This window comes from Kitasatospora sp. NPDC088779 (assembly GCF_040685395.1).
GTDB lineage: Bacteria > Actinomycetota > Actinomycetes > Streptomycetales > Streptomycetaceae > Kitasatospora.
This window is the reverse complement of record NZ_JBFBHW010000040.1, coordinates 1-82,827: the sequence shown is the minus strand read 5'-3', so window position 1 is coordinate 82,827 and position 82,827 is coordinate 1. Positions and strand designations below refer to the sequence as shown.

The 82,827-nt window shown below is 72.7% G+C and carries 73 protein-coding genes, 2 tRNA genes and 2 pseudogenes; 54 read left to right on the top strand and 23 right to left on the bottom strand.

The window, feature by feature from the left end; translation table 11 throughout:
* Nucleotides 1-130: 130 nt before the first annotated feature.
* On the bottom strand, nucleotides 131-451 hold the full coding sequence (locus tag AB0P03_RS30035; RefSeq protein WP_363582406.1) for a hypothetical protein: 321 nt from the start codon (nucleotides 449-451) through the stop codon (nucleotides 131-133).
* 344 nt (nucleotides 452-795) lie between these two features.
* Between AB0P03_RS30035 and AB0P03_RS30030 the strand changes: the two genes are divergently transcribed.
* The 10 genes from AB0P03_RS30030 to AB0P03_RS29985 all read left to right on the top strand — a co-directional run bounded on the left by AB0P03_RS30030 (nucleotide 796) and on the right by AB0P03_RS29985 (nucleotide 17,667).
* Entirely contained in the window at nucleotides 796-2,733 is a 1,938-nt protein-coding gene (locus AB0P03_RS30030) for an ATP-binding protein (RefSeq protein ID WP_363631810.1), read from the top strand.
* 61 nt (nucleotides 2,734-2,794) lie between these two features.
* A complete protein-coding gene (locus AB0P03_RS30025; RefSeq protein WP_363631808.1) occupies nucleotides 2,795-5,152 on the top strand; it encodes a hypothetical protein in 2,358 nt (785 codons plus the stop codon).
* Nucleotides 5,153-5,329: 177 nt separating this feature from the next.
* Entirely contained in the window at nucleotides 5,330-5,983 is a 654-nt protein-coding gene (locus tag AB0P03_RS30020) for a VTT domain-containing protein (protein ID WP_350878332.1), read from the top strand.
* 209 nt (nucleotides 5,984-6,192) lie between these two features.
* Nucleotides 6,193-7,968 (top strand): threonine/serine exporter family protein, encoded by a 1,776-nt coding sequence (locus AB0P03_RS30015; RefSeq protein WP_363582400.1) that lies wholly within the window; start codon nucleotides 6,193-6,195, stop codon nucleotides 7,966-7,968.
* Nucleotides 7,969-8,046: 78 nt separating this feature from the next.
* Nucleotides 8,047-9,129 carry a hypothetical protein gene (locus tag AB0P03_RS30010; protein ID WP_363631807.1) on the top strand — a complete coding sequence of 361 codons (1,083 nt, stop codon included), beginning with the start codon at nucleotides 8,047-8,049 and terminating at the stop codon, nucleotides 9,127-9,129.
* A 238-nt stretch (nucleotides 9,130-9,367) separates the two neighbouring features.
* Nucleotides 9,368-10,639, top strand: coding sequence for a C40 family peptidase (locus AB0P03_RS30005; RefSeq protein ID WP_363631805.1), 1,272 nt, complete (start codon nucleotides 9,368-9,370; stop codon nucleotides 10,637-10,639).
* Between the two features lie 206 nt (nucleotides 10,640-10,845).
* Nucleotides 10,846-11,619: a TnsA-like heteromeric transposase endonuclease subunit gene (locus AB0P03_RS30000; protein ID WP_363631803.1), complete on the top strand. Its 774-nt coding sequence runs from the start codon at nucleotides 10,846-10,848 to the stop codon at nucleotides 11,617-11,619.
* Nucleotides 11,616-13,643 (top strand): integrase, encoded by a 2,028-nt coding sequence (locus AB0P03_RS29995; protein ID WP_363631800.1) that lies wholly within the window; start codon nucleotides 11,616-11,618, stop codon nucleotides 13,641-13,643. Before AB0P03_RS30000 ends, AB0P03_RS29995 begins: the two co-directional genes overlap by 4 nt.
* The gene (locus tag AB0P03_RS29990) at nucleotides 13,640-14,704 is read left to right on the top strand and encodes a TniB family NTP-binding protein (protein WP_363631798.1); all 1,065 of its coding nucleotides are present in this window, start codon (nucleotides 13,640-13,642) and stop codon (nucleotides 14,702-14,704) included. Before AB0P03_RS29995 ends, AB0P03_RS29990 begins: the two co-directional genes overlap by 4 nt.
* On the top strand, nucleotides 14,701-17,667 hold the full coding sequence (locus tag AB0P03_RS29985; protein ID WP_363631796.1) for a TniQ family protein: 2,967 nt from the start codon (nucleotides 14,701-14,703) through the stop codon (nucleotides 17,665-17,667). The genes AB0P03_RS29990 and AB0P03_RS29985 overlap by 4 nt, the downstream gene beginning before the upstream one ends.
* A 58-nt stretch (nucleotides 17,668-17,725) precedes the next feature.
* Here the strand turns inward: AB0P03_RS29985 and AB0P03_RS29980 are convergent, their stop codons facing one another.
* From AB0P03_RS29980 to AB0P03_RS29970, 3 genes are all read right to left on the bottom strand, one after another.
* Entirely contained in the window at nucleotides 17,726-18,121 is a 396-nt protein-coding gene (locus tag AB0P03_RS29980) for a contact-dependent growth inhibition system immunity protein (protein WP_363631794.1), read from the bottom strand.
* Nucleotides 18,122-18,182: 61 nt separating this feature from the next.
* Entirely contained in the window at nucleotides 18,183-18,710 is a 528-nt protein-coding gene (locus AB0P03_RS29975) for an SMI1/KNR4 family protein (RefSeq protein ID WP_363631792.1), read from the bottom strand.
* 82 nt (nucleotides 18,711-18,792) lie between these two features.
* Entirely contained in the window at nucleotides 18,793-19,050 is a 258-nt protein-coding gene (locus AB0P03_RS29970) for a DUF6221 family protein (protein WP_363631790.1), read from the bottom strand.
* 124 nt (nucleotides 19,051-19,174) lie between these two features.
* Between AB0P03_RS29970 and AB0P03_RS29965 the strand changes: the two genes are divergently transcribed.
* The 3 genes from AB0P03_RS29965 to AB0P03_RS29955 all read left to right on the top strand — a co-directional run bounded on the left by AB0P03_RS29965 (nucleotide 19,175) and on the right by AB0P03_RS29955 (nucleotide 21,922).
* The gene (locus tag AB0P03_RS29965; protein ID WP_363631789.1) at nucleotides 19,175-19,777 is read left to right on the top strand and encodes a DUF6000 family protein; all 603 of its coding nucleotides are present in this window, start codon (nucleotides 19,175-19,177) and stop codon (nucleotides 19,775-19,777) included.
* 302 nt (nucleotides 19,778-20,079) lie between these two features.
* Nucleotides 20,080-20,601, top strand: coding sequence for a GNAT family N-acetyltransferase (locus AB0P03_RS29960; RefSeq protein WP_363631788.1), 522 nt, complete (start codon nucleotides 20,080-20,082; stop codon nucleotides 20,599-20,601).
* Nucleotides 20,602-20,641: 40 nt separating this feature from the next.
* On the top strand, nucleotides 20,642-21,922 hold the full coding sequence (locus AB0P03_RS29955; RefSeq protein WP_363631787.1) for a GNAT family N-acetyltransferase: 1,281 nt from the start codon (nucleotides 20,642-20,644) through the stop codon (nucleotides 21,920-21,922).
* Between the two features lie 75 nt (nucleotides 21,923-21,997).
* Here AB0P03_RS29955 and AB0P03_RS29950 read toward each other — a convergent pair whose 3' ends face one another.
* Nucleotides 21,998-22,774, bottom strand: a complete 777-nt coding sequence (locus AB0P03_RS29950; protein ID WP_363582390.1) for a TetR family transcriptional regulator — start codon at nucleotides 22,772-22,774, stop codon at nucleotides 21,998-22,000.
* Between the two features lie 194 nt (nucleotides 22,775-22,968).
* Between AB0P03_RS29950 and AB0P03_RS29945 the strand changes: the two genes are divergently transcribed.
* The gene (locus AB0P03_RS29945; protein WP_363631785.1) at nucleotides 22,969-23,541 is read left to right on the top strand and encodes a GNAT family N-acetyltransferase; all 573 of its coding nucleotides are present in this window, start codon (nucleotides 22,969-22,971) and stop codon (nucleotides 23,539-23,541) included.
* On the opposite strand, the gene AB0P03_RS29940 is transcribed toward AB0P03_RS29945, so the two are convergent.
* Nucleotides 23,526-24,005, bottom strand: a complete 480-nt coding sequence (locus AB0P03_RS29940; RefSeq protein WP_363631783.1) for a macro domain-containing protein — start codon at nucleotides 24,003-24,005, stop codon at nucleotides 23,526-23,528. The genes AB0P03_RS29945 and AB0P03_RS29940 overlap by 16 nt on opposite strands.
* 10 nt (nucleotides 24,006-24,015) lie before the next feature.
* Complete coding sequence (locus AB0P03_RS29935; RefSeq protein ID WP_363631781.1) at nucleotides 24,016-25,296, bottom strand: MFS transporter; 1,281 nt, start codon at nucleotides 25,294-25,296, stop codon at nucleotides 24,016-24,018.
* Nucleotides 25,297-25,408: 112 nt separating this feature from the next.
* Here AB0P03_RS29935 and AB0P03_RS29930 point away from each other — a divergent pair, with 112 nt between their 5' ends.
* Nucleotides 25,409-26,371 (top strand): LysR family transcriptional regulator, encoded by a 963-nt coding sequence (locus AB0P03_RS29930; protein ID WP_363582382.1) that lies wholly within the window; start codon nucleotides 25,409-25,411, stop codon nucleotides 26,369-26,371.
* Between the two features lie 141 nt (nucleotides 26,372-26,512).
* Here AB0P03_RS29930 and AB0P03_RS29925 read toward each other — a convergent pair whose 3' ends face one another.
* A complete protein-coding gene (locus tag AB0P03_RS29925) occupies nucleotides 26,513-27,121 on the bottom strand; it encodes a YceI family protein (protein ID WP_363582380.1) in 609 nt (202 codons plus the stop codon).
* Nucleotides 27,122-27,303: 182 nt separating this feature from the next.
* Between AB0P03_RS29925 and AB0P03_RS29920 the strand changes: the two genes are divergently transcribed.
* The 7 genes from AB0P03_RS29920 to AB0P03_RS29890 all read left to right on the top strand — a co-directional run bounded on the left by AB0P03_RS29920 (nucleotide 27,304) and on the right by AB0P03_RS29890 (nucleotide 34,460).
* Nucleotides 27,304-30,546: an SNF2-related protein gene (locus AB0P03_RS29920; RefSeq protein WP_363631779.1), complete on the top strand. Its 3,243-nt coding sequence runs from the start codon at nucleotides 27,304-27,306 to the stop codon at nucleotides 30,544-30,546.
* Nucleotides 30,543-30,809 (top strand): hypothetical protein, encoded by a 267-nt coding sequence (locus AB0P03_RS29915; RefSeq protein WP_363631777.1) that lies wholly within the window; start codon nucleotides 30,543-30,545, stop codon nucleotides 30,807-30,809. The genes AB0P03_RS29920 and AB0P03_RS29915 overlap by 4 nt, the downstream gene beginning before the upstream one ends.
* A 43-nt stretch (nucleotides 30,810-30,852) precedes the next feature.
* Nucleotides 30,853-31,746: an RNA polymerase sigma-70 factor gene (locus AB0P03_RS29910; protein ID WP_363631776.1), complete on the top strand. Its 894-nt coding sequence runs from the start codon at nucleotides 30,853-30,855 to the stop codon at nucleotides 31,744-31,746.
* 34 nt (nucleotides 31,747-31,780) lie between these two features.
* Entirely contained in the window at nucleotides 31,781-32,896 is a 1,116-nt protein-coding gene (locus tag AB0P03_RS29905) for a MerR family transcriptional regulator (protein ID WP_363631775.1), read from the top strand.
* Nucleotides 32,897-32,965: 69 nt separating this feature from the next.
* Nucleotides 32,966-33,430, top strand: a complete 465-nt coding sequence (locus tag AB0P03_RS29900; RefSeq protein ID WP_363582370.1) for a helix-turn-helix transcriptional regulator — start codon at nucleotides 32,966-32,968, stop codon at nucleotides 33,428-33,430.
* 2 nt (nucleotides 33,431-33,432) lie between these two features.
* Nucleotides 33,433-33,987 carry a hypothetical protein gene (locus tag AB0P03_RS29895; RefSeq protein ID WP_363582368.1) on the top strand — a complete coding sequence of 185 codons (555 nt, stop codon included), beginning with the start codon at nucleotides 33,433-33,435 and terminating at the stop codon, nucleotides 33,985-33,987.
* A gap of 122 nt (nucleotides 33,988-34,109) precedes the next feature.
* The gene (locus AB0P03_RS29890) at nucleotides 34,110-34,460 is read left to right on the top strand and encodes a DUF2516 family protein (RefSeq protein WP_063348783.1); all 351 of its coding nucleotides are present in this window, start codon (nucleotides 34,110-34,112) and stop codon (nucleotides 34,458-34,460) included.
* An 83-nt stretch (nucleotides 34,461-34,543) separates the two neighbouring features.
* Here the strand turns inward: AB0P03_RS29890 and AB0P03_RS29885 are convergent, their stop codons facing one another.
* Nucleotides 34,544-36,040, bottom strand: a complete 1,497-nt coding sequence (locus tag AB0P03_RS29885) for a SpoIIE family protein phosphatase (protein WP_363582366.1) — start codon at nucleotides 36,038-36,040, stop codon at nucleotides 34,544-34,546.
* A gap of 455 nt (nucleotides 36,041-36,495) precedes the next feature.
* Complete coding sequence (locus AB0P03_RS29880) at nucleotides 36,496-37,326, bottom strand: class I SAM-dependent methyltransferase (protein WP_363631774.1); 831 nt, start codon at nucleotides 37,324-37,326, stop codon at nucleotides 36,496-36,498.
* A 227-nt stretch (nucleotides 37,327-37,553) separates the two neighbouring features.
* On the opposite strand from AB0P03_RS29880, the gene mshA reads away from it, so the two are divergent.
* Together mshA and AB0P03_RS29870 are read left to right on the top strand one after the other, a co-directional pair.
* The gene (mshA, locus tag AB0P03_RS29875) at nucleotides 37,554-38,927 is read left to right on the top strand and encodes a D-inositol-3-phosphate glycosyltransferase (protein WP_363582362.1); all 1,374 of its coding nucleotides are present in this window, start codon (nucleotides 37,554-37,556) and stop codon (nucleotides 38,925-38,927) included.
* A gap of 120 nt (nucleotides 38,928-39,047) precedes the next feature.
* A complete protein-coding gene (locus tag AB0P03_RS29870; protein ID WP_363582360.1) occupies nucleotides 39,048-39,560 on the top strand; it encodes a YbjN domain-containing protein in 513 nt (170 codons plus the stop codon).
* A 22-nt stretch (nucleotides 39,561-39,582) separates the two neighbouring features.
* Here the strand turns inward: AB0P03_RS29870 and AB0P03_RS29865 are convergent, their stop codons facing one another.
* Complete coding sequence (locus AB0P03_RS29865) at nucleotides 39,583-40,962, bottom strand: MFS transporter (protein ID WP_363631772.1); 1,380 nt, start codon at nucleotides 40,960-40,962, stop codon at nucleotides 39,583-39,585.
* Between the two features lie 149 nt (nucleotides 40,963-41,111).
* Here AB0P03_RS29865 and AB0P03_RS29860 point away from each other — a divergent pair, with 149 nt between their 5' ends.
* Together AB0P03_RS29860 and AB0P03_RS29855 are read left to right on the top strand one after the other, a co-directional pair.
* The gene (locus tag AB0P03_RS29860) at nucleotides 41,112-41,870 is read left to right on the top strand and encodes a phosphoglyceromutase (protein WP_363582356.1); all 759 of its coding nucleotides are present in this window, start codon (nucleotides 41,112-41,114) and stop codon (nucleotides 41,868-41,870) included.
* A 282-nt stretch (nucleotides 41,871-42,152) separates the two neighbouring features.
* Complete coding sequence (locus AB0P03_RS29855; RefSeq protein WP_363631771.1) at nucleotides 42,153-42,743, top strand: lytic polysaccharide monooxygenase; 591 nt, start codon at nucleotides 42,153-42,155, stop codon at nucleotides 42,741-42,743.
* 114 nt (nucleotides 42,744-42,857) lie between these two features.
* On the opposite strand, the gene AB0P03_RS29850 is transcribed toward AB0P03_RS29855, so the two are convergent.
* Entirely contained in the window at nucleotides 42,858-43,037 is a 180-nt protein-coding gene (locus tag AB0P03_RS29850) for a hypothetical protein (RefSeq protein ID WP_063348791.1), read from the bottom strand.
* 262 nt (nucleotides 43,038-43,299) lie between these two features.
* On the bottom strand, nucleotides 43,300-43,980 hold the full coding sequence (phoU, locus tag AB0P03_RS29845) for a phosphate signaling complex protein PhoU (protein ID WP_350878362.1): 681 nt from the start codon (nucleotides 43,978-43,980) through the stop codon (nucleotides 43,300-43,302).
* Between the two features lie 307 nt (nucleotides 43,981-44,287).
* Between phoU and AB0P03_RS29840 the strand changes: the two genes are divergently transcribed.
* Together AB0P03_RS29840 and AB0P03_RS29835 are read left to right on the top strand one after the other, a co-directional pair.
* Nucleotides 44,288-45,709 carry an ATP-binding protein gene (locus AB0P03_RS29840; protein WP_363631769.1) on the top strand — a complete coding sequence of 474 codons (1,422 nt, stop codon included), beginning with the start codon at nucleotides 44,288-44,290 and terminating at the stop codon, nucleotides 45,707-45,709.
* Nucleotides 45,710-45,711: 2 nt separating this feature from the next.
* Nucleotides 45,712-46,407, top strand: a complete 696-nt coding sequence (locus tag AB0P03_RS29835; RefSeq protein ID WP_030061050.1) for a response regulator transcription factor — start codon at nucleotides 45,712-45,714, stop codon at nucleotides 46,405-46,407.
* A gap of 109 nt (nucleotides 46,408-46,516) precedes the next feature.
* Here the strand turns inward: AB0P03_RS29835 and AB0P03_RS29830 are convergent, their stop codons facing one another.
* Nucleotides 46,517-47,185 (bottom strand): DUF461 domain-containing protein, encoded by a 669-nt coding sequence (locus AB0P03_RS29830; RefSeq protein ID WP_363631767.1) that lies wholly within the window; start codon nucleotides 47,183-47,185, stop codon nucleotides 46,517-46,519.
* 428 nt (nucleotides 47,186-47,613) lie between these two features.
* Here AB0P03_RS29830 and AB0P03_RS29825 point away from each other — a divergent pair, with 428 nt between their 5' ends.
* From AB0P03_RS29825 to AB0P03_RS29795, 7 genes are all read left to right on the top strand, one after another.
* On the top strand, nucleotides 47,614-48,096 hold the full coding sequence (locus AB0P03_RS29825) for a CarD family transcriptional regulator (protein ID WP_030244332.1): 483 nt from the start codon (nucleotides 47,614-47,616) through the stop codon (nucleotides 48,094-48,096).
* A 281-nt stretch (nucleotides 48,097-48,377) separates the two neighbouring features.
* On the top strand, nucleotides 48,378-49,133 hold the full coding sequence (gene ispD / locus AB0P03_RS29820; RefSeq protein WP_363631814.1) for a 2-C-methyl-D-erythritol 4-phosphate cytidylyltransferase: 756 nt from the start codon (nucleotides 48,378-48,380) through the stop codon (nucleotides 49,131-49,133).
* Nucleotides 49,123-49,644 (top strand): 2-C-methyl-D-erythritol 2,4-cyclodiphosphate synthase, encoded by a 522-nt coding sequence (gene ispF, locus AB0P03_RS29815; RefSeq protein ID WP_363582349.1) that lies wholly within the window; start codon nucleotides 49,123-49,125, stop codon nucleotides 49,642-49,644. Before ispD ends, ispF begins: the two co-directional genes overlap by 11 nt.
* Before the next feature lie 146 nt (nucleotides 49,645-49,790).
* The gene (locus tag AB0P03_RS29810; RefSeq protein ID WP_063348796.1) at nucleotides 49,791-50,183 is read left to right on the top strand and encodes a PPOX class F420-dependent oxidoreductase; all 393 of its coding nucleotides are present in this window, start codon (nucleotides 49,791-49,793) and stop codon (nucleotides 50,181-50,183) included.
* A gap of 94 nt (nucleotides 50,184-50,277) precedes the next feature.
* Nucleotides 50,278-51,687 carry a cysteine--tRNA ligase gene (cysS, locus tag AB0P03_RS29805; RefSeq protein ID WP_363582347.1) on the top strand — a complete coding sequence of 470 codons (1,410 nt, stop codon included), beginning with the start codon at nucleotides 50,278-50,280 and terminating at the stop codon, nucleotides 51,685-51,687.
* A gap of 135 nt (nucleotides 51,688-51,822) precedes the next feature.
* Nucleotides 51,823-52,815, top strand: coding sequence for a 23S rRNA (guanosine(2251)-2'-O)-methyltransferase RlmB (rlmB, locus tag AB0P03_RS29800; RefSeq protein ID WP_363582345.1), 993 nt, complete (start codon nucleotides 51,823-51,825; stop codon nucleotides 52,813-52,815).
* A gap of 168 nt (nucleotides 52,816-52,983) precedes the next feature.
* The gene (locus AB0P03_RS29795; RefSeq protein WP_363631766.1) at nucleotides 52,984-54,666 is read left to right on the top strand and encodes a DoxX family membrane protein; all 1,683 of its coding nucleotides are present in this window, start codon (nucleotides 52,984-52,986) and stop codon (nucleotides 54,664-54,666) included.
* A gap of 118 nt (nucleotides 54,667-54,784) precedes the next feature.
* On the opposite strand, the gene AB0P03_RS29790 is transcribed toward AB0P03_RS29795, so the two are convergent.
* The 3 genes from AB0P03_RS29790 to ugpC form a co-directional block, all read right to left on the bottom strand.
* Complete coding sequence (locus AB0P03_RS29790) at nucleotides 54,785-55,576, bottom strand: nucleotidyltransferase family protein (protein WP_363631764.1); 792 nt, start codon at nucleotides 55,574-55,576, stop codon at nucleotides 54,785-54,787.
* Nucleotides 55,577-55,684: 108 nt separating this feature from the next.
* Entirely contained in the window at nucleotides 55,685-56,134 is a 450-nt protein-coding gene (locus AB0P03_RS29785) for a hypothetical protein (RefSeq protein WP_363582339.1), read from the bottom strand.
* A 195-nt stretch (nucleotides 56,135-56,329) separates the two neighbouring features.
* Entirely contained in the window at nucleotides 56,330-57,421 is a 1,092-nt protein-coding gene (gene ugpC, locus AB0P03_RS29780; protein ID WP_363582337.1) for a sn-glycerol-3-phosphate ABC transporter ATP-binding protein UgpC, read from the bottom strand.
* A gap of 283 nt (nucleotides 57,422-57,704) precedes the next feature.
* On the opposite strand from ugpC, the gene AB0P03_RS29775 reads away from it, so the two are divergent.
* From AB0P03_RS29775 to AB0P03_RS29730, 10 genes and pseudogenes are all read left to right on the top strand, one after another.
* Nucleotides 57,705-57,778 (top strand) — tRNA-Thr (locus AB0P03_RS29775).
* 138 nt (nucleotides 57,779-57,916) lie between these two features.
* Nucleotides 57,917-58,144 (top strand): annotated as a pseudogene (locus AB0P03_RS29770) (transposase); the annotation flags it as partial.
* 79 nt (nucleotides 58,145-58,223) lie between these two features.
* Nucleotides 58,224-58,814, top strand: a complete 591-nt coding sequence (locus AB0P03_RS29765; RefSeq protein ID WP_363631812.1) for an IS3 family transposase — start codon at nucleotides 58,224-58,226, stop codon at nucleotides 58,812-58,814.
* Nucleotides 58,733-59,395, top strand: a pseudogene (locus tag AB0P03_RS29760) (IS30 family transposase); the annotation flags it as partial. The gene AB0P03_RS29765 and the pseudogene AB0P03_RS29760, both read left to right, overlap by 82 nt.
* Nucleotides 59,376-59,732: an IS3 family transposase gene (locus AB0P03_RS29755; RefSeq protein WP_363631762.1), complete on the top strand. Its 357-nt coding sequence runs from the start codon at nucleotides 59,376-59,378 to the stop codon at nucleotides 59,730-59,732. The pseudogene AB0P03_RS29760 and the gene AB0P03_RS29755, both read left to right, overlap by 20 nt.
* A gap of 138 nt (nucleotides 59,733-59,870) precedes the next feature.
* Nucleotides 59,871-60,050: a hypothetical protein gene (locus AB0P03_RS29750; RefSeq protein ID WP_363631760.1), complete on the top strand. Its 180-nt coding sequence runs from the start codon at nucleotides 59,871-59,873 to the stop codon at nucleotides 60,048-60,050.
* A gap of 1 nt (nucleotide 60,051) precedes the next feature.
* Nucleotides 60,052-60,891, top strand: coding sequence for a protein phosphatase 2C domain-containing protein (locus AB0P03_RS29745; RefSeq protein WP_363631758.1), 840 nt, complete (start codon nucleotides 60,052-60,054; stop codon nucleotides 60,889-60,891).
* A 530-nt stretch (nucleotides 60,892-61,421) separates the two neighbouring features.
* On the top strand, nucleotides 61,422-61,820 hold the full coding sequence (locus AB0P03_RS29740; protein WP_363631756.1) for a hypothetical protein: 399 nt from the start codon (nucleotides 61,422-61,424) through the stop codon (nucleotides 61,818-61,820).
* A 388-nt stretch (nucleotides 61,821-62,208) separates the two neighbouring features.
* Nucleotides 62,209-63,555, top strand: a complete 1,347-nt coding sequence (locus AB0P03_RS29735) for a hypothetical protein (protein ID WP_363631755.1) — start codon at nucleotides 62,209-62,211, stop codon at nucleotides 63,553-63,555.
* A 125-nt stretch (nucleotides 63,556-63,680) separates the two neighbouring features.
* Nucleotides 63,681-63,760 (top strand) — tRNA-Thr (locus tag AB0P03_RS29730).
* Nucleotides 63,761-63,866: 106 nt separating this feature from the next.
* Here AB0P03_RS29730 and AB0P03_RS29725 read toward each other — a convergent pair.
* The gene (locus tag AB0P03_RS29725) at nucleotides 63,867-64,241 is read right to left on the bottom strand and encodes a CU044_2847 family protein (protein WP_363631753.1); all 375 of its coding nucleotides are present in this window, start codon (nucleotides 64,239-64,241) and stop codon (nucleotides 63,867-63,869) included.
* 145 nt (nucleotides 64,242-64,386) lie between these two features.
* Here AB0P03_RS29725 and AB0P03_RS29720 point away from each other — a divergent pair, with 145 nt between their 5' ends.
* Nucleotides 64,387-65,610 (top strand): hypothetical protein, encoded by a 1,224-nt coding sequence (locus AB0P03_RS29720; RefSeq protein ID WP_363631751.1) that lies wholly within the window; start codon nucleotides 64,387-64,389, stop codon nucleotides 65,608-65,610.
* Here AB0P03_RS29720 and AB0P03_RS29715 read toward each other — a convergent pair.
* From AB0P03_RS29715 to AB0P03_RS29705, 3 genes are read right to left on the bottom strand one after another with little or no spacing between them, the layout of a single operon-like run.
* Nucleotides 65,600-66,193, bottom strand: a complete 594-nt coding sequence (locus AB0P03_RS29715; protein WP_363631749.1) for an NUDIX hydrolase — start codon at nucleotides 66,191-66,193, stop codon at nucleotides 65,600-65,602. The genes AB0P03_RS29720 and AB0P03_RS29715 overlap by 11 nt on opposite strands.
* A 43-nt stretch (nucleotides 66,194-66,236) precedes the next feature.
* On the bottom strand, nucleotides 66,237-69,422 hold the full coding sequence (locus AB0P03_RS29710; RefSeq protein WP_363631747.1) for a trypsin-like peptidase domain-containing protein: 3,186 nt from the start codon (nucleotides 69,420-69,422) through the stop codon (nucleotides 66,237-66,239).
* Nucleotides 69,419-70,291 carry a hypothetical protein gene (locus AB0P03_RS29705; protein WP_363631745.1) on the bottom strand — a complete coding sequence of 291 codons (873 nt, stop codon included), beginning with the start codon at nucleotides 70,289-70,291 and terminating at the stop codon, nucleotides 69,419-69,421. Before AB0P03_RS29705 ends, AB0P03_RS29710 begins: the two co-directional genes overlap by 4 nt.
* Before the next feature lie 202 nt (nucleotides 70,292-70,493).
* Between AB0P03_RS29705 and AB0P03_RS29700 the strand changes: the two genes are divergently transcribed.
* From AB0P03_RS29700 to AB0P03_RS29690, 3 genes are all read left to right on the top strand, one after another.
* Nucleotides 70,494-71,804 (top strand): MFS transporter, encoded by a 1,311-nt coding sequence (locus AB0P03_RS29700; RefSeq protein WP_363582184.1) that lies wholly within the window; start codon nucleotides 70,494-70,496, stop codon nucleotides 71,802-71,804.
* Nucleotides 71,805-72,011: 207 nt separating this feature from the next.
* On the top strand, nucleotides 72,012-72,245 hold the full coding sequence (locus tag AB0P03_RS29695) for a hypothetical protein (RefSeq protein ID WP_363582182.1): 234 nt from the start codon (nucleotides 72,012-72,014) through the stop codon (nucleotides 72,243-72,245).
* Nucleotides 72,246-72,407: 162 nt separating this feature from the next.
* Nucleotides 72,408-72,953 carry a methylated-DNA--[protein]-cysteine S-methyltransferase gene (locus tag AB0P03_RS29690; protein WP_363631744.1) on the top strand — a complete coding sequence of 182 codons (546 nt, stop codon included), beginning with the start codon at nucleotides 72,408-72,410 and terminating at the stop codon, nucleotides 72,951-72,953.
* An 83-nt stretch (nucleotides 72,954-73,036) separates the two neighbouring features.
* On the opposite strand, the gene AB0P03_RS29685 is transcribed toward AB0P03_RS29690, so the two are convergent.
* A complete protein-coding gene (locus AB0P03_RS29685; protein WP_363631743.1) occupies nucleotides 73,037-74,125 on the bottom strand; it encodes an ATP-grasp domain-containing protein in 1,089 nt (362 codons plus the stop codon).
* 378 nt (nucleotides 74,126-74,503) lie between these two features.
* Between AB0P03_RS29685 and AB0P03_RS29680 the strand changes: the two genes are divergently transcribed.
* From AB0P03_RS29680 to AB0P03_RS29665, 4 genes are all read left to right on the top strand, one after another.
* Nucleotides 74,504-75,925 (top strand): family 2B encapsulin nanocompartment shell protein, encoded by a 1,422-nt coding sequence (locus tag AB0P03_RS29680; RefSeq protein ID WP_363631741.1) that lies wholly within the window; start codon nucleotides 74,504-74,506, stop codon nucleotides 75,923-75,925.
* 272 nt (nucleotides 75,926-76,197) lie between these two features.
* A complete protein-coding gene (locus AB0P03_RS29675; protein ID WP_363631739.1) occupies nucleotides 76,198-77,247 on the top strand; it encodes a family 2 encapsulin nanocompartment cargo protein polyprenyl transferase in 1,050 nt (349 codons plus the stop codon).
* 264 nt (nucleotides 77,248-77,511) lie between these two features.
* On the top strand, nucleotides 77,512-78,861 hold the full coding sequence (locus AB0P03_RS29670) for a DUF1254 domain-containing protein (protein WP_363631738.1): 1,350 nt from the start codon (nucleotides 77,512-77,514) through the stop codon (nucleotides 78,859-78,861).
* Nucleotides 78,862-78,944: 83 nt separating this feature from the next.
* On the top strand, nucleotides 78,945-80,279 hold the full coding sequence (locus AB0P03_RS29665; protein ID WP_363582171.1) for a DUF1254 domain-containing protein: 1,335 nt from the start codon (nucleotides 78,945-78,947) through the stop codon (nucleotides 80,277-80,279).
* Nucleotides 80,280-80,324: 45 nt separating this feature from the next.
* On the opposite strand, the gene AB0P03_RS29660 is transcribed toward AB0P03_RS29665, so the two are convergent.
* On the bottom strand, nucleotides 80,325-82,211 hold the full coding sequence (locus tag AB0P03_RS29660; protein ID WP_363631736.1) for a hypothetical protein: 1,887 nt from the start codon (nucleotides 82,209-82,211) through the stop codon (nucleotides 80,325-80,327).
* A 150-nt stretch (nucleotides 82,212-82,361) separates the two neighbouring features.
* On the opposite strand from AB0P03_RS29660, the gene AB0P03_RS29655 reads away from it, so the two are divergent.
* Nucleotides 82,362-82,827: ATPase domain-containing protein (locus AB0P03_RS29655; protein WP_363631734.1), on the top strand; the 466-nt coding region annotated here is incomplete at its 3' end.

Here is an 82,827-nt window from a genome sequence, read left to right as displayed (position 1 = left end):
GAGCAACGGCGCCAAGCCGAAGAGCAGGGCGAGGACCGGGGCGGAGCCGGACAAGGCCCGGCACGAGGGCGCGTTGACGGGGCGGGCACCCGGCCCGGAGGGTGTGGCTGCGCCCGGGGCCGGACAGGACCTAGCCGACGGCGCCCGGGAAGAAGGCCCGGGCGTCGAGGTTGCCGTTGCCCTGCAGAGCGCCGATGTTGCCGCCGTTGCCGGTCGCGGCGAGGCCGTTGTTCTGGTTGCTCGCGCCCGAGCCGGTGGCCGTCTGCTGGGTGACGACCACGTTGCCGTGGACGTTGCCGATGACGTTGGCGGAGCCGGTGTTGCTCACGACGCTGCTGTTGGAGTGGTCGATGGCACCGGCGCCGTTGTCGGCGTGGGCGCTGGCGGCGCCGAAGCCGACGAGGAGGAACGCCCCGAGGGCGGTGGCGGCGGCTGCGCGGATACGGGACACGGTGGTCTCCCTGAGCTGGGGGTGCGAAATGTGGCGCGATCCGGAGTGGCCGCTCCGTGGCGCCGTTGCCTGACGTCGCACGTTCAGCATTCACCAGCAGCGTGGACGAACTCCACCAAACAGGTGGCAATTCCCCCGATGGTGTCATGGTGACGCCGTATCCGGAGATAGCCCGACGGTTGCGACGGCGGCATCTCCACTCCTCAAAACTGCTGGTGGAGATGGAAGTTGACGTGCAAGGCGGCAAGGCCGGACAACCCTGAGCTGTCAACGCGGAGTTGACCGAGTTTTCTCAGGGAGAAAGAAATGGTGGCCGGATAGTCGCACTGGCACACTGGGGACCCATGTCTGAAGGTGCCCCGCCCGAGCCCGCCCCCGCCGAGGATCTGCGTACGACCGAGGTCGATCTCGGCGGACTGGTGAACGTCCTCGCCACCCACCTCTACTCCACCCCGCTGGTCGCTCTGCGCGAACTCGTCCAGAACGCCCACGACTCGCACACCCGCCGACTCCTGGAGGACCCGGACGGCGACCACCGCCCGCTGATCCGGGTGCGCGGCGACGCCGCCCGGCGGACCGTCTCCATCGAGGACACCGGCGCCGGCCTCACCGAGCCGGAGATCCATGCCTACCTCGCCACCGTCGGCACCGGCTACACCCGGATGCTGCGCGACCTCACCGGCAACCAGGAGCTGATCGGCGCCTTCGGCCTCGGCTTCCTCTCCGCCTTCTCGGTGGCCGACGAGGTCGCCGTCACCACCACCTCGCACCGCGAACCGCACCTCGGCCACCGCTACCGCAGCCGGGGCGGCGAGCAGTACCAGGTCGACCCGGTGCCCGCCCGGCCCCGCCCCGGCACGGTCGTCGAGCTGACCCTCAAGGCCGAACACGCCCACCTCGCCGACGAGGACGCGCTGCGCGACGTGCTCGGCCGGTACTGCGTGCTGCTGCCGATCCCGGTCCACGTCGGCGACGACGAGCAGCCCGTCAACAACGTCGAGGTGCCCTGGCGCCACAGCGTGCCGGGTGACCAGCACGCCGCCCGGATGCGCTTCGCCACCGCCTTCGGCCGCCGCTTCGAGCCGCTCACCGCCTTCCCCGTCCACCCGGCCGAGGGCGGCACCGGGGGAGGGGCCGCGGGCGGCACCGACGCGATCGGCCTGCTCTGGGTCCAGGACGGCGGCACCTACGGCAGCAGCGACAACCGCGACCTCGCCGTCTACCTGCGCGGCATGCTGCTCGCCGAGGACGCCCGCGACCTGCTGCCCAGCTGGGCCGGGTTCATCGGCGGCGTGGTCGAGTCCAGCCGGCTCACCCCCACCGCCAGCCGCGAGGACCTCCAGCGCGACGACCACTACCGCGCACTCCAGCGCGCCCTCACCGACGCCATCGTCGACGGCCTGTACGAGACCGCCCGGCTGCGGCCCGCCGCCTGGCGCCGCATCCTCACCCGGCACGGCCAGGACCTGCTCGGCGCCGCGCTCTGCGACGAGCGGCTGTTCACCCTGCTCGCCGACGACGTCCCCGTCCCCACCTCCCAGGGCGACCTCACCGCCGGCGCGCTGCGGGCCGCGGGCGGGGGCGCGGTGCACGTCGCGCTCGGCAGCGGCGGCGGCTTCGAGGAGATGCTGTACCGGGCGATGCGGGTGCCGATCGCCCGCGGCGACCGCTACGCCGTCCTGCCCTTCCTGCGCCGCTACGCCCAGCTGCGCGGCTGCCGCCTGGTCGAGCTGGGCAGCGAGCACGGCGACCGCGAGCTGTTCCGCGACCCGGAGCGCCCGCTGCCGGCCGGCGAGGCGGCCTGGCTGGCCGGCGCCCTCGCGGACGAGGGCGAGCAGCTCGTCCCGGCCCGGTTCGACCCGCCCGGCCTGCCGCTGGTCCTGGTGCCGGACCGCGAGGCCGAGCTGAAGGCCCGGATCGAGGACGACCAGGCCGACGCCCGGATCCCGTCCGCGGCGCTGCGGCTGGCCCGGGCGTTCACCGCCCGCACCGACGGCGAGGTCAGGGCCCGCCTCTACCTCAACCTGTCCTGCCCGGCCGTGCTGGACCTGCTCGCCGCCTACCGCGCCGGGCACACCGGCAGCGCCACGGCGGCGGGGCTGCTCCGCTCGCTCAAGGTGATCATGGCAGCCGCCTCGGCGGGCCCGGCCGGCTCGTCCGGAGGCGACCTCACCGCCGCGCTGTCCGGCGTCGGCACCGCGGTCTCGGCGCTGACCGCCGCCGTCCCGGCCGGCCTGCCGGGCGTCCCGGACACCCTCGGCGCCCTCCCGGACGAGGCGTGACGGACGGATTGTCAGTGGTCCGCGGTAGACATCACATCAGCACCACGCAGGGGGACACCACATGAGTACCGACATCTGGGCCTGGGTCCACGACGCCCACCGCCAGCTGGCCGAGGCCGGCCACCGGCGGCTGGCCGACGCCATCTACGAGCTGCCCGGCCACGCCAACGAGGGCCGCAACGACCAGGTGGACGCCGTCTACCCGGAGGCGCTGGCCGCCTCCCGGGCGCTCGGCCTGCCCTGGGTCGAGGTCTACCTGCGGCACTGGCGGATGCAGAACCTGCTGAACAAGCGACACCAGGGCGAGCAGGCCCTGCCCGAGGCGGTCGACCTGCTGGAGTTCGCCCACCGCGAGGAGACGGCGGGCTGCCCGCAGTCCGTCTGCGTGGTGCAGGACTTCGCGATCTGCCACGCCCGGGTCGACGGCCCCGGCTACGTGCCGGAGCGGCTGGCGGTGCTCGGCGAGACGCTGGAGCGGATCGAGCCCGGCCGCGCCTGCTTCGACTGCCTCTCCCGCGAGTACTCCGACGCGCTGGAGGACGACGGCCGCCACACCGAGGCGCTCGCCCACCTGGACACCGCCGCCACCCGGATCCAGGCGGCCGGCGAGCGGCTCTCGCTGCACTTCCACCACGCCCGGGCCGGCACCCTGCACCGGCTCGGCCGGCACCAGGAGGTGCTCGCGCTGCTCGACACCGCCGAGCAGGCCGAGCGCTCCCGCGGCCACGAGATCGACGAGAGCGACCGGCTCTGGGGCGGCCTGCTGCGGGCCCGCGCGCTGGCCTCGCTCGGTCGGACGGAGGAGGCGCTGGCGCTGCTGCCCGACCGGGAGGCCGCCGAGCGCCACGCCGACCTGCGGGACGGCTGGACGCACACGGTCGAGCTGCTGGTCGCGGCCGGCGCCTGGGAGAACGACGCCGAGCTGGGCGCCGCCGTGGCCGGCTGGGTCGGCTACCTGGACGGCACCGGCTCGCACCGCCCGTGCGTGGACCTGCTGCTGGCGGCGGGTCGGCTCGCCCTCGCCCGCGGCGCCCGGACGGTGGCGCTGACCCTCGCCGCGACCGGGGAGCGCAAGCTCGCCCAGCTGCGCCGCACCGACGGCGTGGCCGCGGAGGTCGCCGCGCTGCGGGCGGCCGCCGAGGCGCTGCCGGAGCCCGAGCTGCCCGTCCCGCCCGGCGAGCTGGCGGCGCACCTGGCCGAGGTCGGTGTGTCCTACGAGACCGGCGCCGACCTGCTCTCCGTCGCCCTGGACCAGTACCGGAGTGAGCCGGCCGGTGCCACCGAACTGGCCGTCAACCTGGCCGCGGTGCTCGGCGGCCTCGGCCACGCCCGGGCCGCCGCCGACCTGCTCTGGCACTGGCTCGACACCGCCCCGACCGACGAGGTGCTGATCGGCATGCTCGGCTCCGCCCTGATCGACGCGGGGGACGGCGAGGGCGTCCGCCGCCTCGCCGACCGGCTGGCCGACGACAGCCCGGAGGACGGGCACTGGATACGCGCCCGCTGGGCCGCCGCCGAGGGCCGCTGGGCCGAGGTGCTGGAGCAGTGCGAGGCGATCCTGGCCCTGGACGCCGGCCGGATCAACACCCGCCGGCTGGCCGCCGGCGCCGCCACCGAGCTGGGCGACCACGCCACCGCGCAGCGGCTGTACCAGGAGCTCCTGGAGCACGCGCTGCCCGCCGAGGCCGCCCCGGAGGAGGAGCGCCACCGCACCGTCCAGGAGTCCGACCTCTGGCACCTGATCACGGCGGCCACCGCCAACCGGGACTGGGCCGCGGTCCGTTCCGCCGGCGCGCTGCTCGGCATCGAGTTCGACGAGCCCGAGGGGCCGGTGGACGAGGAGTGGCAGCTGGTCACCGTCCGGGCCACCCGCACCAACGGCGCCACCGCCGACCTGCCCGCCGTCCGCACCGGTCCGGCCACCGCCCGGATCCTGCCGGTGCTCGGCGAAGACCTGACGCTCAACCACGGCGACGTGGTGGTCTTCGCCCCGGCGCTGCTGGAGCCGCCGCCGGCCGAGGACGCCCCCGAGGAGGAGCGGCGCGGCTGGCGCCCGGTGTTCGAGCTGCTCACCCTGCTCGACCCGGCGGGGTACACCACGTACTGGATCGACGGCGGCTGGCCCGGCGACGAGCCGTGGGCGGCGCTGCGCGAGAGCCTCCAGCAGGCCGGCTACGCGGTCTGGGCGTACAGCGGGGAGCAGTACCGCATCACCGACCCGGCCGACGAGGACGGCACGCTGCCCGGCGTGTACGCCGCCCTCGGGGTGCCGCCGACGGCCTCCGCCGCCGAGGCCGACGCGCTGCTGCACCGGCTCACCGGGGACTGGGCGCACCCGCTCGCCTGGCTCGACCTGGCCAAGGCGGCGGGCGCGGACGCCGCCCGGCACGAGGAGGTCGTCGAGCGCTACGGCCTCTGACCCGGTCCGGCCCCGGCCGCCGGCCCCGGTCTGGTCCGGCCCCGGCCCGGTCCGGGCACGCGCGCCACGGGGGCGGGGCGCGCGTGCCCGGACCGGGAACCATCCCGGGATCTGTCGAGTCTTGGTAAATGCTTTACCATTTCATTGCCAAGACTCGACCCCCAGGAGTGTCCGCCCGTGACCAGCCTCGCCCTCGGCCCGTCCTGGCTCGATCCGACCAACCTGATCTCCGCCTTCGGTCTGATCGGCATCCTGGCCATCGTCTTCGCCGAGTCCGGCCTGCTGATCGGCTTCTTCCTGCCGGGGGACTCGCTGCTGTTCACCACCGGCCTGCTGGTGGCCGGCGGCACCTACCTGCACCAGCCGCTCTGGCTGGTCTGCGCGCTGATCGTGGCCGCCGCGGTGGCGGGGGACCAGGTCGGCTACCTGTTCGGCCGCAAGGTCGGGCCGAGCCTGTTCCGCCGCGCCGACTCCCGGCTCTTCAAGCAGGAGAACGTGGAGAAGGCCGCCGCCTTCTTCGACCGGCACGGTCCCAAGGCGATCGTGCTGGCCCGCTTCGTGCCGATCGTGCGCACCTTCACCCCGATCGTCGCCGGGGTGAGCAGGATGAACTACCGCACCTTCGTGGTCTTCAACCTCGTCGGCGGCGTGCTGTGGGGCGCCGGTGTCACCGTGCTCGGCTACTTCCTGGGCCAGATCCCGTTCGTCCGGGAGAACATCGAGGCGATCCTGGTCGGCATCGTGCTGGTCTCGGTGGTCCCGGTGGCGGTCGAACTGCTGCGGGCCCGCCGTTCCGGCGCGGCGTCCGCCGACCGCCACCGCGCCGGGTAGGCGTCCGCGGCCCCCGCCGGGGTACGCCACGTACATGTGCGTCCGGCAGTTCGATCAGGCAAGGTGTAACCCGAGATCGAACGGTGGCCGACGGCCACCAGGGGCGGCAAGGAGCGGAAGTGCCTAAGCGGGGCCGACCGGGCGCAGGCAAGCGGGCGAGGGGAGGCCGGGCGGTCCGTCAGACCCGGCGGACGCCGCCGGTACGGCCGGTGAACCCCGCCGAGGCGCCGCCCACCGAGGGCCTGCTGGGCCATCCGGCCCCGACCGTCGAGCCCGCCACCGTCGTCCCCTTCGTCCCGCCGATCACGGAGACCAGGGGCCTGCTGTCCCCGGAGCCGGAGCCGGAGCCGGCCCCCGAGTCCGGGGCGCCCGCCGGGTCCGGGCCGCACCCCGCGCTCGGGCCGCACCCCGTGCCCGGGCAGGCGCCCGGCCCGGAGGACGCGCGCCCGGCCCGCCGCCGATCGGTCGCCGAGGACACCCTCACCCCCGAGGAGTGGCGGGCCGCCGGCTACACCCCGCCGATGGGCATCCCGGTCCCGGAGCTGACCGCCGGTGCCCCCGGCGAGGCGCCCTGGCCGGACCGGATGCGCACCCTGCTGCGCATGCCGATGTCCGAGCGCCCCGCCTTCGAACGGACCGCCCGCGAGCTGCACCCCTCCGCGGGTGCGACCCGCAACGTCCCCCGCATCCTCGACCTGACGCTGCGCATCGGCGAGCTGCTGCTCGCCAGCGGCGAGGCCGCCGAGGACGTCGAGGCGGCGATGCTCGGCATCGCGCACGCCTACCGGCTGGACCGCTGCGAGCCGCAGGTGACCTTCACCCTGATCGGCATCTCGCACCAGCCCTCGCTGGTCGAGCCGCCGATCACCGCCGACCGGGTGGTGCGCCGCCGCACCTCCGACTACACCCGGCTGAACGCGGTCTACGAGCTGGTCGCGGACATCACCGCGGAGAAGGTCACGGTCAACGACGCCTACCGCCGGCTCGCCCTGATCCGCCGCAACCGGCACCCGTACCCGGGCTGGATGCTCGCGCTGACCACGGGTCTGCTGGCCGGCGCGGCCACCTTCCTGGTCGGCGGGCGGATCGACGACAAGGCCTGGCTGGTGTTCGCCAGCGCCTTCGTCGCGGCCGTCCTCGGCGACCGGCTGGCCTCCACGCTGGCCCGGCGCCGGCTGCCGGAGTTCTACCAGTTCGTGGCAGCCGCGATGCCGGCCGCCGCCTCCGGGATCATCCTGTCCTTCAACGACTGGGGCCTGCGCGGCTCGGTGGTGATCACCGGTGGCCTGTTCGCGCTGCTGCCCGGCCGGGCGCTGGTCGCCGCCGTCCAGGACGGCCTGACCGGCTTCTACATCACCGCCGCGGCCCGCCTGCTGGAGGTGATCTACCTGGTCGCGGGCATCGTGATCGGCGTGATGCTGATCCTCTACCTGGGGGTCGGCTTCGAGGCGAAGCTGCGGCCGGACGAGAGCCTGGCGGGCGTCACCTACCCGCCGGTCCAGATGATCGCCGCGATGCTGCTGACCCTGGCCTTCGCCACGCTGCTGCAGACCGACCGCCGCTCGCTCGCGCTGGTCACCCTGAACAGCGGCATCGGCTGGGCCAGCTACGGCGTGCTGGCGTACAACGCGGGCATCTCCCCGATCGTGGCGACGGGGGTGGCGGCCGGCCTGGTCGGCCTGTTCGGCCAGCTGATGGCGCGCTACCGCAACGGCTCCGCGCTGCCGTACGTGACCGCCGCGATCGGCCCGCTGATGCCCGGTTCGGCGCTCTACCTGGGGATGCTGTCCTTCGCCCAGGGCCACGCCAGCGCGGGCCTGGTGTCCGTCTCCCGGGCGGCGGCGATCGCGATGGCGCTGGCGATCGGGGTGAACCTCGGCGGTGAGATCGCCCGGATGTTCATGAAGCTGCCGGTCGGCGGCGAGCGCCCGTCGCTGTACCCGGTCGTGCCGCGCCGGGCGGCCAAACGCACTCGCGGGTTCTGACCGCGCGTTGGACCGGTGTTGGGCTCCGGGCCATGTCACGGCAGGCCGCACGCAGGACCAGGAACGAAGGTAAGACGCATGACCACACTGCTGGACGGCTACCGCGAGCACATCGTCGCCGCGCACAAACAGCCGTTGTTCCTGCTGCTGGTCGGCTTCATCACCTCCTTCGTGTGCATCCGGTTCAGCGTCCGGATGATCCGCGCCGAGGTGCGGTGGTGGTTCGGCAACGTCACCCCCGGCGGCCTGCACATCCATCACATGGTGTTCGGCCTGGGCTTCCTGCTGGTCGGCGGCGTCGGGGTGTTCGCCACGTACGGCGGACACCCGTGGATCGACTGGTTCGGGCTGGTCTTCGGCATCGGCTGCGGCCTGGTGCTGGACGAGTTCGCGCTGATCCTGCACCTGGACGACGTGTACTGGAGCGAGCAGGGCCGCAAGTCGGTGGACGCGGTGATCTTCGGGATCCTGTTCACCGCCCTCCTGCTGGTCGGGTACGTGCCGCTCGGCGTGGTGCCCAGCCAGGAGACCAGGTGGGGCCTGATCACGGTGATCTCGGTGAACGCCCTGGCCTCGGTGATCACCCTGATCAAGGGCAAGATGTGGACCGGCCTGCTCGGCATCATGGTCCCCGGCCTGTCCTGGATCGGGGCGATCCGGCTGGCCCGCCCGAGCAGCCCGTGGGCCCGCTGGCGGTACGCCACGCGCCCGCGCCGCCGGGCGCGTGCGCTCCGGCGCGAGCGCCTGCTGCACCGGCGTGCGGACCGGGCCCGTACCTGGCTTTTCGACCTGATCGCCGGCGCCCCCGACAAGGTGCCCGCGAACCACCCCGCCGCCCACCGGGTGGCCGAGCGGATGTCCGCCCGGGCCACCGCCCACCTCGACGCGCACGCCGCCCGGGCGCTGGCCCGGCGTCAGGCGCGGCTGGCGGACCGCCGCTCGGCGGCCGCCGCCGGGGCCGGGGCGGCGAACTCCCCGGCGGCGGGTGGGCCGTACAGCGGGGGCGGCCCCGGCGCGGGCCCGTCCCTCGGGGCGCAGCGGCGCCGTCGCGCGATCCGGGCGGGGCGCAATCGGACGTACGCGGTTCGTCCGACCGGGGTGGAGCACCGGTCCGGGCGACACCCCCACCTGCGGCCGCACACCCGCCGGATCCACCGGTAGTTCGCATACCCTGTGCGCCCGGCTGAAGGTGACTTGTGGTCAGATCATCTGATGGTCACCCGCCCGGCGGAGTGCGTCCGAGGTGTGAAAAGCGCCGGAGTTGAGAACATGATCGGCGAGTGACCGTTCTGTCATGTGATGGGATGATTCGTCGGACCTGCTCCGCCCGGCCGCCCCGCCCGAGCGCCGCGGACCGTCCGCCGCCGTCCCCTCCGGACCCGTGAGAAGGGGATGTCTCGTGGCGCGCAGGCTCCTGCCGACCCTCCTGTTGTCCCTCACCGCCCTGCTCGGGCTGCTCCCCGCAGCCCAGGCCGCCCCGGCGGACCCCGAACCGGCCGCCGGCCCCGCCCGGACGGAGGACCCGTACCCGACCACCGGGGAGATCGACCGGGCCCGCGCCGAGGCCGACCGCACCGCCGCCTCCGTCACCGCCATCGAAGCCGGCCTTGCCGCCGCCCGGACCGAACTCGACCAGGCCGGCCGCAGCGCCGAACAGGCCGTCGAGGCCTACAACGGCGCCCAGCTCGCCCTCGTCCGGGCCCGTGCCGACGAGACCGCCGCCGCCCGGAGCGCCACCGCCGCCGAGGCCGACCGCACCGCAGCCGCCGAGGACGCCGCCCAGCTCGCCGCCGAAACGTACCGCCAGGGCGCGGGCGCCGCACTCTCCGCCCTCAACGCCCTGCTCGGCGCCCACGGCCCGCGCGAAGCCGGCGACCGCGCCGCCGTGATCGGCGTCGCCAGCGAGCGCACCCGGCAGATCCTCGACGCCGCCACCTCCACCGCCGCCGCCGCGACCCGAGCCTCCGCCGCCGCCCGCGCCGCCACCGAGAACGCCGAGAAGGCCGCCGCCGAGGTCGGCGCCGCCAGGGCCAGGGCCGAGGCCCGGCTCGCGGCCCAGCAGGAGGCGGTCACCGCCGCCGACCGCCGCCGCGAACAACTGCTCACCGACCTGGCCGCCGCCCGGCACACCACCGTCGACCTGGAGCGCCGGCGCAGCGAGGCCCTGGAGGCGATCGCCGCCCGCGAGGCCGAGGCCGCCGCCCGCGCCGCCGCCGAGAAGGCCGCCGCCGAAGCGGCCGCCGCGGCCGAGGCCGCCGCCAAGGCCACCCCGGCCGCACCTCCCGCCGCCGGCGGCGCGTGGTCCGCCGAGGGCGCCGCCGCCGCCATCGCCTTCGCCCGCTCCAAGATCGGCCTGCCCTACATCTGGGGCGGCGAGGGCCCGGCCGGCTACGACTGCTCCGGGCTCACCATGATGGCCTGGCGCGAGGGCGGCAAACAGCTCAACCACTTCGCCGCCGACCAGTACGCCCAGAGCACCCCGGTCAGCTACCGCCAGCTGCGCCCCGGCGACCTCGTGTTCTGGACGGACACCGGCCGCGCCGTCGACATCCACCACGTCGGCCTCTACATCGGCGACGACCAGATGATCGAGGCCCCCCGCGTCGGCATGCCGGTCAAACAGGCCAGCCTCTGGATCATGGGCACCCCCGACTTCTACGCCCGCCCGTAGCGCCCGGCCCGCTTCCGTGTAGGTTCCCATTTCATTTTGCGCTTTCCCACTGACTTTGCGCCCGAGTTGCGCATGCGCAAGATCAGTGGGGCCGTGAGTAGGCAGTTCGACGGCGGCGCCTACCGATTCCCTGATTCTTCACCATCACGGGTGATCTGAAGCTGATTCACCCTGTCCAGGCTCGGCGGGAGGGAGATGGTCGCGCCATGACTGACTGGTCTGATGTTCTAATCGCCGAAGATGCCTCTGTGCCTTCGGCCCCTGATGTGACGGTGCGCTACCGCAGCGGGACTGGCGCCTTCGTGGACACCTCGTTGGATCGGGTGTCGGTCGATGACGTGCTGGCGGGTCTACCAGTACGGGAGATGCGCTGGTTCGCAGGGCGGCAGTGCTACTCAGGGTGGTACTGGTCCGCAACTACGGGCGGGCACGTGGTCTACGAGAGCCGGCTGGAGCTGGCTCGGATCCTGCTCGCCGACCATGATCCGAAGGTCGTATCGATCGCGGCCCAGCCGTTCTGGCTGCAGTGGTTCGACGGCAGCCGCATGCGTCGGCATGTTCCGGACCTGCTGCTTGGCCGTGCGGACGGCTCAGTGGCCGTGGTGGATGTGAAGGCCGCGCATCGCCTTGACGATCCGAAGGTGGCCAGGCAGTTCGCGTGGACCGAGCGCTTGGTCCACGCTCGGGGCTGGGACTTCGAGGTGTGGTCTTCGGCAGACCGGGTGCTGCTGGAGAACGTGCGATTCCTGGCTGGCTATCGCCGCGACGCGATGATCGACCCGGATCTGGCAGAGGCGGTTCTGGATGCCGTGGGCGAGTCGGTTTTGATCGCGCACCTTGAGCGGTCGTTGCCCGAGATGGGGGAGGCGGCCGTCATCCGGCCGGCGATTCTGCATTTGCTGTGGTCCGGTCGGCTGCTGGCGGACCTGTCCCGTCCGCTCGGTGGCGCGACCCATGTTCGGCTGGGGGTGGCGGCGTGAACGGACACACGGTGACGGTCGTGATTGGGGCGACGCTGCTGGTAGACGGCGACCCGGTCGAGGTAGTCGAGTTCGACGGCCGATCGGTGATGGTGCGGACGCTCGGCGACGGCGCCTACCGCAGCCTGAACCTGGCCGAGCTCGCGTCGCGGGCCCGTGGCTTGGGAGCGGGGCCAGCAGAGGGCGATGACCCGGGGCTGGTGCTGGCCGGCTTGTCGGCAGCCGAACAGGAGAAGGTGGCGGCTCGCGCGGGGCACGTCCGCGAGGTGCTGACCGGCTTCACCTCCGGCCATGCGGAGTCGGCACGGACGGGTGAGCCGCGTCCGCAGTTCGCCCCCGGGGTTGCTCTGAAGGAGAAGTACGCCGCGAAGGCCGCTGAGCTGAAGGTCTCGGTCCGGACCGTGGAGAACTGGACGTCCGCCTATCGGGCCTGCGGCGAGGCCGCGTTGGTGGACGACCGCAAGCGGGTCGGGCACCGCCGATCGGTCGACCCGCGCTGGGATGCCGCGGTGCTGGCGGAGCTGGCGGCCGGAGTGGACGCATCGACGCCGACCCGAAGCGCGGTCCTGATGCGGGCTGCGGAGCGCTTGGAGCGCGAACACGGAGAAGGAGTCGTTGGGATTCCGCCGAAGACCACGGCCTACCGACGCCTGGAGGAACTGACCAAGGGCCGCAACGCCGTGTCCGGTTCGGCGAAGGGACGCAGGTCGATCGCGTCCCGGCCCCAGGGGACATACGGCCGGCTGCGAGCGACCCGACCGGGCGAGTACCTGATCCTGGACACCCAGGACCTGGACATGTTCGCGATGGAGCCGGTGACCTGCCGCTGGCTTCGCGCTCAGTTGACGGTCGCTCAGGATCTCTTCGACCGGCAAATTCTGGGGCTGAGGGTCACGCCGGTGTCCACCAAGGCGGTCGATGTCGCCGGGGTGCTGTTCGAGGCGATCACCGGCCGCAGCGGCGGCCGAGCCGCCCTGGGCTCTCCACACGGAGTCCCACAGCGGCTGGTGTTCACCGAGCACGAGGCCGAGGAATCGTGGTGCCTGCCGGAGACGCTGGTCGTCGACCACGGGAAGGCGTTCCTGTCGGCGCACGTCATCGGAGTCTGCGCGCGCTTGGGCATCTCCATCCAGCCCGCCCAGCCGAAGAAGCCGACCGACAAACCCACCGTCGAGCGGTTCTTCAAGACCCTGCGTGAGGGGCTGATCCAGCACCTGCCCGCCTACAAGGGGCCCGACCTGCACAGCCGGGGGATCGGACTGGAAGGGAAGGCGTTCCTGTTCCTGCACGAGTTGGAGGACGTGATCCGCGACTGGATCATCACTGTCCACCACACCGACAAGCATGACGGGCTCACCATCCCGGAATGGCCGGGCCTGCCGCTGTCGCCGAACGAGATGTTCACCCTCGGCGTCGGAAAAGCGGGGCGGCTTCGGTTGCCCGCCCGGCCCGAACTGGCCCTGGAGTTCCACCGGGTGGCCTGGCGAACGGTCCAGCACTACGGCGTCGAAGTGAACGGGCTGCTCTACAACGGAACCGCCCTGGACGGGCACCGCAACCAGACCAGCCCCTACGGCGGGATCCAGGCCGGCAAGTGGCCGATCCGCGTGAACGACGAGGACGTGCGCTCGGTCTACTTCCAGGAGCCGGCCGACGGATCCTGGCACCAACTGGATTGGGAGCACGCACCCATGTTGGGCACCGCGTTCTCGGCCGAGGCTGCCCAGTACGCCCGCGCGTTGGCCGCGCAGAAGGACCGCTTCGCCGACCCGGTGGCTGCGCTCAAGCAGGTGCTGCAGCGCTGGGAAAGCGGCCAAGTGATGGACCGCCGTGAGCGGCGGATGGCCGCCCGCTTGTCCGCAGAGCGCTCTGGCATCCCGTTGCCCTCCAGTCCCCAGGACGGCGACCCGGCAGTACTGCCCGCACAGGCCGGTCCGCAGCTTGTCGGTGACGACGACAGCGAGGACGAGCTGTTCGACGACACCGAGGGTTACTACGACGATGCGCTGGAGGTGCTGGAGTGACCACCGCCTACAGCTTGTCGCGCAAGCAGGGCTGGCGCCGTTTCACCGACACGCCCGCCCGGATCCGACCGGATCGGCTGGCGGCGGCCGCGCTGGCGCGCATGGCGCCGGTGGACCGCGCCCGCTTCGACGAGACCCGGCACGACTGGCACGCGAACTTCGGCACGATCGCCACACCGCAACTCGTGCAGGTCCGCGAGGAACTGGACCTGATCGTCGCCTCCAACCGGCAGGACAGCGACCGAGTCCGCGGGGCGGCCGTGATCGACGGCTTCCCCGGTCTGGGCAAGACCACGATGGTCAACCTGTTCGCCCGCGACTTCGACCGCACGGCCCGGCAGTTGGGCGGGGACACCACCGAGGACGGCGGCGAGCGGATCCCGGTCTTCCGGGTCGGCCTGACGTCGAACACCACGCTCAGGACCCTGAACAAGATGATCTGCGAGTTCTACGGCCACCCCGGAGCCACTAACGGCACCGCCGCCCAACTCGCCACCTTCGCACTGGACTGCGTCCTCAAGTGCGAGACCAGCGTCGGGATCATCGACGACGTCCACTTCATCAACCAGAACAGCCGCGACGGCCTGGCGGTCAGCAACCACCTGAAATGGCTGGCCAACGAGTTGCCCGTCACGTTCATCTACGCGGGCGTCGGCCTGAGCGAGCGCAGGTTCTTCGACGAGGGCTTGGCCGGCGAGTCCACTGCCCTTGCCCAGACCGCCGCCCGCTGGACCCGTCTGGAAGTCGTCCCGTTCGAGCGGGACGACAGCTGGACCGTGCTGATCAAGGCGATCGAGAAGCAGCTCGTCCTGGCCAAGGCCCGGCCGGGCCGGCTGGTCGCTCTGGACGAGTACCTGTTCGAGCGGACCGGCGGGCACATCGGCTCGTTGATCACCCTCGTCACTCGCGGCTGCTTCAAGGCCATCAAGAACGGGACCGAAGCGCTGACCTGGGATCTGCTGCAGACCATTCGGATCGACGAGGCGGCGGAGCGTTCCCGGCCGCGCCGCGCTGCCGAGACCAAGCGCCGGGGACGGAAGAAGGAAGGGGCCAGCCGGTGACCGGCGACTGGCCCACGCTGCCGCTGCGGACAGCACCGGTCGAGGGCGAGAGTATCGACTCGTGGATCGAAGCACTGGCTCGCCGGCACCGGCTCTCCGCAAGCCAACTGCTGCCGGCGTTCGGACTGTCCGAGCGGGCCCGCTCGGTCCACCGCTTGATCAAGGTCACCCCAGAGGAGACTTGGCGGCGGATGGAACACGTGGCGGGCCTGCCGAGCGGAACACTGCTACCGGCTCAACTCGCGGGTCAGTCAATGGGGATGACCCTCGTCGGCGGAGGTACGCGGTTCTGCCCGCGCTGTCTGGGCGAGAACGGCGGGCGCTGGCTGCTGGTCTGGCGATCGAACTGGGCTGTTGCCTGCCGCCGGCACCGACTGCTGCTGCTCGACAACTGCCCGGTCTGCACGAAGACCCCGAGGGCCTTTCTCCCTGGCGGCGTCACGGTGCCTCCGCCGGGCGCCTGCTCCTACCAGCGCCTCCGCTATGCCCCCCATTGCGGCACTGACCTCACGTCCCTGCCGACAACGCCTGCGCACCCTGCTGTCCTTGCCGCCCAGACTTGGCTCGACGGGCTGCGCGAAGCCGCCGACCGTGACGATCAGGATGCCGCCGCCACCCTGGGGAACCTTCCCATCGTGGCTTACTGGCTGATGACACACGAAGGGGTCGACTGGCAGGGGCGGGCTGCCGACTTGGCCTCCGGCCGTGCGCCGACGGAGGTGACTGTGGTCAACGGGCGCTTGCCGCGGATGGACGCCGCCCTGATCGCGAGTGTCCTCGACCTGAGCCGGACTGTCCTTGGCCCCGACGACGATGCCGCTGTCACAGCCATTCGCAACCTCCCGACCAGCCGATCCACGCGCACGGGAACCATGCCGACCGGGCTGAGTTGGTACCGCTGGCAGGCCATGACGGGGCCCTTCCCCAGCCGCTTCCTCCGGGCGATCGACCCCGATCTGGCCGCGATGGACCGACTGCGGTTCAAGTCCCCCACCCCACAGGCAGCACTTCCCGCCGGCCAGGCTGCGGCAGATCGCGGACGGTTCATTCCCCACCTGATCTGGCCGGACTGGGCCGGGCGCCTTCTGCCTGTTGCCGGCTTCCATACCGATCTGTTCCGCGCCACCGCAGCCACCTGTCTCCTCGGCCCCGGGACATCGGAACGCACCTACCGCGCACTCACCAACCGGTTCAACGACCGCGTCACCCCAGCCCACCTCTCCGTCCTCTTGCAGGGATTCGGTGACCTGCCTGCCCCGACGCTCCTGCATGTCCTGACGCTGTTCTGCCGCATCGCCACCTACCTCGACACCACTGACTCGCCCATCGACTACCAGCGACGACGCGTCCAGGTCCCCACCCACCCGCTCATCACCTGGCCGAGATGGCGCGACCTGGCACTTGAGATCGGCTCCCACCCGGGAGACACCCCCGGCAAAGGCCGGACAAGTCGCGGTCGCCTCCGCCACGTCCAGCGTCACCTGCTGCAACTGCTGACCGGCGCGGACCTCGGTGACGGCGGACACCACCTGTCCTTCACCAGCCCTGGCGACCGGGGGAATTACATGACCTTCACCACCAGGATGGCCTCGCCCCTGCGGGCCGCACTCGCCGGACATGCCGAGACGATCCTCGCTGACCTGGGCATCGACGAGCCGGTCACCTGGTCGCCGCCCGCTGAACTCGCCGACGGCCTTGTCCTGCCCGGCACGGACCCCGCCTCCCTGGACACCGACACAATCCGCCGGATCGTGGTCGATGAGCGACGAAGCGTCCGCGAAGCAGCCCAGGCGCTGGGCGTCAACTTCGAACATGTCCGGTTCGCCCTCGATCACCTCGACCGGCCTGAACGAGACTGGCGCCCCACCGCACTGCCCAGGACGTGGCAGCGCCAGCAGGAGATGGCACAGGTCGCCACCCGGGACTTCTTCGAACGCGAATACGTCCAGGGCCGTCGGAACCTCAATGACCTGGCTGCCGAGACCGGCTACAGCCGTCACCTTCTCGCCAAGGCCGCTCGCACCAACGGAATTACGCTCAACAAGGGCAAACCCCATCTCGTGAACGATGCCGTCTGGCTGCGTGACCAGTACGAGAGGCAGCGCAAGTCGACTGGCGTGATCGCCGAGGAGCTCGGCATCAGCCAGATGACCGTCAACCTCGCGCTGCACCGGTTCGCGATCGCCCCCAGGCCCTCAGGGGTCCATAGCTCACCACAGATGATCAACCGGCTCGATGGCCGACTCGCCGCGGACATCCGAGCCGCCGTCGAAGGAAGCCTGCAGGGCTGGCAACGGCTGCACCGGTTCCAGATCGCCATGGCCTTCCCCACTCTCAAGGCCGCCGCCGCACACCTCGGCATCAAGCCAGAAACCCTGGTTGTCCAGTTCCAGCGCCTCGAACAAGACATTGGCGCGACACTCTTCCACCGAGCCACCCCGGCCACAGCACAGAAGCCGACCGAACGCGGGCGCCGTCTCCTGAATTACCTGGCGAAGAATCACATCCGCAGTCTGATGGCCAAGTCCATCCCCAACGACGATCTCTCCAAGCTCCCCGAGCACCAAGCGGCAGCAGCTCGCCAGCAATTCCCCCGCCCCCGCCGCCCGATCAGCCCCTTCACGGAGATCCCCGTTGCCCGACTCCGGATCACCACCGCCTTGCTCGACCTGCTCAACGACCTCATGACCCACGGTGACGAACAGTGCTACGGCGCCCTCCTAATCACCCGCCTCCAACGCGACGCCAGTAGCACCTACGAGCAACTGCACCGACTCCGAACCGCCGGCTGGATCACCAGCCGAATCGAGGACGACGACTCCTGGCGCTCCAGAGCCTCACCCATCCGGGGACCCGGACGCCGCCGCACCTACTACCAACTCACCCCGGCTGGACGAGACGCCGCCATCTACGAGACCGCTCGCCTGGCAGCACACCCACCCCGACGACAAGGAAAGCGATGAGGTGCAGCGTGACGACCGCGGTCGACACACCCGACACCTGCAGCGGGCTGCCGCCGACCTACAGAGCCAGGAAACGCTCTACATCTCGCCTCAACGACGGCGTGAGACCACGCAGCTCCGAGACGATCAGGTGGAGAGCACGCCCGAGTTCGGGCGACTCGCTCCAGACCTCCGGGTTCATGGAGAGTACGGCGGCCAGCAGATCGCCCTCATACATGTCGCCCTCCGCCATCGGGTCGTCCCGGAGCACCTCCAACGCTACCGGCAGGACATGGGTAACGCCCACGTCCTGCCTGATCAGCAGTCGCAGGTCCTCGACGGTCAGCTCGCCGATTGCCTTTCGCCGGAGCGCGTGCATCGTCGCCACAAGGCGGGTGACATCGCCTGACGGGGCTGGCCAACGACCATGCTCAAGCTCCTCAAGGGAGCGATCACGGTTCACGAGTCGAGTCACCGAAGGATCGTCCCACGGCAGATCTCAAACGCGCTCCGAGATTGCAGAGTGCCTGTCGGAGTCAGCGGCACAGCTCCATGATGGTGTCGTCGAAATTGGGGAACTCCCGGGTCGCCTGCTCGATGACAACGGTGGCCGGCTGCTGCCGACCGGGGGCGAATCGCTCCGCGACGGCCGCCAGTTGCCGGTTGGGATGTGGGCTCCAGTCGGGCTCGTACGTGGTGGCCGCCTCCCAGGGGCCGAAGCCGCCAGCGAGCAGCCACAGAAAGTCGCCCAGGTCGCGTGCCAGTACGGCGGTCTCGCCTTCGGAGCCGAGGAAGACGATGGGCTGGTCGATGAGTGGGCGGCCTGGGCGGATCAGCCAGAACGTCGCGTATCCACCCGTGCCGTCTTGGCCGAACACGCGGAAGTCGTCACCACTCAACTCCGTGTTGCCGGTCCAGGCCCGGAGCCAGTCGGTGGTGTCCTCAGCGGACAGGAATGTCGGGAAGGGCTCGAAGTCGATCGCTTTGCCGTCGTCGTAGTCGAACGGGACCGACAGTGCGGCGGCGAGTGCGGCAGGGAGCTGTCGATCACTGGTCTGAGTCACGCGGAGAGGCTAGCGACTACCAGTGTCATCAACGTCGGCTCACCCCGGACGGACGAGACGCCGCCATCCATCGGACCAGGTTCTAGGGTCGCCACTCCTCCCGGTAGCTGGGGTGCTCGGCGTACGACTGCGCGAGCACACGCACGGCATGACCGAGGCCGGCGTAGCGCGCATCGGACGGATCCATTGCCTCGTAGTCCCGGGCCAGCATGTCGACGAGGTCGAGCATCGGCAGGTGGCTGTCAAGCAAGGCGTTAGCCCCGAAGCGGTAGGCCACCTCGGCATAGGCATGGTTGTCCGCCTCGTAGCGGGCGTGAAGGAATTTCAGGAGGTCATCCATGAAGAGATCATCGCCCAGCTACGGCGATGCGGGGGGAAGAGCTCTGTCCGTGAGCTCACGGCTCCCACCCCGAGCTCTCAGAATCAGTTGGCCGCAGACCAATGGAGAACGGGAAGATGCCGACATGCGCTTTCCTCGTTCCTCGGACCCCGAACTGCTCGATGTCATCGAGCGCTACGTCAAGCCCACGACCAACGACACCGGGCGCTACCTCCACCTCCTTCACGGCAACTTCACCCGTGACGACGAGGGTGAGCGCACACCCTTCCTCCAGTCACTGCGCTCAGCTGCCCAGGCGATCACCGATGAGGAACTCGAAATCCTCCTGGAGAGCGAGTGGCGCTCACGCCTCACCGCTGCCTGGCTGATCGGCGTGGACCGCCGTCAGCACTTCCGAGACGTGCTGGGTGACCTGCTTCTCGCCAGCCAGCTGTGCTTCTCCGGCCAGGGCTACTGCTTCGCTCTCGCACGCTTCTGCACGGAGGAAGATTCCCTGCACCTGGTGGCCTACCTGGATCGCTATCTCCAGCAGCCTGACTGCCAGTACGACCAGCACTGGGCCATCAGCGCGCTCCTCCACATCGACAGTCAGGCGGGAACCGAACACGCTAGCCGCTTCCTCGCCCCCGGAGGCCTGTGGCACCAGTGGAACGACGCCCAGTTCAAGCCCTCGCCGCCGAGTCGGTTCATCGATGAGCTGTGCGCACTGGCGGACCCGCCCACGTAGACGTCGCAAGATCCACGGCAGCTCCCGGCAATCCCGTACCTGCCTGGGCACTTCAACGAGTACGCAGAGACGGACCGCCCACCCCGCCAGCGAGGAAAGCGCAAAGAAGATGGGTCAAAACCCGCGCAAGATCACTGGGAAGAGCGACGACAGCCCAGCTCATGCCGAAGCCGAATGAAGATCACGAGTGGAACCTACATTCCGCGCCCGCCCGCAGGGCCCGATGTGCGCGTCCGGCTCGCGTCGGGGCTGTCGGCGGCGGGCGCTAGCGTGGCCGCGTCGATCACTCGGGAGGAGACGCGATGAGGCTGCGGGACGTCGAGGCGGGGGACGTCGGGGCGTACGTCCGGATGCGGTGCGACGCGGTGATGATGGCCCAGCTGGGCGGGCCGCTGTCGGAGGAGCGGGTGCGGGAGCGGCTGCGCAAGGACGTCGTGGAGGTCGCCGAGGACCGTTCGTGGATCAAGGTGATCGTCCCGGACGGCGCCGGGCCGGAGGTGGTGGCCGGCTCCGTCACGCTCTGGTCGCACGAGGAGGACGGCGCCGCCGTGGCCGAGATCGGCTGGATGGTGCTGCCCGAGTTCCAGGGGCGCGGCCTCGCCAAGGCGGCCGTCCGGGAGCTGCTGGACGCGGCCGCCCGGGACGGCCGGTGGGGCCCGGTGCACGCCTTCCCGGCGACGGCCAACGGCCCGTCCAACGGGATCTGCCGGGCGCTCGGCTTCCGGCTGCTCGGCGAGCTGGACGTCGACTTCGCCGACCGAGTCCTGCACTGCAACCACTGGGTGGTGGTGCCGGGGGAGCACCACGCATCGGGCACGGAATAAATGGGATGCCGCCCGAAAGCGGCGCCCGTACGGTGGCCCGATGGGCAACACAACCGATGACGGGGCCGTCGACATCGTGAACGGCCTCCAGATCCGCGCGATCGCCGAGAGCGAGGTGGCCGCGTGGGACCGGGCGCTCGCTCTGGGCTTCCTGCGTTCGCACGCGGAGAGCACGGCCGACTTCCGCCGCCTGCAGTGGGAGCCGGGCCGGATGCTGGCCGGCTTCGACGGCGACCGCTGCATCGCCACCTTCCGCAGCTTCGACGTCGAGCTGACCGTCCCGGGCGGGGCCACCGTCCGGGCCGACGCCGTCACCGCCGTGACGGTCAGCACCACCCACCGCCGCCGCGGCCTGCTCGGCACGTTGATGCGCCGCGACCTCGCGGCCGCCGCCGAGCGGGGTTCGGCGGTCGCCATCCTGATCGCCGCCGAGTACAACATCTACGGCCGCTACGGCTTCGGCCCGGCCACCCGCGGCCACGGCTGGAACATCGACCTGCACCGCACCCGCGGTCTGCGCGACGGCCTGCCCACCGTGCCCGGCGGGCGGATCGACTTCGTGACCATGGCGCAGGCCCGCGAGCTGGGCCCCGACCTGCACGAGCGCTGGCGGCGCACCCAGCCGGGCGCGATCGCCCGCGACGAGCTGTGGTGGAAGCGGAACACCGGCGAACTCAAGGTGCCGGGGAACGAGTTCAAGGAGCCGTTCGCGGCCGTCCACCGGGACGCCGACGGTACGGTCACCGGCCTGGTGGCCTACCGGGTCGACGACACCTGGGACGGCAGCTACCCGAACTGCACCCTGACCGTGGCCGACTTCCTCGCCCTCGACCGGGCGACCGCCGCCGAACTGTGGCGCTTCGTCCTCTCCGTCGACTGGGTGCACAAGGTCGTCGCGGAGAACATCGGCCCGGACGACCCGCTGCCGCTGCTGCTCCAGGACCCGCGCGCCGCCACCCCGTACGTGGACAACGCCGACTTCACCTGGCTGCGGGTGCTGGACGTGGCGGCCGCGTTCGACGCCCGGACGTACGGCGCGCCCGGCCGGGTGGTCCTGGAGGTCGAGGACCGGCTCGGCTACGCCTCCGGCCGCTGGGCGATCGAGGTCGCCGCGGACGGCACCGGCCGCTGCACCCGGACCACGGACGACGCCGACCTCGCCCTGGACGCCTCCGAGCTGGCGTCGCTCTACCTGGGCGGCGAGACGGCGCCCCGGCTGCTCGCGGCCGGCCTGCTCACCGAACTGCGCCCCGGCGCGGCGGCCGCCGCCGACCTGCTGCTGCGCACGCCGCTGCAGCCCTGGAACCCGGACGGCTTCTGAGCGACCGCCACGCCGAGGGCCGGATCGCACCGCTGCGGTCCGGCCCTCGACGCGTCCGAGCTGCCCTCGGGCGGGTTACTTGACGGCGGTTTTCCCGATGGTGGGCAGGATGAAGTCCTGAATGAGGCCCTTGGCATCGCGGACGATCGGGCGGAACACCCGATAACGCGAGAGGTTGATCACCCGGGCCGCCATGGGAGTGGACCGGCGGACGAATTCCCGCGTCCGCTCGGTGTCCTCGGTCCGGTCGAAGACCCAGTAGAGCACCACGACCATCAGGTGCAGCCAGAGCACGTCGGGCAGCAGCTCGCCCAGCTCGGCGTCCAGCTTGGGGGCCAGCTCCGATCCCTGCAACACGTCGCGGAACAGTTCCACGGCGGTCGCTCGCGCCGGGTGGGACTCGTTGGAGAACGGGCTCAGCGAGCTGGTGGGGTCGGCGGCCGTGCGGAAGAACTGCGCGGCGAACTCGTGGTACGGCGCGGCCGTGTCGAGCCAGGAGGTCAGCGCGATTTCCAGGCGCTCGGCAAAGTTCCGCGTATGGGCCATGCGGTTCCTGGCATCCGCCGCATGGTCGTACGTCATTCGGTCATAGAACCCTTGAATCAGGAATTCCTTCGCCGAGAAATAGTAGTAAGCATTGCCGACCGAGACGCCCGCCTCGGTGGCGATCGCGCGCATGGTGGTCTTCTCGTAGCCGCGCTCCTGGAAGAGCCGCATCGCGGTCTCCAGGATCAGTGCCCGGGTCTGCTCGCTCTTGTCGGTCTTCGGCTGCGCCCGGCCGCCGGGCATGGGCCCGCTGTCGGCCGCACCGCTCGTGCCGTCCGTTCGGTTCGTCGCTGCCAGGTCGTCCACGGGCACGAGCCTAACCGGAGACGAAGCTCCGACCCGTGTCGGTGGACGCGGCACCGGGCGTCCCCTCCGTGCTCGGTGCCACATCCACCACCCCCGCCATTTCGAACGCGTTCAAAATGATGTGAGCACTGTAGAGGTTTCGCTTGAACATGTTCAACTCTAATCTGTGGGAGGCTCGTCACATGATCAGTCCCGTGCAGACCACCATCCGGCGCGGCGGAGCGCAGGACGCCGCGGCCGTCGCCGACCTGCACGCCCACAGCTGGAGCACCGCCTACCGCGGGATCGTCCCCGCGGACGCACTCGGCGACGGGCTGCCCGTCCAGCGGCGCGAGCTGTGGGAGCTGCGGCTGACCGTCGACTACGGCGATCCGGCCGCCGAGCCCGAACTGCTGATCGCCGAACAGGCCGGGGAGGCGGTCGGGTTCATCTACCTCGTCCCGCAGCCGGACGGCCGGGTACTGGTCGACAACCTGCACGTCCGTCCCGGGCGGACCGGCGGCGGCGTCGGCCGCGCGCTGTTCGCCGCGGCCCGCGCCCACGTCGCCGAACGGCACCCCGGGGCCGGGCTGTACCTGGAGGTGCTGCGCGACAACGTCCGCGCGATCGCCTTCTACGAGCGCGAGGGCGGCGTGCGGACGCGGGTGCAGGAGGGTGTGTTCCCGGGCGGGTACGTGCTGCCCGAGTGCGTGTACAGCTGGTCCGCCGAGAGCCTCGCGGCGCAGGCGGTGTCAGCGCAGGCGGCGCCGGCTCAGCCGACGTCGTAGACCGTCACCGGCACCCCTCGCTCCACCAGCCGCGCGGACACCAGCGGTTCGACCCGCTCCCAGCGCCCGCCGGCCAGCCCGCAGCCGATCCGCGGCATGTGGACGGAGGCGCCGAGTTCCCGCGCGTGGTCGCCCAGCGCGGCCAGCGCGGTGTCGATCGCCTCGTACCGGACCGGCACCCCGGTGGAGCGCCCCGTCCGGATGCCGCGCTGGCCGACCAGGTTGGCCACCCAGACGTACGGCTCGACCTGCACCAACTGCAGGGCGCCGAGCCCGAAGTCGTTCCCCGCCCGCTCCCGGTGCCAGCGCCGGAACGCGGCCTCGGGCTCGGGCCAGCGTCCGGACAGCGCGAGCACGAAGCCCTTGCCCCAGCCGCCGAGGTCGTTGCAGACGTGCGCGATCACCTTCACGCCCTTGCCCTGCGGCGCGGTGGCATCGCCCCGGACATAGGTGATTTCCGCCATGCCTCGAACGCTAGACCGAGGCTCTGACAGTCCGCTCGGCATTTTCCGCAGGGGCCCCGGCGGCGGGTGCCGCCCCGACCCCGCCGGCGCGCAGGTGCCGCCGCCCGGCCAGGGCGATCAGCAGGGCGAGCGCGGCGGCGCAGGCCGGCAGCGCGTAGCCGGTGCCGGGGGCGGCGTGCTCGGCGACCGCGCCGGCGAGCGCCGCGCCGCCCGAGATGCCGACCACGATGCCGGACACCGCGACCGCCATCCCCTCGTTGAACTGCCGCCCCGGCAGCAGCTCCTGGACCAGCGTCATGCCGGTCACCATGGTCGGCGCGGTGGCCGTGCCGGCCGCGAACAGCGCGATCCCGAGCAGGCCGAGCCCGGCCCCGCCCAGTCCGGCGGCGAGCGGCAGCAGCAGCACCCCGGCCATCGCCGCGGCCCCGGACAGGAAGCGCACCCCGGTCGCCCGACGCGGCGTCAGCAGTCCGAACAGCAGCCCGGCCAGGCAGGATCCGCCCGCGACCAGGGCCAGCAGCGCGCCCGCCGCCGCCTTGTGCCCGAGCGCGTCGGCGTACGCGACGGTGGTGATCTCGGTCGAGCCGAAGACGACGCCGGTGGCGAGGAAGGCGAGCAGCAGCACCCGCAGCCCGGGCACCCGCAGCGGCGAGCCGTGGCGGTCGCCCTCCGAGCGGGCGGGCAACGGTGGTTCGGTGCGCCGCTGGGCCGCGAACAGGAGGGCGCCGGTGGTGCCGAGCGCCCCGGCGGCGAGCAGTCCGGCCTCCGGGGCGACCGCCGTGCAGAGCGTCATGGCGAGGACGGGCCCGGCCATGAAGCAGAGTTCGTCCAGGGCCTGTTCGAGGGAGTTGGCCAGGTGCCGGGCGGCCGGGTCGGCCCGGTACAGGTGTGCCCAGCGGGCCCGGGCCATGCCGCCGAGGTTGGGCGCGGCCGCGCCGGCCGCCCAGCAGGCGTAGAGCGTCCAGTCGGGTGCGCCGAGCCGGAGGCAGAGCAACAGGGCGGCGAGCGGGGCGGCGTTGTAGAGCGCGGCCGGTACGGTCACCCGCGCCTGCCCGTACCGGTCCACCAGCCGACCGAGCAGCGGCATCCCGATCGCGCCGGTGATCAGCCCGGCCGCCGAGACGGTGCCGGCCAGCGCGTAGGAGCCGCGCCGTTCGGCGAGCAGCACGACCAGCGAGACGCCGTTCATCGACAACGCGAGCCGGCCGAGCAGCCCGGCGAGGGTGAAGGCGGCTGCGCCGGGGGCCGCGAACAGCCGCCGGTAGGAGGTGAGGAGGGCGCGCGAGGGCATCGGGCTCCTGGGGAGAGTGAGGGGGGTGCCCATCAGCCTCCCGTCGGTGCCCGGCGGCGGTCCAACACCTGTTCCGTCGCATTCACAGCAGGTTGTTGTTAATCTGCCGCCCATGCCCCGTGACCTGCACCCCCGACTGCTCCGCGGCTTCGTCGCGACCGCCGAGAGCCTGCACTTCGGCCGGGCCGCCGGGCGGCTGCACGTCGCCCAGCAGGCGCTCAGCCGGGACATCCGGACCTTGGAAGGGCTGCTCGGCGACGCGCTGTTCACCCGCACCACCCGCAGCGTCGAACTCACCCCGGCCGGGCAGCGGTTGTTGCCCCGGGCGCGTCGGCTCCTCGCCCTGCACGACGAGATCCTGGCGGGCGCCGCGGCCCGGCCGCTGCTGCTGGACCTCAACAGCGACGTCACCGGCCCGGACCTCACCGCCGACCGGGTGCTCGAACGCGCCCGCGCCGCCTGGCCGGAGGGCGAACTGCTGGCCCGCTTCCACGGCGGCCTCGCCGCGGCCGCCGCCGAACTGCTGGCCCACCGGCTGGACGTGTCCTTCGGCCGGTTCGCCGGACTGCCCGCCCCGCTGCGCGACCAACTCGCCCAGCGGCCGGTCCGGTTGGAGCGGATCTCGGTGATGATGGCGGACACCCACCCGCTGGCCGGCCGTCCGGTGCTGCGGGTCGCCGAGCTGACCGGGCATCCCGTCGACGTCTGCGCCGGCAACCCGGCCACCACCGAGTGGGCCGATCTCGGCGTCCGCCTGCTGCGCGAGCACGGCCTGACGCCGGCCGCGCCGTACGTGCCGCCGGTGGGCGTGGACGAGACGGCCCGCTACCTGGCCCGGCACGGCGATCCGATGCTGACCACCGTCGGCGGGCCGAGGATTCCGGGGGTGGTGAACGTGCCGCTGGTGGAGCCGGTGCCGCTGAGCCTGGTCAGCCTGGTGCACCGGCCCGGCGAGCGCCACCCGGGGCTGGCCGCACTGGGCGCCGCGGCCGCCGGGCTCGGTGCGGCCGAGGGCTGGCTGCGCCGGCCGGCGGGCAGCTGGCTGCCGGTGGCGGACGCGGCGCTGCTCGGGTGAGACCGGGCCGTCGGGACGGGCCGCCGGAAACTCTGGGACGCGACACCGCCCCTGCCATCGGGGGTCGGCAGGGGCGGCGGGTGGGCGGACCGGACCGCGCGGCGGGTCCGGCGGCCCGGGTGGCAGTCGTGGACGGCCGGGTCAGGCCGCCTTGACGGCGGAGATGTCGAAGCTGAGCTTGACCTTCTCGCTGATCAGCACGCCGCCGGTCTCCAGGGCCGCGTTGTAGGTCAGGCCGAACTCGGTGCGGTCGAGGACGGCGCTGCCCTCGAAGCCGACCCGCTCGGCGCCGTAGGCGTCGGTGGCGCTGCCGGTGTACTCCAGGTCCAGGACCACCGGGCGGGTGGTGTCCTTGATGGTCAGCTCGCCGCTCATCCGGTACGTGTCGCCGCGCAGCCGTTCGGCCGAGGTGCTGCGGAAGCGGATCTCCGGGTAGGTGTCGGCGGCGAAGAAGTCGCCGGTGCGCAGGTGCTCGTCGCGCTGGGCCTGGTTGGTGTCGATGCTGGCGACCTTGATCACCAGGTCGGCGGAGGAGTTGCCCGGGGTGCTGCCGTCCAGGTGCAGCTTGCCGTCGTACTCGGTGAAGCGGCCCTTGACGTTCGTCACCATGGCGTGGCGCACCGAGAAGGCGACCTCGCTGTGCGTGGTGTCGATGGTCCAGTCGCCGGTCAGGTGGGCGAGGTCCGGGCCGGTCGGGGTCTCGGCGACGGCGGTGGGGGTGGCGGTCTTGGTGCGGTTGAACAGGCCCATGGCTCCTCCTCGGGTCCGAAGCCATTTGTTTAGGCTTCAACTTGTTGGTTTCAGCGTAGGCCGCTTTCGTTCAAATTTCAACCACAGCCCTCGGCGTTTCGCGAAAGACTTGGCGGAGCGGCACTGTCGGACCGCCCGGTTAGGCTGCGAAGGACGGTTCCGCCGACCGGAAGGCCTCCCGCATGTTCGTCCTGCACGCGCTCTGGCGGGCGGGCGGACGGCTGGCCCTGTGGGCCGAGGACGCCCGCGCCCATCCGGGCGCCGCCGAGCCCCGCCCCGGCCGGGCGGCCCCGCGCGCCCACCCCTACGCCTGCCCGGCCGGCGAACTCGCCGCCGTCCTCGGCGGCATCGGGCCCGGCCTCGGCTGGCTCGCCGGCCAGGCCCCCGAGCGCTGGGCCACCCTGCTGCTGCCCACCACCGGCGCCCTGCCCGCGCCCTCGCCGGACCTGCCGGTCACCCCGGTCCGGGGCGCGGCGGTCCTGGCGCCCTGGCGCGTCCCCGCGCTGCTCTTCGACACCGGGGCGGCCGCCCAACTGCTCGGCGAGGTCTTCGACCCGCACTGGGCCGTCACCAGCACCGATCTGCCCGGTACCGGGCGCGTAGAGGTCGTCCAGGGCCCCTCGCTGCGCTGGCTGACCGGCGTGCACGACCTCGCCTGGCGAACGGTCGGCCGGGGCCGGGTGCTGCCGCTGCCCGTCCTGGCGGACGGCCGTCCGCAGGCCCGTTGGCGGCCCGACCCCACCCCGGCGGGCCGCCGGGAGGCCGCCGCACTGGCGGACGGCTGCCCGCCCGTCCTGCTGGGGGAGTGGCCGGCCGGCGCCGCCGGCACCGGCGAGGTCCTGCTGGACGCCGCGCTGGGCGCGCTGGTGGACGCCGAGGCCCGGGCCGCCCTGGCCGGCACGCCCCCGTTGGGCCCGGGCGGTGCCCGGACCGGCGACGCCCGAACCGGTGGCGCTCCGGCGCCCGCCCCGACGGCCGCCGCGCTGGGAGCCGACGCCCCGACGGCCGCTGCGATGGGGACCGCCGCGGTGGGGGCCGCCGCCGAACGCTGGCTGCACGCCCTGACCACCCCGGACGGCGGCCTCGCGAACGTCCAGTCCGAGGGCTTCGCCGAACTGCGCCGCCGGCTCGCCGCCTGGTACGCCGCCGCCGAGCCCACCGCGCCCGCGCTCCGGCTCTGCTTCCGCCTGCTGGAGCCGCTCGGTCCCGACCCGGACGACCCCGAGGGCCGGCCCTCCGACGACGCCTGGCAACTGGAGTTCCTGCTCCAGGCCGTCGACGAGCCCTCCCTGCTGGTCCGCGCCGCCGACCTGCACGAAGGCGGCGCCGCCCACGCCGCGCTGGCCCGCAAGGCGCCGGACCCGGCCGACGTCCTGGTCACCGAGCTCGCCCGCGCCGCCCACCGCTGGCCGGCCCTGGACGGCCTGCGGCACCGCTCCCGCCCGGCCGCCCTGCCGCTCGACCGGGCCGGCGCGCTGGACTTCCTGCGCACCGCCGCGCCCGCCCTCGCCGAGGGCGGCTTCGGCGTGCTGCTGCCCGCCTGGTGGCGCCGCCGGCCCAGGCTCGGGCTCGCCCTGCGGGCCACCACCCCGCCAGCGCCGGGCTCGCTCGCCGTCGCCTCCCAGGTGGACCGGGACGCCGTGGTCGCCTTCCGCTGGCAGGCCGCGCTCGGCCCGGAGGGGGCGCCGCTGACCGAGCAGGAACTGGCCGAACTCGCCGCCGCCAAGCAGGGGTTGGTCCGGGTCCGCGGCACCTGGCTGGAGGCCGACCCGGAGCAGATCGCCGCCGCGCTCGCCTTCCTCGCCGACCGGCGCGACGGCGTGCTGGCCACCGCCGACCTGCTGCGGCTGGCCCTCGATCCGGAGGCGACCGTCGCCGGGCTGTCCGTCACCGCCGTCCGCGCGGACGGCCCGCTCGGCGACCTGCTGGCCGGGCGCGCCGCCCCGGCCCCCGCCCCCGTGCTGCCGCCCGACTTCCGGGCCACCCTGCGCCCCTACCAGGAGCGCGGCCTGGCCTGGCTGCGGGCGATGGCCGGGCTCGGCCTCGGGGCCGTGCTGGCCGACGACATGGGCCTCGGCAAGACCGTCCAGACCCTCGCCCTGCTGGCCACCGAGCAGGCCGAGGGGGCGGTCGGCCCCACCCTGCTGGTCTGCCCGATGTCCCTGGTCGGCAACTGGCAGCGCGAGGCCGAGCGCTTCGCCCCCGCGCTGCGGCGCCACGTCCACCACGGCTCCGGCCGCCTCGGCGCCGACCGACTCGCCGAAGCCGTACGGGGTGTGGACCTCGTCATCACCACCTACGGGCTGGTCCAGCGCGACCTCGCCGCGCTGCGGGCGATCCGCTGGCGCCGGGTGGTCGCCGACGAGGCGCAGTACGTCAAGAACGCCGGCACCGCACAGTCCCGGGCCGTCCGCGCGCTGCCCGTCACCCGCCACCGGATCGCCCTGACCGGCACCCCGGTGGAGAACCGGCTCGCCGAACTGCACGCCGTCCTGGACTTCGCCAATCCCGGGCTGCTCGGCCCGGCCGAGCGCTTCAAGGAGCGCTACGCGATCCCGGTCGAACTGCACCGCAGCCCCGAGCGCACCGCCGAACTCCAGCGCCGTACCGCCCCGTTCGTGCTGCGCCGGCTCAAGTCCGACCCGGCGGTGGCCGCCGAGCTGCCGGCCAAGCAGGAGATGACCGTCTGGTGCAGCCTCACCGCCGAGCAGGCGGGCCTCTACCAGGCCGTGGTGGCCGACCTGCTGCAGCGGGTCGAGGGGATCCGGGGCGTGGAGCGGCGCGGCACCGTGCTGGCCGCGATCGGCAAGCTCAAGCAGGTGTGCAACCACCCGGCCCAACTGCTGCACGACGGCTCGGCGTTGGGCGATCGCTCGGGCAAGGTGGCCCGGCTGGCGGAGCTGCTGGAGGAGGCGCTGGCCGAGGGCGACCGGACGCTGGTCTTCACCCAGTACGCCGAGTTCGGCACGATGCTCCGCCCGTACCTGGCCCGCCGGCTCGGGGAGGAAGTGCTCTACCTGCACGGCGGCGTCCCCCGGGCCCGCCGCGAGGAGATGGTCGAGCGCTTCCAGTCCCCGGACGGGCCAAGGGTGTTCCTGCTCTCGCTGCGGGCCGGCGGCACCGGCCTCAACCTGACCGCCGCCAACCAGGTGATCCACCTGGACCGCTGGTGGAACCCGGCGGTCGAGGAGCAGGCCACAGACCGCGCGTTCCGGATCGGCCAGCGCCGGGACGTCCAGGTCCGGCGACTGGTCTGCGTCGGCACCGTCGAGGAGCGGATCGACGAACTCCTCGCCGCCAAGCGCTCGTTGGCCGCAGCGGTGGTGGGGGAGGGGGAGCGCTGGCTCACCGACCTGCCGGTCGAGGCGCTGCGTGAACTGGTCGCGCTCACCCGTGAGGACGCCGTCGCCGAGGAGGACGCATGACACCCGACCACCCCGCCCCCGTCCCACCCGGAAACACCCCCGCCGGGAACGCCCAACCCGGGGACGCCCCCGCCGTGAACGCCCCCGCCGTGAACGTCGCCGCCTACTGGGGCGGCGGCTTCACCCTGCGCCCGGCCCCGCCCGGGCCCGAGGAGGAGCCCGACGAGCCCTCGCTGCGCCGTCTCGGCCGCTCCGGCGTCACCGTGCGCGGCCGCGACCTCGCCACCCTGCTCGCCCCCGCGTACGAGACGTTCCGCGGCTGACGAGGCCTCGGCTCGCCACGGCCCGTGCGGTAGCGTCGGAGCGGTGACCGACACTCTCACCGACCCCGCCCTCGACGACTTCGAGCGGCACCGCCGGATGATCTTCGGTATCGCCTACCGGATGCTCGGCAGCGTCGCCGACGCCGAGGACCTGGTCCAGGACACCTGGCTGCGCTGGAGCGGGGTCACCGGCCCGGTCGCCAACCCGGGTGGCTACCTGGCCCGGACGGTCACCAACCTCGCGCTCAACCGGCTCGACTCGGCCGCCGTCCGCCGCGAGGCCTACGTCGGCCCCTGGCTGCCCGAGCCGCTGGTCGCCGAGCCGGACGCGACCGCCGACGTCGAGCGTGCCGAGACGGTCTCGTTCGCCCTGCTGGTGGTGCTGGAGAGCCTGTCCCCGCTGGAGCGGGCCGTCTTCGTCCTCAACGAGGCCTTCGGCTTCTCCTACCGGGAGATCGCCGAGGCGCTGGAGCGCACCGAGGCCGCCTGCCGGCAGGTCGGCAGCCGGGCCAAGGCGCACGTCCGGGCCCGCCGGCCGCGCTACGACGCCCCGCCGGAGCTGCGCCGCCGCGCCACCGACGAGTTCCTCGCGGCCTGCGTCGGCGGCGACCTCAACCGGATGCTGGACCTGCTCGCCCCCGACGTCACCTCCTGGACCGACGGCGGCGGCGTGGTCCGCGCCGCGCTGCGCCCGGTCACCGGCGCCGGCAACGTCGCCCGCTTCCTGCTCGGGGTGCTCGGCCAGCTGGGCGAGGGCGTCGAGCTCCGGCCGGTCCTGGTCAACGGCCAGCCCGGGCTGCTGGTCACCCAGGACGGCGCGATCGACGCCGTCTCGGTGTTCGACTTCGTCGAGGGGCCCGACGGTCGGCCCCGGATCGCCGAGCTGCGCATCGTCCGCAACCCGTCGAAGCTCGCCCACCTCACCGGCCGGGCTTGACCCTCGACCTGGTCGAGCCCGCAGAGTCACCGGCATGGAGAGCGAGCTGCACAGCATCGGCGAGCTGGCCCGCGCCAGCGGTCTGGGCGTCGGCACCCTGCGCTACTACGACGGCGCCGAGGTGCTCACCCCCGCCTGGGTCGACCCGCAGACGGGCTACCGCTGGTACCGGCCCGGGCAACTCGCCGACGCCCGCCTGCTGGCCCGGCTGCGCCGGGTCGGCCTGCCGCTGGCCGGCATCCGCGCCGTGCTCGGCGCGGCGCCCGGCTCCGGCGAGGCCGCGCGGGTGCTCGACGCGCACCTGCGCCGGCTGGAGGACGGCCTCGCCGACGCCCGCCGCGAGCTCTCCCTGATCCGCGTGATGATCGACCAGAGGGAGCAACCGATGAGCACCACCCCCGCCGAAGTCCGCTTCACCGTCCCCGCCGAGGAACTGGCCGCCGCACTGGACGCGGTCCGCTTCGCCGTCGGCGGCGACCCCGGAACCCCGGCGCTCGCCGGGGTGCTGTTCGAACCGGACGGCCCGGTGCTGCGCCTGGTCGCCACCGACCGCTACCGGATGGCGCTCGCCGAGGTGCCCGCCACCACGGCGCCCGCCCGGCCGGACGGCGGCACGATCGTCCCCACCGCCCTGGTCGACGCCCTGCGCGCGCTGCTCGGCGCGGGCGCGGGCGCGGCCGAGGTCGCGGTGACCCTCGGCGGCGGCCTGGTCCGGGCCGAGACCGGCGGCCACCGGATCGAGGGCGCCGCCCTGGACTTCGACTACCCCGACCACCGGGTGCTGACCCGGCTCGAACCGGAGCACCGGATCGACCTGTCCGCCGCCGAACTGCGCGGCGCCGTCGAGACCGGCGCCACCCGCACCCTGCCCTCCGGCCCGAACGGCGCGGACTGCGCGGTCACCGTCCTCACCCTCACGGCGGACGGCCGCCTGGCGGTGGCCGGTGCCGAGCCCGGCCCCGAATCCGCGTCCGGAGACCTGAGGGTGGCGGTCAACCGCGACTTCCTGCTGGACGCCCTGCGGGTCGGCCGGCCCGAGCAACTGGTGCTCGAACTCGGCGGCCCGATCGCCCCCTTGGCGATCCGCACGCCGGGCCGGGAGGGCACCTTCTCGCTCCTGATGCCGGTCCGCGTCCCCGACCTCGGCTGAGCCCGCCCGCCGTTTGCTGTTGTTAACATCCTGCTTGCATCTGCAAGCAGGATGTTGCAGTCTGCTGGCATGGCCTCACTGAACGTCGGCTCGCTGGGCGAGTACATCCGCGAGCAGCGCCGGAACGCGCAGTACTCACTGCGCCAGCTGGCGGAGGCCGCAGGCGTGTCGAACCCGTACCTCAGCCAGATCGAGCGCGGGTTGCGCAAGCCGAGCGCGGAGATCCTGCAGCAGATCGCGAAGGCGCTGCGGATCTCGGCGGAGACGCTGTACGTCCAGGCCGGGATCCTGGAGGAGCGGCGTGGTGAGGGCCTGGAGCTGCGGGCCTCGATCCTGGCCGATCCGCTGGTCAACGAGCAGCAGAAGCAGGCGTTGCTCGCGGTCTACGACGCCTTCCTGAAGGAGAACGCCGTCCAGCGGGGCGCGGTGGCCGAGCGGTCGCCCGCGGCCGGCACCGGCACCGGCGTTCCACCAGCCTCCGGCCCGACGACCGACGGCTCAGCCACCCAGAACATCCACCGGGAGGACCGGTAAGCATGCCGATCACCGACGAGATCAAGAAGACCCTGAGCGACCCGACCCCGCTGTACGCCATCGCCGGCGCCGGGGATCTCGCGTACGAGAAGCTGCGCGAGGTGCCGGGCCGGGTGGAGGCGCTCACCGCGGACCGCAAGGGCGCGCAGGAGAAGGCCACCGCCCGGTTCCAGGAGGCGCAGACGAAGCTGGCCGAGGCGCAGGCCAAGGTCACCGAGACCGTCACGACGCTCCCCGTCGACCTGCGGACCCTCCAGGAGCGGGCGCAGGGCTTCGCCCTCCAGCAGGTCGGCCGCGCGGTCGAGCTGGCGGTGAAAGCCAAGGAGACGTACGACGAGCTGGCCGAGCGCGGCAAGGTCGTGGTGGATCGGGCCCGCCCGGGCGCGCCCGCCGAGCCGGGGCAGCCGGCCGGGGAATCGGAGCTCGCCCGGGCGTCCGAGCCGGTCGAGGCCGAGCTGGTCGAGGACGACACCGACACTGACACCCCGGCCGCCGACGCCCGGCCCGCCCCGAAGAAGGCCGCCCGCGCCCGGAAGGCCACCGACCGCGCGGAGTGAGGGTAGGGCCGCCGGACGGGCACATCCGGTGACCGCAGAACGTTGACAGGAGAGCGGACGGTCGACCGTGCCAGGATGGGCGGTGGCCGGAGCGCCGGAGGCGAGAGACAGAGGAGAGCGTGATGGGCGGAGTGGCCCAGATTCTGGACTTGGCCTATCTGAACCCGATCTGGTGGCTGTCCGTCGCCATCCTGGGCTTCAAGCTGTTCGCCCTGGGCGACGCGGTCACCCGCCGTGAGGACGCCTACCGGGCGGCGGACAAGAAGACCAAGCCGTTCTGGCTGGCGATCCTGGCGATCGCCTTCGGCTGGGACCTGCTGTTCGGGGTGAACTTCTTCACCGGCATCGGGACGCTCGCCGGGCTGGTCGCGTCGATCGTCTACATGGTGGACGTGCGTCCGGCGATCCGGGAGCTGACCGGTGGTGGCGGCCGTGGCGGCCGCAGCAACACCGGTCCGTACGGCCCCTGGTAGGCCGCGCGATCGGGCGACGACCAGGCAACGGCGAGGCCCGGGCGGGGAGTTCACCCGCCCGGGCCTCGCCGTATCCAGCCGGCTCAGCCGAGGATCAGCTGCACCGGGTTGCGTTCCAGCAGCAGCACCGCGACGTCGTCCGTCAGCGCGCCGCCGTTCAACTCCTCGACCTCGGCGATGGCGCTGTCGACGAGCCGGCCCCGGGTGAGCCCGGCGGACTGGTGGTCGCCGATGAGGTCGGCCAGGCCGTCCTGGCCGAGACGGCGGGAGCCGGCCCCGACCCGGCCCTCGATCAGCCCGTCGGTGTAGAGCAACAACCGCCAGCCGGGCTGGAGTTCGAGCTGGTGGGCGGGCCACGCGGCCTGCCCGTCGTGGCACGGCAGCAGGCCGAGCGCCGGACCGGCGAGGTCGGCGGGCAGGGTGACCGGCTGGTGGTCGCGGCCGAGCAGCAGCGGCGCCGGGTGCCCGGCGAGGTAGAGCCGGGCAGGCTCGCCGGCGCCGAGCGAGTCGAGGCCGCCGCTGGCGCCGCCCGGCTCGATGACGAGCATGCAGAGCGTCGCGAAGATCTCGTCGCTGCGCCGCTCGTGTTCCAGCACGTGCTGGAGGGTGGTCAGCAGGGCCTCGCCGGTGAGGCCCGCGAAGACGAGGGTGCGCCACGCTATCCGGAGGGCGACGCCGAGCGCGGCCTCGTCCGGGCCGTGGCCGCAGACGTCGCCGATCACGACGTGGACGGTGCCGTCGTCGGTGCGGACGGCGTCGTAGAAGTCGCCGCCGAGCAGGGCGCGGCGGCGGCCCGGGCGGTAGCGCCGGGTGAAGGAGAGGCCCGCGCCGTCGAGCAGCGGGGTGGGCAGCAGGTGGCGTTGGAGCCGGGCGTTCTCCTGGCCGCGCAGTTCGGCCTCGACGAGGCGGCGCTGCGACTCGTCGGCGCGCTTGCGCTCGACGGCGTAGCGCAGGGCGCGGCCCAGCAGCGGGCCGTCCGTCGCGTGCTTGATCAGGAAGTCCTGGGCGCCCGCGGCGACGGCGGCCGCGCCCAGTTCGGCGCCGGCCGCGTCGGTGAGCACCACGACCGCGGTGTGCGGGGCGCGGCGGAGCAGTTCGTGCAGGCCTTCGAGGCCGTCGGAGTCGTCGGACGGGTGCGGCAGGTCGGCGGGGGCGGCGAGGTCGAGCAGCACGCAGCTGAACTCGCTGCCGCGGGAGCGCCCGCGCCGGGTGCCGGACGGGGACACGGCGAGCAGTTCGGTGGCCTGTTCCAGCCCGCGGGCCCAGTGGATCTCGATCGAGGTGCCGCTGTCGGCGACCGCCGCCTTGATCAGCTGGGCGTCGGAGGCGTCGTCCTCGATCACCAGCAGTTTGAGCGGAGCGGTGCTGCTGGCGGCCACCGCGGCGGGGGCGTCGGCGGGGGCCGAGGTGTGTCCGGTCTGGTGCCGGGGGTGCGGTATCGGGGGAGCGGCCGTCACCGGGCCGGCCGGCGTCGGGCCGGTCAGGGCCGGGCGGTTGCGGGCATGGTCAACGGGGGCGCCGGCCTGGGCGCCCGACAGGCTCGTGGCACCAGGTGCCCGCCCGTCTCCCGTTGCGGGCATCGGTGGTTCCTCCCTTTCCCCGAGTGCGTAACGGTCAGCGCCCGTCCGCAGTGCCCGCCTGGCACCGTGCGCCGGGGAACTTCTCGCGACCATAACGTGATCTCCGGGGATTTCTCTGGCCGACCGGCGCCGTTGTGGTTTTTGCCACGCCGGTGGCGGTGCGGTGATCTGACTCGGACGACGGCTGGGATCCCCGCGTCGGCGGGGAAGGAAGGGGGACGGGCGAGGGTGACGCGGATCACCCTGGTCGAGGGTGACGTCGGGGGCCGCAGGTGGACGCCGTGGCACCGGGCGGCGACGGCGCACGGGCGGGTCGTCCGGCGGCGTCCATCGTGACGTGATGGGGCGTCAACACGCCAGTGGTATTCGATAACTCGTTCGAGTGAATGCGGCGAGTCGCTCACCCGCACCGGCCCCGGTCCGTGCCTGGCCGGCGGCTCCGGCCGCGCGACCCACTACGGTGCGAGCGCGCTCCAGGGCACCGTGACCTCGCCCTGCCGCCACCGCCCGCGCGCGTCCACCAGCGGCCAGTCGCCCGCCAGCGCCGTGCAGGCCGCCACCCAGCGCTGCCGCGCCCCGAACGCCCCGTACGGCGCGGCCGCCGCCCAGGCCCGGTCGAAGTCGGCCAGGAAGGCGTGCACCGGTCGGCCCGGCACGTTGTGGTGGATCAGCGCCTTCGGCAGCCGTTCGGCCAGGTCGGAGGGCTGGCCGAGGCCGCTCAGCCGGGCCGCGAAGGTCACCGTCCGGGGCCCCTCCGGGCCGAGCGCGACCCAGACGTGCCGCCGTCCGATCTCGTCGCAGGTGCCCTCCACCAGCAGCCCGTCCGGAGCCAGCCGGGCGCAGAGCCGCTCCCAGACCCCGGCCACCGCCGACTCGTCGTACTGCCGCAGCACGTTGGCGGCCCGGATCAGCTGGGCCGGCGCGCCGCCGTCCAGCGGAACCTCGAAGCCGCCGCGCCGGAAGGTGAGCAGTGGCGGTTCGGCGTACGGCAGCGCGGCCGTGACCCGCTCCGGCTCGATCTCGATCCCGACCACCCGGACGTCCGGGCGCACCGTGCGCAGCCGCCCGGCCAGTTCGACGGCCGTCCACGGCGCGGCGCCGTAGCCGAGGTCGACCGCCACCGGCGGGCGGCCACCGGCGCGCAGCGTGCGGCCGAGGGTGTGGGCGATCCAGCGGTCCATCCGCCGCAGCCGATTGGTGTTGGTGGTGCCCCGGGTGACCGTCCCCACCGGCCGTCCGGTCCGCCCACGGGTGGGTGCGGTCGCGGAGTCGAAGGAGGCAGCCATGCCTGGAAGGGTAGTCGGGTCCGCGTCGGCACCGCTGTGACCTGGGACGTCACCCCGTCCGACATCTCGTCCGGCATCTCGTCCGCCGGACCGGGAATGCCGGACGCGGGCCGGGTGGTTGGCTGTCTGGTGGTGATGTGTGCCCGGGACGGGGCAGCGCACACCGGACAGCGGGCGGCCCGTGCGCGGGCCGCCGAGACGGGCCGCACAGAGGAGGCTTCAGCCAGGTGATCCAGCACCCCGTCCGTTCGGTACGCCGTGCCCAGCCCGCCGCGCCCGCGCGGGGCCGGCTCCAGTCGCTCGTCCCGGGCCGCCGCCGCCCGCGCCGGATAGCGATGCTGAGTGTCCACACCTCGCCGCTGCACCAGCCCGGCACGGGGGACGCCGGCGGGATGAACGTCTACATTGTCGAGCTGGCCAAGCGCCTGGCCGCGCTCAATATCGAGGTCGAGGTGTTCACCCGGGCGATCTGCTCGGACGACGCCCCCACCGTCGAGCTGGCCCCCGGCGTGCTGGTCCGGCACGTCACCGCCGGCCCGTACGAGGGCCTGCTGAAGGAGGATCTGCCCGCCCAGCTGTGCGCCTTCACCCACGGGGTGCTGCGGACGGAGGCGGGCCACCGCCCCGGCCACTACGACCTGGTGCACTCGCACTACTGGCTCTCCGGGCAGGTCGGCTGGCTGGCCGCGCAGCGCTGGGGGGTGCCGCTGGTGCACACCATGCACACCATGGCGAAGGTGAAGAACGCCGCGCTGGCCGAGGGTGACACGCCCGAGCCCGCGGCCCGGGTGATCGGCGAGACCCAGGTGGTCGAGGCGGCCGACCGGCTGATCGCCAACACCACCGAGGAGGCCGCCGAGCTGGCGCTGCACTACGCTGCCCGGCCGGACCAGCTGGCCGTCGTCCACCCCGGCGTCAACCTGGACGTCTTCCGCCCCGGCGGGGCGTCGGCGCGGGCCGCCGCCCGGGCCCGGCTGGGCCTGCCGCAGGACGCCGCGGTGCTGCTCTTCGCGGGCCGGATCCAGCCGCTGAAGGCCCCGGACGTGCTGCTGCGGGCGGTCGCCGAGCTGCTGGCGCGCCGCCCGGGGCTGCGCGAGCACCTGCTGGTGCCGGTGGTCGGCGGTCCGTCCGGCACCGGACTGGCCCGGCCGGAGAGCCTGCACAAGCTCGCCGCCCAGCTGGGCATCGGCGACGTGGTGCGGTTCCACCCGCCGGTCGGCCAGGCCGAGCTCGCGCAGTGGTACCACGCGGCGACGGCGCTGGTGATGCCCTCGTACAGCGAGTCCTTCGGGCTGGTCGCTCTGGAGGCGCAGGCCTGCGGCACCCCGGTGGTGGCGGCCTCGGTCGGCGGCCTGCCGGTCGCGGTGCGGGACGGCGAGACGGGCACGCTGGTGCACGGCCACGACCCGGCGGCCTGGGCGCACGCGCTGGAGCCGTACGTCACCGACCGGGGCCTGGTCGCCCGGCGCGGCGCGGCGGCGGCCCGGCACGCGGCCGGCTTCGGCTGGGACACCGCCGCGGCCGGCACCGCCGAGGTGTACGCCGGAAGCCTGGCCCGCCCGGCCGGCCGCTTGGCCGCCGCCCGGCGGCGGCTGGCCTGACCGCGGCCTGACCGCGGCCGGACCACGAGCCGACTGCGGCCCGACTGCGGCCCGACTGCGGCGGCCGGGGGCACGCACCGCTGGTGCGCGCCCCCGGTACCGCCGAGTAACGTCACCCCCATGGCAATCCGCACCAAGGACGAGGCCCTGACCCTCCTGCGCACCGCCCTGGACGACGCCGGAGCGGCCTGGGAGCCCGCCGCCACCGACCCGTACACGCTGGTGGTGACGCTCCCGGGCACCCGCAAGCTGAGCACCGCCTGCGCGCTGCGGGTCGGCGACCACACCCTGTCGGTGAACGCCTTCGTGATCCGCCGACCGGACGAGAACCACGAGGCCGTCTACCGCTGGCTGCTGGAGCGCAACACCCGGCTGTACGGCGTCGCGTACGCGATCGACCCGCTCGGCGATGTCTACCTGGCCGGCCGCCTGCCCCTGGAGGCGCTCACCCCGGACGCCGTGGACCGGCTGCTCGGGACGGTGCTGGAGAACGCCGACGAGCCGTTCAACACCCTGCTGGAGCTGGGCTTCGCCTCGGCGATCCGGCGCGAGTGGGAGTGGCGGACCAAGCGCGGGGAGTCCACCCGCAACCTGGCCGCCTTCGCCCACCTGGCCGCCCCGGCGGCCGACTGACCCGGTAGCGGGGCCGACGCCCTCAGATGCCCGCCGGAGCCTTCTTCTCCGCGGCGGGCTCCGTCACCTCGGTCACCGGCACCTCCGGCACCTCCGTCACCTCCGTCACCTCGGTCACCTCGGTCACCGCGACCTCCGTCACCGCGACATCCGGCACCGCCCCGGCGCGGCCCGCCGTCGCGTCCGTGCGCCGCCCGAGCACCACGTGCCCGGCCGCCGCGACCGTGCCGCAGACCCCGCACACGATCCAGAGCACCGCGGAGCCGGCGTGCTGCAGCAGCAGACCGCCGATCGCCGGGCCGAGGAACGAGGCGAGCGACCAGGAGAGCGAGTAGACGCCCTGGTAGCGGCCGCGCGCGTGGGTCGGCGCCAGTTCGGCGACCAGTCCCATGATGGTCGGCGCGTTCAGGACCTCGCCGACCGTCCAGACCGCCACCGAGAGGGCGAACAGCCACGCGGACGACCCGGCCAGCGCCGCCAGCCCGAAGCCCCAGCCCGTGATCAGGCAGCTGGCTATCAGCATGGCGGTCCGGGAACGGGCCTCCATCCACCGGGTGAGCGGGATCTGGAGCACCACGATCAGCAGCCCGTTCAGGCCGATGACCAGCCCGTACTCGGTGGAGCTGATGCCCGCGGCACCCATGTCGACGGCCAGGGTGGTGCTGCCCTGCTGGAGGATCAGGGCGAGCAGCAGGTTGAGCCCGACGACGGCCATGAACCGCCCGTCCCGGAACACCGCGCCGAGGCCGACCGTCGGCTCGTCCGTCCCCTTCCCGTGCTGCGGCGAGTCCTGCGGCTTGGTCTCGGGGATCCGGATGAAGATCACCACCGCGCACACCAGCGTGGAGAGCGCGTCGAGCAGGAAGAGCGTGAGGTAGCCGTGGGTGGCGATCAGGCCGGCCACGGCGGCGGAGAGGCCGAAGCCGATGTTGATCGCCCAGTAGTTCAGCGAGTACGCGCGGACCCGGTCCTCGGCCGGGACGAGGTCGGCGATGATCGCCGAGGTCGCGGGCCGGGTGGCGTTGTTGCAGAGGCCGACCAGGAAGGCCACCGTGGCGATCGCCACCTGGCCGTCCGTGAAGCCGAGTACGGCGGTGAACAGTGCGGTGCCGAGCTGGGCGGCGACCAGGGTCGGGCGCCGGCCGATCCGGTCGGTCAGCACGCCGGCGCCGATCGCGGCGACGGCCGAGCCGAGGCCGTAGAGGGAGGCCACCAGGCCCGCGTAGGAGGCCGAGTACCCCCGGTTGGTGGTCAGGTAGAGCGCGAGGAAGGTGAGCACGAAAGCGCCCAGCTTGTTCACCAGCGTGCTCACCCAGAGCCACCAGAACTCCCGTGGCAGCCCGCCCACCGTCTCCTGTATCAGCCTTCGGATCCGGGGGTTGGTGAACAGGGCGACGGGCATGTGGGGGGCTCCCGGGGCAGGCGTCCGCCGAGCGGCACGGGCAGGTCCGGTCAGCCGACGTATGTAAGTGTCAGATAGGCGGTGCACACATTACACATCTGCCGTAGGTCCGGACCAGCGCTTTTCCTGCCTCCATTAAGCTGGGGGCCATGGCTGACACGACGTACCGACTCATCCTGCTCCGCCACGGCGAGAGCCAGTGGAACCAGAAGAACCTGTTCACCGGTTGGGTCGACGTCGACCTCAACGAGAAGGGTGAGAAGGAGGCCGCGCGCGGTGGCGAGCTCCTGGCCGCCGAGGGCCTGTTCCCGGACGTGCTGCACACCTCGCTGCTCCGCCGTGCGATCCGCACCTCGCAGATCGCCCTGGACAGGGCCGACCGCCACTGGATCCCGGTCAGCCGCAGCTGGCGCCTGAACGAGCGACACTACGGTGCGCTCCAGGGCAAGGACAAGGCCCAGACCCTGGCCGAGTTCGGCGAGGAGCAGTTCCAGCTGTGGCGCCGCTCGTACGACACCCCGCCGCCGGTGCTGGCCGATGACGCCGAGTATTCGCAGGCCGGTGACGCCCGCTACGCGGACATCCCGAGCGAGCTGCGTCCGCGCACCGAGTGCCTGAAGGACGTCGTCGACCGGATGCTCCCGTACTGGTACGACGCCATCGTCCCGGACCTCGCCGCCGGCAAGACCGTCCTGGTCACCGCCCACGGCAACAGCCTGCGCGCGCTGGTCAAGCACCTCGACGGCATCTCCGACGAGGCCATCGCGGGCCTGAACATCCCGACCGGCATCCCGCTCGTGTACGAGCTCGACGCCGACTTCAAGCCCGTCACCAAGGGCGGCCGCTACCTCGACGCCGACGCCGCCGCCGCGGCCATCGAGGCGGTCAAGAACCAGGGCAAGAAGTAACCCGCCTGGCGAAACGGCCCCGCCTCCCGGTTCGCCGGGGGCGGGGCCTTCGTCGTTCAACCGGCCTGTGCGGAAGTCGAGTTGAGTCCGGATTCGGCGGCCGGATCCGGGCTCGTCCCAATAGTGGTTCAGACCATTGACGGGTGGCGGAGTCCGCTCCTACGGTGAGGGCGCCGGACTGCCGCAGGCATGCCAAGGATCTCCCCGTCCCGGCCGCCGCACCCCCACGCGCGCGCGTCTGCGTCCCGGCGCACTCTCCATCCACCCCCACGGAGGAGCATCATGCGCACACGTCACATCGTCGGGGCGGTGGTCGCCGCCCTCGCGGTGCCGCTCACCCTCGCCGTCCCGGCGCAGTCCCACGGGTACATCTCGACGCCGCCCAGCAGGGCCGCGCTCTGCGGAGCGGGCGGGGTGTCGTGGGACTGCGGCGACATCCAGTGGGAGCCGCAGAGCGTCGAGGGCCCCAAGGGCTTCCCGAACGCCGGGCCCGCCGACGGCACCATCTGCGCCGGCGGCAACTCCCGCTTCGCCGAGCTGGACGACCCGCACGGCGGTGCCTGGCCGACCACCGAGGTGACGGCGGGGCAGCAGCTCACCTTCACCTGGACGTTCACCGCCCGGCACGCGACCACCGACTTCCGCTACTACCTGACCAAGCCGGGCTACGACGCGAGCCAGCCGGTCACCCGGGACAGCCTGGACCTGACGCCCTTCCTGATCGCCCCGTACGGCGGGAAGCAGGTGCCCAGCACGCTCAGCCACACCGCGACCGTCCCGAGCGGGCGCACCGGCCACCAGGTCGTGGTCGCGGTCTGGACGATCGCCGACACAGGGAACGCCTTCTACTCCTGCACCGACGTCCAGTTCTGACGCCCGGGGCGGCACGGTGACGCCGTGCCGCGGACGCGAGGCACCAGGACGCGCAACGAGGTGCACGGCCGACGGAAGGCCGTGCACCTCGGGAACTCCTCGGCGGCGGACCGCTCAGTGGCCGCCGCAGCAGCCGCCGTCCGCGCCGCCGCACTGGCAGGGCGCGCCGGACTGGCAGCCGCAGCCGCAGCCGGGGCCGCAGCCGCAGCCGGCCGCGAGGACGGGCAGGAGCTTCGGGGTGGGCGGCTCGACGGTTTCGTGGGCGCGTGCCGGTCGGGTGGGGTTGGCCTTCATCGAGCTGTTCCCTCCTAGTGACGGGCACAGTCCTGTGCCCCCAACGTCGAGTGAAGCCGCCGATCGGAGGGAGCGTCAACAGGCGCGCAGTGGTGGGATGTACGGGGCGTCGTGCGCCCCCACCACCCCTGTCGCAGGTTTACTCACCCCGCGAGGGGAGCGGCCGCCCCTTGAAGCCCCGAGCCCGAGCCCGAGCCCGAGCCCGATATGCCGAGCCCCGAGACGCCGAGCCCCGAGGCGGCCGCACCGCACCCGCACGAGGTCACTCCGCCGCCGCGGCCTCCGAGGCGGCCACGAACTCGGCCACGTGCTCGCCCGTCACCAGGTACACCACGCGCTTGGCGACCGACACCGCGTGGTCCGCGAAGCGCTCGTAGTAGCGGCCGACCAGGGTGATGTCGACGGCGGTCTCGATGCCGTGGTGCCAGCGGTCGTCGATCAGGTGCGACAGCAGCTCGCGGTGCAGGGAGTCGATGGCGTCGTCGTCCTGCTCCAGCTCCAGGGCCTTGTCGACGTCCTTGGTGGCGATCACCAGGCCGGTCTTGGCCACCAGGCGCTGGGCGAGCTGGCCCATCTCCAGGACGGTGGAGTGCAGGTCGCCGGGCACGGCGGAGTCGGGGTAGCGCATCCGCGCGACCTTGGCGACGTGCCGGGCGAGGTCGCCGCAGCGCTCCAGGTCGGAGCTCATCCGCAGCGAGGTGACGACGATGCGCAGGTCGGTGGCGACCGGCTGCTGGCGGGCGAGCAGGTCGATCGCGCGGTTCTCCAGCTCGTGGTGGAGGTCGTTGATCTTCTCGTCGGCGGCGATCACGCTCTCCGCCAGCGCCAGGTCCGCGTCCAGGAGTGCGGTGGTGGCCCGGCCCAGGGCCGAGCCGACCAGTCGGGCCATCTCGACCAGGCTGTCGCCGATCGCATCGAGTTCCTCGTGGTACGCGTCGCGCATGCTCTCTCCTCAGTAGCTGTGTCGGTGGCGGTGCCGACCGGCCGGCCCGTCCGACGATCGTCTTGTCGTCCGGGTGACCGCTGCTGGTGGCGCGAATCGTACGCGCACACCTGAGGCGACGGCCGGTGGTTCGGCCCGCCGCCCACTCCCACACGGGCTGCATGGCCAACTCTGGGCCGTCCGGGCGACGATGCACGGCCGGTGTGGTGAATCAGCGGCCACGTGAAGGTGAATTCTCGGCAACGCGTGGCCGATGCCTTGATCGGGCCCTTGGGGAGTGGCCTGGCCGTGCGCTTACGCTGGCCACATGGACGTGAACGTGGCCGCCGCCGCTGCCTGCGCCATAGCCGGGCTCGGCGTCGGCCTCACGGCCTCCATCGCCTTCCGTTGGAGCGAGCGCGAGCAGGCCAGGGGCAGGTACGGCGGCACCAGCAGCAGACACCACGGTCGGCACCAGGGCCTGGGCGCCGGCACCCCGGAGCCCCCGCTGCCGCCGGGGGTGGACACCGTCCTCTCCGTCCTCCGCTCCTGCGCGATCGTGCTGGGCGAGGGCGACGAGGTGGTCAAGGCCAGCTCCGCGGCGTACGCGATGGGACTGGTGCGCGGCGGCGCGGTCGCCGTGGACCAGATGCTCTCGCTGGCGCGCGCCACCCGCCGGGACGGCGAGATCCGCCAGGTCGAGCTGGAGGTGCCCCGCCCCGGCGTGGCCCGTGCGGGCGAGCCGCTCGCGGTCTCCGTCCGGGTCGCCCCGCTGGGCTCCCGGCTGGTGCTGGTGCTGGTCGAGGACCAGACCGAGCGCCGCCGGGTGGAGGCGGTCCGCCGGGACTTCGTGGCCAACGTCAGCCACGAGCTGAAGACCCCGGTGGGTGCCCTGTCGCTGCTCTCCGAGGCGGTCGCCGACGCGTCCGACGACCCGGAGGCGGTGCAGCGCTTCGCCGGCCGGATGCAGATCGAGGCGACCAGGCTGGCCAGCCTGGTCCAGGAGATCATCGACCTCTCCCGGGTGCAGGACGACCGGCTGATGGTGGACCCGGAGCCCGTCGCGGTGGACGAGCTGATCGCCGAGGCGATCGACCGCTGCCGACAGCAGGCCGCCGCCAAGCAGATCCTGATCACGGCCGGCGGCATCGCCGGGCTCTACCTGCACGGCAACCGCGGCCAGCTCGCCGCGGCGCTCGGCAACCTGGTCGAGAACGCCGTCAACTACAGTCCTCCCCGTACCCGGGTGGCGATCGCCACCCGCCGGATCTCCAGCGCCGCGGCGCTCGGGGAGGCGGACGGCGAGCTGATCGAGATCTCGGTCACCGACCAGGGCATCGGCATCTCGGAGAAGGACCGCGAGCGCGTCTTCGAGCGCTTCTACCGGGTCGATCCGGCCCGCTCCCGGGCGACCGGCGGAACCGGCCTCGGCCTGTCCATCGTCAAGCACGTCGCCGCCTCGCACGGCGGCACGGTCTCGGTGTGGAGCGTCGAGGGCCAGGGTTCGACCTTCACCATCCGCCTGCCCGCCGGGCAGGCGCCCGAGGCCGAGGACGGCGACGACCTCGACGACACCGGCGACCTCGGCACCCGCGGTGCCACCGGCGTCCGTGGCGCCGCCGCCGCGCCCACCAGAACCCTCACCACGGACCGGACGGCCACCACAGGCCGCACGGACCGTCCGCTCCCCACGGGGGAGCGGGAACACCCCCTGTCAGACGCAACCCCCCAGCTTGCCCCGGAGGCCTGATCGTGACCCGAGTACTGGTGGTCGAGGACGAGGAGTCGTTCAGCGACGCCCTGTCGTACATGCTCCGCAAGGAGGGCTTCGAGGTGGCCGTCGCCGCCACCGGCCCCGACGCCCTGGAGCAGTTCGAGCGCAACGGCGCCGACCTCGTCCTGCTCGACCTGATGCTGCCGGGCCTGCCGGGCACCGAGGTCTGCCGTCAGCTGCGGGTGCGCTCCAACGTGCCGGTGATCATGGTCACCGCCAAGGACAGCGAGATCGACAAGGTGGTCGGTCTGGAAATAGGTGCGGACGACTACGTCACCAAGCCCTACTCCACCCGTGAGCTGGTCGCCCGGATCCGGGCGGTGCTGCGCCGCCGCGGCGAGGACGGCGGTGCCGGCGAGAACGGCGGCGGCCCGGGCGCCCTGGAGGCGGGCCCGGTCCGGATGGACGTCGACCGGCACGTGGTGACCGTGGACGGCGCCAAGGTCGACCTCCCGCTGAAGGAGTTCGACCTGCTGGAGATGCTGCTGCGCAACGCGGGCCGGGTGCTCACCCGCATGCAGCTGATCGACCGGGTGTGGGGCGCGGACTACGTCGGCGACACCAAGACCCTGGACGTCCACGTGAAGCGCCTGCGGGCCAAGATCGAGCCGGACCCGGGCGCCCCGCGCTACCTGGTCACGGTCCGCGGCCTGGGCTACAAGTTCGAGCCGTAAACCGCGGGCGCGGACAGACGCGGAAGGCCCCCGCCGGCAGTTGCCGGAGGGGGCCTTCGCGTTGGTGTCCGGCGGGCCCGGGAGGGCCTGCCGGACACCGGGTGGTGCGTCAGTGGGCGCCCGCGGACTGGGTGGCACCCGGGGTGGCGGCACCGGACGGCGTGGCCGCACCGGTGGTGGCCGGGGCGGCCGGGGTGGTGGTGCCGGCGGCCGGGGTGGTCGCGGCGGTGGTGGCGCCCTTGGTGGGCGCGGCGGCCGGGGCCGACGTCGGGCCGAAGCCCTTGTAGAGGCCCTTGTTCGGGCTCACGCCGGCCTGGGCGTCGACCTTCTGGCCGTCCTTGAAGGTGAACGAGGTGGGGACGAAGCCGCCGACCTGGACGCCGACCGAGGCGACCTTGGCGGACGGGTTGCCCTCGCCACCGATCGCCACGGCGCCGCCGGCCGGGACGACGATGGTGGACAGCGGGGCGCCCGCGGCGTCGGAGAACGCGGCGGTGGCACCGTTGCCGACGGTGACGGACTGCAGCTCCGCCGGGGTGTTGCCCGTGTTGGCGATGTTGACGGTCACGTTGGCGGGACCGTTGTGCTCGCCCGAGGACTCGTCCCCGGTGACGACCACGATGTTGTTCAGCCGAAGGTTCGTTCCGAGGGTTGCCGCCGCGTTGTCGGGCTTGACCTGCAGCGTGTCCGGCGTGTTGCCGGCGGCGCAGGACGACAGCGAGGCGATGGCGATGGCGGCGATGGCGGCGATGCTGCCGCGTCGAAGGCTGCGGCTCACGGCGGCGGCTTCTCCTAAGTCAACGTGTCGATAGGTCAGGCCTCAGATTATCGACCTCACTTATGCGCTCCTCACGGGGTGGTCCCCGTGTCGCACTCCCGGGGTTCGCGGGGCGGCCGTCCGGCCGCACTTGTGGCGTGTCCGGGTCACCCTCGGGACAAGCTTCGACCAAGATCGAATAACGATGTGGATACGGCCCGATAAACGGTGAAAACCCAAGATCCAATCATGGTTTCCAGGGTGTTGCGCAAGGTTTCGCCGAACGCTGGAACCGCCTCCGACCTGCGGGAAGCCTCCCTCGAACACCGGTCGCAGCACGTCATGGGGGTCCTTGTCAAGCCCCGAGACCGGCCCTGACCTGCGAAAACGCCCTTCGGGTGCGCTGAAAAGCGTGTTATTCTGGAAAGCCACGGAAGGGGTCCTGTCACATGACGTTCAAGGTTGGCGACACGGTGGTCTACCCCCATCACGGGGCCGCGCTGATCGAGGCCATCGAAATTCGCCAGATCAAAGGTGTGGACAAGACCTACCTGGTGCTCAAGGTGCAGCAGGGAGACCTGACGCTCCGCGTGCCCGCTGAGAACGCGGAGTTCGTCGGCGTGCGCGATGTAGTCGGCCAGGAGGGTCTGGACCGGGTCTTCGAGGTGCTGCGCGCACCGTACACCGAAGAGCCGACCAACTGGTCCCGTCGCTACAAGGCGAACCTGGAGAAGCTCGCCTCTGGCGACGTTATCAAGGTCGCCGAGGTTGTGCGCGACCTCTGGCGTCGTGAGCGCGAGCGCGGCCTCTCGGCCGGCGAGAAGCGGATGCTCGCGAAGGCGCGCCAGATCCTCGTCAGCGAGCTCGCGCTGGCGGAGAACACCAACGAGGACAAGGCGGAGACGCTGCTCGACGAGGTGCTGGCCTCGTAGCGCAGTCGGGCTGCCGCCCACCGCTCACAGCGCCCGGTGTCGGCGCGCCGCTCCCAGGACCAAGCGTCCCGGGGTGGTGCAGTGGCACTTCGGGCGCTGAGGCGTGTCCGGACGACGCCCCCGCCCCGAGCCGGTCCAGGCCCGGCAAGACCGTTTTCCGTCCTGCAAGACCGATTCTGCGGGATTGTGCGGCGGACGGTTGGACCGTAATTCTTCGGAAGGGGCCCGTAGCGCCCGCCGGGCACGCCAAGGCCATACCCACTTCTCCGAAGGAGTGAAACCTGAACGCCTCAGCAGCAGTCGCAGCAGCAGTGGTGCCCGCCGCCGGACGCGGTGAGCGGCTGGGGCCCGGTGCCCCGAAGGCCCTGCGGGAACTGGGCGGCGTGCCGCTCCTGGTGCACGCCGTGCGGGCGCTGGCCCGCAGTCGGGCAGTCGGCCTGGTCGTGGTCGCCGCGCCCGCCGACGGGGTGGCCGAGGTGGTCGCCCTGCTGGACAGCCACGGGCTGGACGGCAAGGACATCCGGGTGGTCGCCGGTGGCGCCACCCGCCAGGAATCGGTCCGGCTCGGCCTGGCCGCGATCCCGGCCGAGGTGGAGATCGTCCTGGTGCACGACGCGGCCCGCCCGCTCGTCCCGGTCGAGGTGGTGGACGCGGTGGCGGCCGCCGTCCGGGCCGGGGCCGGGGCGGTGGTGCCCGCGGTGCCGCTGGCCGACACGGTGAAGCGGGTCGAGTCGAGCCCGGGCCGCCCCGAGCCGGTGCTCGACACGCCCGACCGGGCCACCCTGCGCGCGGTCCAGACCCCGCAGGGCTTCGACCGGGCCACCCTGGTCGGGGTGCACGCCAAGGCGCTGGCCGAGGAGGCCGCGGGCGCCGACGGCGCGCCGCCGGTCACCGACGACGCGGGCCTGGTGGAGCGCTACGGCGGCCAGGTCGTCGTGGTGCCCGGCCACGAGGAGGCGTTCAAGGTCACCCGTCCACTGGACCTCGTGCTCGCCGAGGCCGTACTCGCCCGCCGGAGGGCCGCCGATGCCTACTGACCCGCTGACGCCCGCCGCCCAGGCCCCGGCCCCCGTGCTGCCGCGCGTGGGCATCGGCACCGACGTGCACGCCTTCGAGGCCGGCCGCCCGCTCTGGGTGGCCGGACTGGAGTGGCCGGACGCCGGGGTCGGGCTCTCCGGGCACTCGGACGCCGACGTCGCCGCGCACGCGGCCTGCGACGCGCTGTTCTCGGCCGCTGGGATCGGCGACCTGGGCGCGCACTTCGGCACCGACCGGCCGGAGTGGGCCGGCGCCTCCGGGGTGAAGCTGCTCGGTGAGGCGGCCCGGCTGGTGCGCGCCGAGGGCTTCGAGATCGGCAACATCGCGGTCCAGGTGGTCGGCGTCCGGCCGAAGATCGGCAAGCGGCGGGCCGAGGCGCAGGCCGCGCTGTCGGCCGCGGCCGGTGCGCCGGTGTCGGTGTCCGGCACCACAACGGACGGCCTGGGCCTGACCGGTCGGGCCGAGGGGCTGGCCGCGATCGCCACGGCCCTGGTGTACGAACGGCGTTGAGCCGGGCGCGGTCAGCAGGGCCGGAATAGGCGGGTCCTGACGAGTGTTCACCCGGCGTGGCGGTGGATCGGTCGGTAGTGTGCGGTTCCGGGCCCGGGCGGGGCTTCCCCTCGGGCCGTACCGCCGACGATGAGAAGAGGTTCTCGATGGGCGTCGAACTCTCTGGCCCCGCCAAGGAATTGCTCGACCGCAAGAGTTTCGCCGTGGTGTCCACGATCCAGCCCGACGGCAGCCCCCAGTCCTCGGTCGTCTGGGTCACGCGGGACGGCGACGACATCCTGTTCTCCACCGTCCAGGGCCGCCGCAAGCACCTCAATCTGGTGCGGGACCCGCGCATCTCGCTCGTGGTCAACCCGCCGGAGAACCCGTACGAGTACGTCGAGGTGCGCGGCTCGGCGACGATGACCACCGAGGGCGGCCGGGAGCTGATCAACGAACTGTCCCGCAAGTACCGCGGCGAGGAGTACGGGTTCGACGGCCCGGACGACGTCCGGGTGGTCGTCCGGCTCAGCCCGCGCAAGGTGGTCGGCAACATCTGACCGGCCCGCGCGGCCCGTGGTTCCCCGGGAGTGCGGCATATCATTCCCGGGGAATGTCGCGGGGCACCCCCTCCTGCCCACTACGCTTGACGCTGTGAGCATTCGCCTGTACGACACCAGCACCCGCCAGGTACGCGACTTCGTCCCGCTTGTACCGGGTTGTGTCTCGATCTACCTGTGCGGCGCTACCGTCCAGTCGGCGCCTCATATCGGGCACATCCGGTCCGGTCTCAACTTCGACATCATGCAGCGGTGGTTCGCCTACCGCGGCTACCAGGTCACCTTCGCCCGGAACGTCACCGACATCGACGACAAGGTGATCGCCAAGGAGCGCGAGTTCGGCATCCCGTGGTGGCAGATCGCCTACGAGAACGAGCGGGCGTTCAACGACGGTTACACCGCGCTCGGCTGCCTGCCGCCGACCGTCGAGCCGCGGGCCACCGGGCACATCCCCGAGATGGTCGAGATGATGCGGGGGCTCATCGAGAAGGGCCACGCCTACGCGGCCGACGGCAACGTCTACTTCGACGTGAAGTCGTACCCGGACTACCTCGCGCTCTCCAACCAGAAGCTGGCCGACCTGCGCCAGCCCGAGGGCGAGGGCGAGACCGGCAAGCGGGACCAGCGCGACTTCGCGATGTGGAAGGCCGCCAAGCCGGGCGAGCCGAGCTGGGAGACCCCGTGGGGCCGCGGCCGGCCGGGCTGGCACCTGGAGTGCTCGGCGATGGTCCACAAGTACCTCGGCCCGGCCTTCGACATCCACGGCGGCGGGCTGGACCTGATCTTCCCGCACCACGAGAACGAGATCGCCCAGTCCAAGGCCTACGGCGACGCCTTCGCCAGCTTCTGGGTGCACAACGCCTGGGTCACCATGGCCGGCGAGAAGATGAGCAAGTCGCTGGGCAACTCGGTGCTGGTCTCCGAGATGGTCCAGCGCTGGCGTCCGATCGTGCTCCGCTACTACCTCGGCACCCCGCACTACCGCTCGATGATCGAGTACAGCGAGGACGCCCTGCGCGAGGCCGAGGCCGGGTTCGGCCGGATCGAGGGCTTCATCCAGCGCACCGTCGAGCGCTGCGGGGCGGTCGACGCCGCCCCCGAGGTGCCGCCGGCCTTCGCCGAGGCGATGGACGACGACCTGGGCGTTCCGCAGGCGCTCGCCGTCGTGCACACCGCCGTCCGCCAGGGCAACAGCGCCCTGAACGCGGACGACAAGGAGAACGCGGTGGCGCGTCTGGCCGAGGTCCGTGCGATGCTCGGAGTGCTGGGTCTCGACCCGCTCGCCCCGCAGTGGGCCGGGTCGGAGCGCGGCGAGCCTGGGACAATGAAGAGCATGCACGGTGTGGTCGACTCGCTGGTCCGCCTGGTCCTGGACCAGCGGCAGGCGGCGCGTCAGCGCAAGGACTTCGCCACCGCGGACGCCATCCGCGACCAGCTCGGCCTGGCCGGGCTGGTGATCGAGGACACCCCGTCCGGCCCGCGCTGGACGATCAACAGCCAGTAACCCCATCTGACGATCGGGGTGAGGGTGGGCCGTACCGGACCGGTGCGGCCCTCCCGCATGACGTAGCGCATGCAGTCGGCCGCCGCCGGACAGAACGGGGCGGCCGGGCATGCCGGACAGACAGGAAGTACAGCCATGGCCGGCAACAGCCAGCGCAGGAACCGCCGCAACCCCGGGTCGAAGAAGGGCGCGTCTGTCGGTACCGGCGGCCACAGCCGGAAGGGGCTCCAGGGCAAGGGCCCGACCCCGCCCGGAGCGGAGCGCAAGGGCCACCCGAAGCAGCGCGCCGCCAACGCCGCGGTCAAGCGCGAGCGGGACGCCAAGGCCCGCGCCGGCATGCGCCGCGCCGGCGGCGCCGGTCGCGGCGGCCGGGGCGGCGCGGGCAGCGCCGAGCTCGTCTTCGGCCGCAACTCGGTCGTCGAGGCCCTTCAGGGCGGCGTCCCGGCCACCGCGCTGTACGTCCAGCAGTTCGTCGACACCGACGACCGCGTCCGCGAGGCCTTCCAGGCCGCCAACGACCGTGGCATCCCGCTGATGGAGGCCCCGCGCCCGCAGCTGGACCAGATGACCGGCGGGCTCAACCACCAGGGCCTCGTGCTCCAGGTGCCGCCGTACGAGTACGCGCACCCCGACGACCTGCTGGTCGAGGCCTCCGACTCGGGCCAGGACGCGCTGATCATCGCGCTGGACGGCGTCACCGACTCGCGCAACCTCGGCGCCGTGGTCCGCTCCGCCGCCGCCTTCGGCGCGCACGGCGTGGTCATCCCCGAGCGCCGCGCGGCCGGCATGACCGCCGGTGCCTGGAAGACCTCCTCCGGCGCCGCCGCCCGTCTGCCCGTCGCCCGGGCCACCAACCTCACCCGCACCCTGGAGGCCTACCAGAAGGCCGGCCTCATGGTGGTCGGCCTGGCCGCCGACGGCGAGGCCGAGCTGGGCGACCTGGAGCTGCTGACCGGCCCGGTGGTGATCGTCGCGGGCAGCGAGGGCAAGGGTCTGTCCCGGCTGGTCTCGGAGACCTGCGACATGCGGGTGCGGATCCCGATGTCCGGGCTGACCGAGTCGCTGAACGCCGGTGTCGCGGCGGGCATCGTGCTCTACGAGGCCGCGCGGCTGCGCGCCAAGCGCTGAGCACAGTCGGTGTGCGGGGCGCAGGGGAACTTCTGAATTCTCCGCAATCCGAGTGAAAAGCGATCGGGCCCGACCAGGCCCGATCGCTTTTCTCATGATCATTTCAAGTATGCGCCGGACATCCACTCGGGAGAGTGTCCTAAGCGGTGGTCACCCGGTTAGACGGGCGTGGACACCAGAACACCTCGGCGCCCCCTGTTCGGCGGCGGCAGCACCGGGATAGACGCGGGCCCCGGCCTTGACACGGTCAAGGTGCCGTCCGACCCCGCGCGCCTCAGCATCACCCAGGCGAGCTTCCGGCTCCGGCTCGGCGCCCCGGTGGCGCCGCTGATCGAGGCCCCGGCCGGACTGCTGTCCACCGGCGCCGCGTTCGGCGACCCGTACGCCGACCAGGGCCTGATCCGCCGTCCGCTGGTCACCCCGCAGGTCGTGGTGCCCGCCTCCGCCGTCCCGGCGCTCGCGGGGGCCGCCGGGGGCGGTGCGCCGCGCCGCAAGGGCCGGGTCACCGCCGTCACCTGGACCGGGCAGGCGCCCCCCGGGGACCTCGCGGCCACCCAGCTGCTGGACGCCGTCCGGCTCACCGGCTCCGGACCCGACGGCGGCGGCCCGGGCGTGTCGGACACCCGGGTGATCCCGTCCTACTCGGGCGCCCGGACCGTCCCGCGCCAGCCCCGGGAGGGTGCCGGCACCGCCACCGACGCGGGCATCGGCCCGGTCGGCGCACCGCAGGGCTGGACCCCGAGCGGCGAGCTCCCCGAGGTCTCCGCGACGGCCGCCGAGGGCAAGCAGCCCTGGTACCCCGGCCGCCGGGTCGACCTCGGCCTGGTCCTGCTGCCGCTGCGCGCCGTCCTCGGCTCGCTGTCCGTCTACGCCGGGTTCAGCAAGCTCTGCGACCCGGTCTACTTCGACGGCGGCGAGCGCGGCTCGATGATGCGCTGGCTCGCCTCGCTGCACCCCTGGAAGGTCGCCGAACCGCTGCTGGCCTTCGCCATGGCGCACCCGGTCGGTGCCGGCCTGGTGGTGTCGTTCACCCAGGTCGTGGTCGGCGTGCTGACCGTCCTCGGCCTCTGGCAGCGGCTCGCGGCCGGGGCGGCGATGCTCCTCTCCGCCGCGCTGCTGTTCACCGTCAGCTGGCGGGCCGTGCCGGTCTACGACACCCCCGACCTGATCTTCCTGGCGGCCTGGAGCCCGCTGCTGATCGCCGGAGCGCCGTTCGCCTCCCTGGACGGGCGGCTCAACCTGGAGGCCTGGCGGCGCTACGGCGCCGACGCGCCCGCCGCGCTGCGCCGCCGGGTGCTGCGCCGCGGCACGGTGGTCACCACGGTCGTGGTCGGGGCGACCCTGCTGCTCGGCTCGATGTTCGGCGCGGCGGTGCGGACCGGGGCCCGGACGCACCAGGCACCGGCCCGTCCGGCCACCGACTACGGCACGCCGGTCTGGCCCAGCGGCGCCCCGACCGGCACCCCGGGCGGCCAGGGCTCGTCCACCTCGCCCTCGCCCGCCCCGCGCCCGGCCACCCCCACGCCGAGCCCGACCACCCCGCCCTCCTCCGCCCCGGCAACCCGCCCGGGCAGCCCGACGCCGAGCGGCAAGGGGCACTCCACCAAGGCGGAGACCGGGGCCGGCACGACCCCGACCCCCGCCGCGCCGGCCGCCGCCGCGCCGTCGGCCGGTTCCTCGCCCGCCCAGCGCAGCACCCCGGCCCCCGCCGGCTCGGGGGCGGCGTCCAAGCCCAGCCCGAGCTCGGGGGCGAGCCCCGGGCTGCTCGGCGGGGTGCTGGGCAGCGGCCCGCTCGCCGACCTGTCCGGCGGCGCCCGCTCCTCCCACCCGGGGGCGCCCACGTCCACCTGACGGCCCGTGGACGCGATCGGCCGGGTGCTCCTTGGCGGAGCACCCGGCCGATCGTCGTGCGCAGGGGGCTGAGGTGCTGGGGCGCGGGTGCTGGGGCGCGAGGCTGGGGGAGCGGCGGTTACTGCGGTGTGCGGCCGGCCCCGGAGGCGAGCTCCTTGGCCGCCTCGGTGAGGTCCTTCGCGGTGTCGATGGCGCGCCAGTACACGCCCTGCGGCAGCTGGTAGCCCGCCAGCCGCTTGCTGCGCGCCAGCTGCGGGAACGTGGTGCGCTCGTGGTCGCCCACGTCCGGCAGCAGCTCGGCGAACTCCGGGCTGAACACGTACAGCCCGGCGTTGATCAGGAACGGCGAGGGCGGCGCCTCGATGAAGTCCAGCACGTTGCCGAACTGGTCGGTCTCCACCGCCCCCCACGGGATCCGCGGTCGGGCCAGCGCGAGCGTCGCGACGGCGTCCCGCTCGTGGTGGAAGGCGGCCATGTCGCGCAGGCTGAACCGGGTCCAGATGTCGCCGTTGGTGGCGTACCAGGGCTCGTCCGGGCGGGGCAGCGCCTTGGCCGCGTACTTGAGGCCGCCGCCGCGTCCGAGCGGCTCCTCCTCGACCACCGTGCGCACGCGCAGCGGCAGATCCGCCTTGTCGAGCCACTCCTCCAGCACGGCGGCGAGGTGCCCGCAGGAGACCACCACGTCGGTGACGCCCTCGGAGGCCAGCCAGGTCAGCTGGTGGCCGAGGATCGGCGTGCCCGTCCCGGGGATCTCGACCAGCGGCTTCGGGCGGTCGTCCGTGTAGGGCCGCAGCCGGGAGCCCTGGCCGCCGGCCAGGATCACGGCCTGGGTGACGGGCGTCGTGGTCGGCCGGGACGGGTGGGTCGGCGGGGACGCGAGGTCGGCGGTGGGGCCGGAGTCAGCGGTCATGCCTGAAGAATAGGGCGCCCACCGGGGGTGGGAACCCGAGGCCGCGGGCGCCGTCGGCCCGCGGCTGCCGGTGGGCCCGACGGCCTCGTCGGCCCGCGGCCGAGGGGGTCAGCCGGCGATGCCCGCCGCGAACGACCCGTCGCAGACCGGGCGGGCGAAGGACCGGGCCCGCTGGACGTCGCCCTGGTACTTGCGCACCGCCGCCTTGCCCAGCTCTCCGGCGAGCGAGGTGCAGTACGGCGTCAGCGACGGCTGTTCGCGCATCGAGCGCTCCAGCAGGTCCAGCGCGGCGGACGGGTTCTTGGCCCGCAGCTCGTCCAGCAGCACCACCCGCAGAGACTCCTGCGGGGCGAGCCCGTCCGGGGACGTGCCCGCGGTGGCGGTGGCGGAACGCCCGATCCCGGTGCCGTCACCACTGGACGCCGCCACGACCTGCTGGTCGAGGTTGGTCGGCGGGGCCCATGGCACCCGGGTCACGGCGAGGGTGCCGGTGGTCACCAGGACGACCGGCAGGGTCAGGGCGACGGTCTGGCCGATACGGCGTACAAGCTGCTTCACCCTCAGGAGAGTAGCGGTGGGTACGGGCCGGATCGCCCTCCGTGACACCATCGAGTGACACCGTGTCCGGGTTCGTCCCCCCACCGTGTTGACGTGGGGGTGTACGGACGGAGCCCGCCGGACCAGGAATGGTCCGACGGGCTCCGTCGTGCCAGCTTGCCCTGCCGGTCGACCGACCGGCAGGGCGCGCCGTGCTCAGCTGCTCAGACGGGCGCCCGAGCTGGTCGAGAACACGTGGGTCTCGTTGGCGATCGGCACGACGTGGATCGTCTCGCCACGGGCCGGGATCTGCCGGCCGTGCACGCGGACGACCAGCTCCTTGTCCTCGCCGCCGATCTTGGTGGTGCCGTACACGAAGCCGTCGGAGCCGAGCTCCTCGACGACGTTCACCGTCACCGCGACACCCTCGATGCCGCCCGCCGGGACGATCTCGAAGTGCTCCGGGCGGATGCCGACCGTCACCGACTTGTCGGTGCCGGCGCCGGCCAGGTCGTCGCGCGAGACGTTGACCACCGAGCCGCCGAACTTCACGCCGCCGTCCACCAGCGGGACCTCGACCAGGTTCATCGCGGGCGAGCCGATGAAGCCGGCCACGAACAGGTTGGAGGGCCGGTCGTACATGTTGCGCGGGGTGTCGACCTGCTGGAGCACGCCGCCCTTGAGCACCGCGACCCGGTCGCCCATGGTGAGCGCCTCGGTCTGGTCGTGGGTGACGTACACCGTCGTGATGCCCAGGCGGCGCTGGAGGCCGGCGATCTGGGTACGGGTCGAGACGCGCAGCTTCGCGTCCAGGTTCGACAGCGGCTCGTCCATCAGGAAGACCTGCGGCTGGCGCACGATCGCGCGGCCCATCGCGACACGCTGCCGCTGACCACCCGACAGCGCCTTCGGCTTGCGGTCCAGGTACTCCGTCAGGTCGAGGATCTTCGCGGCCTCCTCGACCTTGGTGCGGATCTCCGCCTTGTTCACGCCGGCGATCTTGAGCGCGAAGCCCATGTTCTCGGCGACGGTCATGTGCGGGTACAGCGCGTAGTTCTGGAACACCATGGCGATGTCCCGGTCCTTCGGCGGCAGGTGCGTGACGTCCCGGTCACCGATCCGGATGGAGCCGCTGTTGACGTCCTCCAGGCCGGCCAGCATGCGCAGGCTGGTCGACTTGCCGCAGCCCGAGGGGCCGACCAGCACGAGGAACTCGCCGTCCGCGATCTCCAGGTCCAGCGCGTCCACCGAGGGCTTGTCCGCCCCGGGGTAGACGCGGGTCGCCTGGTCGTACGTGACAGAAGCCATGGTTGTTCTCTCCTTCACCGGCAGGAACGTGCCGGACGATCCGAGTAAAGGGGCGTTCGTTCGCCTCCGTCAGCCCGCCCAGTGGTCTGAACCACCTCACGAACCGACTCCGGGCGACGCTACCTGCGCCTCCGCGGCTTGTCAGCCCCCAGCCCGCCCGATTTCGGCATCGGTTCCATCACGCCCACCCAGCCCGCCAACCCCCGGATATCCCCCCACCCCACCTGCCGGGCCCGGTAGACTGCCCCCGGTGCCGCCGTGATCCCTCGCGGACGGTCACCGTGCCTCCTTAGCTCAGCTGGCCAGAGCACCGCTCTTGTAAAGCGGGGGTCGTCGGTTCGAACCCGACAGGGGGCTCGCAGCACGAAGGGCCAGCTCGCCGGGGATCCGGCGGGGCTGGCCCTTCGTCGTTGCTGCGGTCCTACTTGAGGTTCCCCCGAGGTGCGGAAGGTTGCCGGACATGACCTGATAGGTCGCGAGAAGGGAGCCTCTGCCATGGCTGCACCGATGAAGTACCCGTCCGAGTTGCGTCAGCGAGCCGTTGCCGCATACCGAGCCGCCGACCCGAAACCGGTGATCCGGCAGATGGCCAGGGACCTGGGCGTGCACCACGAGGCCCTGCGCAACTGGATCCGCCAGGACGAGGCCGACCGAGGCGAACGCGACGACCGGCTGACCAGCGCCGAGAAGGAGGAACTCGCCGCTCTGCGCAAGGAGAACGCCGAGTTGCGCCGGTCCTGCGAGATTCTCAAGGCCGCCTCGGCTTTTTCGCCCAGGAGCTCGACCCGACCCGGCGACGGTACTGAAGCTCATCGACGAGCACCAGGACCGCTTCGGGGCCGAGGCCGACCTCCGGGAACTGCACATCCCCGCCTCCACCTACTACCGCTGGCGCCGGGACGTCCACGCGCCCTGCGAGCGCAGGCGCCAGGACACCGAGCTGACCGAGCGGATCCGCCGCGTCCATGCGGACTCGGACGCCACCTACGGCTCCCCGCGCGTCCACGCCGTCCCGCGACGCGAGGGCACCCGCGTCGGCCGCAAACGGGTCGAGCGCCTGATGCGCGAGGCCGGACTCCAGGGCGTCAGCCCGCGCCGGCCCCGCTCCTTCACCCGCAGCGACCCGGCAGCCGACCCCGCCCCGGACCTCGTCCGGCGCGACTTCACCGCGAACGCGGCCAACCGGCTGTGGGTCGCGGACATCTCGCTGGTCCCCACCGGCGAGGGTCCGTGGTGGCTGGCCACGATCCGCGACGCCTTCTCCCGCCGGATCGTGGGCTGGCACACCTCCGAACGCGCCGACGCCGACCGTGCCTGCGGACAGGGCGTGCCCTGCGGGTTCCTCGCTCCCGCGCCCGCAGGAAGGCGGCCGGTCACGTCACGCCCGACGTGATGATCAGCGAGCGTCCCGCCGAGGTCGAGACCCGGGCCGTCGCGGGCCACTGGGAAGGCGATCTGATCATCGGGGCGAACCGGTCCGCCATCGGCACGCTCGTGGAGCGCACGAGCAGGTTCACGATCCTGGTCCACCTGCCGCGAATGGAAGGCTACGGCGTCGAGCCACGGGTGAAGAACGGCCCCGCGCTGGCCGGATACGGCGCCGAGGCGATGCGTAAGGCCCTCACAGTCCAAATGGCAAACATCCCAAAGCAGTTGCGACGATCACTGACTTGGGACCGGGGGAAGGAGCTCGCCCAGCACGCCCAGCTGAAGGCCGACACCGGCATCGCCGTCTACTTCGCCGACCCGCACAGCCCCTGGCAGCGCGGCACGAACGAGAACACGAACGGGCTGCTGCGGCAATACTTCCCGAAGGGCACAGACCTTGCCCGCTGGACCGCTCGCGACCTCGCAGCCATCGCTGGGGCACTCAACACCCGGCCGCGGAAGACACTCGGCTGGAGAACTCCCGCAGAGGCACTCGACGATCAGCTACTCTCGCCCCAAACCAGCGGTGTTGCAACGACCCCTTGAACCCGGTCAGTACACATCCATCAAGCTCACAACCCGCCTGCTCAAGGCCGGAATTGAGGCAAGCATGGGCACGGTCGGCGACTCGTTCGACAACGCCCTGGCGGAGAACTTCTGGAGCGTGCTGAAGACCGAATGCGTGCGCCGCACGGCCTTCGCGACCCGCACGGACGCCGACCTGGCGCTGTTCGCCTACATCGACGGCTGGTACAACACCCAGTGCATCCAGAAGCGTCTCGGCTGGCTCAGCCCCGACGAGTACGAGGCGAACTACTACGCCGACCAGGTGACGGCCGAACCAGTGGTCGACGAACCACCCACACCCGTCCTGACCAGCTAATCAGCACCTCCCACACACCGGGGGAAGCTCAACTCGGGCTGTGCCACGGGCGTGCCAGAAGCGTTCGGCGGATCGTCCTTCCCGAGAGCCTTGCGGGCGGCTTCGCCCATGCGGTCCGCAATGCCACGGTCGCGGTCGTTGCTCCGGTGCTGGTCGCTCGGGGTCGCGCACTACCTGTCGACTCATGTCGCCGAGCTGTACGGCGAGATCGGAAACCAGCCGTTCTCCATGGTCAGCGGCTGCGACTACGAGGCCGGCACCAAGCGCGTGCTCACGAGCCGGGCTCTGACCGGCGTACTCCGCCACGAGGAAGCCTGACATGCTGGTCTCGGTCGCGACGGCCCCGAACCCGGGCCGGACCAACGAGGACTTCGCAATCGACAGCCCCGAGACCGTTGTTCTCCTCGACGGAGCCGGACTCCCCAGCGGCATGGACACCGGCTGCACTCACGGTGTGCCGTGGTTCGTGCGGGCCCTCGGCGCGAGCATCTTCAAGCACGCGACCGAACGGCCGGCGGCGCTGACCGAGTGCCTGGCGGACGCGATCGACTCCACGGCTCGGCTTCACGCAGGGACGTGCGACCTGGGCAACCCGATGACGCCGACGTCCACGGTGGCCATCGTGAGAGTCCGCGGAGATGCCTTCGAGTGGTTGGTTCTGGCGGACTCAACCGTCGTACTCAGCCTGCCCGACAGAATCGATGCGATTGCGGATCACCAGGTGTCGCAGGTCACCGACCGGCAACGAGTCGAAATGGCAGCAGAGTTGAAGAGCCTTGGCGAAGCCGAGCGACGGACGGCTCTGGCTCACGCCCAGAGGCAGCTCATGAACACCGCAGAGGGCTACTGGGTAGCCGCCACCGATCCCGAGACGGCCGAGCAGAGCCTGACCGGGGAGGTCCCGCTGCCAACTGTCCAAGCCGCGGCAGTTCTGACAGACGGCGCAGCCCGAGCCGTTGACGACTTCGCAGTCATGGGTTGGCCCGACCTCATGAGCCAGCTGGAGACAGGTGGCCCACACGGCGTCATCGGCCACACGCGGGAGCTCGAACGCTCAGACCCGCAACGGCGACGCTGGCCCCGCTCGAAGTGCCACGACGATGCCACGGTGGCGTTCATGCAGCGAGAGCCGGAGGGCTTGTTGGGCAAGCGGCGGTAAGTGATCTCCAGGGCGTGAGCGTCAGTGCTGCGAAGGCCCAGGCGGGCGGCGTGTGGGATGGGGATGGGTAGCTGGGGAGTGGGTGTGAGGGGGTGGGGTCAGAAGATGACTGTTACGAGTTTCGCTACTGGTTCAAGGGCGCGCACAGCGCGCCAGCGCGCGGCCCAGCCGCTCGCCGCCGCTCCTGTCTGCGCCCCACGACGGCGGCGGCCGGCCGCGCACGTCGAGCGTGCGGCCGGTGGATGCCGATGGTGAGAGCGCCCGCCGGACGGACAGTGCGGGTCAGGGCATGAGGCTCCGCCGGGCCCTCTCTCGGAGGGGACCGGGGGTAGGCGCCTGGGTGCGGCTTCGACGTGGTGATCGTGGGCGGGTCGCGGAGGGGACCACCCGCTCAGCCCGAGGACTGGCTGGCGGCCAAAACCGCCCCACCGGGCGCAAGTGATGGCACCGGTGATCAATTCGAACGCTTCAGTAGCCAGTGCGATCCGAACCCGACAAGCTGGCGCGGCCGATGTTGCGATTGGAGCGCCGTGATCGAGTACCGCGTTGAAGGCACCGCAGACCATGAGGCCATGTGCGACCGATGTGGGGCGACGTTGAAGCAGGCGATTGTCCTGGCTTCGATGGACTTGGACGGGAATCCGTGTGGGTACCTCAGATACTTCGGCGCGGACTGCGCCGCAACGCTCACGGGGCTGAGTCAGCAGGCCGTTCGCTTGAAGGCCCAGGTTGCTGAGCAAGCGAGGCAGGCGGGGCTCCGCAGGGACCGGAAGCGGGAGGCTGACCGCAGGCTCCAAGAACAGCGCGAACGTGAGTGGTTGCAGGAGAACTATGGCGCGGATGACATGACCGCCGCTGCCGAGAGCAGTGGTAAGGAGTGGCTGACCGTGTTCGACGAGTATTGGGCGTGGGAGATGCGGCAGCCGTAAGGACCACGGCCAAGCTCGGAGCAAAGGGCTGTTGCCATGCCCCATCCGTGCCCCAAAGAGGGGTCAGGAGCGGGAAGTCACGGCAAACAACGGGACGGACAACCAGGCCGTAAGCGGCGCTGAAGGCCACGTAATCGCAGGCCAGGAGTGGTGGAAGGTTCAAGAGGGGACGAGATTCCCAAGCTCAGTGCTCGCCACGCCCTTGACTTTGGCCGCTGAGACTCCGCCGCTGGCTCGCGACCCGTATCATGCAGTTCATATCACGCGGCGCATGGGTGACAGGCAGGGGAGCTCGATAGTGACTGTGAAAATTCCCACCAGGTTTGAGCACATTCTTGGAAGTCGTACGCTAAGCTCGGCTCCGCTCATTATCAAAGTGCAAGCCGACATGAAGAAGTTTGAAATTCTTAGGCGGACTGCCGAAATTCAAAGCGGCGGACTTCTGGCGTTTCTTAGCGGCCTGAGCGGTTGTGGAAAAACCACCTCCGTATGGTCGGCTTCTATTAATATGGCGGACCGTTTTGAGCGGGTCGTCTCAGTGCCAGCAACGGTGCCTCTGCGAGAGGTCGCCCAGTGGATGGGCGAGAACATTTCACAGCCCACTGAAAAGTCCATTCTCGTGTTGATGGATGGCCGAGAGGCATCAGACGACACTGTTGGCCTTCGGCAGTTCATGGCATCCCTTAACCAGTTCCTTCGGAGTCGGTCGGACATCATCGTGTGCTGGCCGACCACTAATGACGACTGGAAGGGCGAGCTGATTCAGCTTGCGCGATCAGTCGGCGGTAGCTCACTTACCCCTGCAAGTGCCGATATTTCAATTTCTGGCCCACCAAAAGAGCAGTGGAGCGATGTCCTCGAAAGGCTGTTTATCCAGCTTGATCAGAGGCTAGAAGACTTGGGAATGGGTGGCGAGACAATTGCTTCGTCGATCGCTTCAAGTAACTCCGTCGGGGAGTTTCTGGCAGCCATTCGGGACGCAATTGCCGAGCGTGTTGACCATGTTCAGGTCACCCGCGATCTCCCTGAGATCCTCTTCGTTGTCACCTCGACGAGCCCGGTCGTGGGTGAGGCGAACCGGCTGCGGCGCGCTGGAACGATGATTCTTAAGGCTGAGGAATTGGTGGGGTACTCCCCCCGCTCTGAAGCCGGCAAGTGGTGGCAGGAGAGGAACTCTGACCCTAGCCACCATCTGGCATATGTGATTTCTCTGTTCCGGGCCAAGCTGGTGACCATGACTCCCAGCTCCGTCGTGTATTCAATTCTTGAATATGGCCCGGGCGATATGCGGGAAGTGATCCGCGAAAAGGGTGTCAACAAAAGCCCCGCCAATGCGGATGCGACCTTCAAGAGTACAGACTTCTATAAGTACATCACGGGAGCTGGGGTGAATGAGCTAACGTCGACTACTAAGGGGAAGACGTCTGATTCCATCCTCGGAGCCTTTGACGTGATTCAAGGGTCATCGGCCCGCCGCCACAAGGCGATAAACCAGGCCATTTGTGCCCTCGCAGAAAAGAATGTTCCCGAATTTAAGGCGAGCCTGGGGGGATTTGAAGTGAACCTGGGCGAGCAGGATATATATGCGGACGCTGTGATTTCAATTGGATTTGATGATATCCATCTTGAATTTCACCATCTGAGCGACGCTCACTGCAGGGCGGCATCGATTTCTGCCTATATCATGAAAAAGCTTCGGGCGTATTCCAACCACTACAACATTACACCTCGATGACCACTGCTTTCCCGGTGGATTGAAGCGCGGGTGTGCCCGTGCCACAGGCGTGCCAGAACAGGCGGTATGTGGCGGTGAATCGCGGGCGCCGGTGGTGCGATGGCCGCGAAACCGGCAGGGTGGCTGAGCCCCAGGTCACGCAGGGTGGCGGACGGCCGTTCTTGTAAAGCGGGGGGTCGTCGGTTCGAGCCCGACAGGGGGCTCAGCGGCGGAAGTGCCAGAAGGGCCAGCTCGCCGGGGATCCGGTGGGGCTGGCCCTTCGTCGTTGCGGGTGGCGTGCCGGAGGCTGTGGGGTGGTGTGGGGTGGTTGGTCAGCTGGGTTCGGGTGCGGGTTCGGTGGGTTCGTTCGGGTCGTCGGACCCTTCCGATTCCTCCGGTTCGTTCGGCGGGCCGGAAAGGGCGGTCTCGCCGCTTTTCCGCCAGGTTGCCGTCACCTTCAGGCTGGCCTTTCCGTCGACTCCCGTCACCGCGCTCACGAGGACTCCCGTCTTGACGGAGAGCTCGATTCCGAATTCGAGCGTGAATTCGTCGGGGGCGGCCGCCCGCAGGCCGGATCGCACGTTGCCGACCACGGTCTGGAGGGTGCTCGCGAGGTCGTCCAGCTGGTAGCTGGGGCGGCGCAGGGCGACGTCCCTGGGCCCGCGCTGCTCCTCGATGCGGGCCCAGAATGTCCCCTCGGGCGTCACTACTTGGACAAGCTCCGACATTTCTCCTCCAAGGGGTGCCGTTGCCGGGGTCGAATTGCCGGAAAACCGGTGACCGGCCCGGGCCGTGGGCCTATCCTTCTTCTTCGCGAGGGGAACTGTATCGGGCGCCGAGGGGTGGCAGGCCATGGATATGGGACAGCGGGCGGCGGGTACTGAACGCATCTACCTCTCCGATGTGGAGCCGCACGCGGCGGCGCCGATCGACCGGGCCTCGGACCTGCGGTCGCGGGTCCTGCTGCATGTCCTCTTCGCCGACACCCTGCTGATCGGCGACTCGCAGGGCCTCAACAACAGGTACTTCCGAGCGCTCGTCGACGCCGAGGAGGCGCGGAAGGTCCGCTGGTCCCCGGGTACGGCGGCGCTCTCGGACTTCGGCGCCCTCCTGGAGGCGGGCCGGCTGCGGGTCGCGCTGCGGGCGGGCGGGACCCTGCACCGGATCAGCGACGGCCACCGGGCCGAGGGCGTGGAGAACGCGCCCGACGTCCCCTACGTGGAGCGGTTGACCGGGGTGTCGTCCGCGCACACGGTGCCGTACGACGGGTCGGCCGTCGCCGCCGCGTTCAAGTCCGGTGTCCTGACGCGGATCGAGGCCGCCGAGCGGGACTTCGCCGGGAGCGCGCGGGAGGCCCTCGAAGCCGCTCGCGCCTGGGTCTCCGAGCAGGATCCGCTGCTCTACAAGCAACTCCGGGACTGGCTGGCCGGCTACCGGAGCGCGCGCCCGGGGGGCAGCGCCGAACTCGTCCTCGTGCTCCAGTCGGTGGACGACTGGGCCGGCGAGTCCTACCGGCGGGCGCTGCCGCAGGCCCTGGGCGTCGGCATGGCCGGCCCGCGCGACGGCGAGGGCACCATCCCGGTCTTCCGGAGCCGGCGACTCGTCGAGTACGCGGGGTTCCCGGCGGTGATGCTCGACAACCTGCTGCTGTCCCAACTTCCGGTGGAGGTGGTGTTCGAGGCGATCGAGCAGCCCTCCCGGGTGGCCCTGGTCGCGGAGTTGGGGCGGCTGCGCCGGGGGATCCAGCCGGACACGGCGGTGCTGCGTTCGGCGGTCGACGAGTTCAGCTCGTGGACGCTGGAGGCGTTCGAGCGCACCTTCCGCCGTGTCGGGGGTCTGGCGTGGGAGCACTTGCGGGGTGAGGTCCGGCTGATGCGCTTCGGGCTGGACGAGGACCCGGTCGCCGGTCGGCTGGGGGCCGGCCTGGAGGTGGTCTCCCCGGCGACCGACGGCGTTCGCGACCTGTCGCTCCACGTGGTGAACGGCCCGGGTGCGGCGGGCCCGGACCCGCAGCGCCGGGCGCAGCCGCGGCCGTTGTGCGAGCTCGATCCCTTCGAGCGGGTGGTCACCCTCTGACCGCCCCGGTCTGCGGGTCGGGGTGGGCCTGGAGGAGGGCGAAGGCGGCCAGGGTGACGCCGCAGGTGATCCGGCCCTGCCGCAGCCAGCGCGCCATCAGGTCGGGGGAGACCCAGACCGGGTCGGTCACCGATTCCATGGCCTCCGGACGGGCGGTGGCGGTGCCCCCGGGGAGCACGGTGGCGCGGCAGACGTGGATGCCGTTCTCGATCAGGCCGGTGTCCGCGTGGATCAGGCCGAGGCTCTCCACGGTGGAGGCGATGAGGCCGGTCTCCTCCCTGAGCTCGCGCGCGGCGGCCTCCTCCGGGGGTTCGCCGGGCTCGCAGCCGCCGCGCGGGAACTCCAGCGAGGCGGCGCCGACCGGGTAGCGGTAGGAGGGCACCAGCGCGATGCCGTCGGGGCCGGTCGCCACCACGACGACGCCGGTCTGCGACCACTGCCACCGGAGGTAGTTGCCGGCCGTGCCGCCCGGGGCGACGACCTCGTCGTTGTAGAGCCGGCCGAAGCGGTTCCCGAAGACCTCGACGGCCTGGCGGCGTCGGATCGGGGCGGGCGCGGCGAGGTCCTGAGAGTCCGTGGGCATCATGCTCCTACCTGCCGTCGTAGGGCCGCAGGTGGCGACGGCCTCACCTGCCATGATTGCCCATGGTCGCCAGCTGCTCCACCCAGTGTGCGCGCTCGTCGGTGAACTCGGTTATCTCCGAGGAGAGTTGGACAAGCATCCGGAGCGAGGACCGTTGTGCGGCGAGCCGTTGCCGGTCGCCGGGCGGAAGGGCGGCGCGCAGCTGTGCGGCTTCCCGCAGCGCGCGGTACGCCTCGTCGTCCCGTCCGGCCCGGACGAGGCCGATCGCCTGCCGGTGCAACGCCTCCGGGAGCCTGGCCAGGTAGCGGCCGGGCTGCTGGTCGGCGAGCTCGCGCAGCAGCGCGAGCGCCCGGTAGCCGGCCGCCACCGCTTCGACGGGTCGGCCGGCCAGTTGCCCGCACCGGGCGAGGAGTTGGAGGCAGGTCAGCAGGGTGTCGTCCTGCCGGGCCCCCGGTTCGGCCTCCTCGCACAGCTCGACGCCGTGCGCGGCCGCGTCGAGGGCGGCGCTCACCTGGCCGTCCTCCATCCGCACCAGGGCCAGGGTGCTCAGCGCCGTCGCGGTGTCCAGGAGGTACGTCTGGCGCAGGGTGTCGTCCCCGTCCGCCCCGGCGAGGAGTTCCTCGTAGTGGGCGACGGCCGACCTGGCGTGTTCGAGCGCCGGTTCGGTCCGGTGGGCGCGGTGCAGCAGGAGGCTCACGTTGTGGAGCGCCCTCGCGTACTCGGGGAGGTGGCGTCCGGTCTGCCGGACGAGGTCCCGGCTGAGGCGGACGGCCTGCTGGGCGGCGGTCAGCGCCGAGTCGCCGGGGCGGACGCCGTCCGCGCCGAGTCCGCCGGGGGCCAGTCCGTCCGAGGCCGGTCCGCCCGGGGCCGGTCCGCCGGGGGCCAGTCCGCCCGGGGCCAGTCCGTCCGCGGCGGGTCCGTCCGGGGCGGTCTCGTCGAGCCGGAGGCTGTAGCTGATGAGGCGGCGCAGCCTGCGCAGCTGGTCCTCCTCGCCGAATTCGGGGTCCGGCTGGTCCAGCAGGCGCTTCAGGACCAGCGCCGCCACCGGCGACATGCTGGAGGGGTAGCCGGGCAGCCGGCTCTCGACGGCGGCGAGGACGTCCGGTCCGCACGCCCGTACGGCGGGCAGCATGAGGGCCGCCAGCGGTTCGGCGTGCGGCAGTACGGCGCCGTTGGCGGCCAGGGCCGGCAGGAGCGCGTCGGGCCGCTCGGCGATGCTCCGGGCCAGTGCGGCGTCCAGGGCCGGGTGGGCGGGGTGGTCCACGACCCGCCCCACCCCGGTGCAGCCGCGGGCACGGGCGAGGATCTCCACGGTCTCGGTGGCCGCCGCGATCCGCTGCTGCGGCGAGGCGGGGTGCGGCGGGTCCAGCAGGGCGAGCAGGTACTCCTCGGAGCGTCCCGAGCTCTCCGGCGTACTCAGCACCCGTCGGACCAGGATCTCGCCGATCCGGCTCGGGCCGACGGGGGCGACCAGGCCGTCCTCGGCCGGGTAGAGCATGCGCAGGAGGGCGTTGACGACGTTCATGTTGAGGGGCGGATGGTGGGGGAACGCCTCGGCCCGGACCCGTTCCAGCAGGGCGATCAGCCGGTCCGAGCGTCGCCCGGGGGCGAGCACCGGGACGAGGAGGAGCCCTTCCGCCAGGAGCCGGCCGGCCTCGCCGGCCAGGGCCGGCTCCGCGGGCAGCCACGCCGTGAGCTGCGCGTGCCAGACCCGGACCTCGTGGTCGCAGAGCCGTTCGAGCGGATCGCCGTGCCCGGACCAGCTGCTTCCCCGGGCGAGGGTGAGGACGGCGTCCAGCGCGAGTGCCAGCACGCCGAGCAGCGAGTCCTCCCGCCCGGCGCGCGACGGAAGGCTCCTCGGTACGGGCAGGCGGTCGTGGCCGAGTCGTCGGGCGAAGACCTCGAAGGCCGAGACGACCAGCGCGGCGGGTGAGGCGTCCCCGGTGGCGGTGGCGGTGGCGGTGGCGGTGGCGGTGGCGGTGGCGGCGGCGGCGGAGGGGACGGAGGGGACGGAGGGGATCGTCCTGGGGAGTTCCACGACGCTGGCGTCGGCCAGTGCCCAGTCGTCGACGCCGCTCTGCAGCGCCCGCCAGAAGGGCTCGGCCGTGCGGGCGAGCAGCAGCAGGCGCAGCCGGGGCTGCTCGGGTCCGAACCGCGAGACGTGGTCCACCAGGGTGCGGATGTCCTCCAGCCGGGCCTGGGCGTAGTCGAAGACGGCGAGGACCGCCAGACCGTCGTCGAGGGCGGTGGTCAGCTCGTCCAGCCACCCCGCCCCCGCGAGGCTGCTGCGCTGTACGAAGCCCGCGAGCCAGCCGTCCTCGGCCATCAGCCGGCACAGTTCGGCGGCGAGCCTGGTCTTGCCGGAGCCGCCAGGCGCGTGGAGCAGGCGCAGCAGCAGCGGGGTCCCGTCGGCGCACCAGGCCCGCAGTTCGGTGAGTTCCGGGCGGTCCACGAAGGGCATCGCGCCCTGCGTCAGCAGCTGGGCGGGGGTCGGCCGGGGCGTCTGGCGGGGCCGGTGGTGTCCGTACGCCCCGAAGAGCCGGACCTGGCGCCCGGCCCGGTCCATCGCCAGGTCGTACCAGGCCGTGCCGGGCCGGTGGCCGAGTCCGTTGCGCCGGGCCAGTTCGGGGAAGCAGGTCCGCACCGCGTCGACGGGGACCATCCAGCCGCCCAGGACGGCCGTCTCGTCGCGGGAGGTCTTGAGCACTCCGCACACCCGCCCGGTGGCGGGGTCGAGCACGAGGCTGCCGCTGAACCCCTGGACGACCTGGTCGCTCTTGAGCCGGACGAAGTGGCCCGCTTCGCCGGAGCGGCCGACGACGGAGAGGTACAGGGTGTCCCGGTGGGTGCCGGCGTCCAGGGTCGCGTCGCTGAATCCGTGGACGATCACGTCCGAGCCGCCGGGGGGCACCTGATCGGCGAGCCAGACGCCTGCGGTGTCCAGCGGTTCGGGGAGCCGGAGCACCGCGAGGTCCGGGTACGCGTAGATGCCGCCGTCCGGGTCCTGCCGCGGTTCCCGGGCGACCACCTCGGCCCGGAGCGTGCGCCCGTGCACCGTCACCGCCGGGTGCGGGTCGGAGCGGACGACGTGGGCGCAGGTCAGCACGGTGTCGGGGGCGACCAGGAAGCCGGTGCCGGAGCTCTCCGCGGTCTCGATCAGCACCGCTTGTTCCGTGGCGAGTCGGCTGACGGCCTCCCGGCGCCGCCGGGTCTCGTTGTCGGGGATCACTCGGGGTCCCTTCGATCGGGGGTGCCAGGGTGTCGTGCCCGGCCGTCGGAATCCAGTGAGGGAGGTGCACCGGGACGTAGTTGACGCAGGGTCCAGCCGTGGGCGCCGGGGGTCAAGGGGGTGGTGTGGGCGGTGAGGAGTTCGGCGGCGCGGCGGTAGGAGAGGCGGGCGCGGCCGGTGTGGGGGCAGCGGTCGGGGGCGGGGGTGCCGGCGGGGGCGCGGCGGTCGGTGAGGAAGAGCGGGCCGGCGGTGCGGCCGGCGACGAGGAGGGGGAGCAGCCGGGCGGTGCCGCTCCGCCAGTGGACGGGGGTGCGGCCGGGCCGGTGGAGGGTGCGGTGCCGGGACAGGTCGAGGTCGTCGGTGTCGAGGGCGAGGACGGTGTCGATGGCGGCGCCTGACTCGTGGAGCAGGTGCCAGAGCGACTGTTCGCGCAGGGGCGCGCGGAGGGTGAAGAGGGCGCGCAGGTCGTCGGGTGTCAGGGGAGTGACGGTCGGTTCGGGCCGCGGGTCGGGGTGCAGGTCGGTGGTGGGGTCGTCGTCGAGCCAGCGCTGGGCCCGCCACCAGGCCACGGCGGCGCGCAGGGTGGAGAGTTCGCGGTTGAGTGTGCGCGGGTCGGTGTCGGCGCGGCGGCGGTCGGCGGCGGTGCGCAGGCGGCGGGCGGCGTCCGGGTGGTCGAGCAGGGCGAGCGGGAGGACGGGCGGCCGGGCGCGCCGCCGTTCGGGGCCGGTGGGGGCGGGGCGGTCGGCGAGGGCCCAGGCCCAGGTGTTCAGGGCGATCCGGTAGATCCGCCGGGAGCCTTCGGCGAGCCCGGAGGCGGCCAGGTAGCGCTCGACGGCGACGGCGTACTCGACCGGGGGGAGCTCTGCCATGGCGGGGCCTCTTCCGCAGTAAATCAACTCGGGTCGGACCCCTGAAGGCTATCTGCGAAGCGCAGTAAATCGCAGATGAACGGCCGTTTTTGAGGCCGTTTACTGCGGCAGTCGGCAGAGCGTGAAATATTGAGGCCAAAAGACTCAACTTTTCCCCGGAAACCCTTGAACGCCGTTCCCGTCCGGAGGCAGACTGCCGCCCATGGCAGTGGATGCGGAACGGATCCCGGCCCGCCGCCGGCGGCTGGGAGACCGGCTCGCCGTGCTGGGCGAGCGCGATTTCGCGTGGTTCTTCGTCGGCTACTCGACCTCCCTCCTCGGCTCCTCGATGGCGCCGGTGGCGGTGGCCTTCGCGGTGCTCGACGGCGGCGGCAGCGGAACCGACCTGGGGTGGGTGATGGCGGCCCGGATCCTGCCGGTGGTGCTGGTGCTGCTGGCCGGCGGGGTGATCGCGGACCGGTTCGGCAGCCGCCGGGTGATGCTGGGCGCGGACGTCCTGCGCGGGCTCGTCCAGGCGGTGTTCGCCGCGCTGCTGACGGCCGGGCGGGCGCCGGTCTGGGCGATGGTCGCGCTGGTGGCGGTGTGGGGGGTCGGGGAGGGGCTGTTCCTGCCGGCGCTCGGGGCGATCGTGCCCGGCCTGGTGCGCCGGAAGGAGCTCCTGGCCGACGCGAACACCCTGCTGGGGCTGGCCCGTTCGGTGGCCACGGTGGCCGGGCCCGCGACGGCCGGCCTGGTGACGGCGACGCAGGGCCCGGCGGTGGTCCTGCTGGCCGACGCGGTGACGTACGGCGTCGGCGCGTTCGCCCTGGCCAGGCTCCGGCTGCCCGACCGGGCGGCGAACGCGGCCGGAGGCGAGCAGTCGATGCTCGCCGAACTGCGGGCCGGCTGGTCGGAGTTCGCCTCCCGGCCGTGGTTCTGGATCACCACCGTCCAGATGGGCCTGTTCAACCTGCTGGTCTGGGCGCCGTTCCTGGTGCTCGGCCCGCTCACCGCGCAGCGGGACCTCGGCGGTGCCCGGGCCTGGGGTCTGGTGATGGGGGTGTACGGCGTCGGCGCGGTGCTGGGCGGGCTGGTGATGCTCGGGCGCCGGCCCGAGCGGCCGCTCGCGGTGGCCACCGTGGCCACGCTGGCCTGGGCGCTGCCCTCCGCCGCGCTCGCGGCCGGTGCGCCGCTGCCGTGGGTGGTGGCCGGCGCGCTGGTGGCGGGGGTCGGCTCGGCGGTCAGCGGGACGCTGCTCAGCACGACGATGCAGAGCTGGGTGCCGCCGGAGGTGCTCGGCCGGGTCAACTCCTTCGGGGCGCTCGGCGCGTTCGTGCTGGGGCCGCTCGGGCTGGCGGCGGCCGGACCGGCGGCGGACCGGATCGGCGTGGACAAGGTGCTGCTGCTCGGTGCGGTCTGGCAACTTGCGGCCGGTACGGTGGTGTTGGCGGTTCCGGCGGTTCGGAACCGCCGGTGGGAGGGGAGCCGGTACGGCGAGGACGGGCGTCACGGCGACCAGGAGGGCGCGCCCTGACCCGCGCTGGTCCGACCTTCCCGGGATCCGCCGACCACCCCCGAACGGCTCCGGGGCGCACCCCCGGCCCCGGTGCGGCCCACCGCGCCCGGCCGGCTCCGGAGCGCGACCAGGTCCGGCCGTCGCACCCCCGCCGCCCGCGGCGGGCGCCGCGGCCGGACCGGTCGTACCGTGGAGGGAGTGGGGGTGGACGGAGGAGGTTTGACCATGCCCGGTTCGCTCACCATCAGCCACCACGAGTCCGCGGCCACCCTGGACCGCACGGACGCCGATCGGCTCGCCACCGTACTGGCGGAGCTGGCGTACCTGCTGGAGATCCCGGGGCCGAACCGGATCAACGACGCGCAGCTCACCCTGCTGTGCGAGGGCCGGGCGCCGGACCGCGCCGAGCTGTCGCACTGGTCCCGGGCGCTCGCGGCCGAGCTGAAGGGGCGGCGCTGACGGCCCCGGTGCCCGCCGCAGCCGACGGTTCCGGTGCCCGCCGACGCCGGAGGCGCGCCGCCCCGCCCGCCGTACGATGGCGTGCGGGGCGGGCGGACGTCGTGCGCCCCGCGGGCGCCGGGGTGGCCGGCGGCCGGTCCGGCGGAGGGTGGGGGCCCGAGCGTGCCGCAGTCCTGGTCGATGTCCTGGCTGACCGTGGAGACGCCGCTGCCCAGCGGCCCGATGCACATCGCCGTGACGCCGCTGGGCGTGGCGGCGGCCGGGTACGGCGGGCGGGAAGGCGAACTGCCGCCGTGCACCGACGCGTCGAAGACCGCCGCCGTCCGGGACCGGATCGGCGCCTATCTGGCGGGCCGCAGCCGTGAGTTGGGCCTGCCGATCGACTGGAGCCTGAGCTCCGGCCCGCACCGCACCGTGCTGCGCACGCTCTGGCGGGAGGTGCCGTACGGCCGGACCATCACCTACGGCGAACTGGCGGCCCTCAGCGGGGTGTTCGAGGACGTGGCCGAGCCCGGTCTGGCGGCGCGGACGGTCGGCCAGATGATGGCCGCCAATCCCGTCGCCCTGCTGGTGCCCTGCCACCGGGTGGTGGCGGCGGACGGGATCGGCGGCTTCGGCGGCGGCCGGGTGGGGATCGACGTGAAGCGCTGGCTGCTCACCCTGGAGGGCGTGCTGGAGCCGACGCTCGACTGGAACGGCCCGCTGTAGCACCGGGGTTGCCGCCGGTTCGGCCGCGCCGAGCCGCGTGTCGCGGGTGAGCCCCGCACGAGCCGCCCGCCGTCGCGTCCGGGCTACCGCTGTCGGACGAGGGAGACCGGGGCGGGCGCCCGGCGCTGTAGCACCGGCTGGATGCCGGAGACCAGCGTGTACTCGACGCCGTGCACGTCCGGATCCACCCCGGTGGGCTCCGGCCGTTCGCCGAGCGCCAGCCGGACGGCGTCCCAGGGCAGATTGAGGCCGCACAGCCGCAGCTGGTGGAGCCCGGCGGCGGGCCGGGTGTTGACGTCGATCACCACCGGTCGCCCGACCAGTTCGCGGAACTGGATGTTGGACAGGTAGGCCATCCGGCCCGCCCCGACCAGGCGCCGGACCGGCTCCAGGTACCGCGGATCGGTGGTGAAGCCGCGGCGGCGGCCCGCCTTGGTGCGGCCGACCACGGTGAGCGGGTGGCCGGCCCGGTCGGCGAGGCAGTCCACCGAGACCTCCGGCCCGTCCAGGTAGGGCATCACCAGCAGGTCGACGGGCTCGTCCCGCTCGTCCTCCTCGTCCCCCGCGCCCGGTCGGGCGGACAGGGCGGCGGCCACCTGCTCGACCTGGACCCGGTGGTCCCAGCCGTGAAGCCGCCGCGGCCCGTACGGGTCCCGGGTGAGCACCCGGAAGCCCGCGCCGCCCGCGCCGGTGGTGGGTTTGAGGCAGGCGGTGTGCCCGGCGGCCTCGATCCGGTCGACGGCGTCGAGCAGTTCGTCGGCGGTGCGCACCCGCCACCAGGGCGGGGTGGGCAGTCCGGCGGCGGCGATCGCCCGGTAGCCGTCGGCCTTGCTGGTGTAGGTGGCGATGGCGGTGGCCGGCGGGCAGAGCAGGGTGGTGCCGATCGCCTCGAACTCCGGCCGGGCGAGGGCGATGGCGAGCTGGTGCAGCTGCGGGAGGAAGACGGTTATGGAGTGCCGGGCGCAGTAGTCGAGCGCGTAGCCGACGTAGGCGTCGGCGGGCAGGTCGGCGGGTTCCAGGGTGCCGTGGTCGGCGGCGGCGAGCACCGGGGAGTCGGGGTCGGCGTGGGTCGCGTGCACCGCCACCGGGCGAGGGGCGGTGCGGAGTTGTTCGATGAAGAAGACGTTCTCGGCGTAGGTGCGGTTGAGCCAGACACGGACGGGGGCTGTCAAGACTGCCTCCCAGGGCATGGGGTGACGAAGGGTCAGGGCTCGTGGTCGGCCGTGCTCGTCAACTGGCCTGGCGGCCCTGTGAGGTGGCACCTTAGCGGCCGGCTCCCCGGGCCCGGACGGGAGGGGCGCCGTGTGTGCGGGCGTCAAGGGGTGGCGACGGAGGGGGTGTCGATGGGGGAAGATGGGAGGCGGTATTCCCGATAAGTTCGAATAATCTGTCGAACAGATATCGATCGAGTGATCCAGTCGTACTATTTGTTCGGTTATCCCGAACCACTCGAATGAGTGATTGCGGCATGCACCCGAATGGGCCCACCATGAAGCTGCAACATGAATGCGCAAGGCGACACTTCATCGGGCATGCGAAGGGCTCCCCCTATGTCGACCGAAACCAATGCCGGTGTTCCCGCGCCCAGCGCGCAACCTGAGATCCGGCAGCAGCAGAGTCTGAGCACGGCGGGTGCGCGGAACCTCGCCACGACCACCAAGTCCGCGCCGCAGATGCAGGGCATCAGCCCGCGCTGGCTGCTCAGGACGCTGCCCTGGGTGCAGGTGTCCGGCGGTGCCTACCGGGTCAACCGCCGCCTGCGCTACTCGGTCGGCCGCGGTCGGGTGAGCTTCGTCAAGACCGGCTCCGAGGTGCGGATCGTCCCGCCGACGCTGGCCGAGGTGCCGGTGCTGCGCGGCTTCCAGGACGAGGCCGTCCTGACGGAGCTGGCCGGGCGCTTCGTCCAGCGGGAGTTCGCCGCCGGCGACGTACTGGTCTCCGCCGGTGCGACGATCAACGAGGTCTTCCTCATCGCGCACGGCAAGCTCGAACGGCTCGGCACCGGCAAGTACGGCGAGGAGACGGTGGTCGGCACCCTCGCCGACGGCGACCACCTCGGCGACGAGGCCCTCCAGCAGGAGGAGGGCACCTGGCCGTACACCGTCCGGGCCGCCACCTCCGGCACCGTGATGGCGCTCTCCTGGCCCGCCTTCCAGGAGCTCCACGACCGCTCCGAAGCCCTGCAACTGCAGGTCATCGAGTACCTGAACGGCTTCCAGCAGGCGCAGAACAAGCACGGCGAGGCCGCGATCGACCTCTCCGCCGGCCACCGGGGCGAGTACGAGCTGCCCGGCGCCTTCGTGGACTACGAGCTCAAGCCCCGCGAGTACGAGCTGAGCGTCGCGCAGACCATCCTCAAGGTGCACTCCCGCGTCGCGGACCTCTACAACCAGCCGATGAACCAGACCGAGCACCAGCTCCGGCTGACCATCGAGGCGCTGCGCGAGCGCCAGGAGCACGAGCTCGTCAACAACCCCGAGTTCGGCCTGCTGGAGAACGCCGCGTACGACCAGCGGATCCAGACCCACTCCGGCCCGCCCACCCCGGACGACATGGACGAGCTGCTCAGCCGCCGACGCGGCACCAAGATGTTCCTCGCCCACCCCAAGGCCATCGCCGCCTTCGGCCGCGAGTGCAACAAGCGCGGCCTCGTCCCCGGCACGGTCGAGGTCGAGGGCAAGCACGTCACGGCCTGGCGCGGGGTGCCGGTCTTCCCGTGCAACAAGATCCCGATCGTCGGCGGGCACACCAGCTCGATCATGGCGCTGCGCGTCGGCGAGGACAACCAGGGCGTCGTCGGCCTGCATCAGACCGGAATTCCGGACGAGTACCAGCCGAGCCTTTCGGTGCGGTTCATGGGAATCGACGACAAGGCCATCATTTCCTACCTGGTCAGCGCCTATTACTCCGCCGCGATTCTCGTCCCGGACGCGGTCGGCGTCCTGGAGAACGTGGACGTCGCGCAGCGCTAGGCGCTGTCCGGGGCGCGGCTCCGTCATTCCGGCCGGGCGCGCGATATCCGGGCACGCGCCCAGGCCCCGGGGCCGGGCACCGACCGACCGGAGCCGGTCGGAATTCCACGCCGCCCGGTCGGGGCACCCACACCCCGGCCGGGCGGTGCGCCGCGGCACGTCCGGAAAGCGGGCCGGCCGCCGACTGGCCCGGCCGCCGACCGGGTCGGCCGACCCACGACCGGCACCTCACACCAGGCCGCCTCACCGCAGGCCGACAGGGGGAGAAACCCATGACGAGCTCCACACTGGAGCGGGACCACAAAGAGGGGAACGAGGCGGCGGACGTCCTCGCCCGGGCCCGCAACCTGGTCGATCCGGTCCTGCGGGCCGCCGTCGACTCACTGCCCGGCGCGATGCGCAAGGTCGCCGGCTACCACTTCGGCTGGTGGGAGGCGGACGGCTCGCCCGTCGAGGCCCCCTCCGGCAAGGCGATCCGGCCCGCCATGGTCCTCGCCGCCGCCCAGGCGCTCGGCGGCACGGCCGCCGAGGCCACCGCCGCGGCCGCCGCCGTCGAGCTGGTGCACAACTTCACGCTGCTCCACGACGACGTCATCGACCGGGACGAGACGCGCCGCCACCGGCCCACCGCCTGGCGGGTGTTCGGCACCACCGAGGCCATCCTGGCCGGGGACGCCATGCACTCGCTGGCACTGCGCCTGCTCGCCGAGGACGCCCACCCGGCCGCCCGCAGTTCGGTCCGCCGGCTCACCGACTGCGTGGTCGAGCTGTGCGAGGGCCAGCAGATCGACTGCGCCTTCGAGCAGCGCAGCGACGTCTCGCTCGCCGAGTGCCTGGCGATGGCGGAGGCCAAGACCGGAGCCCTGCTCGGCGCCGCCTGCGCGATGGGCGCCCTGTACGGCGGTGGGTCGGAGGAGGCCGTGCAGGCGATGGACGGCTTCGGCCGGGAGATCGGCCTGGCGTTCCAGCTGATCGACGACCTGATCGGCATCTGGGGCGATCCGGCGGTGACCGGCAAACCGGTGGGCGCGGACCTGGTCGCCCGGAAGAAGTCGCTGCCGGTGGTCGCGGCGCTGGGCTCCGGCACCCCCGAGGGGGCCCGGCTCGCCGGGCTGTACGCCCTCGAACGCCAGCTCAGCCCTGAGGAGTTGGCACAGTGCGCGGCGTCCGTCGAAGGCGCCGGCGGCCGCGGCTGGGCGCAGGGCGAGTCCTGCGAGCGGATGGCGGCGGCGATGGCGCAGCTGGCCACGGCCGTCCCGGAGCCGTCGGCGGCCGACGAACTGCTGGTGCTGGCCGAACTGGTCACCCGCCGCAGCCACTGACCGGTCTCGTCCGACCGGGCTGGTCCGACCGGACTCGGCTGACCGGACTCGTCGGGAGCGGGAAGTCGGCCGGCCCGACTTCCCGCTCCGGGCCCGGAGCCTCAGCGCCGGTGGCCGGTGGCTGCCGGGCGCCCGGGAAGCGTCGGGCCACCCGACATGCTGACCCGTCCCGCCCCGCATAGCATCCCCTATGTACTCGTATGTCCAGAATTCCGGTGCGCGCCTGCGCCGCCGGCCTTCCGTGTACTGGGGAGAGCGACGAGCATGGCCAACCCGGCACTCGTGGACCCGGCCACGATCCGCGCGACCGCCGCCGAGGCCTGGATCCGTGGCTACCCGATCCTGCGGAACTACCGCACCCTGTACGCACAGGCACTGGACGACGCGGACCCGGGGTACGTCGGCGGCTTCGGCGTCTTCCGCCACCGCTCGCAGCCGTTCACTCCGGCCGACACCGACGTCGCCTCCCCCGACAACGACACACTGCACTCCTGGGCCTGGCTCGACCTGCGCGCCGAGCCGTGGGTGGTGTCCGTCCCGGCCGCGGACCGCTACTACGTCCTCCCGCTGCACGAACTCGACACCGTGTACGCCGGGTTCGTCGGTGCCCGGAGCACCGGCCAGGAGGCCGGCGACTACCTGGTGGCCGGCCCCGACTGGCAGGGCGAGCCCCCGCCCGGCGTCCGGGGAGTGCTCCGCACCGCCACCCGCCTGGTCGGCATCCTCGGCCGAACCCACCTCACCGGCGACACCCCCGCGGACGTCGCCGACCTGAAGGCCGTCCAGCAGCAGTACCGGCTGCGCCCGCTGCACGAGTACGCCGGCACCCCGGCGCCCGCCCCCGCGTCGGAGCCGGTCTGGCCGGTCTGGCGCGAGGAGGTGCTGGACACCGTCGAGTTCCTCAGCTTCCTCGACTTCCTGCTCGGCTTCTTCCCGCTCCGCGGGCCCGTCGAGCTGCCGCCCGCCGAGGTCGACCTGCGCGGCCGCCTCACCGACCTCGGCGTCGACGGGCGCGGCGAGTTCGAGCCCGCCACGCTGCCGATCGAGGTCCGGGCCGAGATCGAGCGCGGCATCGCGGACGGCCGCGCACGGCTGGAGCGCGCCGCCGCCGAATCCGAACCCACCAGCCCGGCCGCGCTCTTCGGCACCCGTGAGCGGATCGGCGGGGACTTCCTCCGACAGGCCCTCGGCGCCAGGCTCGGCCGCTACGGGCTGCCCACCGAGGAGACCTGGTGCGGCGGTTGGGCGGCGGACAGCGCGGGCAACCGGCCGCCGAACGCCAGCGACCGCGATTACGTCGTCCGCTTCGGCCCGGACGACCTGCCGCCGGCCCGGTACTTCTGGTCCGCCACCATGTACGCGCTCCCGGACCGCCTGCTGGTCGACAACACCCTGGACCGCTACGCGATCGGCGACCGCACCCCCGGCCTGGTCCGCGACCCGGACGGCGGACTCACCCTCCACCTCCGGCACAAGCGGCCCGCCGACGCCCAGCAATCCGCCAACTGGCTGCCCGCCCCGGATGGCCCGTTCACGGTCGTCGTCCGGCTCCACGGCCCGGACCGGTCCGTCCTCGACGGCCGTTGGCGCCTCCCGCCGCTCGATCCGAGCTGACCCGCAGCGCAGAAAAGCGCAGAAATCCGCACCGCAGAAATCCGCACCGCAGCGACCGCGCCGACCGGACGAAGGACACCCCGATGAACCACCCCGAGCTGGAGGCCCTGGCCGCCGACGCCTACGTCTACGGCTACCCGCTCGTCGCCGACCTCACCATGGTCGAGCGCTTCTCCAGGGGCGGCCTGGGCACCCTGCCGGCGGCGTCGTTCAACCACTTCAGCCACGCCACCCGGCTGGCCGGGCCCAAGGACCACTTCGTCTCGGTCAACAACGACACCCTCTACTCGATCGCCCAGCTCGACCTCTCCGAAGGCCCGCAGGTGCTGCGCGTCCCGGACACCGCGGGCGCCTACTACGTGCTGCAGGTCGTCGGCGCGTGGACGGACAACGTCGCCTACGTCGGCAGCCGAGCCACCGGCACCGGCGAGCAGACCTGGCTGATCGTCCCTCCCGGCTGGCACGGCACCCCGTCCGACCCGGCCCGGGTGATCGAGGCGCCGACCAGGGTGGCGACCGTCGTCGGCCGCTTCGCCTGCACCGGGCCGGACGACCTCCCCCGGGTCAAGGCCCTCCAGAAGGCCCTCACCCTGGAGCCGCTGGAGCCCGGCGGGCTGGTCGCCGGACTGCCCGAGCCCGATCCGGAGGTGCCCGAGCGGCTGGCCTTCTTCGAGCGGCTTCGGGTCTGGATGCAGGCCTTCCCGCCGGCCGGTCCTGACGTCGAGTACCAGCAGCGCTTCGCCCCGCTCGGCCTGCTCGACGAGGGCACCTCGCCGTACCGCGCGGCCGCCGCGGACTGGACCCTCGCGCTGGCCAAGGGCCTGGCCGCCGGCCGCGAACGGGTCGAGGACGCCACCCGCCCGCCCGAGGACCACCCGCCCGGCGAGTGGCGCTCGGCTCTCCACCTGTTCGACTACAACATCGACCACCTGGGCCCCGGCACCCTCGACGACCCCGAGTGGCGCATCCCCGACCGCCGCGCCGGCTACCTCAGCCGGGCCGCCGCCGCCCGGGCCGGCCTCTGGGGCAACCACGCCTACGAGGCCTCGTTCGCGATGACCTACGACGACTCCGGCGGCCGCCCGCTCAGCGGTGCGCACCGCTACACACTGCGGTTCGACCAGCCACCGCCCGCCGAGGCGTTCTGGTCCGTCACGATGTACGCGCTGCCGGACTACTACCTGGTGGACAACCCGATCGAGCGCTACGCGATCGGCGACCGCACCCCGGGCCTGGTGTACGGCGCGGACGGCTCGCTCACCCTGACGCTCCAGCACGAGCAGCCCGAGGACGAGGTGGAGGCGGCCAACTGGTTGCCCGCCCCGGTCGGCGAGTTCCGGCCGATCATCCGGCTCTACCAGCCGAAGCCGGCCGTGCTGGACGGCAGTTACCGGGTGCCGCCGATCGACCGGAGCTGACCGCCGTCGCCGCTGGGCGCGGACGTCGAGGGGGACACCGGACGCTCAGTGCGGAGCCGGGGTCGCGGTGCCCGTCGCGGTGCCCGAGGGCGGTGGCGAGGACGGGTGCGCCGACGCCGACGCCGACGCCGACGCCGACGCCGACGCCGACGCCGACGCCGAAGGCGAAGGCGACGCCGAGGACGACGCCGACGCCGAGGGAGCGCCGGCCGACGGCGACCCCGACGGGGACGGAGCCGCCGTGGCCGTCACCGACGGCTGCGGGGAACTGCTCGGCTGCGGGTCCGCCGTGGCCGACGCCGACGCCTCCGGTGCGGCGGGGGAGGAGGCCGAGCCGCCCCGGTTGTGCGGTCCGCCCTCCAGGGTGACGACCGCCTGCGAGGGCGGCAGCGCGATCCGGGCGGTCCAGTGCGCCGTGGGCGCGAGGTCCTCGTCCACGGTGACGGTCACGGTGATCCGCTGGCCCGGTGCGAGGGTGCCGGAGTCGCGGCTGAGCCGCAGCCAGGCGGCGTCCGTCACGGCGTGCCAGTGGATCTCGGTGGTGCCGGAGTCGGTGAGGGTGAGGATGGTCCGGCTGCCGTACTCGGCGGCCTCGACGGTGAGGAGTCCGACCGGGGCCGGTTCGGCTCCGCCCGGGCCGCCCCCGGTCGGCGCCTGTCCGACGGCGGGGGCGGGGGCGGCGACCAGGGCCGGACTGCCGATCGGGGTCGCCCCGCGGGCCGGTACCGGGACCGCCGGGCCCTGGAGGGTCAGCCGTGGAAAGGCAAGGGGCAACGTTTCTGCACCGATCACCCCGGCACCCACCGCCCCCGCACCCGCCAGCTCCATCCCCGGCACCCCCGGCAGCCCCGTGCCCGCCGGTGCGCCCGCCGTCGGCCACGGCTTCGACGGCTGCTGCCCGCCCGTCCGCCCGGCCTCCTCGACCCGCACCGTGGACACCGCGGACGCCGTCCCCGACCCGCCGCTCCGGTGCCCCGCCCACAGGGCGACCACCGGCGCCGCCAGGACGGCCGCGAGCACCCCGGTGGTCACCACCCGCCGACGCACCGCCAGTGCCCGGCCCGCGTCCGGCGCCCGGTGCCGGGGGAAGCCGCCCTGGTCGAACCGCAGCCCCGACTCGGCCGCCGGCACCGCCCCCGCCCGCCGCACCGCACCGACCGCCGACGGCAGGTGGCCGATCACCGACGGCAGGTGGGCCGCTCCGGCGCCCGGGGGCGCCGGAGCGGGGGCGGGAGCCGCCAGCAGCGGCAGCCCGGACATCCCCGCCGCGCCCTCCGTCGCCGCACCGGCCACCCGCCCCGCCGTCCCCCGGCAGGTCGGGCAGTCCACCACGTGCTGCACCAGCTCCCGGCGCAGCGCCGGGCCGAGCACCCAGTCCCGCCAGGACTCCGCCCCGGCCCCGCCGAGCCGGTCCAGTTCCGGGCAGCTGCCCACCCCGAGCACCAGCAACGCCGCCCTGGTCCTGGCCACCTCCGCCTCGGCGGCGGCGAGCAGCGCGCGGGTCCGCTCGAACGGCAGGCCCAGCACCGCCGCCACCTCGTGCGGGGTCAGCCGGTGCCGGACGGACAGCTCCAGCGCCTCGCGCTGCTCCGGGTCGGTGCCGGCCGCCTCCGGCCAGGCGAGCGAGGCCAGCTCGCGCCGCCGCCGGGCCGCCTCGGCCTCGGTCGGCTCCGCCGTGGCGTCCCGTCCGGCGCCGCCCGCGAGCCGCCGCAGGCAGCAGTACCGGGCCAGCGAGAACAGCCAGGCCCGGACCAGCCCGGGCTCGGTCAGCCGGGCGCCGTGCCGCCGTGCCAGTTCGCGGGCCTCGCGCAGGGCGCCGGTGGCCGCGTCGTGCTCGCACAGCACCGAGAGGCAGTAGGTGAACAGGCCGTCCACCTGCCGGTCGTACGCCGCCAGCACGGCGGCCGGCGGCCCTTCAGTACGCGTTGTCACCCGTCCGACGGTAGAGACGGCGGGCGGCGCACCCCGGCCGTTCGCCGTGTATGTACTTCTTTCGGGTAACAACATCGCCCATCTGTGTGGGTTTGGGCCCGGCTCCGGTGGAGCAAGGCGTTGTCGGACCCAGGCGCTACGGTGGGCCGCATGGCTGCCCGTACCAAGACCACCGCCAAGCCGCGCCCGGCGTACCGCTGCACCGAGTGCGGCAACCAGCTGCCCAAGTGGGTCGGCCGCTGCCCGGAGTGCAACGCCTGGGGCACGGTCGAGGAGTACGGCGCGGTGCCGATCCGGACGACCGCCGCGGGCCCGGTCAGCTCGCCGGCCCGTCCGATCGGCCAGGTGGACGGCCAGGTCGCGACGGCCCGCTCGACGGGCGTGCCGGAACTGGACAGGGTGCTCGGGGGCGGGCTGGTCCCCGGCGCGGTCGTCCTGCTGGCCGGCGAGCCCGGCGTCGGCAAGTCCACCCTGCTGCTGGACGTGGGGGGCCAGGCCGCCCCCCCCCCGCCCCCCCCCCCCGGACCCCCCCCCCGGCCCCCCGCCCGGGAGGGGCCGCGGGGCCGCCCCCCGGGCACACCGCACGCCCGGCCCCCCCCACACCCCCCCCCGTCCC

Bases quoted from the DNA above. Each gene is read 5' to 3' on its own strand.
- AB0P03_RS29955 (WP_363631787.1), top strand. From the start codon at position 20,642: ATGGGCAACACAACCGATGACGGGGCCGTCGACATCGTGAACGGCCTC.
- AB0P03_RS29700 (WP_363582184.1), top strand. From the start codon at position 70,494: ATGGCAGTGGATGCGGAACGGATCCCGGCCCGCCGCCGGCGGCTGGGA.
- AB0P03_RS29935 (WP_363631781.1), bottom strand. From the start codon at position 25,296: ATGCCCTCGCGCGCCCTCCTCACCTCCTACCGGCGGCTGTTCGCGGCC.
- AB0P03_RS29960 (WP_363631788.1), top strand. From the start codon at position 20,080: ATGAGGCTGCGGGACGTCGAGGCGGGGGACGTCGGGGCGTACGTCCGG.
- AB0P03_RS29720 (WP_363631751.1), top strand. From the start codon at position 64,387: ATGGATATGGGACAGCGGGCGGCGGGTACTGAACGCATCTACCTCTCC.
- AB0P03_RS29905 (WP_363631775.1), top strand. From the start codon at position 31,781: ATGGAGAGCGAGCTGCACAGCATCGGCGAGCTGGCCCGCGCCAGCGGT.
- AB0P03_RS29715 (WP_363631749.1), bottom strand. From the start codon at position 66,193: ATGCCCACGGACTCTCAGGACCTCGCCGCGCCCGCCCCGATCCGACGC.
- AB0P03_RS29665 (WP_363582171.1), top strand. From the start codon at position 78,945: ATGAACCACCCCGAGCTGGAGGCCCTGGCCGCCGACGCCTACGTCTAC.
- AB0P03_RS29840 (WP_363631769.1), top strand. From the start codon at position 44,288: ATGGACGTGAACGTGGCCGCCGCCGCTGCCTGCGCCATAGCCGGGCTC.
- AB0P03_RS29670 (WP_363631738.1), top strand. From the start codon at position 77,512: ATGGCCAACCCGGCACTCGTGGACCCGGCCACGATCCGCGCGACCGCC.
- AB0P03_RS30030 (WP_363631810.1), top strand. From the start codon at position 796: ATGTCTGAAGGTGCCCCGCCCGAGCCCGCCCCCGCCGAGGATCTGCGT.
- AB0P03_RS29680 (WP_363631741.1), top strand. From the start codon at position 74,504: ATGTCGACCGAAACCAATGCCGGTGTTCCCGCGCCCAGCGCGCAACCT.
- AB0P03_RS29735 (WP_363631755.1), top strand. From the start codon at position 62,209: ATGAAGAAGTTTGAAATTCTTAGGCGGACTGCCGAAATTCAAAGCGGC.
- AB0P03_RS29870 (WP_363582360.1), top strand. From the start codon at position 39,048: ATGGCAATCCGCACCAAGGACGAGGCCCTGACCCTCCTGCGCACCGCC.
- AB0P03_RS30000 (WP_363631803.1), top strand. From the start codon at position 10,846: ATGACTGACTGGTCTGATGTTCTAATCGCCGAAGATGCCTCTGTGCCT.
- AB0P03_RS29915 (WP_363631777.1), top strand. From the start codon at position 30,543: ATGACACCCGACCACCCCGCCCCCGTCCCACCCGGAAACACCCCCGCC.
- AB0P03_RS29675 (WP_363631739.1), top strand. From the start codon at position 76,198: ATGACGAGCTCCACACTGGAGCGGGACCACAAAGAGGGGAACGAGGCG.
- ugpC (WP_363582337.1), bottom strand. From the start codon at position 57,421: ATGGCTTCTGTCACGTACGACCAGGCGACCCGCGTCTACCCCGGGGCG.
- AB0P03_RS29860 (WP_363582356.1), top strand. From the start codon at position 41,112: ATGGCTGACACGACGTACCGACTCATCCTGCTCCGCCACGGCGAGAGC.
- AB0P03_RS29885 (WP_363582366.1), bottom strand. From the start codon at position 36,040: ATGCCCGCAACGGGAGACGGGCGGGCACCTGGTGCCACGAGCCTGTCG.
- AB0P03_RS29940 (WP_363631783.1), bottom strand. From the start codon at position 24,005: ATGGCGGAAATCACCTATGTCCGGGGCGATGCCACCGCGCCGCAGGGC.
- rlmB (WP_363582345.1), top strand. From the start codon at position 51,823: ATGGCCGGCAACAGCCAGCGCAGGAACCGCCGCAACCCCGGGTCGAAG.
- AB0P03_RS29695 (WP_363582182.1), top strand. From the start codon at position 72,012: ATGCCCGGTTCGCTCACCATCAGCCACCACGAGTCCGCGGCCACCCTG.
- AB0P03_RS29705 (WP_363631745.1), bottom strand. From the start codon at position 70,291: ATGGCAGAGCTCCCCCCGGTCGAGTACGCCGTCGCCGTCGAGCGCTAC.
- AB0P03_RS29790 (WP_363631764.1), bottom strand. From the start codon at position 55,576: ATGACCGCTGACTCCGGCCCCACCGCCGACCTCGCGTCCCCGCCGACC.
- AB0P03_RS30010 (WP_363631807.1), top strand. From the start codon at position 8,047: ATGACCACACTGCTGGACGGCTACCGCGAGCACATCGTCGCCGCGCAC.
- AB0P03_RS29825 (WP_030244332.1), top strand. From the start codon at position 47,614: ATGACGTTCAAGGTTGGCGACACGGTGGTCTACCCCCATCACGGGGCC.
- AB0P03_RS29880 (WP_363631774.1), bottom strand. From the start codon at position 37,326: ATGGCTGCCTCCTTCGACTCCGCGACCGCACCCACCCGTGGGCGGACC.
- AB0P03_RS29895 (WP_363582368.1), top strand. From the start codon at position 33,433: ATGCCGATCACCGACGAGATCAAGAAGACCCTGAGCGACCCGACCCCG.
- AB0P03_RS29810 (WP_063348796.1), top strand. From the start codon at position 49,791: ATGGGCGTCGAACTCTCTGGCCCCGCCAAGGAATTGCTCGACCGCAAG.
- AB0P03_RS29930 (WP_363582382.1), top strand. From the start codon at position 25,409: ATGCCCCGTGACCTGCACCCCCGACTGCTCCGCGGCTTCGTCGCGACC.
- AB0P03_RS29745 (WP_363631758.1), top strand. From the start codon at position 60,052: ATGCTGGTCTCGGTCGCGACGGCCCCGAACCCGGGCCGGACCAACGAG.
- AB0P03_RS29865 (WP_363631772.1), bottom strand. From the start codon at position 40,962: ATGCCCGTCGCCCTGTTCACCAACCCCCGGATCCGAAGGCTGATACAG.
- ispF (WP_363582349.1), top strand. From the start codon at position 49,123: ATGCCTACTGACCCGCTGACGCCCGCCGCCCAGGCCCCGGCCCCCGTG.
- AB0P03_RS29920 (WP_363631779.1), top strand. From the start codon at position 27,304: ATGTTCGTCCTGCACGCGCTCTGGCGGGCGGGCGGACGGCTGGCCCTG.
- AB0P03_RS30025 (WP_363631808.1), top strand. From the start codon at position 2,795: ATGAGTACCGACATCTGGGCCTGGGTCCACGACGCCCACCGCCAGCTG.
- AB0P03_RS29965 (WP_363631789.1), top strand. From the start codon at position 19,175: ATGCGCTTTCCTCGTTCCTCGGACCCCGAACTGCTCGATGTCATCGAG.
- AB0P03_RS29850 (WP_063348791.1), bottom strand. From the start codon at position 43,037: ATGAAGGCCAACCCCACCCGACCGGCACGCGCCCACGAAACCGTCGAG.
- AB0P03_RS29900 (WP_363582370.1), top strand. From the start codon at position 32,966: ATGGCCTCACTGAACGTCGGCTCGCTGGGCGAGTACATCCGCGAGCAG.
- AB0P03_RS29855 (WP_363631771.1), top strand. From the start codon at position 42,153: ATGCGCACACGTCACATCGTCGGGGCGGTGGTCGCCGCCCTCGCGGTG.
- AB0P03_RS29890 (WP_063348783.1), top strand. From the start codon at position 34,110: ATGGGCGGAGTGGCCCAGATTCTGGACTTGGCCTATCTGAACCCGATC.
- AB0P03_RS29970 (WP_363631790.1), bottom strand. From the start codon at position 19,050: ATGGATGACCTCCTGAAATTCCTTCACGCCCGCTACGAGGCGGACAAC.
- phoU (WP_350878362.1), bottom strand. From the start codon at position 43,980: ATGCGCGACGCGTACCACGAGGAACTCGATGCGATCGGCGACAGCCTG.
- AB0P03_RS29925 (WP_363582380.1), bottom strand. From the start codon at position 27,121: ATGGGCCTGTTCAACCGCACCAAGACCGCCACCCCCACCGCCGTCGCC.